At 67.3% G+C, this 115,343-nt stretch carries 94 protein-coding genes and 1 pseudogene (2 of these 95 cut by a window edge); 62 read left to right on the forward strand and 33 right to left on the reverse strand.

The genetic code is table 11. From position 1 onward, the window contains the following. Both LTT66_RS30790 and LTT66_RS30795 read right to left on the reverse strand, forming a co-directional pair. Positions 1–892 carry the 5' portion of a M48 family metalloprotease gene (locus LTT66_RS30790; RefSeq protein ID WP_233062046.1) on the reverse strand. 281 nt of this gene lie to the left of the window's left edge, so 892 of the gene's 1,173 nt are visible here — the first part of the coding sequence; the start codon lies at positions 890–892; its stop codon lies beyond the left edge, outside the window. Between the two features lie 257 nt (positions 893–1,149). Continuing rightward, the gene (locus LTT66_RS30795; protein ID WP_233062047.1) at positions 1,150–1,617 is read right to left on the reverse strand and encodes a hypothetical protein; all 468 of its coding nucleotides are present in this window, start codon (positions 1,615–1,617) and stop codon (positions 1,150–1,152) included. Between the two features lie 255 nt (positions 1,618–1,872). Between LTT66_RS30795 and LTT66_RS30800 the strand changes: the two genes are divergently transcribed. The 7 genes from LTT66_RS30800 to LTT66_RS30825 all read left to right on the forward strand — a co-directional run bounded on the left by LTT66_RS30800 (position 1,873) and on the right by LTT66_RS30825 (position 6,293). Next, positions 1,873–2,073 (forward strand): enoyl-CoA hydratase-related protein, encoded by a 201-nt coding sequence (locus LTT66_RS30800; protein WP_332909650.1) that lies wholly within the window; start codon positions 1,873–1,875, stop codon positions 2,071–2,073. Between the two features lie 532 nt (positions 2,074–2,605). Further along, the gene (locus tag LTT66_RS30805) at positions 2,606–2,809 is read left to right on the forward strand and encodes a hypothetical protein (protein WP_063052552.1); all 204 of its coding nucleotides are present in this window, start codon (positions 2,606–2,608) and stop codon (positions 2,807–2,809) included. Between the two features lie 200 nt (positions 2,810–3,009). Further along, positions 3,010–3,828 (forward strand): RNA polymerase sigma factor SigF, encoded by an 819-nt coding sequence (locus LTT66_RS30810; protein ID WP_233062048.1) that lies wholly within the window; start codon positions 3,010–3,012, stop codon positions 3,826–3,828. A 453-nt stretch (positions 3,829–4,281) separates the two neighbouring features. Continuing rightward, a complete protein-coding gene (locus LTT66_RS30815) occupies positions 4,282–4,695 on the forward strand; it encodes a hypothetical protein (protein WP_233062049.1) in 414 nt (137 codons plus the stop codon). Then, a complete protein-coding gene (locus LTT66_RS37155; RefSeq protein WP_269821979.1) occupies positions 4,692–4,823 on the forward strand; it encodes a hypothetical protein in 132 nt (43 codons plus the stop codon). Before LTT66_RS30815 ends, LTT66_RS37155 begins: the two co-directional genes overlap by 4 nt. Before the next feature lie 307 nt (positions 4,824–5,130). Further along, entirely contained in the window at positions 5,131–5,871 is a 741-nt protein-coding gene (locus LTT66_RS30820; RefSeq protein WP_233062050.1) for a TetR/AcrR family transcriptional regulator C-terminal domain-containing protein, read from the forward strand. An 11-nt stretch (positions 5,872–5,882) separates the two neighbouring features. After that, positions 5,883–6,293 (forward strand): DUF5994 family protein, encoded by a 411-nt coding sequence (locus LTT66_RS30825; RefSeq protein WP_233062051.1) that lies wholly within the window; start codon positions 5,883–5,885, stop codon positions 6,291–6,293. Between the two features lie 11 nt (positions 6,294–6,304). Here the strand turns inward: LTT66_RS30825 and LTT66_RS30830 are convergent, their stop codons facing one another. Further along, positions 6,305–7,036: a TetR/AcrR family transcriptional regulator C-terminal domain-containing protein gene (locus LTT66_RS30830; protein ID WP_408638876.1), complete on the reverse strand. Its 732-nt coding sequence runs from the start codon at positions 7,034–7,036 to the stop codon at positions 6,305–6,307. A 250-nt stretch (positions 7,037–7,286) separates the two neighbouring features. Beyond that, positions 7,287–7,484, reverse strand: a complete 198-nt coding sequence (locus tag LTT66_RS30835; RefSeq protein WP_332909698.1) for an MBL fold metallo-hydrolase — start codon at positions 7,482–7,484, stop codon at positions 7,287–7,289. Between LTT66_RS30835 and LTT66_RS30840 the strand changes: the two genes are divergently transcribed. The 5 genes from LTT66_RS30840 (at position 7,449) to LTT66_RS30860 (ending at position 12,318) form a co-directional block, all read left to right on the forward strand. Next, positions 7,449–7,850, forward strand: coding sequence for a hypothetical protein (locus LTT66_RS30840; protein ID WP_233062054.1), 402 nt, complete (start codon positions 7,449–7,451; stop codon positions 7,848–7,850). The genes LTT66_RS30835 and LTT66_RS30840 overlap by 36 nt on opposite strands. Further along, complete coding sequence (locus LTT66_RS30845; RefSeq protein ID WP_233062055.1) at positions 7,850–9,250, forward strand: hypothetical protein; 1,401 nt, start codon at positions 7,850–7,852, stop codon at positions 9,248–9,250. The genes LTT66_RS30840 and LTT66_RS30845 overlap by 1 nt, the downstream gene beginning before the upstream one ends. 48 nt (positions 9,251–9,298) lie before the next feature. Beyond that, entirely contained in the window at positions 9,299–10,537 is a 1,239-nt protein-coding gene (locus LTT66_RS30850) for an AAA family ATPase (protein ID WP_233062056.1), read from the forward strand. Next, positions 10,534–11,772, forward strand: a complete 1,239-nt coding sequence (locus LTT66_RS30855; protein WP_233062057.1) for a vWA domain-containing protein — start codon at positions 10,534–10,536, stop codon at positions 11,770–11,772. Before LTT66_RS30850 ends, LTT66_RS30855 begins: the two co-directional genes overlap by 4 nt. A gap of 168 nt (positions 11,773–11,940) precedes the next feature. Continuing rightward, positions 11,941–12,318, forward strand: coding sequence for a PLDc N-terminal domain-containing protein (locus LTT66_RS30860; RefSeq protein WP_233062058.1), 378 nt, complete (start codon positions 11,941–11,943; stop codon positions 12,316–12,318). A gap of 155 nt (positions 12,319–12,473) precedes the next feature. Here LTT66_RS30860 and LTT66_RS30865 read toward each other — a convergent pair whose 3' ends face one another. Next, positions 12,474–13,685, reverse strand: coding sequence for a cytochrome P450 family protein (locus LTT66_RS30865; protein ID WP_233062059.1), 1,212 nt, complete (start codon positions 13,683–13,685; stop codon positions 12,474–12,476). A gap of 281 nt (positions 13,686–13,966) precedes the next feature. Between LTT66_RS30865 and LTT66_RS30870 the strand changes: the two genes are divergently transcribed. From LTT66_RS30870 to LTT66_RS30880, 3 genes are all read left to right on the forward strand, one after another. Continuing rightward, a complete protein-coding gene (locus LTT66_RS30870) occupies positions 13,967–14,362 on the forward strand; it encodes a VOC family protein (protein ID WP_233062060.1) in 396 nt (131 codons plus the stop codon). Positions 14,363–14,365: 3 nt separating this feature from the next. After that, positions 14,366–14,734 carry a VOC family protein gene (locus LTT66_RS30875; protein WP_233062061.1) on the forward strand — a complete coding sequence of 123 codons (369 nt, stop codon included), beginning with the start codon at positions 14,366–14,368 and terminating at the stop codon, positions 14,732–14,734. 202 nt (positions 14,735–14,936) lie between these two features. Next, positions 14,937–16,064 carry an ABC transporter substrate-binding protein gene (locus LTT66_RS30880; RefSeq protein ID WP_233069453.1) on the forward strand — a complete coding sequence of 376 codons (1,128 nt, stop codon included), beginning with the start codon at positions 14,937–14,939 and terminating at the stop codon, positions 16,062–16,064. 139 nt (positions 16,065–16,203) lie between these two features. On the opposite strand, the gene LTT66_RS30885 is transcribed toward LTT66_RS30880, so the two are convergent. Continuing rightward, complete coding sequence (locus LTT66_RS30885; RefSeq protein ID WP_233062062.1) at positions 16,204–16,521, reverse strand: hypothetical protein; 318 nt, start codon at positions 16,519–16,521, stop codon at positions 16,204–16,206. Positions 16,522–17,093: 572 nt separating this feature from the next. Here LTT66_RS30885 and LTT66_RS30890 point away from each other — a divergent pair. The 3 genes from LTT66_RS30890 to LTT66_RS30900 are packed head-to-tail and all read left to right on the forward strand — an operon-like array spanning position 17,094 to position 19,659. Next, positions 17,094–18,278 carry an NAD(P)/FAD-dependent oxidoreductase gene (locus LTT66_RS30890; RefSeq protein WP_233062063.1) on the forward strand — a complete coding sequence of 395 codons (1,185 nt, stop codon included), beginning with the start codon at positions 17,094–17,096 and terminating at the stop codon, positions 18,276–18,278. Beyond that, on the forward strand, positions 18,275–19,171 hold the full coding sequence (gene sigJ, locus LTT66_RS30895) for an RNA polymerase sigma factor SigJ (RefSeq protein ID WP_233062064.1): 897 nt from the start codon (positions 18,275–18,277) through the stop codon (positions 19,169–19,171). Before LTT66_RS30890 ends, sigJ begins: the two co-directional genes overlap by 4 nt. 53 nt (positions 19,172–19,224) lie before the next feature. Beyond that, a complete protein-coding gene (locus tag LTT66_RS30900; protein WP_233062065.1) occupies positions 19,225–19,659 on the forward strand; it encodes an ester cyclase in 435 nt (144 codons plus the stop codon). A 101-nt stretch (positions 19,660–19,760) separates the two neighbouring features. Here the strand turns inward: LTT66_RS30900 and LTT66_RS30905 are convergent, their stop codons facing one another. The 8 genes and pseudogenes from LTT66_RS30905 to LTT66_RS30940 all read right to left on the reverse strand — a co-directional run bounded on the left by LTT66_RS30905 (position 19,761) and on the right by LTT66_RS30940 (position 27,019). After that, a complete protein-coding gene (locus tag LTT66_RS30905; protein WP_233062066.1) occupies positions 19,761–20,519 on the reverse strand; it encodes a MerR family transcriptional regulator in 759 nt (252 codons plus the stop codon). A 210-nt stretch (positions 20,520–20,729) separates the two neighbouring features. After that, the gene (locus tag LTT66_RS30910; RefSeq protein WP_233062067.1) at positions 20,730–21,632 is read right to left on the reverse strand and encodes an alpha/beta fold hydrolase; all 903 of its coding nucleotides are present in this window, start codon (positions 21,630–21,632) and stop codon (positions 20,730–20,732) included. Between the two features lie 189 nt (positions 21,633–21,821). Continuing rightward, positions 21,822–22,799 (reverse strand): ATP-binding protein, encoded by a 978-nt coding sequence (locus LTT66_RS30915; protein WP_233062068.1) that lies wholly within the window; start codon positions 22,797–22,799, stop codon positions 21,822–21,824. A gap of 381 nt (positions 22,800–23,180) precedes the next feature. Next, positions 23,181–23,333 (reverse strand): annotated as a pseudogene (locus LTT66_RS30920) (IS110 family transposase); the annotation flags it as partial. A gap of 101 nt (positions 23,334–23,434) precedes the next feature. Beyond that, entirely contained in the window at positions 23,435–24,196 is a 762-nt protein-coding gene (locus LTT66_RS30925) for a TIGR03943 family putative permease subunit (RefSeq protein ID WP_233062069.1), read from the reverse strand. Then, a complete protein-coding gene (locus tag LTT66_RS30930; RefSeq protein WP_233062070.1) occupies positions 24,193–25,194 on the reverse strand; it encodes a permease in 1,002 nt (333 codons plus the stop codon). Before LTT66_RS30930 ends, LTT66_RS30925 begins: the two co-directional genes overlap by 4 nt. Positions 25,195–25,285: 91 nt before the next feature. Next, positions 25,286–25,900, reverse strand: a complete 615-nt coding sequence (locus LTT66_RS30935; RefSeq protein WP_233062071.1) for a class I SAM-dependent methyltransferase — start codon at positions 25,898–25,900, stop codon at positions 25,286–25,288. A 33-nt stretch (positions 25,901–25,933) separates the two neighbouring features. Then, positions 25,934–27,019, reverse strand: a complete 1,086-nt coding sequence (locus LTT66_RS30940) for an aldo/keto reductase (protein WP_233062072.1) — start codon at positions 27,017–27,019, stop codon at positions 25,934–25,936. Positions 27,020–27,065: 46 nt separating this feature from the next. Here LTT66_RS30940 and LTT66_RS30945 point away from each other — a divergent pair, with 46 nt between their 5' ends. The 9 genes from LTT66_RS30945 to LTT66_RS30985 all read left to right on the forward strand — a co-directional run bounded on the left by LTT66_RS30945 (position 27,066) and on the right by LTT66_RS30985 (position 45,604). Further along, positions 27,066–30,983: a non-ribosomal peptide synthetase gene (locus tag LTT66_RS30945; protein ID WP_233062073.1), complete on the forward strand. Its 3,918-nt coding sequence runs from the start codon at positions 27,066–27,068 to the stop codon at positions 30,981–30,983. After that, complete coding sequence (locus tag LTT66_RS30950) at positions 30,970–31,467, forward strand: OsmC family protein (RefSeq protein ID WP_233062074.1); 498 nt, start codon at positions 30,970–30,972, stop codon at positions 31,465–31,467. The genes LTT66_RS30945 and LTT66_RS30950 overlap by 14 nt, the downstream gene beginning before the upstream one ends. Then, complete coding sequence (locus LTT66_RS30955; protein ID WP_233062075.1) at positions 31,464–38,759, forward strand: type I polyketide synthase; 7,296 nt, start codon at positions 31,464–31,466, stop codon at positions 38,757–38,759. Before LTT66_RS30950 ends, LTT66_RS30955 begins: the two co-directional genes overlap by 4 nt. Continuing rightward, complete coding sequence (locus tag LTT66_RS30960; protein WP_233062076.1) at positions 38,756–39,478, forward strand: class I SAM-dependent methyltransferase; 723 nt, start codon at positions 38,756–38,758, stop codon at positions 39,476–39,478. The genes LTT66_RS30955 and LTT66_RS30960 overlap by 4 nt, the downstream gene beginning before the upstream one ends. Before the next feature lie 73 nt (positions 39,479–39,551). Then, positions 39,552–40,757, forward strand: coding sequence for a 3-hydroxy-9,10-secoandrosta-1,3,5(10)-triene-9,17-dione monooxygenase oxygenase subunit (gene hsaA / locus LTT66_RS30965; protein WP_233062077.1), 1,206 nt, complete (start codon positions 39,552–39,554; stop codon positions 40,755–40,757). Further along, positions 40,754–42,097 (forward strand): class I SAM-dependent methyltransferase, encoded by a 1,344-nt coding sequence (locus LTT66_RS30970; protein WP_233062078.1) that lies wholly within the window; start codon positions 40,754–40,756, stop codon positions 42,095–42,097. Before hsaA ends, LTT66_RS30970 begins: the two co-directional genes overlap by 4 nt. After that, positions 42,094–43,485, forward strand: a complete 1,392-nt coding sequence (locus tag LTT66_RS30975) for an FAD-binding oxidoreductase (RefSeq protein WP_233062079.1) — start codon at positions 42,094–42,096, stop codon at positions 43,483–43,485. The genes LTT66_RS30970 and LTT66_RS30975 overlap by 4 nt, the downstream gene beginning before the upstream one ends. Next, the gene (locus tag LTT66_RS30980; RefSeq protein ID WP_233062080.1) at positions 43,482–44,603 is read left to right on the forward strand and encodes a class I SAM-dependent methyltransferase; all 1,122 of its coding nucleotides are present in this window, start codon (positions 43,482–43,484) and stop codon (positions 44,601–44,603) included. Before LTT66_RS30975 ends, LTT66_RS30980 begins: the two co-directional genes overlap by 4 nt. Further along, complete coding sequence (locus LTT66_RS30985; protein WP_233062081.1) at positions 44,600–45,604, forward strand: fused (3R)-hydroxyacyl-ACP dehydratase subunits HadA/HadB; 1,005 nt, start codon at positions 44,600–44,602, stop codon at positions 45,602–45,604. Before LTT66_RS30980 ends, LTT66_RS30985 begins: the two co-directional genes overlap by 4 nt. Positions 45,605–45,772: 168 nt before the next feature. On the opposite strand, the gene LTT66_RS30990 is transcribed toward LTT66_RS30985, so the two are convergent. Beyond that, positions 45,773–46,720, reverse strand: coding sequence for a sigma-70 family RNA polymerase sigma factor (locus LTT66_RS30990; protein WP_233062082.1), 948 nt, complete (start codon positions 46,718–46,720; stop codon positions 45,773–45,775). A gap of 183 nt (positions 46,721–46,903) precedes the next feature. Here LTT66_RS30990 and LTT66_RS30995 point away from each other — a divergent pair, with 183 nt between their 5' ends. Further along, complete coding sequence (locus LTT66_RS30995) at positions 46,904–47,668, forward strand: SDR family oxidoreductase (protein WP_233062083.1); 765 nt, start codon at positions 46,904–46,906, stop codon at positions 47,666–47,668. Between the two features lie 30 nt (positions 47,669–47,698). Then, positions 47,699–48,457 (forward strand): DUF899 domain-containing protein, encoded by a 759-nt coding sequence (locus tag LTT66_RS31000; protein WP_233062084.1) that lies wholly within the window; start codon positions 47,699–47,701, stop codon positions 48,455–48,457. A gap of 25 nt (positions 48,458–48,482) precedes the next feature. On the opposite strand, the gene LTT66_RS31005 is transcribed toward LTT66_RS31000, so the two are convergent. Further along, the gene (locus tag LTT66_RS31005) at positions 48,483–49,208 is read right to left on the reverse strand and encodes an SDR family oxidoreductase (RefSeq protein WP_233062085.1); all 726 of its coding nucleotides are present in this window, start codon (positions 49,206–49,208) and stop codon (positions 48,483–48,485) included. 105 nt (positions 49,209–49,313) lie between these two features. On the opposite strand from LTT66_RS31005, the gene LTT66_RS31015 reads away from it, so the two are divergent. Continuing rightward, complete coding sequence (locus LTT66_RS31015; RefSeq protein ID WP_269821980.1) at positions 49,314–50,162, forward strand: LysR family transcriptional regulator; 849 nt, start codon at positions 49,314–49,316, stop codon at positions 50,160–50,162. Between the two features lie 232 nt (positions 50,163–50,394). After that, positions 50,395–50,847 carry a cation-binding protein gene (locus tag LTT66_RS31020; RefSeq protein WP_233062086.1) on the forward strand — a complete coding sequence of 151 codons (453 nt, stop codon included), beginning with the start codon at positions 50,395–50,397 and terminating at the stop codon, positions 50,845–50,847. Positions 50,848–50,990: 143 nt separating this feature from the next. Here LTT66_RS31020 and LTT66_RS31025 read toward each other — a convergent pair whose 3' ends face one another. Next, positions 50,991–52,319 carry a cytochrome P450 gene (locus tag LTT66_RS31025; RefSeq protein ID WP_233062087.1) on the reverse strand — a complete coding sequence of 443 codons (1,329 nt, stop codon included), beginning with the start codon at positions 52,317–52,319 and terminating at the stop codon, positions 50,991–50,993. Positions 52,320–52,433: 114 nt separating this feature from the next. Next, entirely contained in the window at positions 52,434–53,303 is an 870-nt protein-coding gene (locus LTT66_RS31030; RefSeq protein ID WP_233062088.1) for an alpha/beta hydrolase, read from the reverse strand. Between the two features lie 628 nt (positions 53,304–53,931). Between LTT66_RS31030 and LTT66_RS31035 the strand changes: the two genes are divergently transcribed. The 3 genes from LTT66_RS31035 to LTT66_RS31045 all read left to right on the forward strand — a co-directional run bounded on the left by LTT66_RS31035 (position 53,932) and on the right by LTT66_RS31045 (position 58,570). Continuing rightward, positions 53,932–56,286: a serine/threonine-protein kinase gene (locus LTT66_RS31035; protein WP_233062089.1), complete on the forward strand. Its 2,355-nt coding sequence runs from the start codon at positions 53,932–53,934 to the stop codon at positions 56,284–56,286. Between the two features lie 141 nt (positions 56,287–56,427). After that, positions 56,428–57,618: an NAD(P)/FAD-dependent oxidoreductase gene (locus tag LTT66_RS31040; RefSeq protein WP_233062090.1), complete on the forward strand. Its 1,191-nt coding sequence runs from the start codon at positions 56,428–56,430 to the stop codon at positions 57,616–57,618. Between the two features lie 10 nt (positions 57,619–57,628). Further along, on the forward strand, positions 57,629–58,570 hold the full coding sequence (locus tag LTT66_RS31045) for a sigma-70 family RNA polymerase sigma factor (RefSeq protein WP_233062091.1): 942 nt from the start codon (positions 57,629–57,631) through the stop codon (positions 58,568–58,570). A 65-nt stretch (positions 58,571–58,635) separates the two neighbouring features. Here LTT66_RS31045 and LTT66_RS31050 read toward each other — a convergent pair whose 3' ends face one another. Continuing rightward, positions 58,636–59,028, reverse strand: a complete 393-nt coding sequence (locus LTT66_RS31050) for a hypothetical protein (RefSeq protein ID WP_233062092.1) — start codon at positions 59,026–59,028, stop codon at positions 58,636–58,638. 40 nt (positions 59,029–59,068) lie between these two features. Between LTT66_RS31050 and LTT66_RS31055 the strand changes: the two genes are divergently transcribed. Together LTT66_RS31055 and ligA are read left to right on the forward strand one after the other, a co-directional pair. Continuing rightward, positions 59,069–59,218 (forward strand): hypothetical protein, encoded by a 150-nt coding sequence (locus LTT66_RS31055; RefSeq protein WP_233062093.1) that lies wholly within the window; start codon positions 59,069–59,071, stop codon positions 59,216–59,218. A gap of 224 nt (positions 59,219–59,442) precedes the next feature. Beyond that, positions 59,443–61,434, forward strand: a complete 1,992-nt coding sequence (gene ligA, locus LTT66_RS31060) for an NAD-dependent DNA ligase LigA (protein WP_233062094.1) — start codon at positions 59,443–59,445, stop codon at positions 61,432–61,434. Between the two features lie 146 nt (positions 61,435–61,580). Here the strand turns inward: ligA and LTT66_RS31065 are convergent, their stop codons facing one another. After that, the gene (locus tag LTT66_RS31065) at positions 61,581–62,117 is read right to left on the reverse strand and encodes a TetR/AcrR family transcriptional regulator (RefSeq protein ID WP_269821981.1); all 537 of its coding nucleotides are present in this window, start codon (positions 62,115–62,117) and stop codon (positions 61,581–61,583) included. 65 nt (positions 62,118–62,182) lie between these two features. On the opposite strand from LTT66_RS31065, the gene LTT66_RS31070 reads away from it, so the two are divergent. Beyond that, positions 62,183–62,992 carry an Mce/MlaD family protein gene (locus LTT66_RS31070; protein ID WP_233062095.1) on the forward strand — a complete coding sequence of 270 codons (810 nt, stop codon included), beginning with the start codon at positions 62,183–62,185 and terminating at the stop codon, positions 62,990–62,992. An 89-nt stretch (positions 62,993–63,081) separates the two neighbouring features. On the opposite strand, the gene LTT66_RS31075 is transcribed toward LTT66_RS31070, so the two are convergent. Next, positions 63,082–63,726 carry a TetR family transcriptional regulator gene (locus tag LTT66_RS31075; protein ID WP_233062096.1) on the reverse strand — a complete coding sequence of 215 codons (645 nt, stop codon included), beginning with the start codon at positions 63,724–63,726 and terminating at the stop codon, positions 63,082–63,084. Between the two features lie 465 nt (positions 63,727–64,191). Here LTT66_RS31075 and LTT66_RS31080 point away from each other — a divergent pair, with 465 nt between their 5' ends. The 4 genes from LTT66_RS31080 to LTT66_RS31095 all read left to right on the forward strand — a co-directional run bounded on the left by LTT66_RS31080 (position 64,192) and on the right by LTT66_RS31095 (position 69,616). Beyond that, entirely contained in the window at positions 64,192–64,728 is a 537-nt protein-coding gene (locus LTT66_RS31080) for a hypothetical protein (RefSeq protein WP_233062097.1), read from the forward strand. Positions 64,729–65,079: 351 nt separating this feature from the next. Beyond that, the gene (locus LTT66_RS31085) at positions 65,080–66,417 is read left to right on the forward strand and encodes a lipase family protein (RefSeq protein WP_233062098.1); all 1,338 of its coding nucleotides are present in this window, start codon (positions 65,080–65,082) and stop codon (positions 66,415–66,417) included. A gap of 177 nt (positions 66,418–66,594) precedes the next feature. Continuing rightward, a complete protein-coding gene (locus tag LTT66_RS31090; RefSeq protein WP_233062099.1) occupies positions 66,595–68,190 on the forward strand; it encodes a GMC oxidoreductase in 1,596 nt (531 codons plus the stop codon). A gap of 229 nt (positions 68,191–68,419) precedes the next feature. After that, positions 68,420–69,616 carry a GDSL-type esterase/lipase family protein gene (locus LTT66_RS31095; protein WP_233062100.1) on the forward strand — a complete coding sequence of 399 codons (1,197 nt, stop codon included), beginning with the start codon at positions 68,420–68,422 and terminating at the stop codon, positions 69,614–69,616. Here LTT66_RS31095 and LTT66_RS31100 read toward each other — a convergent pair. Next, positions 69,602–70,168 (reverse strand): carboxymuconolactone decarboxylase family protein, encoded by a 567-nt coding sequence (locus LTT66_RS31100; protein WP_233062101.1) that lies wholly within the window; start codon positions 70,166–70,168, stop codon positions 69,602–69,604. The genes LTT66_RS31095 and LTT66_RS31100 overlap by 15 nt on opposite strands. Before the next feature lie 89 nt (positions 70,169–70,257). Between LTT66_RS31100 and LTT66_RS31105 the strand changes: the two genes are divergently transcribed. Continuing rightward, on the forward strand, positions 70,258–70,398 hold the full coding sequence (locus tag LTT66_RS31105) for a hypothetical protein (protein ID WP_233062102.1): 141 nt from the start codon (positions 70,258–70,260) through the stop codon (positions 70,396–70,398). Between the two features lie 104 nt (positions 70,399–70,502). Here the strand turns inward: LTT66_RS31105 and LTT66_RS31110 are convergent, their stop codons facing one another. After that, positions 70,503–70,679 (reverse strand): hypothetical protein, encoded by a 177-nt coding sequence (locus LTT66_RS31110; protein WP_233062103.1) that lies wholly within the window; start codon positions 70,677–70,679, stop codon positions 70,503–70,505. A 256-nt stretch (positions 70,680–70,935) separates the two neighbouring features. On the opposite strand from LTT66_RS31110, the gene LTT66_RS31115 reads away from it, so the two are divergent. The 7 genes from LTT66_RS31115 (at position 70,936) to LTT66_RS31145 (ending at position 92,958) form a co-directional block, all read left to right on the forward strand. After that, positions 70,936–72,180 carry a cytochrome P450 gene (locus tag LTT66_RS31115; protein WP_233062104.1) on the forward strand — a complete coding sequence of 415 codons (1,245 nt, stop codon included), beginning with the start codon at positions 70,936–70,938 and terminating at the stop codon, positions 72,178–72,180. A gap of 84 nt (positions 72,181–72,264) precedes the next feature. Continuing rightward, entirely contained in the window at positions 72,265–73,245 is a 981-nt protein-coding gene (locus LTT66_RS31120; protein ID WP_233062105.1) for an AraC family transcriptional regulator, read from the forward strand. A 326-nt stretch (positions 73,246–73,571) separates the two neighbouring features. Beyond that, positions 73,572–74,966, forward strand: a complete 1,395-nt coding sequence (locus LTT66_RS31125; RefSeq protein WP_233062106.1) for a hypothetical protein — start codon at positions 73,572–73,574, stop codon at positions 74,964–74,966. An 18-nt stretch (positions 74,967–74,984) separates the two neighbouring features. Then, entirely contained in the window at positions 74,985–76,568 is a 1,584-nt protein-coding gene (locus LTT66_RS31130; protein ID WP_233062107.1) for a hypothetical protein, read from the forward strand. 3 nt (positions 76,569–76,571) lie between these two features. Then, the gene (locus LTT66_RS31135) at positions 76,572–89,762 is read left to right on the forward strand and encodes a helix-turn-helix domain-containing protein (RefSeq protein WP_233062108.1); all 13,191 of its coding nucleotides are present in this window, start codon (positions 76,572–76,574) and stop codon (positions 89,760–89,762) included. 544 nt (positions 89,763–90,306) lie between these two features. Then, positions 90,307–91,659 (forward strand): cytochrome P450, encoded by a 1,353-nt coding sequence (locus LTT66_RS31140; protein WP_233062109.1) that lies wholly within the window; start codon positions 90,307–90,309, stop codon positions 91,657–91,659. Between the two features lie 54 nt (positions 91,660–91,713). Beyond that, positions 91,714–92,958: a cytochrome P450 gene (locus tag LTT66_RS31145; RefSeq protein ID WP_233062110.1), complete on the forward strand. Its 1,245-nt coding sequence runs from the start codon at positions 91,714–91,716 to the stop codon at positions 92,956–92,958. Positions 92,959–93,025: 67 nt separating this feature from the next. On the opposite strand, the gene LTT66_RS31150 is transcribed toward LTT66_RS31145, so the two are convergent. Next, positions 93,026–93,598, reverse strand: coding sequence for a hypothetical protein (locus tag LTT66_RS31150; RefSeq protein WP_233062111.1), 573 nt, complete (start codon positions 93,596–93,598; stop codon positions 93,026–93,028). Positions 93,599–93,749: 151 nt separating this feature from the next. Here LTT66_RS31150 and LTT66_RS31155 point away from each other — a divergent pair, with 151 nt between their 5' ends. Both LTT66_RS31155 and LTT66_RS31160 read left to right on the forward strand, forming a co-directional pair. Further along, entirely contained in the window at positions 93,750–94,580 is an 831-nt protein-coding gene (locus tag LTT66_RS31155) for an SDR family oxidoreductase (RefSeq protein ID WP_233062112.1), read from the forward strand. 100 nt (positions 94,581–94,680) lie between these two features. Next, positions 94,681–95,256 (forward strand): TetR/AcrR family transcriptional regulator, encoded by a 576-nt coding sequence (locus LTT66_RS31160; protein ID WP_233062113.1) that lies wholly within the window; start codon positions 94,681–94,683, stop codon positions 95,254–95,256. A 49-nt stretch (positions 95,257–95,305) separates the two neighbouring features. Here LTT66_RS31160 and LTT66_RS31165 read toward each other — a convergent pair whose 3' ends face one another. Beyond that, entirely contained in the window at positions 95,306–96,049 is a 744-nt protein-coding gene (locus LTT66_RS31165) for a glucose 1-dehydrogenase (RefSeq protein WP_233062114.1), read from the reverse strand. A 113-nt stretch (positions 96,050–96,162) separates the two neighbouring features. Here LTT66_RS31165 and LTT66_RS31170 point away from each other — a divergent pair, with 113 nt between their 5' ends. From LTT66_RS31170 to LTT66_RS31180, 3 genes are all read left to right on the forward strand, one after another. Next, positions 96,163–97,242 carry an NAD(P)H-dependent amine dehydrogenase family protein gene (locus LTT66_RS31170; protein WP_233062115.1) on the forward strand — a complete coding sequence of 360 codons (1,080 nt, stop codon included), beginning with the start codon at positions 96,163–96,165 and terminating at the stop codon, positions 97,240–97,242. A gap of 65 nt (positions 97,243–97,307) precedes the next feature. Beyond that, entirely contained in the window at positions 97,308–97,490 is a 183-nt protein-coding gene (locus tag LTT66_RS31175; RefSeq protein ID WP_233062116.1) for a hypothetical protein, read from the forward strand. A gap of 582 nt (positions 97,491–98,072) precedes the next feature. Then, the gene (locus LTT66_RS31180) at positions 98,073–98,657 is read left to right on the forward strand and encodes an H-type lectin domain-containing protein (protein ID WP_233062117.1); all 585 of its coding nucleotides are present in this window, start codon (positions 98,073–98,075) and stop codon (positions 98,655–98,657) included. A gap of 193 nt (positions 98,658–98,850) precedes the next feature. On the opposite strand, the gene LTT66_RS31185 is transcribed toward LTT66_RS31180, so the two are convergent. Beyond that, positions 98,851–99,456, reverse strand: a complete 606-nt coding sequence (locus LTT66_RS31185) for a TetR/AcrR family transcriptional regulator (RefSeq protein ID WP_233062118.1) — start codon at positions 99,454–99,456, stop codon at positions 98,851–98,853. A 114-nt stretch (positions 99,457–99,570) separates the two neighbouring features. On the opposite strand from LTT66_RS31185, the gene LTT66_RS31190 reads away from it, so the two are divergent. After that, the gene (locus tag LTT66_RS31190) at positions 99,571–100,386 is read left to right on the forward strand and encodes an SDR family NAD(P)-dependent oxidoreductase (protein WP_233062119.1); all 816 of its coding nucleotides are present in this window, start codon (positions 99,571–99,573) and stop codon (positions 100,384–100,386) included. Positions 100,387–100,473: 87 nt separating this feature from the next. Next, the gene (locus tag LTT66_RS31195; protein ID WP_233062120.1) at positions 100,474–103,272 is read left to right on the forward strand and encodes a CHAT domain-containing protein; all 2,799 of its coding nucleotides are present in this window, start codon (positions 100,474–100,476) and stop codon (positions 103,270–103,272) included. A gap of 9 nt (positions 103,273–103,281) precedes the next feature. On the opposite strand, the gene LTT66_RS31200 is transcribed toward LTT66_RS31195, so the two are convergent. The 4 genes from LTT66_RS31200 to LTT66_RS31220 all read right to left on the reverse strand — a co-directional run bounded on the left by LTT66_RS31200 (position 103,282) and on the right by LTT66_RS31220 (position 107,492). After that, positions 103,282–104,397 (reverse strand): tetratricopeptide repeat protein, encoded by a 1,116-nt coding sequence (locus LTT66_RS31200; protein WP_233062121.1) that lies wholly within the window; start codon positions 104,395–104,397, stop codon positions 103,282–103,284. A 621-nt stretch (positions 104,398–105,018) separates the two neighbouring features. After that, positions 105,019–105,591 (reverse strand): EF-hand domain-containing protein, encoded by a 573-nt coding sequence (locus LTT66_RS31210; protein WP_220135131.1) that lies wholly within the window; start codon positions 105,589–105,591, stop codon positions 105,019–105,021. 300 nt (positions 105,592–105,891) lie between these two features. Next, on the reverse strand, positions 105,892–106,782 hold the full coding sequence (locus LTT66_RS31215; RefSeq protein WP_233062123.1) for an alpha/beta fold hydrolase: 891 nt from the start codon (positions 106,780–106,782) through the stop codon (positions 105,892–105,894). Next, positions 106,779–107,492 (reverse strand): TetR/AcrR family transcriptional regulator, encoded by a 714-nt coding sequence (locus tag LTT66_RS31220; RefSeq protein WP_233062124.1) that lies wholly within the window; start codon positions 107,490–107,492, stop codon positions 106,779–106,781. Before LTT66_RS31220 ends, LTT66_RS31215 begins: the two co-directional genes overlap by 4 nt. Before the next feature lie 269 nt (positions 107,493–107,761). Here LTT66_RS31220 and LTT66_RS31225 point away from each other — a divergent pair, with 269 nt between their 5' ends. The 3 genes from LTT66_RS31225 (at position 107,762) to LTT66_RS31235 (ending at position 110,344) form a co-directional block, all read left to right on the forward strand. Further along, positions 107,762–108,559 carry a D-alanyl-D-alanine carboxypeptidase family protein gene (locus LTT66_RS31225; RefSeq protein ID WP_233062125.1) on the forward strand — a complete coding sequence of 266 codons (798 nt, stop codon included), beginning with the start codon at positions 107,762–107,764 and terminating at the stop codon, positions 108,557–108,559. Positions 108,560–108,771: 212 nt separating this feature from the next. Next, complete coding sequence (locus LTT66_RS31230) at positions 108,772–109,572, forward strand: ABC transporter ATP-binding protein (protein WP_233062126.1); 801 nt, start codon at positions 108,772–108,774, stop codon at positions 109,570–109,572. 10 nt (positions 109,573–109,582) lie between these two features. After that, positions 109,583–110,344, forward strand: a complete 762-nt coding sequence (locus tag LTT66_RS31235; protein WP_233062127.1) for an ABC transporter permease — start codon at positions 109,583–109,585, stop codon at positions 110,342–110,344. Positions 110,345–110,473: 129 nt separating this feature from the next. Here LTT66_RS31235 and LTT66_RS31240 read toward each other — a convergent pair whose 3' ends face one another. Continuing rightward, positions 110,474–110,824, reverse strand: a complete 351-nt coding sequence (locus LTT66_RS31240) for a DoxX family protein (RefSeq protein WP_233062128.1) — start codon at positions 110,822–110,824, stop codon at positions 110,474–110,476. Between the two features lie 90 nt (positions 110,825–110,914). On the opposite strand from LTT66_RS31240, the gene LTT66_RS31245 reads away from it, so the two are divergent. From LTT66_RS31245 to LTT66_RS31255, 3 genes are all read left to right on the forward strand, one after another. After that, on the forward strand, positions 110,915–111,310 hold the full coding sequence (locus tag LTT66_RS31245; protein WP_233062129.1) for a winged helix-turn-helix transcriptional regulator: 396 nt from the start codon (positions 110,915–110,917) through the stop codon (positions 111,308–111,310). A gap of 134 nt (positions 111,311–111,444) precedes the next feature. Next, positions 111,445–112,092 carry a TetR/AcrR family transcriptional regulator gene (locus tag LTT66_RS31250; protein WP_233062130.1) on the forward strand — a complete coding sequence of 216 codons (648 nt, stop codon included), beginning with the start codon at positions 111,445–111,447 and terminating at the stop codon, positions 112,090–112,092. An 11-nt stretch (positions 112,093–112,103) separates the two neighbouring features. Next, a complete protein-coding gene (locus LTT66_RS31255) occupies positions 112,104–112,751 on the forward strand; it encodes an enoyl-CoA hydratase/isomerase family protein (RefSeq protein WP_233062131.1) in 648 nt (215 codons plus the stop codon). A gap of 77 nt (positions 112,752–112,828) precedes the next feature. On the opposite strand, the gene LTT66_RS31260 is transcribed toward LTT66_RS31255, so the two are convergent. Both LTT66_RS31260 and LTT66_RS31265 read right to left on the reverse strand, forming a co-directional pair. Next, entirely contained in the window at positions 112,829–114,544 is a 1,716-nt protein-coding gene (locus LTT66_RS31260; RefSeq protein ID WP_233062132.1) for an esterase/lipase family protein, read from the reverse strand. A gap of 381 nt (positions 114,545–114,925) precedes the next feature. Beyond that, a protein-coding gene (locus LTT66_RS31265; protein ID WP_233062133.1) for an LLM class flavin-dependent oxidoreductase crosses the window boundary here: on the reverse strand, positions 114,926–115,343 show its final stretch. It continues 584 nt past the right edge of the window; 418 of the gene's 1,002 nt are visible here — the last part of the coding sequence; its start codon lies beyond the right edge, outside the window; it ends in the stop codon at positions 114,926–114,928.

The raw sequence follows: 115,343 nt of genomic DNA on the forward strand, positions 1-115,343 counted from the left end.
AGCTGGGCATGATCTTGCCATGATTGTCATCGATGAACCCGGATTCCGCCAGCCATCGGCATCTCCGGGCGCTCATCGGATGTGTCTGCCAGTTCTCGGCGAGCCGGGTGAGGATCCGGTCCATGACCTCGGCGATCAGAGCGATCGGGCGGCGAATTCCATCGGTCCAGCGCAGGGGAGGCAACCAGCGGGCGCGACGGATCTCCGCCAGCGCCTCGGTGCCGCCCTCGAGCGCCGCCCACACCTCGGGGTCGGCTCCCCATACACGCGCATCGTGATCGGCTACCTGCTCGCGGGTGCGTTGCAGGCCCGCGTAGATCAGATGGCCCGTGACGATCAGCGATCCGAGAAAAACCAACTCACGCAACGGGTTCGCGGCAACGCTCGGCCAGTTCAGGGAGTAGGTATCCGCCGGGACCAGGCCGGTCGACAACCAGAGATGCACTGCCGCGGCAGGTACGGCGACACCGACGACGAACGTCAGCCATAGTGCACGGGCACCGTATCCGATCAGGACGTCCCGGTTGTGGACGTGGGCCAGTTCATGCAGCACCACCGCCCGGAAGATATCGGGCTGTCGCTGCTGCCTGCTCTGTCCGGTCCTGCTCAACTCCATTTTGACCAGACCCGCGCCGAGGCAGATCGTCGGTCGGCCCCGACGGCGGAGGGTGACAGCATCCGTGCTGTCATCGAAGATCGCGACAACGAACTTCGGTGGGCGCGAGGTGAGTCCGGCGATCTCGATGAGGTCCTCGACCGTGGCCCGAAGCTGGGTGGGCACCGTCCCCAGCGTCGTACGCCGGGCCCACAGCGGCCCGATCCAGTAGACGACCAACGCCACGACCAGCACCGCAGCGGTCCACCAAAGCGCCGGCCGCACCGCCTGGGACACGGTTGCCGGAAGGCAATGAGAATACCGGCCGAATCCGGCGGGAAGTCGCAGCATCTCGACGTCCCATGGGTCGGCCGGATCGAATCCGGCCGCGTCCAGACAGCGTCGGTACGCGGCATCGCCCCGCAAGGCCAGCAGCATCCGGCTGGACAGTATGAGCGACCACGCAGGGATCACCGCCAGCAGTAGTACGCAACGGCGGCGAGTGCCCCAGGAGAGAAAGCCGCGATGCCGCCGCGCACTGTCGGCGTTCCTGGTCACTGTCCGATATCCGGTTCGATCGCCCGGAGCCGGGCGACGACCTCCTCGGCCAGTTCCTCGGCCCGGGCGTTGTCGAATCCCCGCGCGACCGCGCCATCGACGACCTGGCTCCGCACGCGCCGCAGCGTCTCCGAATCCACCGGAGCCACAACCGGATCGGCCGCTCGCCGCCTGCCGACCATGGCGCGCACACGAGTGCTGATCCTGGTCGTGGCGGCATCGACCGCCTTTCCGGTCGCATGGTCGGAAAGTTGCTCGACCACCATCCAGACCAGCGGCAGCACGAACGGCGCGACATCGGCAAGCCCGAAACGCACCGGCCCCCGCCATCGCGCACCGGCGCGGCGCAGCGATCGGCTCACCTGCTCATCGTCCAAGGAATCCAGATTTTCCAGTAGCCACCGCTCTTCCGGCACCTTGCTTCCTACGACATCCCACACGATTTGGCGCACCGTTGTGACCATGAGCACCCCCTATTCGCCAAGTTCACCGAAATTGCGATAGTACCGATCGGGTACATCGGGTGCGGCTCTCTCGCGATGACCACATCGGCTCACAGACGCTCAGTCCTGTATGGGCCGCCACGGAGGTTCCGCCTCCAGCGCAAGGTGATCTCGGCGAGGCGCCCTCAGCCCACCCAGGCCCCCGGAACCTCGCAATCGCGCCCGGTACCACATCCAGGGGCCCAGACCACCCGATATGCGGCGATGGTCCTGCGCATGTATGAGCGCCGCAAACCGCTCATCGCCACCGTGAACGGCCCCGCCGCCGGTATCGGCGCGACGATGATCCTCACCGCCGATCTCAGGATCGCCTCCGCCGCAGCAGAATTCGGCGAGGTGTCACCCGGCGCGGGGTGGTGGATAGCGCGGTTCCTCCGGCGCGTGCTCGGCATGCAGACCGCGACGAAAGCACCGTAGATACCAAGTGTAGACCTACACTGTTGACATAACGGTCCGGACGGCGTCTACTGAAGGGACCCACCGATCCGGCTCAAGGCTTCGAGGATCGCCATGATCATCACTGTCAGGCCGGCCGAGTCGAGGCATCTGCAAGTCGGCTCGAGCGTCACCACTCGACGTCCGGCGAACACCGCCGCGGACGCGACGCCGACACTACGACCTCGGACCGGTCGGTTCAGCCCGCGGCGGGCAGCAGCCCTTCGACTCACGAGGCACCTTCGCTCGACCCGGACACTCCGGCACCGCCGCCGGTGCGTCCGGCAAATGCCGCCGGGCAGCGGCCGAAAAATGGCCCACGTTCCGCGGTAGCCGGGCCGAGTTCCGGCTGCGCCGAGATTCGCCTACGCGGCAAGCGATGCAAGGAGAACACGATGCGACACTGCGCTGATCACAACACGATCAAGACAACGTCGATCCGCGACAAACGAACTCGATGCCGCGGTCAGGCAAGCGCTGTGCCCGACCCGCCGGAATCCAGTGGAGGTGCATGATGCGCCGTTTAGTGCCGTTGCTTCTGCTCATCTGGTTGATCATCGGTGTCATCGCCGCCGGTCAACGCGGATACTTCACCGAGCGTGACCAGAACTGCGCCAGCGCGGCAACCATCGCGGTCACCGTCATCGCGGGCCCGCTGAACTATGCAGGCGTCAATCCCAAAGTGAACGACTGCGATCTGCCCCAACCCAGCCCGTAACACGACACCGAGACGGATGCCCCGGCCCTACCGCTGCCGGCATCCCTGTACCCGTGCCAGGCCGAGGCGATTCCCGCCTGGCGTCGTATCGCGACCTGGTGACCTTCGTCAACCTCGGTTGCCGCTGCGCACCCCGTTCACCACCGTGGTTGTCCGGGTGTCCACCTTCCGTCGATTCAGCTGGATCCGAGGCAGTACCGATGACCGATAAGTCGACACGGACTCTCCCTGCGAGGACGCCACACACACGCCGCGGCACCGACGACTACGACCATCTCGAACCGCTGTTCGCGCAGCTCGCCGAGCTGGATGTGGACGACCCGCGCCGAGTTACCCTGCGGGAGGTGCTGATCGGGCGATGCCTGCCACTGGCCGAACACATCGCCCGCAAGTACGCCGGCCGCGGCGAGAACTTCGATGATCTCCTGCAGACCGCCCGGCTGGGTATGGTGACCGCCGTCGACCGGTTCGACCCCGATTACGGGGCGACGTTCCTGTCTTTCGCGGTACCGACCATCATGGGCGAGATCCGACGCCATTTCCGTGACTTCACCTGGGCGCTGCGAGTACCGCGGCGAATCAAGGAAATTCAGCAGAGCCTCGGGCCCACGAGCGACATGCTGTCGCAACGACTGGGCCGCATGCCCAAAGCCGGCGAGATCGCCGAGCAGCTCGGCGTCGGCGTCGGCGATGTCACCCAGGCAATGATCGCCCACAACGGTTACCAGACCTCTTCGATCAACGCGACCGCCGACTACGACAACGAGAACGCGCCGCTGTCGTTGCTGGACATTCTCGGCGCCGTGGAACCGGACTACTGCACCATCGAGGACTGCCTGACGGTGAAACCTCTCATCGCCGCGTTGCCCGAGCGTGAACGCGAAGTGCTGTTCATGCGCTTCTTCGAATTCCAACCCCAAACCCAGATCGCCGAGCACCTCGGCGTCTCCCAGATGCATGTCTCACGCATCCTGGCCAAGACGCTGAATTCGTTGCACAAGAAGGCATTACGCGACTGAGCAGCCTGCTCGAAAACATTGGAAGGCCTGGGAACCCGGCCGATGAGGCCCGGGGGAGTGTACGCATCCGGCCTGTTCGACCAGCAGGTCGGATCGTCCCGCGGGCGAATCGTTCGAAACGCTGTTCTGGGCCGGCCCGGCCGGCCCGCCATGGACGGCGAGTTGTCGTACGAGGCCGACAACGATGCGCCAGCGGACGTCGAGGACGGATTGTCGTCAGGCACGAGGCTCGCCCGGCATCAGTGGGGGTGAGGCTCCGCCGGAACCCGCTTGAACGGTTATCGAAGAGTATCCGTTGTGTGGCTGTGCCGCGCTGTCAGCGCAGCCCCGCCTTTACCGGCCGGAGGTCGAATGCGGGGCAGGTTCCGCATAAGCGTCCATCGGTCATTTTTCCAGTTCAGGGCTAGTGCATCGGCGTTAGGGTAGAGGGGGGAGAGTGCGAGGAGTCGAAAGATGAGCACCACCATTGTGATCGTGATCGTCGTCGCGGTTGTCGTCATTTTGCTTTTGGCCGGTGTGTGGGTGTTGATGCGCAAACGTCGCCAACACCGGCGGGTCGAAGCCGAAGGCATTCGTAGCCGCGCGGCGGAACAAGAACTCGAGGTCGGTCAGCGGGAGGCGCGGGCGAAGGAGACTGCCGCCAAGAGCCGGGCGGCAAAAGCCGAAGCCGAGGCCAAGGCGGCGCAGGCCGAGCAGCTTGCCCAGCAGGCGCACGTGCATCGCGGTGTAGCGGCGGAATCGCGAACCGAGCTGGACAAGGAGTGGGAGCGCGCGGATAAGGTCGATCCGGACTCGAAGGCAGGTGAGACGCCACGCGGGGCTGATCCAGAACGGCCGCCGCCGCCAAGAACCGGTGGCGTGGCGTGAACTTCACACCTCTGGGCGTGCTCGTCCGCGAGGATGCCCTCGTCGGCGAGAGCACACTACTCGAACGCCCCATCGGCATCTCGCGGACTGAACCGGCCACCGACCCACACGGACATCAGGTCGCCTGAACGTAGCCGATCCATAGGTGTCAATAATCTCCAGGCCGCAGCCACCGACGGAAAAGTGAGCGTCGGCCGCCGGAACGCCTGTTGGGCGGTTGACGGAAACGGCGTGAAGAGCTTCCTGGACAGTCCGTGGTCATAGGCGGCGACTTCGCTCGGCAGGACCGAAGTCGTTCACTCCTCGGGTATCTCCTACCCGGCCGCTGCGCGAAACCGGTCGCCCCAGCTCAAGGGCTAGATACATTGTATGTCTACGGCGTAGACTTACAACGGTAACAGGTCAGAGTTCCGACCGAGAGGAGGCGTCGAGCCGATGAGCCGTGTCAAGGCCGGACCAAGCGGGTCCGCGGACGCCTCAGCGGACCGCGCCACCCGCGACGGCCACACGGGCAGCCCGCTGACCCGGTCCGCGATGCTGGCGGCCGCCCTCGAGATCATCGATCGCGATAGTGTCGAGCACCTGTCGATGCGGCGCCTCGGCCAGGCGCTCGACCGCGACCCGATGGTGCTCTACCGGCACGCGGCCAACAAAGCCGCACTTCTCGATGGAGTCGCCGAAATCGTGCTCGAACAACTCACCGTCGACCCCACCGACCCGGACTGGCGCCGTCAACTGCGCATCATCGCCCGCGACTTCCGCCGACTGGCCGTAGCCCACCCGAACGTGGTTCCCCTGCTGGTCACCCACCCGCTGTCCACCCCGCTCGGGCTGCGGCCGCTCAGCATCCTGCGGCCGCTGGAACGCACCCTCGACCTGCTCACCCGGGCCGACTTCAGCAGTGCCGACGCCCTGCACATCTACCGCGCGCTGTTCGGATTCCTCTATGGTCACGTCCTCAACGAGCTCCAGGAAATCATCGAACGCCCCGAAGAGACCGACGACGTGCTGCGTCTCGGCTTGTATCGCCTACCCGTCGGCGAATTTCCCTTACTTCGCGGCCTCGCCTCGGATCTGGCCGCCTACGAAGGCGGAGCCGAACTCGAACGCGGCCTCGACATTTTGATCAGTGGTCTCACCGAGACCATGACACCAGCCGCCACGCGGCCGAGATAGGAGCGTCGACCATGACGCCACAATTGACCACAACCACCCCGGGGCGGCCGGTGCCGTCCATCTCTCGCCCGCGGCTCGAGTTCGACGCAGCGGGCACCGGCGGGGTGTGGCGGCCACGCGGCAACGACCTCGTGAGCGAGCTACCGGATTTGCTCACAGCACTCGGAGTCCGGATCGGCCCGATTCATCGAGTGATCTATCACCTCGATGAATGGACCACCCCACCCCGCAAACTCGCCAACGGTGGGCGTCAGGTCCGGCTCGACGGTTACCTGCACAAGCCCGCGCACACCGTCGATGTCCTCGGGGTCAGCGGTGCCAAACTCACTCTGCGAGTGCGCTTCCCGTTCACCGACAACGGCGAAATGATTGCCGCACAGCAATGTTGGGATTCCGAAGGCGGAACTGTCGACGCGGACTGAGCGCCACGCCATCACCCTGATCCAGGCAGCGCGGCGGTGAGGCCGGTGAGCAGGATGTCCAGGCCGCGTTCGAGTTCTGCTTCGCCGTCGTAGGCGGCCAGGAAGGGCGCGAGTTCGCGCAGCAGAGGAAACTCCGCTATCGGTAGCCGATGTAGGCCGAGCCGTAGTACGTCGTCGGTCTCCTCGGGACGCTCCACGATCTCCTGCAACTCGTTGAGAACATGCCCGTACAGGAAGCCGAACACCGCACGGTAGACGTGCAGCGCGTCGGCGCCCGAGAACCCGGCACGGGTGAGCAACTGGAGAATGTCCTCCAAGGGACGGATCACCGCATACGGCCGCAGCCCCAACGGCGTGGCCAACGGCCGGGTCACCAGCAACGGCACCACCTGCGGATGCGCCAGCGCCAGTCGCCGGAAATCCCGGGCGAGGGCCCGCAGTTGCGCCGCCCAGTCCGGGGCGGCGGGATCGACCGACAGCTGCGCCAGCACCAGTTCGGCGACACCGTCGAGCACAGCCGCCTTGTTCGGCACATGCCGGTAGATCACCATCGGATCCCGCCCGACCGCCTCGGCCAACCGCCGCATCGACAGCCCGTCGACACCGTCCCGATCGATGATCCCGAGCGCCGCGGACAGCACGGTCGTCCTGGTGATCGGACCGTTGCCCCGGCCGGTGGCGGCGCGGTCGGGCCGCCGGTTCCCAGAGCGAGAGCTCGGGCGATCGATCGGAACCTCGGCCATCTCGGATGCCTCCCTCGTCATCAGAATCTCCGATGGTGTGACGAGTGTAGACCTACATCGTTGACATCCCCAGTTCAGGGCATCCTGCGTGATCGCGGGACGGGATGTCAGCGGGTTCACCTCCGCTCCCGCTGGCTCGGACTGTGCGTCATGGGGCATTTCGACCATGCCGCCGACTGGCGCTCGAGGGTGCTGACGGGTCGGCAAGCGGAAGGAAGCTGGTGTTGTCCGCGGTCGTGGCCTGCGGGCGTCAGCGTGCCGACCGCTGACTCCGCCACGCGCGCAGCGGCTCGCCCATCAGTACGTCACCGTGGCCGACGCAGACGATATCGACGTCCAGTGCGGTCAACCGATGCGCGGCTGCGTCGACCGCCGTGCTGTCGAGGTTGAATACGCCCGGCATGGTGACACCGTGAACGTCGGCCAGTGTGTCACCGGTGAACAGCACGCGGTGATGTGGCAGATGCAACGCCAGACTGCCCGCGGTATGTCCAGGGACATCGAGGATTTCGGCGCCGCATGGATTTCCCCGCCACGCCACGAGCGCCGGGAGCCCTGGCCTCCAACGAAGAGCTGCCGTTGGCCACCCACCGCCCGAACGAGCTTCCGCTTTGTTGAGCGGTCCACCGATCATCAACTGCAACAGCATGTCTGGGAGAAATCCATCAGCAGCTCGAAACGAGGGGGCGGCCCGGCGAAGCTGCCGCCGGGCTCCCTCGGCTGGCCGGTGTCGGTGCGGGACGTTATGATCAACGCGATGACGACTCATTCTGTTCAAAGATTGGGGGTTCCATTCGTGCAAGGTGAGTGCTGATGCTCACTCACATCGCGAATGGGGACGACTCCCGTTTTTCCTTCTGGCTGCGTGTGCGTGAATTCGCCGTGCCGCCCTCCATGATCGAGACCGCTACCGCCCGCCGTCGCGTGGGGGACTGGGCAGGCGCGTGCGCCGCGGCAGGCTTCGATGTCGATTTCAGTTTGCGGTCGGTGGCGCGTAGCCACGGGCACGAACTCGCGGCTCGAATCCGGACCGATCTCCGCCATCTGGCTCCTGACCTGTTGCGCTGGCATCTGCCCAGGGTTGCTCCGGACGGGTTGTTGCGACCAGGTCTGACCATCGCCTTGGCGCGGTACGACGTGGCACCGGACCAGCGCGGCGGCGCGCATCCCATGCAGCTCGTCGTCCGGACCGCGCCGGCTTGGGCGGATGGCGGTCAGCGAGTCAGCCTCGCGCTGTGGGACGGATCCGCCACCGGGCCCGGAGCCGGCCTCCATCCGCATCCTCGTCCCAACCGGCGTTTCCGCCTGGATCTCCATCGCCACCTGTGGGATGCGCGCAGGGTCGATGAGCTGGGGACACGGTGCGGGGCCGAGCCGCCCGCGGACGATCGCCCGATGCTCGACTCCGAGTTGCTCGCCATGGTGCCGCAGGTCCACCGCTGCGCGGTTGACCGATGGGCGGCCGAGGCGGAGATCCTGCGCCACGCAGAGGGACGGCGTAGCAGTACTTTTGTCGTGCGGTTCGGGGCCCGGCAACGGCTGATTCTGGACGTGGACGTCGACGGTGACGGGCCGCCTGTCGTGCGGATCGCGTCGGGATACCCGATCGGCGACGTCTCCGCGCTGCCGGTCCTGCCCGACGCGGCGACCTGGGTGCTGCCTGATCTGGAACTGATCCGCACCGGCGCGATAGCGGCCGATCGGCTGCATCCGCTGGTCGCCTCGGCACTGGTACCCGACTGCTCGCCGACCGAGGCATCCTGCCTCCCGGACCGGGCAGGTCAACCGCGCGTCGTGCAATGCAGGGGAGAACAGCACCGGATCGGACTGGTCGACGGGGTCTTGTCCGCGCTGGACCACGACCGGGCCGAGATCCGGCGGGAGGAACTGCTGGTCGCCCTGACCGGCACTCCGCTGCCTTGCCTGCGGGCTATTGATGAGGCGCATCGTCGCCCGGACTGTCTTGTCGGCGTCCGGGAGCGTTTGGACCATGGCGACACCGCCGGCGCGCTGGCAATCGTAGAGGGACTGCTCGGTACCGACGCAATACTGCGCGACGGTGCTCTGCGCGACGAACTCGAAACGTCCGCACGACGGCGAATCACCTACGGACTGTTCAGAGCAGGCCTGTCCGAACCCGGAATCGGCCACATTCCCCCGGTTCGCCGTCCACGCGATCGCCGCGCGCACCCGCGCCACGCGGCCTCGCACTGACCCGGCGACTTTCGTCCCACATCCACTCGACCCCCGAGGTGATCACACATGCTTGCTGCTGTCCGCACGTCCCCCTCAGCCCACCCCTCCCAGCTCGACGTCGCCGACGAGTTGCTGACTCTGCTGCGCGAGGTAACCACCGAACCACGTCCCGACACCCAACTGGAAGCCCTGGCACTGGCCGTGGCCGCCGACCTGCCGGTTCTCCTGTGGGGTGAACCGGGGATCGGGAAGACCGCGGCCCTGACCCAGCTCGCCGCCGACCTGGACCTTCCGCTGACCACGGTGATCGCGAGTGTGCATGAGCCGTCGGACTTCTCGGGCCTGCCCATCATCGGAGACGATCCCGCGGAAAACGGCGTCCCGATGGCTCCGCCGGACTGGGCCGTACGACTCGTCCGGGCCGGCCGCGGACTGCTATTCCTGGACGAGCTGTCCACCGCGCCGCCCGCTGTGCAAGCCGCCCTGCTCCGTCTGGTGCTGGAGCGGCGGATCGGCAACATCCGACTGCCGCGCGGTGTCCGGATCGTGGCCGCGGCCAACCCGCGATCTTCGGCGGCCGATGGCTGGGAGTTGAGCCCGCCGCTGGCCAACCGGTTCGTGCACCTGCAATGGACCCACGAGCACGACGTCGTCGTTCGCGGCCTCGGCGGGACCTGGCCCCACGCGACCCTGCCGCGGCTGGCTCCGGAGAAATTGAGCGAGGCAGTAGCTTTCGCACGCCGCGCGGTGTGTGTGCTCCTCGCGGCCCGTCCCGCTCTGGTGCACCAACTCCCCAGCGCTGAGACGCGCCGGGGCGGTCCCTGGCCGTCGCCTCGAAGCTGGGAGATGACACTGCGGCTGATCGCCTTCGCCACCGCGGCCGGCTCATCCCGCGAGGTGCTTTCCCTGCTGGTCCGAGGCACGGTGGGCGATGGGCCGGGCTTCGAACTGCTGGCCGGCCTGGACCGGATGGACCTCCCTGACCCGGAGGCGCTGCTCGCCGACCCGGCGAGCGCTGCCTTGCCCGAGCGAGGGGATCTGCGCCAAGCCGTGCTCGACGGTGTTGTAGCGGCGGTGCGTAAACGCCCGGAGAAATCCCGCTGGGATGCGGCATGGGCGCTTTTGGTGAAGGCTTTGGAAACCGGAGCCCCGGATCTGATCGTCGTTCCAGCAACCACTCTCGCCACGCTGCGCCAGGACCACTGGGACGTGCCTGCGGTGATCGAGCAACTCGCCGGAGTGGTGTCGGTGTCCCAGGAAGCGGATCAGGCAGCCGACCGTGTCGCCGCGAAGGCAGGCCGATGACCGCGACCGCACCAAGGACGCTGGACCGCGACAAGCTCTTCGCCGCCCGATTGCATGCCGCCAGAGCCCGCCCCTACTTGGCGACCGCGCTGTTCGCCCTGTGCGTGGTCGAGTCGCGCCGGGTACCGACGATGGGCGTCGACCGGCACTGGCGGTGCTACGTTTCGCCGGTGTTCGTGGACCGGACTTCGGTGGAGGACCTGGCCGGAGTGTGGGTGCACGAGGTGTCACATCTGCTGCGCGACCATCACGGTCGCAGTGACCGATTCGCCCGGCAACACGACCTGACCGGCCCGGCGGAACGACTGCGGATGAACATCGCCGCAGACTGCGAAATCAACGACGACGCATTCGGTGACGGGCTGGCTCAGCCCGACGACGCTGTCACGCCCGCGTCCTTGGGGCTGCCCGAAGGGGAGCTCATGGAGGACTACCTGCGTAAATTCCGGCTCGGACCGAATACCCAGGGCATCGCCTGGCTCGACTGCGGCAGCGGCGCCGACGGATTGGAACGCGAGTGGGAGCTGGGACCGGACGGCGCCGACGGCCTCAGCGAACAGGAACGAGACGCCGTCCGGTTCCGGGTGGCGCAGGGCATCATCGGCCGTCCGGGCAACGCGTCCAAAGGGTGGCAGCGCTGGGCGGAAGAGGCGTTCCACCCGCCTCAGCCATGGCGCGATCTGCTGGGAGCGGCCATGCGCTCGGCGTTCTCCGGCGCCGGTGCGGGCGAGGACTACACCTATGGCCGGCCGGCCCGGCGCTCCGCAGGGGTGCCCGGCGTGGTGCTGCCGAGTCTGCGGCGAACGCCACCTCGGGTCTCGGTGCTCATCGACACCTCGGGGTCGGTCAGTGACACCGAACTGGGCAGCGCGCTCCTCGAAGTGGCCGCCATCTCCCGCGCCGTGGGCGGCCGCCGCGACCTGGTCACCGTGCTGCCGTGCGACGCGGCGGCGCGGATCGTGCACCCGCTGTGTCGAGCCGAGCGGATACCGCTGGTGGGCGGCGGGGGCACGGACTTGCGGACGGGCATCGCCAAGGCGCTGCGAGCCCAACCCCGGCCCGATGTCCTCGTGATTCTGACCGACGGCCAGACACCCTGGCCGACCAGACGGCCACCGTGCCGGACAGTGGTGGGGCTGTTCCGTCGGCAGCACGCCGCTTCGTGGCGCGAACACGATCCCGATTACGTTCCGGACGCACCGCCCGCATGGGCCCGAGTAGTCGATATCGGGTAGGTGCCCGCCGCTCGGGGACTATGAACGCCGACGACAATCCATCGGCCTCGGTCGCCAGCTGTTCGTTGGGCATGATGTGAGAACGACCGTGCGGCTTGCGGATCGGGCGTCCGAGCTCGAGAATGACGGGTTGATATACCGGGTGGGGAACGCGAGGAGACAATCCAAATGCCATACGCCGTAGTGGGTTTGATCACCCTCGTGCTGTGGGTCTACTGCCTGATCGACGTGATCATGGCACCCGAAGCGGAGATCCGGCAGCTGCCCAAGGGCCTGTGGTTGGTGATCGTGCTCTTTGTCCCCACGATCGGAGCGATTCTGTGGCTGGTGCTGGGCCGACCGCCGAGTGTGCCCGGACGGCCGGGGACCAGCCGATACCCGGAGTACGATCGCCCGGGTCGTTACGTGCCGCAGAATCCGGCTGCCGATGAGGAGTTTCTGCGAGGATTGCGGGAGCGAGCAGAACAACAGCGGCGCGAAGCGCGGCGGCAGGAGCAGCAACGTCAGGCCGAGGCGGAACAGCGCCGGGCGGACGAAGAGCCGTAGAACATATGGCCGCTGCGGCCGCGACCCCGTCACCAGCACCCGGCGACTCGTCTCCGGATCACGCGGACGGCAAGGGAACGGGTCGTACCGGGCCCTGGCGATTGTGGCCCGCGTCAGGGCGCGAGAAAAGGTCGGGGGATGGGTGTGCGCCGGGGTCAGTTCGCGGGAGGCTCGAGCAGCACGGGAAGAGTGAGGGGTCCGCTGGTGATGAACTGCGGGCTGTGCGGGATCAGGGCGGGGTCACAGGCGAGGCGCACGCGAGGGAACGCGTCGAACAGCGCGGACAACGCGATTCGGGTTTCCAGCCGAGCCAGCGGTGCGCCGAGGCAGAAATGCGGTCCGTGACCGAAAGCCAGTTGGTCGTGGTGATCGTGACCGATGTCGAAGACATCGGCGTCGGGATACCGTCGTAAATCCCGTCCGACCCCGGCGAACCATCCGACGATGGCGCCGGCGGGGATGTCGACCCCGGCGATGCTGACATCCCGCAGCGCGTAGCGGTTGAACATCACGCAGGCTGACGAACGGAAACGCAGTGCCTCCTCCACCACATCCGTCCACCGGTCCTCGGCGCGGGCCTTGGCGAGTTGCTCGGGATGGGTGCACAACGCGATGACCGCAGTGCCCAGCAGGTGCACTGTCGTCTCGTGTCCGGCGATGATGACCAGCCACAACGTTTGCACCAGTTCCTCGTCGCTGAAACGGTTCTCGGCGTTGGCCCGCAGCAGGGCCGAGGTCAGGTCATCACCGGGTGCGCGCCGCTTGCGGTCGAGCAGTTCGGCGAGGTAGGCCAGCATTTCCTCCACCGCGGTTTTCGTTTCGTCGCCTGTGCTGGTGTGGGACACGACCGCCGTGGTCCAGCGCCGGATCTGTGCTCGTTCGGCCGCGGGCACCCCGAACAGTTCGCAGATCACGCGCACCGGTAGAGGTGTCGTGAAGTGGGACACCAGATCGACTTCGGTATCGCGATCGCGGAGGTCGTCGAGGAGTTCGCCGGTGATCTGCCGAATTCGTGGTTCGAGCGCGGCTACCCGGCCGGGGGTGAACGCCTGGCCGATCGTTCTGCGCAACCGGCGGTGATCCTCCCCGTCCCTGTTGAGCATGTGATCGATATCGGTCAACGCACGTAGGGGCCAGTCCGCCGGGATGGTTCCATCGTGCAACGCTGGGCAGTTGCGGGCGTTCTTGCTGAACAGTGTGCCGTCGCCGGCGAGGACTTCGCGCACGGCCTGGTGACCGACCGCGAGCCAGGCCGCGACCGCGCCGGGCAACTCGATCGGGACCACCTGCCCCCGGTGGCGGATGCGCTCATAGGTGTCGAAGATGGATTCTCCAGCGGTGGGCAGTTGGATCACGGCTTCGGTCATGTCGTCTCCCAAAATCGCGAACGGGTGGCGCGCACGCAGCCCGGTCGGCTGCGGTGCGAAGTGAGTGTGGACCACGGATCTGCGCTGCTTCGACCGAACCGGAATCCTCTGCCCCAGAACGGAATTTCGCGGAACGAAACCGATGGACGGTGATCGTTCGGGACTCGTTGCGCCCGGACCAGGAGGAAGCAAGGTTTCGGGGAGCCGTTCCAGCCGGACGGACCTCTGTCGGGGATGCGCCGCACCGATGAGTTCGTCGGCCTCGTGTCGTCTTACCGAGTATGACTACACCCACAATCGGCAGTCTGTTGTTGTCCAGCACCGATCCGGCCCGTCTGCGTGATTGGTATGCGGCGGTCTTCGTGCCGAAGGTCGACCGTACGCCCGGCGAGCCCGGCTACGATGTGCTGGACTTCGGCGGTTTCTACGTGATGATCGACAGCCGCGACGACGTCGGGGCGGCGAACCCCGAACCGGGCCGAATGATCCTGAACGTCGATGTGGACGACGCCCGGGCGGTGGCCGGTCGCATCGATGACCTCGGCGGGCGATGGCTGGCCGAGCTCGACGATCGAGACGGCAGCCTGTTCGCCACCGCGATCGACCCTGATGGCAACTACGTTCAACTCATTCAGCTGAGCCCGCAGCATCGGGCTGCGATGACCGAGAGGGGCTAGTGGATGCTCACCGACAGCAACGCGTTCAGTGGATTCTCGGTAGACGACATCGAGGCGGCCAAGACGTTCTACGCCGAGACGCTGGGGATACAGGTCTCCGAGGAGAATGGGATGCTCCAGCTGCACCTCGGCGGTGGAGGCACGGTCCTGGTGTACCCGAAACCGGACCACACACCCGCGACCTTCACCGTGTTGAACTTCCCGGTCCCCGACATCGAGGCGGCCGTCGATGAACTCAACCGCCGCAACGTGCGCTTCGAACGCTACGAATTCGCCGAGCAGGACGAGAAGGGCATCCACCGCGGCGGCGGCCCGCTGATCGCGTGGTTCACCGACCCCGCGGGCAACGTCCTGTCCGTCCTGCAGCAGTAACGCTCCAGACGCGGCACCTCGGAGTTGAGCCGAGGTCGGCGCGGTGAGCTGCGAACCGCACTCCGACCTCAGGCGTCCAGGTCATCCGCCACCATCGCCGCCAGGCAACCCGAGCACAGCACGCCCCGCGTAGTGTCGGTGTGCTGACAGCGAACAGATAATCGGTTGCCTGTCGGCGACGGTGGTGGATGCAATGTCCGGCATGGTCACCCAGGTGCGCACGCCATGGCGAGATGAGAGGAACGCGGAGCGGACTGACGGATCATCCGTCCGGATCGGTGCTCTGGTTCCGCTGACCCGGCCCGGCTGGGTCGAGGCAGGCCGGCACTTGCTCGCAGGACTCGAGCTGGCCGTGCGCGAAGTCAATGAGGCCGGCGGGATCGCCGGAAGACCACTCGAGCTGGTGGTCCGGGATACCGCGGCTGATCCACAGCGGGCCGCGGCGGCCGTGGACGAATTGGCTCACCTGGGCGTGGCTGCCTTGGCGGGGGAGTATCACAGCGTCGTCGCTCGCGCCGCTGCCGCCAGGGCCGACGCCCTCGGCCTGCCGTACCTCTGCTCGTCAGCGGTTCTCGACGCGCTCACCGAACAGCCAACGGAATGGGTCGCGCGCCTCGCCCCGGCGCAGTCCCACGGATGGCAGATCTACGCGGACTTCCTCCTCCGCGCGGGCCACAGTCGAATCGCCGTGGCAGTCGAGTCGAGTGTCTACTGGGCATCCGGGGCCCGCATCCTGCGGGATCACCTCGCGGCACGCGGCGGCACCGTCATCGAACTCGATATGCATGCGCTCGCCCCCACCGCTGTGTGCGACGAACTCGTCGACAATCGCGCGACGGCCCTGATTCTTCTGGTCGGCCACCCGGAGCCGGCAGTGTCGATCGTCAGGTCCGTCCGCCGCGACCAGCGCCTCGCCGAGATCATGATCGGTGCTCCGGCCGGACAACCGGAGTTCGCCGAATGGGCGACGTTGCTGGGCGACGACAGCGCCGCGATCCCGTTCTTGCGCTACCTGCCCGAGCGTCTCAGCTCACTCGGTGCACGAGTCGAGACTGCCCTCCGAGCGCGGCTGGCCGAAGCGCCGTCCTTCGTCGCCTTCGAGGGCTACGACACCGTTGCCGTCCTCGCCGATGTGCTGCGTTCTCACGGCGCGGATCGGGCGCGCATTGCTGAAGCCTGGTCGTGCGTTGCGGTCGAAGGCACCCGCGGGCAGATTCAGTTCTCCCGCACGCCAGGCATCAGCGTATGGCAATGGGCTCGGACGCCCATCCAAGTCGTCGATCGAGATCCGGCGGAACCCGATCGTTTTCGCATCCTTTACGCCAACTGAGAGATCAGGAAGGTCTCCCAGTGCCCAGATCCGCGCAAAATCGGGGCTGTCTACTTTATGGCAAATTCACTGCAATTGTGCGCACCGGATGATGGGCAGTGGGGCGACACGGACGAAGCAGTGATCTGCCGAGACTGAATCAGGCAGCCGGCTGGGGCTGGTTCAGGTCCCTGACGCCGGTGATCGCATCGATGATGTTGACAATGGCGGAGGTGCCGCCGTCGAGGGCCGAGCTGCCCGAGTCGAGCATGGCGGAGCCGGAGGACGAGCCGGCCGAGCCCGTGGACGAGCCGCCGCCGGCCGAACCCGAGGCCAGGGCTGCGGAGCCGGTGGCTGCGGAGCCGGTGGCGGGATCGGCGGAGGCCACTGCGACCGGGCCGAAGAACATGGCGGCGGCGGAGACGGTGCCGGCGGCGACAAGGATCTTGCGAGAGAACATGTAGGGGTTTCCTTCCACAGTTGGATAACGACACCATCACGGCGCGCACCAGCAACGTTAAGAAAAAGAAATCGGCAAAGCCACTTCTCTTATTGTGGGAATGATCACGGTTAATAGTGGGCTAACGACGTATTGTGCCGAGGTAACACAATTTGATCTTTACTCCGGTCACGGATTCGATGATCAAATTCGGTTGTTTCTACGGCGGTGCCGCGTATCGGCATGCGGCAGTGCCGATCTCGCGGCAAATCTTCGATCCCGACATGGCGCAACTCGAGCCGACGACGCGCTCGGCGGCCGTTGGCGGGAGGCGATCCGGCGCCAGGACGACCGCACGCCCGGCGACGTGGTGCTAGAGGTGTCGCGCCTTCGCTGCGGCCTGCGAGCGATGGCCGCAGGACCGGGCTGTTCGTCTGACAGGTCGGTGCCCCTCGCGGAAGAAGGTCTTTGAAATGGAGAGCAGCGCCAGTCCGCCGCCTTCCTGCTATACGGGAAACCAGCCGACCCCTTCGGCCGGGCAAAAGGTGGCAGAGTGACGTACGTCACAGCGAATCGTGTCATGTTTCCGCGACCCCCGGTGTCTCGAGGGCATGACTGAGCACGACACACGCCACAAGGTCGTCGTCATCGGCGGTGGATATGCCGGAACACTGGCAGCCAACCATCTGCGAATACGCACCGATATCGATATCACGCTGGTCAACCCCCGCCCGACGTTCATCGATCGAATCCGGCTGCACCAGTTCGTGTCCGGAACCGGCGATGCGACAGTCGACTACGGCACGCTGCTCGGCGAGGGCATCGAGTTGATTGTCGACAGCGCCGCCCGCATCGACACCGGCGGCCGTATGGTGCAGCTGGCGTCGGGTGGCGCGCTGGACTACGACCACGTCATCTACGCGGTCGGCAGCACAGCGGCGATACCGTCCGTGCCCGGCGCGGCCGAGTTCGCTTTCCCTATCGCCGAATTCGAGTTCGCGCAGCGGCTGCGCGCCGAGCTGTACAAGTCGCCTCTCGATGCTCCGGTCACCGTTGTCGGCGGCGGACCGACCGGCATCGAGACGGCCGCCGAACTGGCCGAACAAGGACGCACGGTCACGCTGGTGTGCGGCGGAACCCTGATGCCGTCTCTGAGCGCGCCGGGCCGCCGGTACGTCGCCAAATGGCTGTCCCGGCAGGGCGTGACCGTGCTCGAGGCCGGCATGGTGAGCGAGGTCCGGCCGGACGCGGTCGTCTTCGCCGGTGGTGCGGTGCGTCCGAGCGCCCTCACCATCTGGACGACAGGCTTCGGCGTGCCGGAGTTGGCGGCTGCGAGTGGGCTGCAGACCGACGCGCTCGGCCGACTGCTCACCGACGAGACGCTGACCAGTATCGACGACGACCGCATCGTCGCGACCGGCGACGCAGCCGCACCGTCGGGCCATCCGCTTCGGATGAGCGCCCAGGCTGCGGGGGCGCTCGGGGCGCAGGCCGCCAACACAGTGCTGAGTAACATCGCGGGGACCGAACCCGCGGTAATCGACCTGGCCCTCATCGGGACGTGCATCAGCCTCGGCCGGCACGCCGGCATCCGACAGCTCGCCCGCAAAGACGACACCGCGGTGAGCCTCTACGTCGGCGGCCGCATCGGTGCGAGGATCAAGGAGGTGACCTGCAAGATCGGGGTAGGAAAGATCCGTCGCGAGGCCCGTGAGCCGGGTTCTCCGAGCTGGCCCAAGGGAGGCCCGCGGCCCGCGCAGCCGGCCGGCGCCGCGCCGGTGGTCACGTCCTCATGACAACCGACGAGCATGCCGAGCGATTCACGGTGCTGCGGCCGCTGCTGTTCACGATCGCCTACGAAATCCTCGGCTCGGCAATCGAATCCGACGACGTGCTGCAGGACAGCTATCTGCGGTGGGCGGAAGTGGACCTGGCGACGGTGCGGGACACCAAGTCGTATCTGGCCCGGCTGGTGACCCGTCAGGCGCTCAACGCCCTGCGGGCCGGTGCGCGCCGTCGCGAGGACTACATCGGCCCGTGGCTGCCCGAGCCGCTACTGCTCGACGAGCACGACGCGGCGGCTGACCTGGTGCTCGCCGAGTCGGTGTCGATGGCGATGCTCGTGCTGCTGGAAACACTCACCCCCGACGAGCGGGCGGTGTTCGTGCTGCGCGAGGTGTTCGGCTTCGACTACGGCGACATCGCCGCGGCGGTGGGCAAATCCGTGATGACGGTGCGCCAGGTGGCACACCGCGCCCGCTCGCACGTGCGGGCGCGCCGCAAACGCTTCGAACCCGTCGACGCGGCGAAGATCGCGCAGATCACCGAGCAGTTCATGACCGCGGCGTCCACCGGTGACACGCAGGCGCTGCTGTCGCTACTCGCTCCGGACGCCATCTGGACCGCCGACAGTGGCGGCAAGGCCCTCGCCGCGCGCCGGCCGGTGGTGGGCGCCGAGAAGGTGGCCGCATTCCTGATGGACCTGTTCCACCGGGCGAGGAAGACACCGAACCTGCGGATCGAGCGGGTCAACTGCAACAGCGCACCCGCGATGGCTGTCTACGGCGACGACCATCTGGAAGGCGTCTTCCTGATCGAGATCCGCGAGGGCAAGATCACCAACTTCTACGCCATCCGCAACCCGGACAAACTCCTCACGGCGGCGGTACCGCGCCAGATCAGCCGGTAGGAAGCCGGCAAGCCGCAGGAAGTGAATATCATGTCGAACCGAGGAGCAACGATATGTCGACAGCTCGAGCAACAAGCAACATAGCGACGTTCAGCCGCCTTCATGACGCCGTCAACAGCGGCGATGCGGAGATCATCTCGAAGACGATCGACGAGGTCGTCGCGCCGGACATGCTGTTCCACGCGCCAGTGCCGATGGATGCGACGGGGGCGCAGGCGCTACAGCAAGTATGGGCCGTGCTCCTGCGCGCCTTCCCAGACATTCACGTCGCGGTCGAGGATGTGATTGCCGAGGGGGACAAGGTCGTCTTCAGGAACACGGTCACCGGGACCCATCAGGGCGAGTACAGGGGCCTGCCGCCAACCGGCAAATCCGTCACTTACAACGAGATTTTCATCGTCCGCTTCGCCGACGGCCGAATCGCTGAGATTTGGGGTGTCGTCGACGTCTTCGCACAAATGCGGCAACTCGGCGTCATTCCGGCCTAGTCTCGTCCGGGGTCGGCACTCGTGCAGGCCAGTCGCTGGTTCTGCCGCATCTCAGCACCGGCGCGCCGGGATCGGCCCATTTCTCCTCGGAGCTGCGTTCGTCAGCTGTCGGACATGACCGCAGTGCCGGCTTCAGCTGCGGTGCGCCGCCGCCCGGCGCGGTGGGCGAGTGCGTCGAGGATGCGTTGCCACGCCGGTGATGCCTCGGAGATCCGGGAAGAGACCAGCTTCAGGTAGCCCGGCCGGCTGCTGTCTCGTTCGTGTTCGATCTCCCAGGCGTCCAGGTCGTCGATGAGCTGGTCCAGGCGTGGATCGTGCGGATCCCAGTCGACTGATTGATCACAGGCGAGATACAGGCGCGTCGTCTCGGGGTCGTCGAGGCCGGCGTTCTTTTCCCGGATCCGCTGCGGCATTGTCCCTGGATCCAGTGCTTGCATCAGGATCCAGGAGTCGCGCTCGAGTCGTACCCTCAATTCACTGACCCCGAGACTGCGCATCCGGTCCAGGATGGCGACCACTTCGGCAGGCAGGACAAGCCGTTCGCCGCTGGCCAATTCGGCGATCCGACGGCGATTCTCGGCGAGCTGGTCGATCTTGCGCCGCAATCCGGCGTCGATGTCGGTGACGGCCGAGGCGAATTCGGCTGGCTGCGCGTGCAGCAGCGCGTCGATTCGGGCCAGCGGAACACCGGCATCGGCGAGTGTCCTGATCCGGATGAGATCCACCGCCGCTTGCGCGCTGTAGCGGCGGTAGCCGGAGGCATCACGCTCGGGCTCGGGCAACAGGCCGACGTGATGGTAGTGGCGAACGGTGCGCACGGTCACGCCGGCGGTCGCCGCGAGCTGACTGATCGTGAGCACCGTCCTCCTCGTCTTCAGAAGTGATTCTGCCGAGTCTAGGGGTGCTCGTGAGGATCGTGTCACCAGCCGAAGGTGGGGGCTGCGCGCAGTCGGGGTGGTTCGACGCTGCCACCGTTTGTGTTCGGCAGTATCGGTTGCCGGGCAGATCGGCAGCGAGCGAGGCGGTGATCGGTGATCTCAGCGGTCAGCGGGTTCCCACCGGCACCCCGTCTACGGGCGAGCCGCCCGGTCGACGACGTCGCGGATCGCCTGGACCACGGCATCCGGGCGGTCGAAGCAGAGCCGGTGGTGCGCGGTGTCGGAGAGGATGCGTTGTTCCCCGTGCGAGACGGCGCTGAGCAGGGCCGCGTCCATTCGCCTCCTGCCGTCATGCATCTTCTGCAGCGTCTCCGCCTGCTGGGCGGGGTCGGGGCCCAGCACGCTGAGAGCGACCACCGGGACATCAGGAAGGTTCGGCCCGGCCCGCAATTCGGTGGCCACTTCGGTCAACCTGCTGCGCTCGGCGATGCCGATCTTGATCCATTCGTCACTCGCCTTGGCATCGATCAACGGCCCCCGGACGTGCTCCGGGTAGTCCGCGAGCAACTCGGTGCGCATCTCACGCATGGCCGAGCGCAGCTGGTCGAGCTGCTCCAGATCAGGCGCCATCTGCTCGGCCGCGGCCAGATGCATCTCGGGCGGCATGAAGTCGTCCCAGTCGCGGTGCAGTCCGTCCAACCAGACCAGCCCGGCTACGTCTCGCGGGTACAGCTGCGTGAACCGATGCGCGTAGAAGCCGCCGAGAGAGTGGGCCGCGAGAACATACGGTGCGGCGATGTTCTGGGCGCGCAGCAGCTCGTGTAGTTCTGTGGCAACCGCGGCGGCGGTGCGCGGCAACGGGAGAGGATCGCTATAGCCCGTGCCACCGCGGTCGTACACTACGGCGGTGGTGAACTGCGAAACCTGTTGCTGGACACCGAAATAGTCCAAACCGACCGCGCTGGCTCCCGGCAGGAACACGACGGCCGGCCCGCCGCTGCCCGACCGATGCACGAAGATACGGCGGCCGTCGATCGCCTGGAACCCTCCGACCGGCGGCGCGAGCCGAGCCGAGGGCGTGCTGTTGTTTGTCATGCGACAAATGCTCCAACCCTGACGCAGGGTCAAGGTCAAATCTTGCGGCGCACGCTCGTGGCTCTTCTCGATACCTCCCTTGGCTCCCGAGCCGGTAGGGGCCGGGTGCCGACACCCGGCCCCTCGTTGCTCGTATCTCCCTGGCGAGGCAATCGACGTCGCGATCAGATGGGCCCCGCCGGCCCGGTCTTAGCGGATCGCCCCTGCGCTGAGCTGTTCGAGATGCACGTCGGGTCGCAGCGTGAAGCCTGGATCGACTTGCGCCACGAGGTCCTTGCCCGCCCATGCCTCGGCGTTGCGCACATGGAATTCGACGGCTTGGCGCTGGTAAGTTTCCCAGTCGCGGTCGACCGCGTCGAGCGCCGACCGGAGTGTGGTCAGGGCGTCGTGGTTGTCGGGCTCGAGGTCGGTGATCGGCCGGATATCACCGCGCTCGGCGGCACGCACATGCGTCGAGCGGCCTATCCAGCACAGCAGATCATCTCCCACCTGCTCGCGCAGGAACGCGAGATCTTCCTCGTCGCAGACCTTGTTGCCGATCACGGCGACACGGATGCCGAAATCTTTGGCATAGCCCAGATACTGGCGATAGACGCCGACGCTGCGCAAAGTCGGTTCGCACACCAGGGCGGTCAGATCGAAGCGGGTGAACAATCCCGATGCGAACGAGTCGGCGCCGGCCGTCATATCGACCACCACATACTCGCCTGCGCCGTCGACCATATGGTTGAGCAGCATCTCGGCGGCGCCGACCTTGGAGTGATAGCACGCCACCCCCAGATCCTCGTCGGCGAACGGTCCGGTCACCATCAGCCGCGCTCCGCCGGCCTGCCGGACGCAGGCGGCGTAGATCGGGTTGTCCTCCACGACACCGAGCAGCCGTGACCCGGTTCCCGGCGGCGTGGTCTTGATCATCGCCTCGGCCGAGGGAATTCGCGGATTCGTGCCACGCAGGTAGTCCTTGATCAACGGCAGGTGCTCGGCGAGGGTCGGCAGCGTCACCGATTCCTCCTCGCTGACGCCGAGAGCCGCGGCCAAGTGCTGGTTGATGTCGGCATCGATCGCCAGGGTCGGCGCACCCTGCTCGACCAGATGACGGATGAACAACGAGGACAGAGTTGTCTTGCCGCTGCCACCTTTTCCGACGAAGGCGATCTTCACCGCCACACTTCCTCTCTATGGGTAACGAAATTCATATTCGAAACGGGCGACGACAATGTACAGCGGTGCCCGGCAAGCCTGGAATCCGGGCCGGTGCTACGAGCCTCTCGCTGCCGCGAATTCCTGCGACTGGCAGCGCTTTTCGAGCCATCCCGCAGTGCCGAACCGGCAAGGCTCAGCTGGAGCGGCCCATCTCGGTGAACCGGTTCCGGGGGCTGAAGTCCCGAATCGCCGTCGCCACTTCGGGAGTGGCTGCCAATCGTCGCGGTCTGTCCGGGGGTGTCCCTATCTCTGACGTCAAGTCGATCCGGCGCGGTCTGGGTTCTATGCGGGAGGTGGGCGGTCAGCGGGCTCTGGCTGCCCGGCAATGCCGCGTATCGGGTGTTCGACGTGAGCCACGTCGTGGCCACAGGCGCGGGCCACGGTCACCGGCAGCGCGCCGATCGTGTTCGGTTGGTCGACCACGATCAGCAGTGGCCCGTGCGCGGCCGGCCGGGCGAGCACCTCCCGCCGCTGAGCCTCGCTGTTGGGTAACGCTCGCGCCGAGTCGTCTCTGCCGCAACAGAATCCGGCCCCGTCGTTTCGGGCACCGGCGTACAGGACCAGTCTCCCGCCTATCTCGCCGCAGTGACGGCGGAACACTAGCGGCTGCGTTCGTATGTGTGTTCCGGAGCCGGGATCCGCTGATAGCCGGTGACGCGGAGGGTTGGTGTGTGGTCGGGGTCATGCTGGGCGCTGTCCGGTTCGACGATGCCGCGGACTTCGAGCCACGTGTCGTCCTCGATCAGTTCCGGCATCTCCGCAAGGTGCACGAGGACATAGCGGGCATCGGCGACGCAGCAGGTGATGACCACTCGCGCGAGATCTGTGTCGGTGGTGTCGGGATGCTGTGACCCCAAACCCACTGGCCGCATCGCGAATCCGCTGACGGTCACCTCCCGGCCGTCCAGGGAGCGGTTCGAGTCGAACAGCGCCCGATCCACCAGATCGACAACCCGCAAAGTCGGTGCGGGATCCGTCGGCAGTGGTGGAAACGGCCATCGCTCCGGTTGCGCGGAGGGCGAATCGCGGGGCACGACCTGTACTCGGGGGCTCGTCACGGCGGCGTCGGCGCCCAGTGCGGGCGGGGCGATCAGCAGCAGCGCCGCGGCCGGAAGCAGCAGTAACCACTGGGCCCGGCCGGTGCCGTGCGCATGGTCGTGCTCGTCGGCCGGGGTGGCCGCGCCGCGCCGGATGTCGCGCACGATCGCGATCAGTCCCAGCAGGACGAAACCTGCGCCGCTGATCAGCAGAAACGGAAAGAGGCCGGGTTTCACGTAGCGCAGGTAGGAGCCATCGAGCGCGATCCACGAAACCGCGCCGCCGATCAGCAGCAACAGCAGATTCTGGGTCTCCCGTCTCACCGGGCACCTCCGAGAAAGACGTATCCGGCGAGGGCGCCGCACATCACGGCCACTACGAACGTCAACGGCGCGAACCGCATTGCGAACGCCCGACCGAATGTACCGGCCTGCATGGCGAACAGTTTCACATCGACCGCGGGTCCGACCACCAGGAACACCAGCCGCGGCAGCAGCGGCAGCGCCGACATGCTCGCCGCGACGAACGCGTCGGCCTCCGAGCACAGCGCGAGCACGATCGCCAAGACCGCCAGAACGACGATGGCTATCACCATCTGGCCGGCCAGATGTTCGTACCAGGAGGGCGGAACCAGCACATGAAGTGCGGCGGCAGCCATCGCGCCGAGTACGAGAAACGCGCTGGCCTGCAATAGATCGTGGCGCGCGGCCTCGGTGAAGACCTCCCAGCGGGTGCGGCCCACCACGCAGTGGCCATGCCCGGCCTTGGGCAACAGCCACGCCGGACGCCCGAACTTCGACCAGACGAAGCCCATCGCGACGGCGGTGGCCAGCGAACCGGTGAATCGCGCCGCGACCATCCCTGGCTCGCCTGGAAACGCCACTGCGGTGGAGATCAGCACGACCGGGTTGATCGCGGGCGCGGACAGCATGAAAGCCAGCGCCACCGAGCCCGGCGCCCCCTGATCGGTCAACCGCCGCGCCACCGGCACGACACCGCACTCACATCCCGGCAACGCCATACCCGCCAGCCCGGCTACGCCGATCGCCGCAGTCTCGTTGCGCGGCAGTACCTTTCGCAGCACGGCGGGGGAGACCAACGCCGCGATGCCGCCACTGACCAGTACCCCCAGTACCAGGAAGGGAACCGCCTGCACAAAGACACCCGAGAATATCGTCACCGCGGTCTGCAATCGTGCCGACGCACCGACCGCGCGCACCAGCGGCGCCTGCATGGCCAGCCCGAGGGCGATCAGCGCGACCAGTACATACGTCGAGGGCACCTTCGTCCGGATCGAGGTCAGAGTGTTCTGCGCGAGCACGCTCACATCCTGTCAGCAGAAGCCACCGAACCCGTCGGCCGACCCTGATCGATGGTGTGGCCCCGTATCGATCGGGCCGGCCGCGTGGCGATCAGGCCGGCCGCGTGGCGGTGGCGATCTGGAAGGCGCTGTCTACGCGCCTGATTTTCGGCTCCTGCAGGCCGGCGCCTTCGAGCATGGCGACGAGTTCGGCGTCGGAGTGGAAGCGGGCGAGCTTGGCGACCGGCGGCGGCATGAGCGACCGCGGGGGATCGGGTGCGACGGTGTGCAGGACCAGGCGGCCGTTCGGTTCGAGGACGCGGTGGAGTTCGGACAGCATGGCGGGCGCGTCGACGAAGAACAGTATGTTCATCGCGGTCGCGCTGCTGAAGCGCCCGTCCGGCAGGGGCAATGTTTCCGCTGCGGCCTCGATGACCTCGAGCCTGCCCTCTCGTACAGCGGTCTCGTTCCTCGATCTGGTGAGCGCCACCATGTCGGCGCTGTGATCCACGGCGGTCACACGGCAGCCGGTTTCGAGCGCACGAGCGGCGAAGGTGCCGCCGCCGCAGCCCACCTCGAGGAGGTGGTCGCTGTCGGTGAGGTGAAGTTCTGCCAGCGTGTCGCGGAAGATTTCGTGGTGGGATTTCATGTCCCGCCACATCAACCGTGCCAGTGGTCCGCGAGGTCTGCGCAGCAGTCGGTCGGTGAACAGATCGAAAAGAGCCAAGGCGAATTCCTGTCGTGATCGTCCCAAGGTGGTTCAGGTGTGAGCGCTCGGCTGAATCCGCATGTCTCCGTGCACGCTTCGGCGAGCCAATGGGCGTGCGAGTACGGTGTGCGGATATCCCGGCGTGATGGCGGATGCACTGCTGAGGCGCTCGAGATGGTGGTCGTCGAGCGTGAGGTCCAGGGCGTCGAGGTTGTCCTCGAGTTGCGCGCGAGTTCGGGCACCGAGCACGGGTGCGGTGACGCCGGGTCGGCGCAACAGCCAGGCTAGGGCCACCTGCGCCGGTGACCGGCCGAGTTGCCGGGCCACCTGGCGTACGGCCTCGGCGATGGTCAGCGACCGCTCGCTGAGACCGTCGTTGGCGACGATGAGGTCTTTGCGGGTGGTTCCCACCACGGGACGCCGTGCCTCCGAGGGGAGATCCGCATCGGTGTACTTACCGGCGAGCACGCCTCCCGCCAGTGGCGACCAGGCAACCACGCCGAGACCCAGTTCGCGGGCCATCGGCAGCATGTCGTGTTCGGCCGTGCGCTCGGTCAGGTTGTACTCCAGTTGCACCGCGATGAGCGGGGTCCACCCCCGCAAGTCGGCAATCGTCTGCATGCGTGCGATCTGCCAGACGGGGGTATTCGAAATGCCGAGGTACAGCACCTTGCCCGCGCGCACCAGATCGTCCATGGAGCGCAGGATCTCCTCGGGCGGCGTGAGGTCGTCCCACATGTGCAGGTAGAGCAGGTCGAGATAGTCGGTGCGCAGTCGGCGTAGGCTCGCCTCGACCGAGGCGACCATGTTCTTGCGATGGTTGCCGCCGGAATTCGGATCGGTGAGCCTTCGCAGCAGCGTGTACTTCGTCGACAGGACGAGCGCCTCGCGGTCGGCCCCGGCGAACTCGCCGAGCCATTCCTCGGCGGTGCCGTTGGTGTAGTTTCCTGCCGTGTCGAGGAAGTTGCCGCCGCGTGTGAGGTAGGCGTCGAAGATGCGCCGGGCCTCGTTCTTGTCGGCCCCCCATCCCCAGTCGGTTCCGAAGGTCATGGTGCCCAAGGCCATCGGCGAAACACGCAGTCCCGACCGTCCCAGCAATCGGTAGCAGTCCAGAGCATTGTTGAAAAACGTTGTCATTATCGCTTAGTGTAGGCCCGCTGAGTTTTCCGAGCAAGGGCTGGAGATGGCAACAATCGATACAGAAGTGCGGCGTTGCGCCGCAACGGTTCTCGGAATCGATGCGGGCGGGATCGACGCACAGCGCCCCTTGCAGGAACACGGGCTGGATTCCTTTCTCGCCGCCCGTCTGCACCTGCGTCTGGCCGAACGCACAGGGGTGCGCGTTCCCCTGGAAGCCTTCGTCGGAGCCACGCTCGACTCGCTGGTCGCCGAGATCGAAAAGCGCGGAGAATCGGTCGATTCGACGCATCGTGAGACCGTCTCGCCGTCGCCGCCCGTCGCGGCGTCCGAGATCGTCATCGAAGAGGACCTGACCCCCATCCAGGCGTCCTACTGGGTGGGCCGCGAGGCCGGCATGCCGCTCGGTGGGGTGGCCACGTTCTACTACTTCGAATTCGACCGCGATCCGGAACGATTCGTGGCAGCCGACGCGCGGGCCGAAGTGGGCGCGCTGGAGACGGCGTGGAACGCGGTGGTGGCACGCCACGACATGCTGCGGGCCATCGTGACCGACGACGGCCGTCAGCGGGTACTGCCGCAGGGGCGGCGCTACCGCATCGAGGTCACCGACCTGCGGGATGCCGCAGGCGATGCCGCCGCGACCTTGGCGCGGCTGCGCCACGAGAAGTCGCATCAGGTGCGCGATACCGCCACAGGACCGTTGTTCGACATCCACGCCGCGCTTCTGCCGTCCGGCGCGCTGCGGCTTTTCGTCGGATTCGACATCATCGTGCTGGATATGGCGAGCTGGATTCAGCTCATGCGGGAGTGGGGGGAGTTGGTCGCGAATCCGGACGCGGCACTGCCACCGCCGCCGACCTCGTTCCTGAGTATCGTGCGCGCCCGCCGGGCGACCGAGGCCGGCCGCCGGGAACGGGATCGCGCCTACTGGCAGGAGCGGCTGGCCACCCTGCCGCCCGGCCCTGGGCTGCCCTATGCGGTGGCTCCCGAAACGATTCGCACCGCCCGATTCCGGCGTCACGAGGCGCGGCTCGCGCCGGAGCACTGGACGGCCCTCGGCTCTCGTGCCGCACAGCATGGCCTCAGTCCTACCGCGGTGCTGCTCGCGGCTTTTGGACTCACCTTGTCGCGGTGGGGGGCCACCGACGCGTTCTGTCTCAATGCCACCCTGTTCGACCGATCCGACGAAGGCGGGGACAACGAGGGCGTGGTCGGGGATTTCAGTACCACCGCGCTGGTCGAGATGCCGACCCCGAACCCGGGCGATTGGCTCGGGTTCGCCGACTACGCTCGCCGCGTCAACACGCGGTTCTGGGCCGACCTGGAACACCGCTCCTACAGCGGTGTCGAGGTGCAGCGCGAGCAGACCGCCGACCTCGCGCCGCGTTACCCGGTGGTGTTCACCAGCGGCGTCGGGCTCGGCCAGGCAGACGGCCCGGCCGCGGGCTGGTTGGGCGACGAGGTGTTCGGCGTCTCACAGACACCGCAGGTGACACTCGACCACATCGTCTGGGACGAGGCCGGCGGATTGCGGCTGGCGTGGGATGCTGTCGAGGACATCTTCCCGACCGGCTTCGTGGATCGGATGCTCGCCGCCCACACTCGCCTGCTTCGACGGCTGGCCGAGGACGAGAACACCTGGGACACCGCGGAACTGGGTTGGAATCCGTATTTCGAGACGGCGCAGCCACTTCCATCCGGACTCGGCGCCGGTTTGCTTACCGACCTGCAGCGCCAGCAGGTGGGCGAGCGGCCGGAGTCGGCAGCCGTGCTCTCCACCGCGGGACTCCTCACGCACAGCGAGGTGTCTGCGCGGGCGCGCGACATCGCCGGGCGGTTGATCGCGGCCGGTGTCCGCCCGCGCGATCGGGTTGCGGTGCTCGCTCCCAAGTCGGCGGAACAGATCGTCGCCGTCTACGGAGTTCTCTGGGCCGGAGCGACATTCGTTCCGATCGAGCCGGAATGGCCCGCCTCGCGCATTGCCTCGGTGTGTCGCCGCGCGGGGATCGGACATGCCCTCGCCGTAGCCGATGTGGAGCTGCCCGAGAACGTCACCGCACACCCGCTCGACGCCCCTGGCGGTGCCGTCACCGTCGGCGAGCCGATCGCCACCGCGGACGACGACCTTGCCTACGTCATCTTCACCTCCGGATCGACCGGTGAACCCAAGGGGGTGGCCGTCGAGCACCGCGCCGCCCGCACCACGATCGACGACATCAACGATCGCTTCGGCATCGGTCCGGGCGATCGGGTACTCGCGCTGTCGGCGCTGAGTTTCGATCTGTCTGTTTACGACATCTTCGGTGTGCTCGGCGCGGGCGGGGCGCTGGTACTCCCGGACGTCCACCGGCTGCGCGATCCGGGCCACTGGTGCGAACTCGTCGCCGCTCACCGGGTGACGGTGTGGAACACGGCACCCGCGCTCGCGGAGATGCTCGTCGAATACGCCGAGGCCGACCCGGCGGCGGCCGCACGGCTGCGGTCGCTGCGCGTACTGCTGCTGTCCGGTGACTGGATCCCGTTGTCGCTGCCCGGCCGCCTGCGCGCGGTGATCGGCGAGCAGGTGCGGGTGATCAGTTTGGGCGGCGCGACCGAGGCCGCCATCTGGTCGATCTGCCATCCCGTTCAGGAGGTGCGGCCCGAGTGGACCAGCATCCCGTACGGCAGGGCGCTGCGCGAGCAGTTCTTCCTCGTGCTCGACGAGGACGGCCTGCCCTGTCCGGTCGGCGTACCGGGTGAACTGCACATCGGTGGGGCCGGTCTGGCACGCGGGTATGTCGGGGACGACGAGCAGACCGCCCGTCGTTTCATCCGGCACGACCGGCTGGGGGAGCGGCTGTACCGAACCGGTGACCTGGGCAAGTGGCGGCCCGACGGAGCCATCGAGTTCCTCGGCCGCGTCGACCGGCAGGTCAAGGTCCGCGGCCACCGCATCGAGCTGGGGGAGATCGAGGCCGTACTCGACCGGCATCCGGCCGTGCGCCGGTGTGTGGCGGCGGCGGTACCGGGGGCGGACGACCGGCCGCAGCTCGTGGTCTACGTGGTGGCCGGTGACATACCGGCGGACACCGCGGAACTCACCACCCACGCGGCGCGTCACCTGCCGCAGTACATGGTGCCGTCCCGGTGGGTGCTTCTGGACGCCGTGCCGTTGACATCCAACGGCAAGGTCGACCATTCCCGATTGCCGAACCCGTTCCGTCGCGAGGAAGCCGAGACGGGAACCACCGCACCGGCCGAATACAGCCCGGTGACCAATGGATTTCCGACCGAAAACGGACGACCGGATCCCGGCCGAATCGCCCCGGTGGCCGCTCTAGCGCCCGCCCGGCGGACGGCCGCCTCAGCAGGCGATCTCGCCGAGAGATCGGTTGCGGCGGAGGAACAGGCGAGCACACCGGCCGACGACTGGCTGCTGCACGCGGCACGACAAGCCGAGGCGCTGGGACTGACGCTGACACTGCGTGCACAACCCCTCGACGGCGTCACCGGGAACAACGCCGACGAGTGGGTCCGTCGTCTGCATACGGCGGCCACGGCCCGCGGCCTCGTCGCCGAGGCGCACTACGGCGACGCGGCCGAACTCGTCCTCACCGCCGCGTTGCCGACCATCACGGCCACCCGCGCGCGGATCGAATCCGCGGTCGTCGAGGTCTTCACCGACCTGCTCGGCCCAGGTATCGCGGCGACCACCCCGTTCAACGATCTCGGCGCGACCTCCTTGACCCTGGTCCGTGCCCATCGCAAGCTGCGGCATCTCACTTCGGTGCTCACTGTGCCGGACATCTTCCGGCTCGGCACCGTCCGGCGGTTGACGGACTGGATCGTCGACCACACCGACCAGGAGACCTCGACCCGCGAATCCGGAGCCGTGTCGATCGATCTCACCGACGCCATAGCGCGCGGCCACCGTCGACGCGCCCACCGATCGAAAGCGAGGCTCGCGGATGTCGTTCGCTGACACCGTGTTCCGGCTGCGCACCGCCGCGAGCCGCGCGGCCGACCGCAGACAGCGGTTCACCGTCCGTACCGAACACCGTCCGGATACACCCACCGAGATGCGGGTGCGCATCGGTAAGCACACCCTCGTGGTCGACGAACCCGTGGCCGCGGGCGGCGGCGACGCCGGTCCAGACCCGATCGGGATGGCGCTGGCCGCGCTGGGCACCTGTCAGGCGGTCACGTACCGCTTCCACGCGGCACGGCTGGGTATCGCTATCCACTCGCTGTCGGTGGACGTCGACGCCGACGTGGACCTCGGGCCCGTTTTCGGGCTCGCCGAGCCGGTGCAACCGGGTCGTATCCGAGTCCGGGCCCGGGTGGGCGGTCCGGACGAAGCAGCCCGGTATCGCGAGCTGCACCAGCTCGTGGAGGCGTCCTGTCCGGTGCTGGCCATGATGCGCGGCCACCTGGCGGTGCACTCGGAATTGGAGATCGAATCGTGAACGACGACAATGCCGTCGCCATCGTCGGGATGGCCTGTAGATTCCCGGGCGCACCGGACCTTGCCGCCTACTGGGACCTGATCGCCTCGGGCCGGGAAGGTCTGACCCGGTTCGACGACGCGGAGCTCGCCGCGAGCGGGGTGCCCGCCGAACTGCGCGAGCACCGCAACTATGTGCCGGTCGGGGCGGTCATCGACGGACAGGACCGATTCGACCCGGAGCATTTCGGCATCGTCGCACGCGATGCCGCCCTGATGGATCCGCAGCTGCGGCTGTTGCTGGAATGCGCGTGGGACGCCCTCGGCGACGCCGGGCACCGCGGTGGCACCGGACTGGACGCGGTCGGCGTGTTCACCGGAGCCTCGCACAGCGACTATCTGGAGCACAACCTCATCGCCTACCGCCAAGGCGCGCAACGGGATCCGCTCGGTCGGCTGCAGGCGGAAACGGGCACGCTCACCGACTACTTCCCCCAGCAGATCGCCTATCGGCTCGACCTCACCGGCCCGGCGGTAGCGGTGCAGGCCGCCTGCGCCACCTCATTGGTCGCGGTGCACCTGGCCGCGCAGGCCCTCCTGTCGGAGGAGTGCGACGCGGCACTCGCAGGCGGTGCGTCATTGATCGTCCCCCAGGGCCGCGGTTACCTGCACGTGCCCGACGCGATCTTCTCCGCGGACGGACATACCCGGTCGTTCGGCGCGGACGCCACCGGTATGGTGCACAGCCAGGGCGTGGGCATGGTGGTCCTGCGGCGGCTCGCGGACGCGCTGGCCGACGGCGACCCGATCTACGCGGTGCTGCGCGGCAGCGCGCTGAACCACGACGGCGGCGGTAAGGCCGGTTTCACCGCCCCATCGGCTGCCGGGCACGCGCGTGTGATCAGTGAGGCGCTCGCCGTGGCGGATATCGGGATCGACGCCGTCGACCTGATCGAGGCACACGGCACGGCGACCGCCCTCGGTGACCAGATCGAATTGTCTGCGCTGACCGCGGTCTTCGCCGACCGCACGGCGCCCGAGCCGATCGCCTTGGGCTCGGTGAAGAGCAATATCGGCCATACCAACAGCGGGGCCGGAATCGCGTCGCTGATCAAGACCGCACTCGCCCTGTGGCATCGCCGCATCCCGGCAACCCTGCACGCGCGTCCCGCCCATCCCGATCTGGAACGCAGGCGCGGCCTGTTCGAGGCCGTCGAGCACACCCGGGACTGGCCGGAGCGCGACGGGACCAGGATCGCCGGCGTGAGCTCGATCGGCATCGGCGGCACCAACTGCCACGTGCTGCTCGAACAGGCGCCCCCGCACGGTGAGTCGAACGACCCGGATCCCGACCCGCGCGCACAGCTGCTGTTGATCTCGGCCGCAGCGGAGTCCGGATGCCGAGACCAACTCGCGCAGGCCGCGACCGTCGTGACGGCCGACGCGAGGGCCGACTACGCCTACACCGTCTCGAGCGGCCGGCATTCGGACTCCGGATGGCGTGCCACCGCACTATTGACCGATCAGGACCCGCGCCCGCGCCCGATCGCCCTCGCGCAGGTACCGCCGAGGCGATCGGACATCGTCTTCGCCTTCCCGGGAGCGGGTGCGCAGTATTCGGGGATGGGTGCCGGGCTCTACCGCGATGAGCCGGTGTTCACCGCCTGCATCGACCAATGCGCCGAAGCTCTGATCCCTTTGCTGGACTACGACATCCGCGGAATCGTCACCGGCCGCGCCCCGCAACAGGACGTCGACGACGTGCGCTACGGGCAGCCTGCCCTGTTCGCGGTGTCGCTCGCCACCGCGGCGACTCTGCGCGGCTACGGCATCGAACCCGACGGTGTTATCGGCCACAGCCTCGGCGAGTACGCGGCCGCGGTGGTCGCGGGAGTACTCGGCCTGCCCGACGCCGCGCGCTTGGTGGCAGTCCGATCGGCGGCGCTGGCCGATGCCGCGCCTGGCGCGATGCTGGCGGTCTCACTCGCCGAGGAGGACGCGCGCGCGGCGCTGGCACGCTACCCGGAGATAGCGTTGGCAGCGGTCAACGGCCCGGATGCCTGTGTGGTCTCCGGACCCGCCACGGCTGTCGAGGCGTTCGCGGCCGCCCTCGGTCGAGCCGGAATCCGCTCGAGCAGGCTGCACGTCGCAGCGGCCCTGCACTCGCCTGCCGTGGCGGCCGCGGTCCCGCCGTTGCGCGCCGCGGCGGCGAGCGTCCCGTTCGCACCGGCGGCTCTGCCGCTCTACAGCACTCTCACCGGCCGCAGGACCCGATCCCTGGACGCCGAGCACTGGGCGCGGCACCTGCGTGAACCGGTACTCTTCGCCTCTGCCCTGCGGACCGCGACGGCGGCGGCCCCCACCACCCTCGTCCAGGTAGGACCGGGCAGCACCCTCGCCACGCTCGCGCGCCGCAACGCACCCGAGGGCCTCACTGCCGCGCTGAGCACCCTGCCCGAGGCCGAGGAACGGACGGAGGGCGCCACCGCCGACCGTGCCGCGCTGCTCACCGCTGTAGGCCACCTCTGGTGCGGCGGTGCGGATATCGATGTGGCGGCCCTGCACCGCCGTCGCCGACGTGTCCGTCTACCCGTCCACCCCTTCCAGCGCCGCCGGATCTGGATCGATCCGCCTGCCGTCGGTGTAGTGCCACCTGCCGAACCGGACCGCGTGGTATCTGATCGCGCTGCGGAGACGAACGGGTTCGCGACCGTCGTCGAACCAGAGGCGCGTACCGAGCTCGTACCAGAGGGGCGACCGGAGCTCGTATCGGTGGTGAGCGCACCGACCGAGTCCCCGGCGGCGGTCTTCGAGCCGGTCGCGTCGTTCGCCGCACCCGCGCTGTCCAACGGTGCTCTCGTTGCTGCGGCGCCGAACGATATGACGGAACGTCGCGAACCCCCGCGATTCGCCGTTCCGGAAGAGGAGACGATCGCCGCCCTCTGGGCGGAGACGCTGGGCGAGCAGGTCGACGACGCCGAAGCCGACTTCTTCGCGCTCGGCGGAACCTCCATGCTGGCGACGCGCATGTTGGACGTCGTCAACGAGCGGGAGCGCACCGATATCCGCATGCGCGAGCTACTCTCGCACTCCACCGTGGCAGCCTTCGCCACACTGCTGCGCGATCGCCGCCCGCCGACGCCCGCGGCGAGCGTCGATTCGCCCGCGTCTCCCGTCGCCGACATCCAATCCGTTCGTCGGGACGAGATACCGGTCGTCGAGGCGGATCCCGTCGTGTTCCCGCTGACCCGGGTACAGCACGCGTACTGGGTGGGCCGATCGGGCGCGTTCGGCCTGAGCGATGTGTCCTGTCACATCTATCTCGAATACGACTGCGACAAACTGGATCTGGAACGCTACGAGCAGGCGTGGAACCTGGCGATCCGGCGGCACGAGATGCTGCGCGCCGTCATCACCGAGGACGGACGCAACCAGATCCTCACCGAGGTGCCGGAGTTCCGTATTCGTCGCCACGACCTCACCGCCTCCGCCGGACAGGCGCGCGAGGACACCCTCATCGAGTTGCGACGACGGTTGTCTCATCGGGTGCACCGCCCCGACCGCTGGCCGCTGTTCGATGTGCGTGCCGCGGTACTGGACGACACCACCACCCGGCTGTTCATCGGAATCGACGCCCTCATCTGTGACGCCGGGAGTTTCCTGGTCCTCGACCGCGACCTGCGTCTGCTCTACACCGACCGATCGGCCGTATTGCCGCCGCTGCCGACTCGGTTCGCCGACTACGTGGCATACACCGAGTCCCGCTCGGACTCCGCGGCCCGGCGGCGGGCGATCGACTATTGGCACAGCCGGATGGAGGACCTGGCCGGTCCGCCCGACCTGCCGACACACACCCGCACCCAGGCCCAGCCCTGGTTCGGACGCCGCGATGCCCGGCTCGCACCCGAGGAATGGCAGCAGCTGCGGCGGCTGGCCGCCGATCACGGCGTCACACCCTCGGCGGTCCTGCTCACCGCGTATGCGGACGTGCTCGCCGCCTGGTCCGGCGACGACCGGTTCACCCTGTCGCTGACCCTGGTCGACCGGCCGGTGGCCCTGCCAGGCATAGACTCCGCGATCGGCGATTTCACCACGCTGCTCGCCCATGAGGTCGACCGCACCGGCGGAGGCAACTTCGCCGAACGGGCCGCACAAACCCAACGGCGCCTCTTCGACGACATCGACCACCGCGAGTACTCCGCGCTGGATCTGCTCGCCGAACTGTCCACCCGCACCGGGCAGCGCAGGCTGCTGCCGGTGGTGTTCACCAGTGCGCTCGATGTCGCCCAGCTGGTCGGCGGCGCTCCGGATCTGGAATGGGCGGGCCCGATCGTGCACGGAGTGAGCCAGACCCCGCAGGTGTGGCTCGACCACCAGGCATTCGTCCACGCCGGCGGTCTGCAACTGCAGTGGGATGTCCTCGAAACCGTGCTCGATTCCGCGGCCGCGGATACGGCGTTCGCCTCCTATGTGGAGTGGCTGCGCCGCCTCGCCTCCACCCCGGAGGCGTGGACCGCCCCGGACGCCGCGATGAGCCGGGCGGAGGGGGACGAGGATGTGACCGACGCCGTGGCCGCCATCTGGACCCAGGTGCTCAACCTCGACGCCGGTGTCGTGCGACTCGATTCCACATTCGTGGGTCTGGGCGGCGATTCGGTGCTGGCGGTGCGCATGGCCACTATGGTGCGCCAGCGACTCGGTGTCGCCGTGCCCGTGGCCGAGCTGGTCGGGGACCTCTCGTTCGCCGACCTCATCGCGCTGATCGAGGAACGCCGCACCGGTATCGCGGTAACCGCCGTCGAACTGGTGCGGCAGGCCGACCCCACCGCGCCGTTCCCGCTCACCCCGCTGCAGCAGGCGTATTGGGTGGGACAGCAGCACGGGTACGCGCTGAGTTACGACTCAGCGCACAACTATGTCGACTTCCGGCTCACGGGGATCGACCCGACGGTCCTCGACACGGTGGTGCGGCGGCAAGTGGAACGCCAACCCATGCTGCGGGCGATCTTCCTGCCGGACGGCACCCAGCAGGTGCTGCTCGCCGACGATCCGCGATTGGCCGCCCTCCCCATCACCCACCTCGACCTGCGGAGGGCCGACGCCGGTGAGATCGATCGGCGGCTGGCCGCCATCCGCGCCGAACTACAGCGCACCGGCCCGCGAATGGATCCGTGGCCGTTCACCATCACCGCCGTGCGACTGCCGGGCGACGAACTGAGCCTGCACATCGTGTGCAGCCTGCTCGTGGCCGACGGATGGTCCGTCCAGCTGATGTTCACCGAGCTGTTCACCTACCTCGACGACCCGAATACGGTGCTTCCGGCGCTCACCGCCCACTTCGGCGACTATGTGGAGACCATCTCCCGGCAGCGTGGCGAACCCGAATGGCAGGCACAGCGCGACTGGTGGTGGGAACGGATCGACGATCTGCCGCCCGCCCCGGCGCTGCCCCTGGCGGTGCCGTTCGACCAAGTGCGCCCCGATACTCTGGAACGTCGCGAATTCCGGGTGCCCGGTGATCGCATGGCGGTCCTGCGCGATCGCTGTGCCGAGTACAACATCACGCCGACCGCCGCGTTCGCCACCTGCTGGGCATTGGCGTTGGCCCGGCTGGCCGGACATCGCCGCTTCCTGCTGAATGTGCTGTACCTCAACCGGTTACACCTTCCCCGCGATCTCGATCACGCCATCGGCCCCTACGCGGGCACGGTGCTGCTCGATATCGCCCTGCCTGTCCGGCCGACGTTCCTGACCGCCGCGCGGCATGTGCAGGAGGCCACCGCCACCATGCTCGACCACGGACAGGTCACCGGCGTGGAGGTGGTGCGCGAACTGGCCCGGCGCCGGCGTGACACCGCCCCCCAGGCCCCGGTCGTCTTCCACAGCACCCTCGGGCTGCATCCGCCGGGCGGCACCCCCGACACGGTGGGAGTTCGCGACTTCTACCAGCGCGTACGCACGCCGCAGGTGGCCCTGGACATGCAGGTGTTCCAGTGGGACTGGGACGACTCGGTGGCCGTGAATCTGGACGCCGTCGCGGAACTGTTCCCGCCGGGCGTACTCGACACCCTGTTCGCGGAGGTGTGCGATACCGTCACCGCGCTCGTGGACCGGCCCGAGACCTGGACGGCGACGGTCGAGTTGCCCGATACCGAAAAGCCCGCGCCCACAGCCGGTGCGCCGAGCCCCGCCGCGGTGAGCGGCCCACCCGCCACCGCCACCGAGCGCGCCATCGCCGAACTGTGGGAGCGGATGGTGGATGCCCCGCTCGATATCGACCGGGGTACCGACTTCTTCACCGCCGGGGGAGATTCCGTACTCGCCATCAGGATGCTCAACCGGCTGCGCGGCGAACTCGGCCTGGTGGTGACGCCACGGGAGTTCCTCGCCGACCCAACCCTGGCCGCGATTGCCACCGCCGCGCGGTCCGAGGCTCCGGAACAGTCGATTCCACTCGACTGCCTGGTCCCGCTGCGCGACGGCACCGGCCGACCACTGTTCCTGATCCACCCGACCGGTGGCGACATACTCTGTTACGTCGATCTGGCGCGGACACTCGATACCCGCGCACCGATCATCGGCATTCAGGACCCGGAACTGGTCGGCGTGCCCGGTCCGGAGACGATCACCGATCTGGCACGGGTGTACGAAGGCGTGGTGCGCGCCCACCAGCCCACCGGTCCGTACCGGATCGGTGGCTGGTCGATGGGCGGGATCATCGCGCACGAGGTGGCCCGGCGGCTGCGCGCGGCCGGTGAGACCGTGCAGGCACTGGTCCTGCTCGACTCGAATATCGCCGACCGCATTCACCATGTCGACGGGCGCGGATTCTGGACGCGCTACCTCGGATCGCTGGCGGCGTTCCTCGAGTTGGATATCGACACCGGCATGTTCGGACCCGACTTCGATCGGGCGCCGGATGACCTGCAGCGCGCCGAGGTCCGGCGCCGACTCGCGGACGCGGGCCTCGTCGAACGCGGCGCTCCCGCCGATCAGCGGCTCAAGGAGGACGTCTTCCGGCGTCATCTGCGCGCGCTCGGCGCGCACCAGACCGGTGATCTCGACGGTGCGGGACTCGAGGTGCTGTTGGTGCGGGCCGAGCTGCCCGCGCCGCACAATTCCGGGGTCGGTATGGGAGTCGACGACTGCGGCGATCTCTCGGACCTCGGATGGGCCGCGCACACCGACGTCGTGATCGATTCCCGGCCCGTCGCCGCGCATCACTATGCCCTGTTGCGACCGCCTGCGGTCGTCACGGTTGCTCATCTGGTATCGGAACTGCTTGCGAGCCTGAAAGATTCGGAGAATCCGTGACCGACGACTACGCCGCCGCGGCGGAGTTCTACGACCTCATGGCCACACCGTATGTGGCCGGAGTGGAACCGGTGCTGACGAAGCTGCTCGCCGGGGTGGACACCATCGCCGGACCGGTCGCCGATATCGGGGCGGGCACCGGACTGTCCACCATGCTGGTCGCCGACGCCCTACCCGACGCGCGGATCGTGGCGGTGGAACCGGCCGCCGCCATGCGCGCGGTACTGCTGTCGAGACTGGCGGCCCGCAAGGACCTGCGCGAGCGAATCACCGTGCTGCCCACCGGCTTCCTCGATACCCGACTGCCCGCGCGGTGTGCCGCGGTGGTCGCTCTCGGGGTGATCGGGCACTTCGACGCCGCCACCCGCCCGCGGGTGTGGGCGTCCATCGCCGAGGCACTGGCCCCGGGCGGCGACGCCGTGGTGGAAGTGCAGCGTCCCGGTCGCGTCGAACCCTCAGCGGAACGGCGCTACACCACCGCCCGCGCCGGTGACCTGCGTTACGAGGGCTGGAGCCGGGCCGACCCGGTGGACGCGGACTCCCTGATATGGCGGATGACCTATCGCACCTACCAGGACGACCGGCTGGTGCAGGAGGTACGCACCGAACACCACGTCTGGCCTGCCGACGCCGACCGGCTCACCGCCGAGGCCCGTGCGGCCGGGCTGCGGCCTGCCGACGCCGACCCGGCGACCGGGTTGTTGCGCTTCACCCGCTGACGATTCGCCGCAGCCGCTGGTGCGGCCGACGCCCGCTTCCCGGACCACCCGACCCGCTATGGAGGACAACGCAATGACCGACGACGCCACTACCGCGGTACTCGCCGCGGTCGGTGAACTGCTCCCGACGCTGAGCAAACGTGCCCCGGACACCGAACACGCTCGGCGGATCCCGGTGGAGTCCCTCACCGAACTCACCGCCACAGGGTTCTTCGGCCTGCTGCGCCCGCGGCGCTACGGCGGATACGAGGCGCACCCCGCCGTCTTCTACAAGGCCGTGGCCGAACTGGCCTCGGCGTGCGGCTCCACCGGATGGGTCGCCTCCGTTCTCGGCGTATCCCCCTGGAATATCGGGCTGTTCGACAGTCGCGCCCAGGACGAAGTGTGGGGTGCCGACACCGACACCCTCATCTGCTCCTCGTACGCCATGACCGGCACCGCCGTTCCCGTCGAGGGCGGCTATCGGCTCAGCGGCACCTGGGGGTTCGCCTCCGGATGCGACCACGCCCGCTGGGCGTTACTGGGCGCGAAGGTCGTCGTCGACGGCGAACCGGTCGATTCGTGCACCTTCCTCGTGCCCGCCGACGACTACACCGTCACCGACGTGTGGCAGGCGATCGGCCTGCGCGGCACCGGAAGCAACGATATCCATGTCGAGGAGGTATTCGTGCCCGCGCACCGGGTGCTCGGCGCCGACGCGGTGACCGCCTGCCGCACACCCGGACAGCAGGTCAACGACGGCGCGCTGTACCGGATTCCGTTCGGCTGCCTGCACACCAGCGCCATTACCGCGGCCATCGTCGGCATGGCGCGCGGCGGCTACCGCGCACACCTCGAACAGCAGCGTGACCGGGTGCGCGCGGCCCTGCCCGGCGACGCCCGCAAAGACACCGGCTACAGCGGCGACGCGTTCCGCCACGATCCGGCCACACTGGAGCGGATCGCCCTGGCCGCCACCGAGATCGACGCCGCGTGGCGGCAGCTCACGCACAATATCGATGAACTGTACGCGCTGGCGGAGGCCGAGAAACCCATCGGACCGGGCGATCGGTTGAGGCTGCGTCGCGACCAGGTCCGCGGCACCGAACGCGCCGTGGCCGCCATGGACCGGCTGTTCGAGAACTCCGGCGGTCGCGCACTGCGGGCGGACAATACCGTTCAGCGTTTCTGGCGTGATGTGCACGGCGGACGAGCACACGCGGCCAACGACCCGGAACGCGTGTACCGCATGTTCGCCGCGGCCGAACTCGCCGCGATATCGGAGGCGCGGAACCCGTGACCGATCAGCTGGTGTCCATGCTCGATCGGCACCCGTGGGTGGACTCGGCACGGCGGGACGAGCGCCGCGACGTGATCGTAGTGCGGCCGGCCGCCGCGGCCGTCACGGTGCGGCCCGTTCCCGGGGAGCTGCTCACCGAGTACCTCGAGCACTGGCGACACGTATATGAGTACGTGTACTCATCGGACGAACTGCGCCACGGCGATGATCTCGACCTGTCCGGTTGGCGCGCCTCCGACACCGGTGCGGCGTTCCCCCGCGAGCACATGCTGGAGTGGATCGACCATGCTGTCGGCCTGGTGCGGCGCGGACGCCCCGGAACCGTGCTGGAAATCGGCTGCGGCAGTGGACTCCTCGTTCACCGCCTGCACTCGTCGACACGCGGCTACCTCGGGGTCGATCCGGCCGAACCCGTAGTGGAAAGACTGCGCGCACGCCGACTTCCGACGGTGGCGGTACTGCGGGCCGCCGCGCACGAACTCGCCGGCGACCGGGTGACGGCGGCGTTGCGCGCACTCGACCCGGCCGGGCGACCGGACTGCGTGGTGCTCAACAGCGTGACGCAGTGCTTTCCGGACGAGCGCTATCTCACCGCCGTACTCGATGACGCACTCGACATGGTCGCACCGGGCGGCACCGTCGTCGTCGGAGATATCCGCAACCTCGCCAACGCACAGGATTTCGCCCACTGGTTGGAACAGGCACGCACTCCGGGGCTCAACGCCGACGATCTGGCCCGACGGGCGGCCGCCCGGATGGACACCGACGAAGAACTCCTGTGCGATCCCCGAGTCTTCGCCCACATCGCGCGGCGGCATCCCCGGTCGGTGCGGGTCGCCTGCTACGCCAAGCCGATGCGAGCCGACACCGAGCTGACCCGCTACCGCTATGACGTCGTGCTGACCGTCGACGCGCCCGCACCCGGCCCGAGCCGCGTCGTTCCGTGGCGTGATCTGCCCGCTCGCGGCACCACCGAACGGCTTGCCGCGCTCGCCGACACCGTACGCCGGGACGCGACCGTGGTCGCCGGTATCCCGAACGCGCTGTTCGATCGCGACGCCACGGATGCCGTCACGCCGGCTGTGCTCGCGGCCGCACTGCCGCCGGAGTGCGCGGTCCTGCTCGACTCGGCAGACAGCCGGTACCTCGCGGTCGGCCGCCCCGAACATCAGACGGACCTGGAGGCCGTACGCGCCGACCCGCCGCACGCCGCCTGCAACGACCCGTTCACCCGCTACCTGCGCCGCCGGATGCCGGAGGTCCTGACCGACTATCTCGAACTGCTGTCCGCCACGGCACACCCTCCCATCGTCGTCTCCGAGGAGTTCGCCGCCGTATGACCACCACACGACCGACCACCGACTACCTCACCGACCTGCGCACGGCCTGCCGGGGCGCCGTCCTGGCACCGGGCGATCCGGGCTACGACCGGGCACGGCGGCGCTGGAATACGGCCGTCGACCAGCGTCCGGTGGCCGTCGTGCAGTGCGCCCGGGTCCCCGATGTGCGGGCCGCCGTCACGACGGCGCAGCGGCACCGGCTGGCCGTATCGGTGCGCGGCGGCGGACACGAAGTCGCGCGGCATGCGGCGGCCGACGGCTCCCTGCTGCTCGATCTGTCGGGACTGCGGACGATCACCGTAGACCCGATCGCCCGCCGCGCCACCGTCGGAGCGGGAGTCACCTGGGCCGAATTCGACCGTGCCTGTCACCGGCACGGTCTGGCCGTGACCGGAGCGGACGTGTCGACCGTCGGCGTGATCGGGTCCACCCTGTGCGGCGGCAGCGGCTGGTTGCAGCGTATGGCCGGATTCACCTGCGACAGTGTGCGTTCCGCGCAGGTCGTCCTGGCCGACGGCCGGCTGGTGCACGCCACCCCCGACCATCACCCCGACCTGCTGTGGGCGTTGCGTGGCGGCGGCGGCAATTTCGGGATCGTTGTGGCCCTGGAGTTCGAGCTGCATCCGATCGGCTCGCTGCACGCGGGCACACTGTTGTTCCGGCTCGAGGAGGGGCGCAGAGTCTTCCGCGAGTTCCGTGAACTCTGTGCCGATTCCCCGGACGAGTTGGCGCTGCGCGCCACCCTGCTGCACTGGCCCCCCACCGCACCCGAGGGGCCGCCGATGGCGGCGGTCACCGTCGCCTATTTCGGGCCCCGTGATCGTGCTCGAACGGAATTGGCGAGGCTGAAGCGTCTGGGCGAACCCGAGCTCGACCTCATCCGGCCCCTGGAATACCCTGAATTGCAACGCAATACCGAGCAGGCTTTCCACGAAGGCCACGGCACTGCCACCGGCACCGAATGGCTGCGCGCGTTCGATGACGACGCGATCGACGCACTCATCGACCTCGCGGGGCGGATGCCCACCCCGTATTCGCTCGTCTCGGTCCATCAGCTCGGCGGCGCGCTGCGGCGCGTGCCGGTGGGCGCGACCGCCTTCGGCTACCACGACGCCGCCTACCATGCCGTTATGTTCTCCGGCGGACCCGCCGGAACCGACCTGGATCCGTCACGCCGATGGATCGCCGAGGTCGTGGCCGCGCTCCAGGGCTGTTCCGCGGGCGGGCCCTATATCGGCATCCTCGACGACACCGCGTCCGCGGAACGGGTACGCCGCGCCTACCATCCCGATTCCTACCCGCGGCTGCAACGGCTCAAGGCCGCCTATGATCCCGACAACCTGTTCCGCTGCAATCACAACATCCCGCCGCTGGACGGGGCGCGATGACCACCGACGAGACGCTCGATATAACCGCACGCGCCTCGAACGCCGTCGCGGATTTCGATGCGCGGCAGTGTCTGTCGGCGCGCGATGACCTCGATCTGTTCGGGTTGCGGGCCATGGCCGCGGCGCTGGGACGGGCTTTGTCCGGTGGTGCGGCGCGTACCGAGGACGACCTCGTGTCCACGCTCGAGGTCGCGCCGCGGCATCGCTGGCTGCTGCGTCGCTGGCTCGGCCTGCTCACCGCGCGCGGATTGCTGAAATATGACTCATATCAAGGATTTTCATCTCTGCAGGCGGCTACCACACCGGTTCGCGCCGATCTCGACCAGGTCTGCGCCGACCTCGGGTTCTCCGCACAGCTCGCGCGTTTCTTCACGGCCGCCAACCGGCAAGCCCTCGAGCTGTTACAGGACAAGGTGCTCGCTCAGGAACTGCTGTTCCCGGATGGGGACCTGCTCACCGCCGAGGCCGCATACCGGGACAATCCGGTCAACCGGTACCTGAACGCCGCCGCCGGTGCGATCGTCACCCGCGCGGTGGACGCACTGGCCCTCGACCGTCATCCCGTGCGCATCCTGGAACTGGGCGCGGGCGTGGGCGGCACCACCGCCGACCTGCTGCCGATGCTCGACGGTCTGCCCGTCGAATATCACTTCACCGATGTGTCGTCGTTCTTCCTCGACGCCGCCCGAACCCGCTTCTCGCATTACCCCTGGCTGCGGTTCGACCTGGTCGACCTGAATGCCGAACTGCCGCCGCCACAGTCGGTCGACATCATCCTGGCCGCGAATGTGCTGCACAATGCCCACCACTGCGGCGTCGCGCTGCGGCGGCTGCGCGAACTGCTGCGCCCGGGTGGCCAGCTCGTCGTCATCGAGTCCTGCCGCGAACACTTCCAGTTGCTGACCTCCATGCACTTTCTGATGTCCCCCCGCCCCGGCGGCGTCCGACCCGGCCACGACGATGTGCGTGCGGGGACCGACCGCATCTTCTTGACGGAGTCCCAATGGCGGGCCGAACTCGTCGCGGCGGATCTGCCTGCCTGGCTGGTGCTGCCCGGTCCGGAGCAGCCGTTGGCCGCGCACGGGCAACGGGTCTTCGCCGCGCGGACATCCCGGTGACCCGAGGTACCCGCGCCATGCACCCGCACCCCACCGTCGGCCGTCGATACACCGCCGCCGACCACTACGAGGTCGGCCGGGAGAAGATTCGCGACTTCGCCCGCGCTGTCCAGGACTTCCATCCCGCCCACTGGGACGACGGCGCGGCCCGCGAGCTCGGCCACTCCGGTCTGCTCACTCCGGTCACCTTCGCCTCCGCGGTCGGCTCGCTCACGCAACGGGCGCTGATGCGCGCCGCCCTCAACGGATACGATCCAGCGCATCTGCTCCACGTAGAACAGGACATCCACTGCCATCGCCCGGTGACCGCCGGCAACCGGCTGACACACGAGATCACCGTGGACTCCCGCCGCCCCACGCCGGGCGGCGACCTGATCGCCGTCACCATGACCATCCGCGATCACACGGATGCCGTGGTGCAGACCGTGCACACCACGCTCGCCGGTCGCCACCACGACACCTCGCCGACCGTGGAAGCGCTCGCCATGCTCGACCTGCTCGAACGCGTCCCGACGCCATCACGGGCTGCGCTTGCACAGACGATCACCGACCCACCCCCGACACGGCTCGACCAGTACACCGCCGCTGCGAAGCTCGCAGTCGGACAGCGCTTCCCGCCTCGCACGATCAGGCTCTCCCGTGGCGAACTCGTTCACTACGCTGGTGTCTCCGGCGACATCAACCCCATCCACTGGCACGACGCCGCCGCCCGGCATGCCGGCCTGGACGCGGTCGCTGCCCATGGGATGCTGACGATGGGACTCGGCGCGGCCTGCTTGACCCAATGGCTCGGTGTCCCGGACAGCGTCGTCAACTACTACGTACAGTTCGCCAGACCGGTTCTCATCGCCGCCCATCGCCCCGCCGAAATCACTTTCGACGGCGCGGTCCGATCCGTCGATCCGGCCACCCGGCAGGCCGTGATATCGCTGACCGCCCACAGCGCCGACAACTCCATCTTCGGCCTCGCCTCGGCGACCGTACATGCGGACCCGCGCTGATCGGGGAGTTGACGACCATGCGATTCCCGGCATGGGGAGTGTGACCGCCGTTGTCAGTCGCCCGGCACCTGCATGCCCGTCCTGTCGTCCATGCGCTCAACGCTCTGTTCTGGGGTATGGCTCGGCGGCCGATCACGCGCCTTCTTTGATCGTCCGGGCACGAAGGTCCTACCGGGTCAATGGCATGCCGAACGCGGCGAACAGAGTTGGTTGAAGAAAAACGGTGATGGCCGCAACCGCGCCGTGGCCGGTGGTGATGACGTGTATCGAGTGGGCTTCCAGGATGCCGTTGGCGCCACGACGGTATTCGGCGACGGCGGGCTGTCCGTTCGCGGCCGTCGGGACCAGCAGGAGATCGCCGGGCTTCGCGAAAGCACGCTTGGCAAGAAACCGGGTCACCGCATCGCGCCCGGTGAACCATACTGGCACCGGGGGCATTTCGAGCCTGACGTCGGCGGTCAATAGCTCGGTGAGAGCTGCGAGGTCGGCTTTCTCGAATGCCGCGCAATAGCGGTCGAGCAAGGCACGGCGTTGGACGTCCTCCGGTTCGGTCACACGGTCGTCGGCGGGAGCGACCTCGGCGAGCCGGGCGCGTGCCCGCTGGAGTGCGCTGTTGACCGCGGATGGCGTGGTTTCGAGGAGTTCCGCGACTTCGGCGGCGCTGAACTGGACGACGTCGCGCAGGATCAACACAGCTCGCTGGCGTGCGGGCAACTCCTGCATGGCCGTCATCACGGCCAGCCGGACGCTTTCCTTGGCGACGACTGTGGTTTCCGGTGTCAACGCGTCGGGCAGCGGCTCCAGCCATTGGTGAGCGCCGGTGTCGCTGTCGAGACCCGTATCGGGGTCGACCGAGCCGGCGCCGAGTCCAGCCGGTAACACCCGGCGGGCGCGATTCTCCAGCGCGCGCAGGCACGCGGTGGTCGCGATGCGGTACAGCCAGGTCCGCAGCGCCGCGCGCTCCTCGAACGCCGGATAGCCGCGCCAGCCGCGCAGGTAGGTCTCCTGGACGAGATCCTCGGCGTCGTGCACCGAACCGAGCATGCGGTAGCAGTGGGCGATCAATTCGGCGCGAAACGGCGCCGCATGCTCGATGAAATCTTCCTGGACCGGCACAGCCGTACTCCTAAGTCTCGACGTGACGGGGACGCGAGCCCCATACCAGTACAGATACGTCCGGCAACCGAAATTCATCGGTCAGCTCGCCGCGAATGACAGCGGCGCCGCACCGATGAATCGCCGCGGCGCGACGTATCTGAATCAGTACGAGCCACATCCCCGACGAAAGCGAATACGACCATGAACCAGACAACCCACTCCGGCGCCCTCGGCGGCACGACGTCGATCGTGACCGGAGCCAGCCGTGGATTCGGCCGCGGCATCGCCCGGGCGCTGTCGGCCGCGGGCGCCCATGTCGTCGGCGTCGCCCGGGTCGGCGCGCATCTGGATGCGGTGCGCGAGGAACTCGGCGGCACCTTCACCGCGGTCAGCGCCGACGCCGCCGATGCCGCGACGGCGGGCCGACTCCTCGACGAGCATCGACCGCACACGGTGGTCCTCTGCGCGGGAGCCGCTCCGCGCATGAGCGCTTTACAGGACCAAACCTGGGAAACCTTCAGCCAAAACTGGAATGTCGACGTCGCGCAGGCGTTCTATTGGATCCGCGAAGCGCTGCGGCGCCCGCTGGCGCCGGGTAGCTCGGTGATCACGATCTCCAGCGGGGCGGCGATCAACGGATCGCCGCTCAGCGGCGGTTACGCAGGGGCGAAGGGCACTGTCAAGCTCATCACGAGCTATGCCGCCGTCGAGTCGGAACGGGCCGAGCTGGGAATCAGGTTCGTGTCCGTTCTCCCTCAGTTGACGCCCGCCACCGACCTGGGGGCAGCGGCAGTCGCTGCCTACGCCGAGCGGCAAGGTGTCGATGTCGACACGTTCGTGCGGGCCTTGGGACCTCCTCTCACCCCGGAGCAGGTGGGCGACGCGGTTCTCGAGATCGCGACCGCTGAACACCCCGTCCACTACGCGAACACGCTCACCGCCGCAGGCATATCACCACTGGCCTGAATCACCTGAACCGAAGAAAGGACATGCGCAATGAGCACACCGCCGATCGTCTCGCCACAGGAGTGGGAGGCAGCGTGGCAGCAGCTGCTGGTGAAGGAGAAGGAGGTGACCCGAGCCCGCGACGCGCTGGCCGCCTGGCGACGACGAATGCCATGGCTGGCCGTGGACAAGGAGTACGTGTTCGAGGGACCCGAGGGCAAAGCAACGCTGCTCGACCTGTTTCACGGCCGACGTCAGCTGATCCTCTATCGCGCCTTCTTCGAGCCCGGCGTGGGCGGCTGGCCCCACCATGCCTGCCGTGGCTGCTCCATGATGGCCGATCATGTCGCCGACCTCGCCCACCTGAACGCTCGCGACACCACACTCGTATTCGCCTCCCGTGCGCCGCAGCCCGACATCGACCGCGTGAAGGCGCGGATGGGCTGGAAGATGCCGTGGTACACCATCACCGACGACTTCGATGCCGACTTCGGCGTGGACGAATGGCACGGCACGAACGCATTCATCCACGACGGCGACCGCGTGTTCCGCACCTACTTCATCAACAATCGCGGCGACGAGGCGCTGGGGACCACGTGGAGCTTCCTCGACATGACCGCGCTGGGACGCCAGGAGCAGTGGGAGGACTCGCCGGAGGATTACCCCCAGACCCCACCCTACGAGTGGTGGGACTGGCACGACACATACGGCGAGCACAAGCCCTCACGGTGGTTCGGTGACCCCGACCCGGACAACCCCAACGACCAGCGGCCACCGCGCGCCGACTCGAAGGACTGCGGCTGCCCCTGATCGGCGAACCCGCGCGCCGAGCATGTCACCACGGCACTACCCCTGCGTCATCGAAGAACCCGCCGGTCGGTCCTCCGTCGGGCAGCGTCGCGAGCTTGATTGCGATTGCCGCGCCTTGCTCCGGTGTGCGGACGCCACGAAAACCGTTGAGGTCGGTTGCGGTGAAGCCGGGGCAGGCTGCGTTGATGAGGATGTCGGTGTCGCGCAGCTCCTTGACGTATTGGACAGTGACGGCGTTCAGGAACGTCTTCGACGCCGTGTACGCAGCGGAAATCGGGCCCGTCTCGGTACCGGGAGTGGTCTGCAGAGTAAGGGAGCCGACCGTGCTGGACATGTTCACGATGCGTGGTGATGCCGAGCGCCGCAGCAGCGGTAGCACCGCGTTGGTCACGCGGATGACGCCGATCACGTTGGTTTCCACGGCGGCCCGCACTGTAGCGGGGTCGACGGCGGTGGGCGTCTGTGGCATGCCGCCGGTTATCCCAGCGTTGTTGACGAGCACGTCGAGGCGTCCGATGCGGTCCTCGATCAGCTCGGCGGCGGCGGCCACGCTCGCGTCGTCGGTCACGTCGAGCGGCACGCCGAAGGCGTCGGCACCGGCCGCTCGCAGCTTCTGCACAGCGGCTTCACGGCGCTGTTCATCCCGGGCGCCGACACCGACACTCCAACCGAGGGCGCCCAAGCCGGCCGCGATCTGGTACCCGATGCCCTTGTTCGCGCCGGTCACCAGCGCGATCGTCTGTTCACTCATAGGGTCGATCCTGTTCGGAGTCCGGCGAGGCGTCCAAGACCGACTGGGTGGACAGCGATACCGCTCGGGTATCGATCCCGGTGGGCGCCGGATACGCTGAGGATCGTGGAGACGCGGGAGCTGCGATACTTCGTCACCGTCGCTGAGGAGCTGCACTTCGGGCGGGCGGCGCAGCGGCTCGGGATCGCGCAGCCCCCACTGTCCCGGGCGATCGGGCAACTCGAACGGCGGCTCGGGGTGGTCCTGCTGCAACGCACCAGTCGCGCCGTCACCCTGACCGAGGCCGGGTTGGTGCTCCTGGGGGAGGCCAGGGCGGCGCTGGACGCGGTCGAGGCCGCTGAGCGACGCACCCGCCGCGCTGCCCTCGCCGCCACCGGCCGCGCTGGAGTGGTCCTGGCCACGAAGGCCGGAGCGTCCATCGAACTGCTGTCCAAACTCCTCGACGCCTACGCCGCCGAGCCCGGCTCGGTCACCGTCGAGGTGCTCCTGTGCGGGATCGGCGAGCAGGAACGACTACTACGCGACGGACGCGCCGACGTGGCGTTGTTGCACCGGCCGTTCGACGCGATGGCCGGATTCGACATCGAGGAGCTGCACACCGAGGAACAGGTCGTGCTCCTGCCGGCCGGGCATCCCCTCGCCGACCGGACGCACGTGCGGATGGCCGAGGTCGCCGAGCTGCCCGGCCTACCGCTGCCGCGCTGGCCCCGACGAGACGGTACATACCCGGACGGCCCCGGTCCGCAGGTTCGCGACCATACCCAACTGCTCCAGCTGATCGCGCTCGGACGGGCTTCGGCGATCCTGCCGGAGTCGGTCCGAGCCCATCTGCGCCGCGACCACGCCGCCGTGCCGGTACTGGACGCGCCGGCCGTCACAACGGTAATCGCGTGGCCACCGCACAGCCGATCCAAAGCTGTCGCCGACCTCGTCCGGACTGCTACACGCCTCTAGCCGATTCCGCATGATCGGCCACCCGTGCCCGGACCGGTAGAAATCCCGCTGGGTGCTCGGCTCCTGGACGGTGAAGCGGACGTGGGCAGCAGGGTGGCTGAGCGGTGCGTCAGCAACGGGGCGGCTCGGCGATGCGTTATCGTCGGCTACCTGAAGGACATGCCAGCTGCCCCGAGAGACAGTCTGCCCTGGCGTTCAGCGCTGACCTGAAGTGCGGTATCAGGGAGGAATTGTGGACATTACCGAGCTGATCCTCGATGACCACCATGAGCACTTCTACCCCGCGCTGCTGCAGGTGGGTATCGCGGCCCGGCGCGCGGGCGGGGTGGAAGACGAGACGCTCGACGCGATCCACGACCACAACGAGATCAGGGACGCGATCGCCGAAGTGGCGCGTCATCAGGTCGGCACCGATAACTGGTACGTCGCCGTCGCGGCAGCGAACTCGGCCAACAGCGATCATATGGCCGAGGAAGAACGCGAGGGCCTCACTGACTTCCGCCGCCTGGCCGGGCTGCCGCGCCGCCATCAGCTGGCCGTCGCCTTCGCCGCTTACGAGGCGCGGAACTACGCCGGCGTCCAATCCGTCGACAAGGATCCCGTCAGCTATGTCCGCGCGGCAGAGAAGAAGCTGCGGACCGCTGCGAGCGGATCGCTGAGTGTCGGCACCCTGAAACGGAACTGACTCGGCAGACCGGCGGGGGCAGTCGGCAACCGCTCCGCTCCCGCAACATCTCCTCATGCCGCATGCAGATGAGATCCGCTGTCCGATGGGGCGCTTGGGATGTCCAGCGACGGCGAATCAACTTGCCGCGGTGCGGATCTCGTTCAGCGTGGAAGCAGGGTGATCCGGGCGTTGTGGGCGGGGCTGAGGCCGGTGTGATAGCGCCGTGGGGGTTCGACGGGGCCGGTGGCTGCACCGATGCGGCGATGCTCGAGGATGGTGCGGAAGAGGATGCGCGCTTCCGCCAGGGCGAATTGGGCACCCAGACAGCGATGCGCGCCGGCGCCGAAGGTCAGCCAGGTGCGGCCGTTCGGTGGCTCGCCGAGGAAGCGTTCGGGGCGGAAGACCATCGGGTCCGGGTGATGCCGCGGTGATTCGTGAATGAGAAGGATCGGGACTATGACGATGGCGCCCTTGGGGACGCGGACACCGTTGACCACGGTGTCGCGCAGTGCTCGCCGCCCGGTGAACGGTGACACCGGGCGGACCCGCATCGTTTCGGCGACCACGGCGTCGAGGTATGTGTCGAGCCTGGCACCGTCGCCCGCGTCGACCGCCGCGTCGAGCTCGGCCCTGGCTGCCGGGTGGACGGCCAGCATGGCGGCGATCCAGCCGAGCGTGATCGCGGTGGTCTCGTAGGCTCCCAGCAGGATGCCACGCATGTTGCGGGCTAATGCGGCGTCGTCGTGCTGATCCAATTCGGTGCCGACATACCGGGACAGCACATCTTTCCGGCCGTCGCCGTCGCCGGGCGTGGTCCGGCGCGCGGCGATTTCCTCGATGATGATGGCGTCCACCTCGGACTGGCGGCGGCTGAGCGGCGGGTAGGGCAGTGTGTAGCCACCGACCAGCGGGGTGAGCAAGGTGACGGCGAGAAAACCGCGGCTCTCGATTTCCCCGAACCACCGGCTCACCGCCTGTTTCAGCCGGTCCTTGCGGGGCGCGGCCACCTCGCCGAAGACGACGCCGAGCAGCACGCCGATGGCCAGGTCGTAGCCGACCTTCAGGAACTCGAACGGTTCAGCGACAGGCCAGTTCGGCAGTTCGCGCTGAACCACCTCCACCATGAGATCTTCGTAGGACCGGAGGGCCTTGCTCTGGAACGGCGGCGCGAACAGCTTGCGCTCGCGGCGGTGTTCGTCACCGTCGAGGAAGATCAACGTCTGTTTGCCGAACATCATGTCGTGGCTGGAGAAGCGGCTCAAAACCTGCCCGACCGAGAAGTCGTCATGGTTGGCGAACAGTTCTCGCACATCGTCCATGTTGTAGGTGACCAGCATGGTCGGAAACCCTGGCGGCGAGACCACGAACCGTTCGCCCATTTCCAGCAAGGGGGAACGGTGCGTGCCGGGGCGCATCAGCCCACCGATCTGCGCGATGTGGCGGTTGCGTAGCCGAGGGAGTTCTCGCAGAGATATCGGGGCATGCGACATGTAGCCATCCTCGACCCGTTGCTCGGCGACTCGCAAACACGAAATCCCCGCAGTGGCAATAGGAAGCGAGCGCCTGCCGCCACAGCAGTGGTCCGGCTGGAGGCCGGGCAGACGTCACCCGGTCGTATGCGCGAGGATGGCGGCGGCCAACTCCTCGTGCACTTCCAGCGGCAGCGTGTGGCCCATGCCCGCCACGATCATCAGCCGGGCGCCCGGGATCTGCTCGGCGATGATCGCGCCGTGGCCGGGCTTGGCCGGCTCGTGGCTGCCCTCGATGACCAGCGTGGGCGCTTTCACCTGGTGCAGTACGTCCACCGGCTCGAAGTCCGGCTCGGCCGCTGCCGCGAGCCGGTGGTTGGCCACCGCGGACAGGTCGCGGGCCCGGTCGTAGATCCGTTTCTGTAGCCGACGCGCCGCGTCCTCGTCGAACGGCAGGCCGGTGCCGTGCAGCAGGCGCTGCTCGGCGATCATGCCGTCGATCCGGGCGCGCCGGTCCTCTGGCGGTGGGGTGGCGATCAGTTCGCGGTAGAAAGACGTGAACTCAGGTGCCGGCTCGGGCAGGCTCCCCTCGGGTTGCGGCTGCCCCATCAGAGCCCGCATGATCACCTGACCTTCGCCGCCGCCGAGCGGTGAGGAGCCGATGACGGTCAGTGAGAGCACCCGCTCCGGCCGCTCCACGGCGACGAACTGGGCGAGCAGCCCGCCCGCCGAGTGGCCTACCAGGTGCGCGCTGTCCAGACCGTGGGCGTCCATCACGCGGTACACGTCGTTCTTGATGTCGTCCCACGTGTACGGCTCCGCCGCGAAGTCGACCGTGTCCGACATGCCGGTGTCGCGGTGGTCGTATCGGATCACCCGGCGGCCTCCGGCGACAAGGCGGCCGACGAACTCGTCCGGCCACAGGATGCCCTGGGACATCGACCCCATGATCAACAGGATCGGCGCATCCGTCGCGGCGCCGAACTCTTCACTCCATATGTTCACGTCACGCATATTTCAGAGCATTCCTTCCGGCCGATTGCGGCCTCATCGAAATATTCACGGCACCACCGGGCATTGCCGGAATCCCGGGATGCGAGTTCGTGTCACCAACCCGGATCACCGGGTGCGAGGGACTGTTCCGGCCGGGCGCTACCGCGCTCCACGTCTGCCGTGCCGGGGCCATCCGTTCTTGGCCGTGGCGGCAGCCTGCGGAGGCACGGGTCGAGCCACGGATCGTTGCTGGTTGTTTCGAATCGGGTAGGTGCCGCGCTGCTTTCGCATATCGGTCGTGCCTTTCGTGAAACCGGTGGAGTCCGGGCCGTCGGCGGGGGCAGAAGCCGATCCCTCACCGTGTCAGTCGTAGTACTCTGTGTGAAGTGATTGAACCGTAGTGCTACATCTGGAGTGGTGTCAAGTGGGTCGGGCGAATCCCGGACGCAGCCAGGTGTTGCTCAGCATCGATCCACCCCAACGGTTCCGACCGGACGCCTGAGGACTTCGGTCGTGGCAGCACTTGCGGCAGGTGCGGATTCGGTCGCAGCGGTGCCGTCGAGTCTCGATTCGCAGAGTTGCCGATGAGTCCGGGATGCGGTGTGATCGACCCACCATCGCGGATCGGAGGGATCGAACGTTGGCCGCATTGGAGCCGGGGTCGGCGTTCGCCGGATACACCATCGAACGCCTTCTCGGTGTCGGCGGCATGGGCGAGGTCTACGTCGCCCGGCATCCACGGCTACCCCGTTCCGACGCGGTGAAAGTGCTTGCCGCGCAGTTCACCCGCGACGACTCGTACCGACGCCGTTTCGAGCGCGAGGCCGACCTCGCCGCATCCCTGTCGCATCCCGGCATCGTCAGCGTCCACGACCGTGGAGAATCCGAGGGGCGGTTGTGGATCGCGTTGGAGCTGATCGACGGCATCGATCTATCGGCGTCGCTCGCCTGCTCGCCGGGCGGGTTGCCCGGCACCGACGTGGCTCGCGCGATCATGGAGGTCGCCGATGCGCTCGACTACGCGGGTGCTCGCGGGTTGGTCCATCGAGACGTCAAACCCGCCAACATCCTGCTCGCCAGCACCGGCCACTACCTGCTCACCGACTTCGGGATCGCACGAATGGGACCGGAGACCTCCGACCTCACCGGAACCGGCCTGACCATCGGCACCATCGCGTACGCCTCCCCTGAACAGATGCAGGGACTGCCCGTCGAGCCGCGATCCGACCAGTACTCACTGGCCGCCACCGCCTTTCATCTTCTCACCGGTGCGCAGCCGTTCACCGGCGCCAACCCGGTCGCGGTGATCATGGCTCATGCCCAACAGCCCGTCCCCAGCGTGCGAGCGCATCGGCCCGATCTCGCGCCGCACGTCGATTCGGTGATCGAACGGGCGATGGCGAAGAGTCCGGTGCATCGCTTTCCCACCAGCAAGGATTTCGCGACCGCGCTCGGTCACGCCCTGGCCGTGTCCGGGACGCACCGGCAATCGTCAGCCGGAACGGCGACGCCCACCGCGGCGGTGGCCGACCGCTACGCGGAAACCGTCGTCCGCTCGGCCCCGGTCAGCCGTGGACCGCAGCATCCCGCCCCGCCGATGCCGCGCCGCAGCATGCCTCGCCTTATCGGAGCGATGGTGGTCACGGTGGCGCTGGTTGTCGTCGGCTTGCTCGGCGTCCGGGCATTCATGCACGACGCGGGAGCGGAGGAAGCCGCGCGGTTGCCCCGTCGACCCGTGACGCCGATTCTGCCGTCGCTCGACAAGCGGCCCGATACCGCGATCTGGACGTTGCAGGATATTCCTGGCCCTCCCGGCTCCCAGTCGGACGGCGCGTCAGCGCTCGGCGGAGATTCCGACGTCGTCATCTTCAGCCGCAGAGTCCGCCTAGCCGACGCGAACCGCATCAAGTACCTCGACATCGTCGACGCGAACACCGGTCGGCTCCGGGCCGGCACCGAGCCCATCCTGGTGGACACGAGCCAACGCAGCCTCAGCCGCTGTGTCGTCAGCGCAAGTCATTCGGCAGCGGCCTGTCACCTCGACGGCTCGTCGGCACCCTCCGATGCTGTGGTGGTCATCGACCTCGAGGCGAGCCGGATAATCGACACCTTTCCCGCTGTGGGGCAAATCGACAGCCTGACCGCCGCGGGTGGGCGTTTCGTCTTCGTGGACCGGACGGTTCAGGATCAACTGCCGTCACTGCGGACGATCGGTGCGGACGGCCGGGAACTTCCGGCGATCCGCTGGGCCGATGCCTACCCGCGGTCGGGGTCGACGCAACCGCGCCATTCGATCGAAGTCTTCGGCTCGGTCCGGCTGGCCGTGGTCAAGTCCGCACCAGACCCCTCGGAACCCTTGTCGAAGTGGGAGTTTCGCGTGATCCGGCTCGAAGACGGCAACGAGGTGTTCCGGCGCGACTCCGTCGAAGAGATCGGTGACAAGGACTGGAACGTCTTCATCGACGGATTCGTCGTCGCCGACGGCCGGTCACCGGCCGGGATCTACGATCGGAACGGCACCAAGACAGCGGATCTACCGAAGGGCTGGCGGCCGAGCGAGCGCCCGACCAGGCTGGTCGGGCCGGGGCCGGCGGAGACTTCGGTGCCCACCGCCATTCGGACACAGGGTAATCGGACGACCTACGCGGGGATCAGCCCGCGCAACGGGACCGTCTTGTGGCAGAACGAGTCATTCGGCGCCGGTGACAGTTCCGAGCGACTCCTGTTGCGCGGCACCGGAAGCCTGATTCTCACCTCGGAATCGGGCCGTGTGGTCGACGCCTATACCGGTGAGTATGTGATCTCCGGCCTCGTAGCGAAAGGCACCGAACTCGGCACCGACGGTAGCCGGATCGCCGTCGGCACCGACTCGGTCCGTTCGGGTCACTCACTCGAAGTGTGGAGCAGCGACGGTGAAGTCTGGGAGATCACGAGCGAGAGCAAACCGGTCGCGATCGGTGGCAAGGTCTATGTCGGAAACCTGAGGCTCTTCTGACCGCAGGGGGTGCCCGGCGGAGCCTCTGCGCCGACCGGCGACTCCAGTGCTCTATGGGGTGATCCATGTCACTTGTTGATCCTGTCAGGAATTCGGGGGCTGTCTCGTTCAGGGAGCACGCGAACCAGACAGGAGCGAAACATGCAGCACCGCATCGTCGTCCTCGGGGCCGGATACGCCGGAGCCTTCTCGGCCGGATACTTGGCCCGCCAACTGCACTCCGACGACTTCGAGATCACCGTCGTCAACGCCGAACCCGATTTCGTCGAGCGGCTGCGTTTGCATCAGCTCGCCGCCGGGCAGGATCTCCGTCACCGGCCGCTGGCAGAGGTGTTCGCGGGCACCGGCATCCGGCTCCGAGTGGCGCGGGTAACCCAACTCGACGCCGAGTACCGGACCGTCACAGTCATCGACGGCGAGGGCATCGACCGGCTCGAATACGACACCCTCCTCTACACGCTCGGCAGCACCGCCGCCGACCACGGCGTTCCTGGCGTCCACGAGCACGCCTTCCACGTGGCCGCGCGGCCGTCCGCGCTGCGCCTGCGCGCACGCCTGGATGAGCTGGGCGAGGACGGGAACGTCCTGGTAGTCGGCGGCAACCTGACCGCGATCGAGGCCGCCACCGAGATCGCCGAATCCCGTCCAGGACTTCGGGTCAGCCTCGCCACCAGCGGTGAACTGGGCGGCTGGCTGGGCACGAAGGCCCGCCGTCACCTGCTGCGCGCCTTCGACCGGTTGGGTATCACGGTCCACGAGCACACCACCATCGAGCGCGTCGAGGAGGCGTCCGCGGTCGCCGCCGACGGCACCGTTTTCGCCTCCGACGCGACCGTGTGGGCCGCCGGCTTCGCCGTCCATCCGATCGCCGCCGCCAGCGGCCTCGAGGTGGTAGCCAACGGCCAAATCACGGTCGACCGTCAGATGCGGTCGGTTTCGCACCCGGATGTCTACGTCGCCGGTGACAGCGCCTTCGTCATCGGGGATAACGGTCGGCCGTTGCCGATGTCGTGCGCTTCCGCGGGATACACCGGCACGCAGGCGACGACCGCGATCATCGGGGACCTGACCGGGCGCAAGAGCAAGGCGACCGCGCTGACCTATTTCGGCAACCACATCAGCCTCGGACGCAAGGACGGGATCTTCCAGCTGGTCGACGGTGACGCGCGATCGAAGCCCGGGGCCCTGTGCGGCCGGTCGGCGGCCCGAGTCAAGTCGGCGATCGTGGCAACCAGCGGCTGGGCCATCAGCCGTCCGACCTTCGGGAAGCCGAATCACAAGTACCGCTTGGCTACCATCCGAGAGCACTCGCCCGACTTGGTCGCCGGATAGATTCGTACTCATGGACACTGCCACCGTGGCGCGTTTCGAGGCCAGCCGGAATCGGCTGGCCTCCCTCGCCTACCGTCTGCTCGGCTCGGCCGCCGATGCCGAGGACACGGTGCAGGACGCGTTCCTGCGATGGCAGGCCGCCGACCCGGAGTACGTCGAGGTGCCCGAGGCATGGCTGACCAAGATCGTCACCAACCTGGCGCTCGACCGGCTCCGTTCGGCGAAGGTGCGGCGCGAACGCGCGGTCGGCGCCTGGATGCCCGAACCGCTGCTCGACGGCGACCCGCTGCTGGGCCCGGCCGACACCGTCGAGCAGCGCGAATCGGTGACCCTGGCGGTGCTGACGCTCATGGAGCGCCTCTCGCCGGTCGAGCGGGCCGTGTACGTCCTGCGCGAGGCGTTCTCCTACAGCCACGCCGAGATAGCCGAGATCCTCGACATCACCGAATCCGCGAGCCAACAGCACGCCCACCGGGCCCGGCGCCGTATCACCGCCGAGCGCAACTCCCGGGATATCGACCGTGCCTCCGCGCGGCGGATCGTCGAGGCGTTCGTCGATGCCGCCTCTTCGGGCCGGACCGAACGGCTGGTTGCGCTGCTGACCGACGACGCGACCGGCATCTCCGACGGCGCCGGGCTGGGGACGGCCGAGAAGCTGATCCGGTACTCGACCCCGGAGCGGATCGCCAGGGCGGTGCGGGCCGGCTTCAAACCGTCCGCGGCCAAGCGGAGACTCGCCGGTGGCTCGCCCTCGGTCCATGCGGGCGTGGTCAACGGCTGCCCGGCGATGCTTCTCACGCTCGACGGCCGGGTCGTGGGCGTCGCGATCTTGGAGATCCGTGACGACAAGATCGCAGGCGTGCGTGGCATCGCCGCCCCGGAGCGACTCGGTCGCCTCACCGAGGAATGGCAGCGGCAGGAGCATGATGTCCCGCTGATCGAATCGTGGTAAGCGGCCGTCCGGCGCTCGATCTCACGTGCGACTGTCGTTCGCTGCTATTCAGCGAGTCAGTGCCGTCAGGGCGCATCCAACACACTCGCCGGAACCCCATAGGGCAGAAACCGCACCCGACGGCGATCATCGGTGTTGTCGCGATGCGCGCGTAAGGCTTCGAGTTCGCTCGGGAAGACCTGGTCGACCCTGGCCTCGCCGACGTCATCGAGGGTGTAGATCGCCCACACCCCGCTGCCGGTCGCACCGGTGGTCTCGCCCTCGGGTTCGGGGGGACGCGGTCGATCCGGTTGGACGAACTGACCGAGCAGCGACGCCAGTGAACTGACGCTCGCGTGATCTACGCGATCCAGGTATACACCGGCTTTCCCGAGCAGGTCGCGGAGTTCGGTTCCCGCCCCGCGCAGTGCGCGTTCGAAATCTTCCGGATCGATGCCGAAAGGCCCGTTGGTTGCCATCGCATGTGCTCCTGGGGACGAGTTGGGCGCTACGTCCTCAGTGTCCTCGCGAAACGCCGACATCGCCACGCCGATCTCGCCCGTCCTGAACGCCGCCACGCTGTCCGCGCGCTCGCACTGGTGGGTAGCCGCTCTCGCGGCGCTCGAGGCGGGGGGTGTGACCGGCGTGATCTGGAAGCCGAAACGCTAGCTGTCAGGACTGGGATTTCCGTGACGATCGAATGATGCGGCGCCCGCGCGCACCACCCGCGTCCAACTCGCCGGTACCGGTGCCCCCGGGTGCAACCGAACAACCGGATGCGCGGTGCTGACCGCCGGAATCTACCGGCGGCCGACTGAGGGTTCATAGTGCCGTCACTGGGTGTGCCGCCGGCGCGCACTGGGTGTCGGTGTGTATCGGTAGCGTCGGGTGCTGTGGAAACCGGGGAACGTATCCAAGAGCTCGCAGGGCGCATTGTGGCGCTGCGTGACGCCTACTATCAGGGCGCGCCGCTGGTCGCGGACGCCGAGTACGACGCGATCGAGGACGAGCTACGTGGCCTGATCGAGGCGCGCCCCGACCTCACGCCCGACCCGAATCCGCTGGAGCAGGTCGGCGCGCCCGCCGTGCTGCACGCCCCGATCCGGCACTCGCGTCCGATGCTGTCACTCGAGAAGGCGACCACGCCCGAGCAGGTCGCGGCGTTCTTCGACCGCTTCCCCGGCCAGCCGGTGGTGGTGATGCCGAAGCTCGACGGCTTGTCGCTGGCCCTGGTCTTCGAGAACGGGCGGCTGGTGCGTGCCGTGACCCGGGGTGATGGCACCACCGGTGACGACGTGACGGTGCTGGTCCGCGCGCTGGTCGATGGCGTCCCCGAGCGGATCGACGTCCCGGGGCGGGTGGAGGTGCGTGGCGAGGCGGTGATGCTGCGTTCGACCTTCCTCGCCTACAACACAGCGCATCCGGACAAGCCGCTGATCAATCCGCGCAATGCCGCGGCGGGCACGCTGCGGGCGAAGGACCCGGCCACAGTCGCCGAGCGCCGCCTGCGGTTCTTCGGTTTCGACTTGGACACCTCCGCCGGCGGCGCTGCGGTCGACCTGGGGGAGGGCCTGCGAGCGCTGGGGGTCGCGGGGGCGCAGATGCGGCTGTGCGCCGACGCCGAGCAGGCGCAGGCGGCGATCGCCGCGATCGAGCAAGGCCGCAACGAGCTGGACTACGACCTCGACGGCGCGGTGCTGCGGCTGGCCGACCGCGATGCCTACGCGGCGGCGGGGACTCGGTCGAACTCCCCACGTGGCGCGCTGGCGTTCAAGTTCGCGGCCGAGGAGAAGACCACGTTGCTGGCCGACGTGGTCTGGGACGTCGGCAAGACGGGCAAGATCGTCCCGGTCGCGTGGCTGGAGCCGGTGTTCGTGGGCGGCACGACGGTCACGAAGGCGACGCTGGCCAACCAAGAGGTGATCCGTGCCCGCGACATCAAGGTCGGTGACACCGTGCTGGTGCGCCGCGCGGGCGACGTGATCCCGTTCGTGGCCGGCGTGCTCGACGCCGCCAAGCGCACGGGCGAGGAGCGCGAGATCGTGCCGCCCACCGCGTGCCCGTCGTGCGAAGAGCCGGTGACCGAGCAGGGCAACAGCCGGGAGCTGTTCTGCACCAACGTCTCCTGCCCCGCACAGACGGTGCGCAGACTGATCCACTGGGCGTCGCGGGCGGCGGCCGACATCGACGCCATCGGGCAGGTGTGGATCGAGCGCCTGGCCGAGGCGGGCATCCTGGAGCGCCCGTCGGACTTCTACACCCTGACGAAGGAGCGCCTGCTCGAGTTCGACCGCATCGGCGAGGTCTCGGCCGCGCGCATGATCGACTCGATCGATGCCAGCCGCCGGGTCGGCCTGCGCCGCGCGCTGATCGGCCTGGCGATCCCGATGGCCTCCGACGGCACCGCCGCTCGCCTGGCCCGAGCGGGATTCGGCTCCCTGGAGGAGGTCGCCGACGCGGGCGAGGAACGGCTCGTGGCGGTGGAGGATATCGGACCGAAGGTCGCCGCCTCCCTGGTCGCGCACCTCGCCCGCCTGCGTCCGGAATTGGAGCGGCTGCGAGCCGCGGGCGTCTGTCTGGACGTGCGCGAGGAAGACCTTCCTCCGGTCGTCGCGGCCGGCGCGCCCCTGGCAGGCAAGACGGTGGTGATCACCGGCGCCCTCAGCGACCCGCGCTCCGGCGAGAAGGTCGCCCGCCCCACATTCCAACGCCTGTGTGAGAAGGCGGGCGCGACGGCAGCGACGTCGGTCTCGGCGAACACCGACCTGCTCATCACCGGTGCGGGAGTCGGTGCGAGCAAGCTGACCAAGGCGGAGAAGCTCGGCGTCGAGGTCATCGATCAGGGCGAGATCTGGAACCTGCTGATCACCGCCAAGATCATCTAGACCTCGGCACGCCCGGCCGGGTCGCACCGGCCGGAGCATGCCGAAATAGCTGTCGCCACGTGTACTCGACCGCGGAACCCACGCGCGGGTCGCGCAGGCCTGGCTCCCGGCGCAAGGCACCGATCATGCGGAGCGCAAAGCGGGAACTACCGCCCGGGCAGCTTGATTGCCGACATGTACATCTCGAGGGTTGGTCTGTAGAGGTCGACGTCATCGAGTTGGGTTCCCAGCGCGACGGAGTCGGTGGTGGCGATGAGCACGCGCGCGAACGTGAGTGGGGGGATCAGCAGGGTGGCGCCGATTCGGTCGAGGCCCTCGACGATGAACCGTCCCAGCGCTTCGACGACCTCTGCTCGTTTGGCCGCTACCCGCTCCCGCGCCTCGGGGTTGCGCAGCAGATACAGAGTGAATTCGTAGCCCAACGCGGCGGGCTCCGCCCCGCGGTCTTCACTGAGTTGGCGCCACCGCTGGGCTACTTGGTCGAGTTCATGCGCTCCCACCTCGGTTGCCGCCGATAGCAGTTCGCTGAACGTATCGAAGTAGCGCTGCCAGTACCGGTCGCTCACCGCCAGGAAAAGTTCTTCCTTCGTGGAGAAGTGCTTGTAGATGGCACCTTTCGTGTAGCCGGCCGCCCGTGCGATGTCGTCGAGACTTGCCAGCGTGAAGCCTTTCTCGGCGAACACCTGCTCCGCGGCGTCGACGAGAAGCGAGCGGGTGTGCTCGAGGCGCCGACCGCACTTCCACCCCCGTGCCGCTGTCGGACGTGCTCGAAAGCCTCAGCGGCACACTCGCCCAAATCGATCCCGCCCGGCTCGCGGCCATTTCCCAGGAACTGGGTGTCAGCCAGGCGGGCCCCGACAAACTGGCGACAATCATCGACGGCGGTACGTTCCTCATCTCGACGCTGGACACGGCACTGCCGCACACGGTTGGCCTGCTCCGCAACAGCAGAGTCGTCTTCGCCGCCTTGCGCGACGGCCAGAACGCACTGCAATCCACCTCGGCAAACCTGGCGGCCACACTCGGCGGCATATCTTCGATGACCGGCGGCTTCGAACAATTCGTCACACAGACTTCGCCGATGCTCACCACCCTCGACACGATCATCGTCGAGAACGCACCGACCATGGTCCAGTTGCTGGGCAACCTCGTCACCGCCTCCCAGGTCTCCTACTCCAGAATCCCCGCCTTCAACGAGTTCTTCTTCCCCCAGCAGCGTGCCGGGTCGGCACTCGATGCCGTGACCTCGGCGTTTCACGACGGCGGTGTCTGGGCCTTGGCGAGCGTCTACCCCCGGTACGCCTGCGACTACAACGTGCCACGACGCCCCGGTTCCGTGCCCGACTACGCCGAGCCCTACCTCCACGTGGACTGCACCGAGCCCGACACCACACTCATGCCTCGCGGCGCCCGCAACGCTCCACGACCACCCGACGACCCGGTGCCACGCCCCCAGCACAACGATCCCTTCCAGACCGCCGACCCCACACCGGTCGGACCACTGTCCATCCCCACTCCCTACGGCGGTCCCCACGCCCCGGTACCGATCCCACGATGACAGATTGCGAGCGTGCTGCTCGCCATCACCGTTTACTCCTGATGGCTTTCACGCCCGCACCTCGCTCGGGGCTTGCAGCGAAAGCGTTTTCATTCGTGGCGCGTCCGCTGCCCGTGCTGCAGTTCATCGGCCACCGGCTGGAAAGGTGCCGCGAGGGTAGGGTTCACGCTCCAGGTGGGCGTATCGTGCTGGGGCATCATGCTTCCGGCTATGCCGGCCGCTGCGCGATTGTCGCTGGTCAGCCGGTGCACAGCTCGTTCGAGGATGGGTAAGATCTCGGTGATCTCGAGGCTTCGGTCGACGAACTGTCCGATCAGTGCGTAGGTCATATTGGACAGGACCAGTGCGACATCCTCGACGTAGGACGAGTCGGCACCCTTGAACAGCGCAGCGGCGATCGGCAGCAATGCGTGAATGCCCTGGGTGTCCAAGCGATGTCCGCCCGCGCCGGTGCGGGCGCGGTGGTATGCCTCGAGCATCCTGGGGTTGCGCTCCCACGGTTCGAATACGTACCGCAGGACTCGCATCAGCCCATCGTGCAATGTCTCATCCGCGGGCGGTCGCTCCATCGCCGAGTAACTGTGTCTCGCCATCCAGCGCTCGACAGCGGTGACGATCAAGTCGTCGCGATCGGTGAAGTGCTTGTAGACGGTGGTCAGCGAGACATGCGCCCGGCGCGCGACCTCCCTGAGCTGGACGGCGTCGTAGCCGTCGGATTCCAGCAGCTCGAGCACAACGCCGATGATGACTTGCCGGGTGGAAGCGGCTCTCGGTCCCGGACCCACCCGCCTACGGTAACGCCGAGGGGAAGCTCGGACCATACCGGTGCCATGCTGTTCGCCCGGCTCGCCGGGATTCCCCGCCACGAAAGCTGTGGGCGACCACGGCGGTCGCCTCGGTCGGCAGTGCAGCGGCTCTGGCCGGAAAAAAAGAGTAACTGTGTTACCGTTCGGTGGTTTCCTGTGATGGACGTCATGTTCATCTTTGTGCGATTCGGATCACGCCGATGTCGCGATGGGTGGAGTTCGTGTGGAGGTTTCGATGCATCGACAACGTCCGATCGGGAGGGCGAGCACGTGCCGATCGGAGCGCGGCCGCGGTGGTCCTGCGATCGTGCGCCGTGGCCGTTCGGGAATGAGGATCGACACCCGCGAGTCGGCAGCCGCCTGGGGTGACCTCACCGGGCAGAGGGGGAGTCGATGAGGTATCGCCTCTACGTGGTTGCCAGCAGTATTCCCGATGCCGTCGAGCACGCCGGTGGCTGGCTGTTCGATCGAGCTGTCGCGGGCTGGGATGTGACGGTGCTCGTTGCGGAGATGTCGGATACCCGGCCGCTGCGCATCTTGGGCGCGGAGGTGGCGGAATTCGGGTCGGCGCTCGCCGCATGGGGCGATGGGCGTCGACCGGACGCATTGGCTGTTGCCGCGAACGTTTGCGAACGCGATCACCGGGCGCGCAGTGGCCTGCTCGAGGCGCTGAACGACGGCGGTGTCGAAGTGGTCGTGTGGGGTGAGGGTTGGCCGTCTCCGTCCGGGTATCGGATCGATCCGGTGCTGCACCGGTTGAGTGTCGCCGCGCAGGCGTTCAAGGCGCAGGCGCTGATTGCCGCGGCGACCCCGGGAGTCTCGGTCGGCGCGATCGAGATCTTCCGTGGCGGGCTCTGGCCGTATCCCCTGGCCGTTGCCGATCTCAGCCCGCTCGGCAGGCCGCGCCCATCTTGCGTACCGCCCCGGTAGCGTCGGCCGCCGCGCGGGTTCCACACGCCTCATCCGTTCGGCCTGCGGCGGATCACCTGTGCCCGTGTCGCGACGCGGTGCGCATCGCCGCGGCTGAACCCGTCGAAGTCGCTGCCGCGCCGACCGCGCAGAAGGCTGCGAGGAGGATTGCTCTGGCCTTGCCCGGTAAGCGCCGACCTTTTTGGACGGGCTTGTCCAGTCACCAGAAGTTGCCATCGCGCGATTCCAACTTCTCGGTAACCGTGTTACCGTTCCGTAGGTCGCAAGCTGTGACGTACTTCATGTCTTGCGGCTATAGCGACGCAGGACACTTCGGCGACGGTGCCGGGTGGAGTTCATGGAGAGTTATCGATGCAGCGACAGCAGGGTCGGTCTTTGTCGGGGTGGCGGCGGTGGGCCGTTGCGGTGGCGGTGGTTTCGGTCGTGGCGTGTGCTACCGCGGTAGCGGTGGTGGGGGTGGATTCCGGGGAGGCGGCTGCGGCACCGGTGAGTGATTTCTATCTTCCGCCGGCGCGGATTCCGGTGGAGCCGGGTGCGATCGTGAAGACGGCGCCGATGGCGTTGTTCGCGACGGTGCCGACGGATAGGGGGTGGCCGGGTAAGGCGCAGCATGTCATGTACACCAGTCGGTTGCAGGACGGGTCGCCGGTGGCGGTGTCGGGTACGTTCATCGACGCGACCGGGCCGTGGCGGGGGCCGGGTCCGCGTCCGACGGTGGTGATCGCTCCGGGCACGTCGGGTCAGGGTGATCGGTGTGCGATGTCGGTGGCGTTCTCCACCGGGATGACGGTGTTCACCGATCCCTCGCCGAGTTTGTCGGCGAATCAGGAATTGCCGGCCTCGGCGGTGTGGAGTGGGTTGGGTGCGCGGGTGCTGGTGACCGATTACATCGGGTTGGGCACGCCGGGTATGCATACTTACGCCAACCGGATCGAGGCCGCGCACGCGGTGCTGGACGGGGTGCGCGCGGCGCATAATCTGTCCGGTGCGGGTGCCGGGACTCCGGTGGTGTTGTGGGGTTATTCCCAAGGTGGCGGTGCGACCGCCGCGGCGGCGGAGATGGCGCCGGAGTATGCGCCGGAGTTGAATCTCAAAGGCGCGTGGGCGGGTGGGCCGGTCGCGGATCTGGCCGCGATCCTCGAACGTATCGATGGGGCGTTGATCGGTGGTGCGATCGGGTTCGCGATCAACGGATTGCTCGCGCGTTATCCCGAGCTGCACAAGGCCGTCGACCGGGTGACCAGTCCCGCCGGGCGGGCCATGCTGGAAACCCTCAGCGACGAATGCATCGGTGACGTCATCACCCGCCATCCCTTCGTGAAGACCGGTTCGCTGACCAATGACGGCCGCTCGCTCACCGAGCATCTCGCCGCGATCCCCGAAGCCGCTCCCGCTCTGGCCGAATTGCGGGTGGGGAGCCTGCTTCCGGCGACGCCGGTGCTGATCACCAGTGGTTTGAACGACGACACCGTTCCCTATGGTCAGGCTCGCCGGTTGGCCGAGGACTGGTGCGCGAAAGGCGCCACGGTCACCTTCCGCACCAACGACCTGCCACCGATCTTTCCCGGCGCTACCATCCCCAACCATTTCGGGCCCGAGATGATCGACGGGTTCGGCCCCGACAACGCGATCACCTACCTGCTCGACCGCCTCGCCGACAAACCCGTCACCGGCTGCACATTCGACTGAAACCCCTGCGCCCGATCGAATCGGCGCTGACCAAGGTCTCCGGCCACCGAGCCATCCCTTCACGGCTCGCGGCGGAGATGTCGTGCCACGCGCACACCACCTGATCCGGCGGTCGAAGCCCGACTGGTACGGCGTTCAGGACTTTTCGACATGCCGAATATCCCCGAAGGATTTGTGATGACTGCAGTTTCGCGCCGGTCGCTGTTGACCGGTGTCGCCGCGACCGGTGCCGTGGCCTTGGCCGCCCGCACGTTCGGCGCGCCCGCCCCCGCCGCCGCGCAGGTGAACAACGTTCCACTGATCCGTGAAGAGCACCGGGTAGTCGTGGTCGGTTCGGGTTTCGGTGGTGGTGTCAGCGCTCTGCGTTTGGCGCAGGCCGGCGTGCCGGTGACCGTGCTCGAACGGGGACTGCGCTGGACGACAGGACCGAACGCCGAAACCTTCCCCCGCGCTTCCTCGCCCGATAAGCGCCTGCTGTGGTGTCGGTCCAGCCCCAATCTGTTCGGCCGTCCGATGGTGTTCGACCGTTACACCGGCCTGGTCGAAGCGGTTCCAGGGGTGAACATGACCGCCCTGTGCGCGGCGGGTGTCGGCGGCGGTTCCCTCGTCTACCAGGGAATGTCGCTGCAACCCACCCAGGAGGTGTTCGACACCCACTTCCCGCAGGCACTCGACTGGGCATTGATGAACCGGGTGCACTACCCGCGCGTGGCCCGGATGCTCGGTTTGGCCGAAGCGCCGGACGAATTGATCGCGAGCGAGAACTATCGAGCGGCAAGGGTGTTCGCCGACCGCGTCCGACGGGCCGGAATGCCATTGTCGAAGATCCCCATGCCCATCGACTGGGATTTCGCGCTCGCCGAGCTGCGCGGGGAGATGAAGGCTTCCTACACCAACGGCGATGGCGCCATGGGTGTCAACAACGGTGGTAAACATTCCGTCGACGTCACCTACATCGCCGCCGCCGAAGCCACCGGCCTGGTACGGGTGGAAACCCTGCACGAGGTCACCGACGTCGAACGGGCATCCGACGGCCGGTGGATCGTGCATGTACAACGGCTGGACACCACCGGTGCGGTGGTCGAGAACAAGGTCCTCACCACCGGCGCGCTGATCCTGGCCGCGGGTAGCCTCAACACCACCCGGTTGCTCGTGCGGGCCGGAGCGAAGGGACTGATCCGCGATCTGCCGGACGGATTGGGACAGGGCTGGGGCACCAACGCCGACCGCATCTATGTCTGGACCGATCCATCGGCCGAATTCGGTGCGCCACAAGGCGGCCCGGTGGTCTACGGCAGCAAGAACTGGGCCGATCCGCACGCCGCTCACACCGTGATCCAGGCGTCTATCCCGCCACTGTCGCTGGACGCCCGCAGCACCATGATGGTCGGATACGGTGTCAGCGACGGACGCGGCATGTTCCATTACGACGCGGCGCGCGACGACGCGATCCTGCACTGGCCCGCCGATGGTGACAGCTACATTCAGGACAACCACATCGGCCCGGCCGTGCACAGGATCGCCGGTCCCGATGGCATGCTGCTGGATACCAACGCCTTGTTCCCCTCCACCTGGCATCCCCTCGGCGGAGCGAGTATGGGCGCGGTCTGCGACCTCGACGGCCGCGTCCACGAACAACCCGGACTCTACGTCCTCGACGGAGCACTCATGCCGGGCAATACCGCCGCATGCAACCCATCGATGACCATCGCCGCGGTCGCCGAACGCGCACTCGACAACATTGTCACCCACGACATCAGCTCCCTGATCTGACTCGCGCAATTCCGTCGACCGAGAGGTGATGATTGTGAAGCCTTCTGCAATGGCTCCCGAGAGTTCTGTCTATGGAGTTTCCCGCAAGCGAATTCGGCGGCGTGCTCGTGGTCGCGGGGCAGCGTTGGCCGCCGCCCTCGTGCTCGCGGCCGGCTCTGCCGCGGTCGTGGGCCCGGGGGATACCGCGGTGGCTCGGGCGCAGCCTTCCGGGTGCGGCGGGGAACATTTCGTGGCGTCGTGGACGGCGAGCCCCACCGATTCGGTGACTCCCGTCGATGCGGCCGGAGGGCCGATTCCGCTCTCGGTCGACGACCAGACTTTTCGGATGGTCATCACTCCGCATCTGGGTGGATCACGACTGCGCGTGCATCTGACCAACCGGTTCGGGCTGACGCCGGTCACCTTCGCACGGGTGAGCATCGCCAACCAGTCATCGGGCGCGGCGGTGGGCGATCCGGCGCCGGTGCTGTTCGGCGGGCAAGCAACCGTCACCCTGCCCGCAGGAGCCGATGCGGTCAGCGATCCGGTGCCGTTCACTGTGGCAGCATTCGCCCCGTTGGCGGTCAGTATTCACGTTCCCGATCCGGCGGGACCGCCGACCAAACACTGGAATGCCAACGCCACCTCGTTCTACTCTCCTGCCGGTAGCGGTGATCTCACCGGGCAGCCGGGCGCCGACGGATTCTCCGCCACGACCGGTTCCTGGTTGTATGTCACCGCTCTGGACGTGCTCGCATCCGCCGACACCCGTGCGGTGGTGGCGTTCGGGGACTCCATCACCGATGGTTTCGTGGGCGCCAACGCTTTGAGCGTGCCGGTCGATCGCGGGGTCGCCGACACCAACGGACGTTATCCCGACGTTCTGCAGCGGCGTCTGGACACCGCGGGCATTCCGATCTCGGTGGTCAACGCCGGAATCGGCAGCAATCGCCTGCTCGCCAGTGGCGAGCCGCTGCTTCTCGGTCCGAGCGGGCTGTCGCGCTTCGAACGCGACGCACTCGGACAAGCCGGTGTCGGTGGAGTTCTGGTGCAGGAGGGTATCAACGACCTCGGACTTCCGCCGCCCGCCGATGCCGCGTCGATGATTGCGGGATACGAGAAACTCATCACCACAGCGCACCGGCACGGCAAGAAAATCTGGCTGGGTACACTGCTTCCCGCCTCCGACGCCCTCGTCGACGGCGAACGCCTGGCGCCCCGCAGCGAGACCGCCCGGCAGCAGATCAACGCCTGGATACGCAATCAGAACCTCGCGGACGGCGTCGTCGACTTCGATGCCGCCCTGCGCGATCCTGCCAACCCGTCCGTGCTCCGAGAGGTCTATTCGAGCCCGGATCGCCTGCACCCCAGCCTCGCGGGCTATCGGGCGATGGCCGAGACGATCGACCTCGCCCTGCTCGGCGCCTCCCGATCACCCGCCTGCTGACGATCCCCGCGGCGCCGGCGGGGCCGCGACGCGCGCGTCTCGAGGGGCGAATTCGAGTGCGGCGGGCAGCGATTCGGCACCCGGGTCGGGCTGCAGATCGGCGCTGTTGAAGACCATGGCCAGGCACAGATAGGAGCCGGTGACGAACATGAGCTCCATGAGCTGCCGGGTATCGAGGTGCGCGCCCAGTTCGGTCCAGGTGTCGCCGTCGATGCGGTGCCGGTCCATCAACTGGTCGGCGGCGGTCAGTAGCAGCCGCTCCAGTTGCGTCCAGAGTTCGGCGCTCGGGTCTTGCCGGACCGCGGCGATCTGCGCGGGGGACAGGCCAGCTCGCAGACCGATACGCACGTGCTGTTCCCATTCGTAGCGCGAGCCGCTGCGCCAAGCCACGCGCAGGATGACCAGTTCACGGCACCGTGGGTCCAGGGTCGCGCGCTCCAGGAGCAGGCTGTTGTAGGTGAGCCACGCGGCGGCGAGCTCGGGATGGTGTCCGGGCGCCAGCAGACCCGGGTGCGCGGCTACATCGACATCGGAATCCGCGAGGGCGCGCATCCGGCTGTCGGCGGCACGGATCTGCCGACCCCCTGCACCCGGCGCAGCACCGAGTCAGTCTGGCGGGCGCGGCTTTCAAGGAACGGGCAATGCTCGCGATCGATCCCGACGCCGGCTCAGCCCCGACCACAGAGACATTTCGAACCGTCAAGCGGCCACGTCACGAAGAGCTGCACCGCATCCTGGGTCTCACCTCCCTCACGACATCCGCGCTGACCAGCGGCAAGTGAAAGGGCCGTTTCGGTAGCGTATTCGCCGGAACGGTCGCCACTCTGGCACAACGGCGCTACCTGTCCATCTCGCAGGGCGTACTGCCGCACCGCCCTCAGGTGATTCAGTCGGCCGCCGTCAGCAGCGGCGCGAGTTGGCGCAGCGAGCCGAGGTACTCCTCGCCCAACGTCCGCAGCGCGACGTGGTCGGCGCCCTCATATCCACCCTCTGCCCGCCGACCTCGCGTGCCCGCTGTGGGTCGTCGGCGAGCGCGAGTTCGCTGCTCCGCGACCAGCGGCACGCCGACGGTCTCAGCCCGAGCACGCGCCTTACAAAAAATGTCCGCAAACTTACAAGAAAACGGTAGAGACCTTTGCGTATCGGAACCTATTGTGCGAGAGACGATTTCGGCAGTCGCCACACAACGGGACGTCGACCTGTCCGGGCTTGGGTAAGCCTACGCGCCATCGGTGGACTCACGTTCGTGAGCAACCGCTGGCCCGCCGGTTCACGGCCCGGCGGTCGGCGGCAACCTCGACAACCCCATAGGACCAGTGATGATTTCCGACACCGAAACCCTTCCGATGGCGTCGCCCAGCGACCTCGGCGGTCCGCGAGTGCGTCTCTACTCCGAAGAATTCGCGGCCGATCCGCACAGGTTCTACGAGCAGATGCGCCGCCGTTTCGGCTCGCTGGCCCCAGTAGACCTGGCGCCGGGTGTCCCGGCCACCCTGGTGATCGGATATCAGGCTGCGGTGCGAATCCTCCACGACCCGGAGCGCTTCCCCGCCGATCCGCGCGTCTGGGAACGCGACATTCCCGCCGACTGTCCGATCCGGCCCATGATGGAGTGGCGGCCCAACCCCATTCGCAGCGCGGGCGAAGACCATACGCGGTACCGGTCCGCGGCAGCGGGCGCGCTCGGCAAGGTCGATCCGCACCGGCTGCGCACAACCATCGAGCAGATCGCGATCCCGCAGATCAACTCGTTTTGCGAGGACGGGCACTGCGATGTGGTAAGCCAGTACGCGCTGCCCGTCATCTTCGGCACACTCAATGCGCTGCTCGGCAGCCCTTCCCTGATAAGCCAACGCGCGGCGATCGGGCTGGCGGCGATCTTCGACACCGTCGATGCCGAGCGCGGCAATCAGATGCTGGCCGAGGCGTTGGTGGAACTGACTCGGTTCAAACGCATCTATCCGGGCGCGGATGTCACCAGCTGGCTGATCGAGCATCCGGTAGGGCTGAACGACGACGAGGTACTGCACCAGCTGGTGCTGCTGTACGCCGCCGGAATCGAACCGCCGCTGAATCTGATCGTGAACACCATGCTGCTGCTCTTGACCGACGAGCGGTTCGCGGGCCAGGTGCTCGACGGGAGCACGCCGACGCGGGATGCGCTGGACGAGGTGTTGTACAACGATCCGCCGATGTCGAACTACTGCATCAGTTATCCGCGGCAGCCGGTTTTCGTCGACAGTTCGTGGTTGCCGGCTCATCAGCCGGTCCTGATCAGCATGGCCGCTTGCAACAACGACCTGGCCATCCGGACGGGCGATGTCACCGACAACCGGTCGCATCTGGCGTTCGGTACGGGCCCGCACGCCTGCCCCGCCCGCTCGGTCGCTGAGGTGATCGTGCAGGACGCGATCGACCAGTTGCTGGATGCCCTCCCCGAGATGAAGTTGGCAGTACCGGCGTCCCGGTTGCAGTGGCGACCGGGGCCGTTCCACCGGGCGTTGTCCTCGCTCCCGGTCGTTTTCCCCAAGAGCCCGCCGATCGGTCCGGGCGGCAATCCGTAGATCAGGCGATCGCACCCCGATGACCTTCTTGTAGGTTTGTGGTCGGTTTCGTAGCTTGCGGCGGTGTGCGAAAGGGGTTTCCGCATGACCGATCCGGAATACCGGCAGGTCCCTTTCGACATGCGCCGAGACGAGTCGCAGGCCGACCGGACCGCACGCTGGCACGACTGGCTCCATACCTGGCAGGGGACGGTCGGGCTCGCCTTCCACGACGACGACTTCAGCTCATCGGCGCTCGGCCAGAGCGTCGGTGAATTCCAGATCGTCGGATTCGAGTCCGGCGCCCTCGACTACCAGCGCTCGCGACGAGATGTGCGCGGTGACGGCGACTACGGCTACCGGCTCATCATTCCGCTGGAAGGGAGTTTCAAACTCGCACAGGATGATTGCAAGGAAATATTCCGCCCTGGCAAAATCTGCCTTTTTCACTGGGGCAGCCCTGTGTACATGACACACGACGAGACAATTCGTGCGTTGATCATGACCGTCCCCGAAAAATCGATCCGCCTCGTCCGCCCCGGTGACGCCCCGCTCGCGCTGGATGAGACGCGCCCCGTGGTGCGCGCGCTGGATAGAGTGGTCCGTCAACTCGCCGACAGTCGAGAACAGTGGACCACAGCAGATTTCACTTACACATTTTCCAGTGCGCTGACGCTGCTCGAGGGGGGACTCACCCCGAACCGGGCCGTCGCGCTGAGAGGAACCGAGAAGGATATCGAACGCGCGAAGGACGCTCAGCGCGCACGTATCCTCATAGAACAGAAGGCGAGCGACCCCACGGTGACGCCGGAAGTCATCGCCGAAATGTGCGGAATGTCCCTGAAGACGCTGCACACCGTGCTGAAGGCGACCGAAGGCCGCACACCGGGCGCGATGCTGCGCAAGGTCCGCCTCGACCTCGCACGTCAGCGACTGTCCACTCCACTGCCCATCGACATGGACAGGATCGCCTCCGAGGTCGGCTTCACCACGACACGTAGGTTCCGGGAGGCATTCCAACGGCAGTTCGGGCAAACCCCGGCCCAGCTGCGCGAAGATCTGTTCGGTATAGGCACCAAGGGATAGCCCGTACTCTTGGTGAGGGGTGCCGTCGCGGCCGAGTCTTCGCGCCCGACCGAGGTTGAGACCCGAGCCTGGGGAATGGCGGCCGAACAGTCGGGATCGACTGTGGGGAGGATCACCGACCCGGCGGGCTTACCATGGCTGGTAAATACCGGCATTGCGCCGGGACGCGAAGTGCGAAATCTTCAGCCTGGGACATTCCGAATCCTGACGACGGACCGATTCAGGCGATTTGGGGGAACTGCTCGTGAACTGCTCGCGGTCGAGGTCGCGCGTACGCGCCTCCGGGGCTTCGGCCCGTCTGTCGTTCCCGGAGCACGGAGAGTGCCGTGACGCAGGCGGGGGATGAGGATCTCGCCGGGTTGGCTGATCGGATCGCGGACGGGCTGCGTGAAGTGGCGCCGCCCGGGTCGCAGCGGCTGGAGGCGTGGTTCGCGATGACCGTGGTCGCAGAATCGGCGGTGCTGGTGGCCGACGACGGTATCCGGTCGGTCCGGTGCCCGGTACCGGACGCGGTGTGGGATGCGGTGCGCAGGCATCGGCAGGTGTCGGCACGGGCCGACGGCGGGCCGTGGTGGCGGTTGCTGGTGCGCATCGATGCAGAAGATGTCGAGGCCACCGCCGATCACGGTGCGGTGCCGTTCCCCGGCGAGCAATTGTTCGCACCCGAGGCCTATCTCGCCGATTTGGAACGCTATCCGCGGGATCGGCTGCCGGTGTGGCTGGCGGCCTACCTCGGGCGTGGCGAACGTCGGACGCGGCCGCCGCGCGCCGCCGCCGACGCGATGCGTGCGGACCGGCGTGCGGGTTTGCGGGCGGTGGCCGTGGACAACGAACTGCCGGAGCTGGCCGTGTTGTGGGCCCGGTGGGCGGTGCTGGCGGCGGCCTTCGTGGCGGTCGGGTCGGGGCAGGGGCCGCGGATCGGCCCGTCGGTGGGCCTCTTCGAAGGCGCGGGACGCAGCGGTTCGACCCTGACGCTCCTGCCCGGGGACCGGGCCGTGCTGTCGGGTGGTGTGTGGGACGCGTCGATACTGGACGCCGCGTACAACACGGGCGCGGCGATGCCGGAATTGTTTGCGGGAGCGCCGGATTGGGTGGCCGACCCGGTGCTGAATCCGCGGGCGGCGACTGGTTTGCTGTCGTTTTGTTACTGGTGGGAGGCCGGTCAGTGGTACCGGGGTGAGTCCGCGCCGATACCGGAGTGCGCGCCGGCGCTGCCCGCAGTGTGGACGGTCGGCACCGTGGCGGCCGTTGTCGGCAATCTGCTGGACGACCGATTGGGTGGTAGGTCGGACGTGGTCGAGTTGCTGGTGTCGGCCGCACAGGCCGGTGCGGTGACTCGCGAGGCGCTCGTGCAGGTCTTCGGTGACGGCATCGACGTCGACATCGATGGTGCGATGTTCCAGTTCGTGCTGGCGGATCTGGACGCGAACCACGCGGAGGGGATCGGCGATGCGGACGCGCTCGACCTCGTCCGGGATCACATCCGACGACAGGGGTATGACACCACGGGATACCCGCTGTCGACGTTGCGGGCCGATCGCATCAGCGTGGGCTGGGTGGTGCGTTCGCCGGTGCCGGACGGTGGAATTGCCTTGGACCGTGCGGTTTTCTATGTCGCCGACGATGGCGTTGTGGAGCGCTCGACCACGTCTGTGCCATTGTCGGTGTTCGTCACCGGTTTCGAGCGACGGTTCCGGCTGCGCGGCGACGACCGAGCCTGACCGGAGGGGGATCGCGGCGTGAACGGTGAAGTTCGGTTGGATCCCGACCGCCTGCGGGATCGAGGAGCGCGGCTGGCCGAACTCGGGGATCGCGTGGGGCAAACTCATGCGGGGTTGCGCGATTCCCTGGCGCATGCCGAAGGCAGCTGGGGCGACGACGATCTGGGTGTCGCGTTCGCCAGGGAGTTCAAGCCGCATGCCGACCAGTTGCTGGCCAATCTGCGGGCGATGCAGGAGAGCCTGCACAGCGTGGCCGCCGGAATGGTGGATGCGGCAGGCCAATTCGAAGTGCAGGACAGGTTCGGCGCCACCCGGGTCGGCACTACTGCCGACGGCCTGACGCCGATCGGCGAGCCGGCGGCGCCCTGGCCGGACGGCAGCGTCGGCACGTCCCCGCTCGCGGACGCACAGCCCGTGACGTCCGATCCCGTGACGACCTTTCCCGCAGCGGCAGACCCGGCGTATCCCCCGAATCCGGCGTACTCGGCGAACCGCGCTGACTCCACCGAACGATCCGTTCCCGGGGGGTCGCAGACACCGGACGCGTCCCCGGGGCGCTCACCCTCCACGCCGGAGGGCGGTCCGCAGCGGGATTCTTCGGATCGGGCAGCGGGCCGAGATGGGGCCCGGGGAGTAGACGGACCGGGCAGCGGTCACCCCGGCAAGCCTGCCGGAGAATCCGGTCGCCGGCCTGCGGCGGTGTTCCCCCCGGCTGCCACCCGGGATGCACCCCGTGCCCCAGCCGGGCAGCAGGCAGCGGTCGGCCCACCGGGCGGTGTCGGACGGCGAGACACCCCGTGGTCCGGGCAGCCGCCCCGAACGGCCGGACCACCCGCCGGTGCCCAGCCGAGACCGTCGAGTCCTCGGTTCGATTCTCCGCCGCGGAAGCAGAAGCCCGCCGACAAATTGCCGCCCGGGCGCGATCGGCGCCGTTCCGGCGCGCGCCCGGTCGCCCATCCCATGGTCGGCTGGCTGGCGCGGACGCTGGCCGAGCACCACGGCGTGCGGGTGACCGGATTCGATACCCCCGGCTTGCAGGTGGCGGTCATACGAGCATTCGTTGCCGCTGTGGACCGGGTGCTCACCGACTACCCGATGATCTCCCTCGACGTCGTCGCGGTGAGGGAGCTCGATCCCGAATCGGCGCCGGTGTGGTGGAGTGTCGAACCACGCGATACACGGGGCACGGGCGCCGGGCGGTCGATCACCCTCGACCAGCGGACCGCGCAGGAGTCGAGCCCAGCGACCGGAACGGCGGAGTCCGACGCCGAGTCGGCCGAGCCGGGCACCTACCTGGCCACGCTCGGCGAGTTCGGCCGGGCACTCGACTTTGCCGGTGGCGGTCTCGCACGCAGACGGGCACAGCGCGTCCTGATCGCGGAGTACCTGCGCCTGGAGGGGGGACCGAACAGCACACTCGCCGAGGTGGTGAGCGGTTACCGGCGCTGGCGGGCCGAGTTGACCGGGGACGTAGGCGGTTTCGACGTGAGCCGGGCTCTCGGTGCCGCGTTCGCCGATGTCGTGCTGCGCGGCGACGAGGCGAGCTTCCAGGCGCGAGCCCTGCACGCGGCGCTGGTCGACGCGACGTCGCAGCGGGGGTAGGCGGTGGACGGTTCGTTGTCGCTGAACCCGGTCGTGGAACTGCGTACCTTGTTCGAGGGTTTGCCCCCTGTGGTGCGGCGCCCGATCGAACTGGTGGTGTTCGGGGGCGACCTGCCGCGCGCCGACGTGTCCGGTATGCGGTGGATGGCCGGGGAGCTGCGGTCCAAGGCCGCCGCCATGAACGGTCACGCGGAGGATGCGGAAAAGCTACTGGCGCAAGAGGATTCGCTCGGTGCGCTGGGTGACCGCGTGCGCGAGATCTTGCGTCTGCACCACGAGGGCGCCGCCAGGCTGCGGGAGGAAGCGCTGGCCTTGGCCGATCAAGCACACGCGGCCGCCAACGACGCGGAGAAGACACTGTGCGTGATGTTCGCGTTCGGCGTCGAGCTGGCCTGGCGCATCATCGCGACGCTGTCGGCAGCCGCCGCGGCGGGTCCGGCTGGAGAGCTTGCCGCGGCTCCCGTGGTGGAGTCGATGCTGATCGAGGGCCGAGGCAAGGTCGCGCTGATGCGCGCGGGTCTGGAGCAGGCCTACAAGGTGGGCGCGGCGAAGACGGCGGCCCGGCTGTCGGCGCTGGGACCGCACCAGTTCGCGTTCACTGTAGCCAAGGCCGCCGCGCTGCCCGCGGGCGTGGATCTCGGGGTACAGCTCATGCAAGTCGGTTCCGGTGACCGGAATACGACCGTCAAGGGCCCGAACGGGGAGAACCCGAGGGGTATCGATCTGAAGTCGGTCGAAGCCGCGGCAGTGTCGGGCGCCGGAGGCGCGATGGGCGGCATAGCCGCGGGCACGATCGCGCCCAGGGTCTTTCCTCGTCTGGAGACCAGCCGTTCGGCGCTCGGGCTGGTGCAGGGCGTCGCGGGCGCGGTGTCCGGTCTGGGTGCGGCGGCATTGATCACGGGCTGGCCGGAACACTTCGAAGACGTGCTGGCGTCGCTGCTCAGCGGCGGATTCGGCGGAGTCGTGGACGTCCATGGTGGCCCCCACTCGACTCTCGGTTCCCCCCTCGCAAAAGTGGTCGACGGCAGTGGGGCCTACGTCCCTCCGGATCCTTCCACGGTGAATCTCAGCAAGGACGCCGTGCTGCGTCTGGCGGGGGCTCCTCTAGGTACGAAATCGCTGACGCCCGCTTCGCCTGCTCCGGTGGACAGCAACGCCGACACCACCCTGCGGCCCGCGAACTCGGCCTTGCCCGGCCACGCTATGGCTACCGGAGCATTGCAGCCTGGAGAGAAGCTCGTTTCGGCGGGTCCGCCGGGAGCTACCGGCGATGGACAGCACGAGCCGGACGAGTCGGGAGACCTGCGGCGCCTCGCCGATTCGGGATCGGGATCGGGTGAGCAGTCCCCGGCCCTGGATGGACACACGAACGGTCGAGCGGGGGCGGACGGGCAACCGACGGACCCCACCCCAGCTGCGCGGCAAGGCCATGGGGCATCAGCAGATCGCGCCGGTGATGGAGCGCCTCCTGCAGACCTCCCCACCGGTGGTGATGAGCCCTCCGGTGGTGCCGCACGGACCGGTGGAAATGCGCAGGACGGTAGTGGCGCTGCGCAGACGAGTGATCCTGCGCGCGGCAGTGCGCAGGATGGTGGCGCTGGCGATGCGCAAGCCGGGGACGGTGGGCAGGCCGGTAATGGCGGCGGCACGCAAGCTCGCAATGGGCAGGCCGGTGGCGGTGCCGGCGGGGGTGGCAATGCGCAGGCCGGTGGTGTTCCCGGTGCTGGTGGTGGTGCGCAGGGCGGGAGTGGCGTGGCTTCCGGCGCGGTCCTGTCGGGCGCGGGCGGCGCCCAGTCCGGTTCGGAACCGCAGCGATCGGCGGAACAGGGTGAGGACGACGCGCACGCGGTCGGTGGCAGCCGCGGCGCCCGAGCTCCGGTCGGCGACGGTGCGGCTGGGCACGAGCCGGCGGTTGCGCGGCCGAAGCCGGGACCGGCGAAGGTCGATCCGCCGGCGGAGGTCGGCAATGCGTCCGGCCGCCATGGTGCGGGTGGAGAGGGCCCGGCCCGGGTTACGGCGCCGAAGCAGGCGGACCTACCACCGGCGCAGGAGCCGTCTGTGGGGCGCTCCGAGGATGCGGTGCCCGCTGACGCTCGCCCGTCCGTGCAGGACGGACCCGACCGCCCGGCGGAGCAGCTGGCACAGGAACTCCTGGGGTTGCCTTCGGCGGATCCGGCGACGAAGCAAGACCTTACCGCCGAGCGGCAGGCACAGTTCAAGGCTGCGGCGAAGAAGGCGCTGGCGTTGTATCGGCTGCGGCAGGAGGAGCTGGCCGGTGAGTCGTGGGAGCAGCGCAGGCACGCGATGGAGCATGGCGATCGAGTGGAATCGCTGCTGCGGTACATCGATGCGATGCGCGAGGGGACCGGGAAGACGCCGCGGTGGAATCAGATCAAGGCGTTCCTGCTCGGCGAGCACGGGTTCATGCGTCAGATGGGCACGGGGCAGGGCAAGTCCATGGTTGGTGCGCTGGATACGTTGTGGCAGTTGTCGCGCGGGGAGCCGGTGGAGCTGGCGAGCGGTGAATCGGTGCGGGTGCATCATGTGATCACTACGACCGAAGTGCTGGCCAACGAGGGGGTCCGGGAATTCGCGCCGGTGCTGCGCAGTCTCGGGTACGAGATCGAGCGCTGGGATCCGCACAATCCGCCGGGTGAGGCGCAACGCCCGACCGTGTACTACATGACCTACGACGAGCGTGCGACCGCGGAGCTGTTCGACCGGCCGCCGCCGGGGAAGACCGCGACCATCGATGAGGCGGACGCGGTGCTGGTGCACAACCAGACGGTGCACTATCAGTCCGAGGGGCAGCGGGAGATCGCCTCGGAGGTGGAGGCCGCCGGGGTGTACCGGGTGCGTGACTTCTTGAAAGCCGTCTTGCGCAGCAGAATCACGGCGGCGAAGGACCTGTCGGTGCATCTGGAAGAGGCACTCCACGATGGGCCGTTGACGGCGGAGGAGGCCGGAGCGGTACGGGCGATGCCGGCGGAGGAGGTCGAGGCGGCACGGACGCTGACGGCGCGGTTGCTGCGCGAGCAACCCGAGGAGTGCCTCGACACGGTGAGCCGGTTGTGGGAAAGCTACGCCGGGCGGAAATTCACCGCCGAGGAAACCGAGATGGCCCGAGCTTTCCTGGACGTCAAGGCGGGCCGGTTGAAACTGAATCGGGATTTCCAGGTGTTCGGAGAGGGTATCGAGAAGAAGGTCCAGATTCTCGACGAGTACGGGAAGCCGCGAAGCGATCCGAAGATCGGCACCGAGAGCCGGTGGTTCGGAGGACGCCACAAAATGGTGGAGGCAATGTTCGGTGCCCCGGTGTATTCCGATGGGACGGGATCGAAACAGGTCACCGTGGAAGACGTTCTGGGCGGGTACGAACATCTGCATCTGATGTCGGGCACGCTGGAGCGGACCGCGGCGGAGATCAAGGAGAATTTCCCGGTCGAGGGTGGTTTGGCGAAGGTGGAGGACTTCGGCCGGTCGAAACTGGCGGGGGAGGAGGATCGGATATTCCTCACCGAGCCGGAGAAATTGCGGGATGCGGTGACCCGGGTGCAGCAGTTGCAAGCTGAGGGTCGGCCGGTGCTGGTGATCTGCCCGTTCAACGATCTGGCTCGGAAGTTCTCGCTGATGCTGACCAAGGCGGACGTGGAGCACAACGCGATCGATGCCCGGTGGTTCGCCGAGCACCGCGACAACAATGCCGCCGAGGAGCACCTGCTGTCGGTCAAGGACACCGCGGGTGTTCGGGGCGCGGTGACCGTCGGCACGGGGATGCTGGGCCGGGGTTTCGACGTGTCGATCAGCGACGAGATCGACCGGCTGGGCGGGGTGCACGCGCACATGCTGGGGCGCTCGCCGACCAATCCGGACGAGGACCATCAGTGGTCGGCGCGCGCAGGCCGCAACGGCCGCAACGGCAGCTTCTGTTTCAACGTCGCCGCCTCCGATCGCCTCTACAGCGAGGCGCAGCAGCACGGTGCGCGGGTCGCGGTCACCCACTACCGCGCCGCGGTGGCCAAGCACGCCGAGGCCACCGCCGAATACACCGAAACCGCCCGTCAGGCAGGTGATACGGATGCGGCACAACCTGGGAAGTCCGTGCAGGCGGCGCGGACGAAGGTCGCGGCCGCCGCGGCCGATGTCGCCGCGGCCGAACGGGAGATGCGCAGCCTGACCTCCCCCCTGCAGAACGACGCGGCCGACCGCACGTATCTGCAGCGTGCGATGCGCCGCGCCAACCAGGCCCACGCGCCCCCGGCCACAGGAGATCTCGCTGCCACCTCAGTCGCCGCGCCCCAGAGCACCATCGCCGCGAGCCTCTTGCACACCGAGCCGGGCGCTGCCCATACTCCGGCGGGCGTTGGCGAGACGTCGGACACCGGCCACGCCGGGGCGCGGATGGACCGTGCCGCGATGGAGGCCGTGCACGCCGGGCCTGACGCCGTTCAACCGCACCTGCGGGGGGACCGGTTCGCGCGGCTGGCCGGGTGGCTGGGGATTCCCGCATCGGTCCAGGCCGCCGCGGCGATGTTCGACACCGGCGATGACGACGACCCGTTGAGCCGACTGCTGCAACGAGCAGGCATCTCCTCCGCTGCTGTGGAAGCGCTGAACCAGCATCTCGACTACGCCCCGCCCGTGGCGGTGATGCAGGCGGACGCCCTCACCGATGAGCAAGCGCTGAATCATTTGACGCCGCAGCGCAACCGGCTCGCTGCCGAACTCGGCTGGGAACCTGCCCAGGTCGCCGGCGCGGAGGGCGTGCGGCAGGTCGGCGCCGCCGTCGACACGGCCCGCAAAGAGCTGGCGGACTTACTGGACGTGACCGCCACCGACGTGAACGCCGCCACCGCCCGCGCCGGGCTCGCCGACGCGGTCGCCCGTCTGCTGGCCCCCACCGAAACTGCCGACGACCCGGCCACCGAACTCCTCGCTTTCGCCGCTTCCACTTACCTGGCCGTCACCGCCCTGCTCGACCTCACCGTCGCCATCCACCAGCGCAGCCCGAAGAGCTGCGTCAACAACGGCGTGACGGTGATGCGGGTGCTGTACCCCGATAACGCGCACGCCTACCACATGCCCGACGACCTGCCACTGCGGGGCCACGACGCCGAAGACACGGAGCGGGCCTTCGGCGGTGCCTTCCGGGCATTCCGGTCGCTCGACGCGGCGGCCGAATCGCTGAAGGACCGGCCCAGGGGGAGCCAGGCGCTGGTCTACAAGTGGATGAACAAGGGACAGGTCGAGAGCCATTTGGTGCTGCTGGTGAACGACAGCGACCGGCGTGACGCCCCGAATCTGGTCGTCGTGGACATTGCGGCCGCTCCGGGCCAGGTGCCGATCACTCCGGCGGATCTGGCGGGCCGGCCCGCGCTGCTGAACAAGGCAGTCCCGTTCCAGCAGTGGCGGCGTGCGCAGCAAGAGCTCATCGAACGACTGAAGGAGTCCGATCGCGGCGTTTTCGCCATCGAGTTCGACCACAAGGGCCAACCACTCGCGCGCGTCTCCGCACCACAGCGTTCTGCTGTCACCTCCCAGAATCCCGGACTTCCCCCACCATCTCTTTGGTCGAGCCGGGCCCCACCGCTGCGGCGGAACGAGTTCGACCTCGCCGGTCATCGCCCGCCCGGCGACGGCGCCTTACCGGACATCTCCGTGCCGGCCGATACGAGTGAACCGGACACGGAGCCTTCGAATGTCGGCTCCATGGAAGGCCGCATCGGTAGCAGGCCACCGGCGGGACGCGACCGCGAGCCGACCTGGTACGAGCGCATTGCGGCGGGTTTCACTGCGGCCGATGCCGAGAGGACAGGTCGGGCCACGCAAGGCGGCACGCCCGAACTGGGCTGGCTGACGTCCGTGTTGGGTGTGCCGACTACGTATTTCGATTCGCCGGTCGGTATGACCGTGCTCGGCGAACGCCCCGAAGACGCGCTCGCGGCCGACATCCTGTCGTTGTGGCATCGCCTCGGCGCACTGGCCGCCGAATTCGAGAACCGGGGCTTCGGGCAGTGGTACGAGCGCACCATGCTGCGGCTGACCAGCTGGGTGGTATCGACGCCGGTACAGCGGTACCGGAACTTCTACGCGGCCGAACATGGCGGTGTCGATGACAGGCGTGTCCCTCTCGGCGCGTCGGGCGAGGTCGGTCTGGCAGGAAACCTGCACGCTGTGTTGAAGACCTCCCAGGGCACACCGGGCGGTGGGGTGATGTTCGACGAAATGTGGGATGAACTCGGCGATATCGTCCACGGGATCGAGGGTTACTGGGTGCGGGATCGCCTGCATCTCACCGACAATCTCGACACCTTCAACGCGGGCATCCGGAGCGGACTGTCACAGGAGGAGGCGGCGCGCGCCACGTTCACCGGAAAGATGGCCGACCGCAAAGGGTTCACCGAGGTCATCGTCGGCGACCTGGACGGCGAACCCGGCGACTATCAGAAAGTCGAGGTGACCTTCGTTCGGCCGAGCCGCTTCTGGGAGGTGCGCTGCCGCACGCTGGCGCACCAGACCGGAGTCCAGTTTCCGGAGCTGTTGAATCGGGTGGGCTGGTCCTCCGAAATCGCCCGCCTGCGCGAGCACGCTGCCCGGCAGCATGCGTCGATGCGACGTATGCGCTCGCACCGTCCGGGCGACGCCGAGGTCCCCGCGGACTGGTCGAGCTGGCAGCAGGCGATCGAAGCGAAGGTCGCGCGGGTCGAGCAGCTGGCCGAGTGGGTCGAGCGGTGGTGGGCCGAGCAGGACACGCAGGATCACGCCGCCGTCGCCGCCGATGTGGTGCGGCGCCACCCCGGTGCCCGGTGGGTGACGCCGAATACCGTCCTGCTGCCGAGTCGTACCGTCGTGGTGATCGCGGAGGAGGGCCGTCACGACGACGCCCTGACCGATATGCTGCTGCGCAATCTCGAGCTGCGCGACGAACTCGGTATCGCGGGCTACGACGTGCGACGGCTGAAACCCATTGTCGACTACGGAGTGTCGGGAAATCCTGCCGTGCGAGCGGAGGACCTCGGAACGGGCCGTGTCGGCGGGACGCGCGGGCCCGGTGGTTACATAGGCAGCCGGCCACGGGAAGAGAGCTCCTCCGGCGACCGCGCGTCCGCCGGTCCCGACTTCCAGGACTTGGTGCTCGCAGGCAGGGGGTCCGGACCAGCGGAACGTTCGCTGGTCGAGGATGCGCCGGGGGTGCGGGTCGAGTCGGTGACATTCGGCAATGGCACCCGAGTGTTCGCGGAGACGTACACCGACCCTGTCGCCGCTCTCGAGCAGGTGCTGCAGCGGAAAGTCGCGGAGATCATGGACGCGCCGGTCGGGCGCACCTGCCTGATCCTGGAGGACGACACCGTCTATCGGGAGATCGTCCCCGGGCGCCCGGGCGACAGCGTGGCACTGGACCGGGGGATTCTCGGCTCCCGCTCGGCCACGCGACTCGGTCTCTTCGACGCGGTGACCAGGACGAACCGCGCCGCGCGAGAGTGGAGTGCGGGGCCGGACAACGAGGTGAGAGGTGGTCGCGCCGCATCCGCGATCGACGCGACGCCGACCGGTGCATTCGCCGCGAGGTTCGTGCGGCAAATCGACGGCCGCGAGGTGTGGCAGCACCACGGCATGCCGAGGACGGAACTCTCGACCATTCGGGAGCGTGTGGCGTACCTGCAATCGTGGATTTCGAATCTTCCGGTACCCAAGGAGTACAAGCCCGCGCTGCATCGCGTACATGGCCGGTACATGGACGCGTTGGCGGAGGTGGAGTGGCGCGCCGCGCGCACGCCGGACGAGATATCGCGTCGCGCCGGGCTCCACGTCGAAGCGCAGGCCAAGGCGCGGCTGGTCGAGACGTTCAACCTCGACTACCCGCACATCACGATCGCGGGGTTCGAACATCCGGATGTTCCCGCCCACGTCGTCGAGGAGATCCTCGGCGCACTGGACGAGATGCTGACCAGATTCCCGGGCCGTACCAACATCCGGGGACTGTGGATCGATTACCTGGGTGACGAGAACGCGAGCGCCGCGTCTTTCGCCCAGCGCGACTCCGAATCGACTTTCCGAACCCTGGGGATACAGTTCAGCCTGCGCAATGCGAGCAGGCCGGCGTGGACTGTCGAACGTGGAATCGCGATGCGGGAGCGCGGTTTCAATCCGATCGGTGACAGGCCGTTCCACCACGATGCTGTCCACGAATTCGTCCACGCGATCGATGCCGTGGAACTCCTGTCGGTGCCCCTGCGGCAGGTGCTTCACGAGACCTGGTCCCGGCTCCACGAACTGGGCCTCCGAGAACCCGAGCAGACCTGGCTCGCGCGACTGCCCGTGTACGCCTTCGCCGACGAAACCAAGGCGCAGCTGCGGGAACACGAGGCGCTCGCGGTCGGATTCGCCGAGACGGACATCCACGGCGCGGCGGTCGGCACGCCGCAGTGGGCGATCCACGAGTACGTCACCGCCGGTCGGCCACCGCAGATCACCCCCGACGTCCTCGGCGATCTCCAGGCGCAGGGGAACCATCCCATCTCGGCCTCGGCCCCGCACCCGGAGGGCACGGGCGACGCCGACCTGACCCGGCCGTCTCGTGATCCCGATCCCGACGCGGTGCCATCCGGATCGGAGGCCGTCGTCCCGGACCTCGGCCCCGGCCAGGGGCCGCCCGGCTTCCTGCAAGAACAGCGGGGCTTGCGGCGACAGAACGAGGCGGCGGTTGTCCTGGCCCGGGCCGGCTTCCGGGTAGAGCAGCACCCTGTCGAATCCGGCGCGCGTCTGCCCGACTTCCGTATCGAGGGACGCCTCTTCGACTGCTACTCGCCAGCTACCGGCAAGGTCAGCAATATCTGCTTCGAAATCCGCCGCAAGGTGTATGTGAAACGCCAGGCCGAGCGGATCGTGGTGAACCTGGCCGACTCGACGGCGGACCCGGGCGGGTTGAGTCTGGCGTTGCGTCGGCACCCGATCCCGACCCTGCGCGAGATACTGGCCATCGACCGGCACGGCACCGTGCTGCGGCTGTGGCCGGGACCCGTGACTGTCGTAGGGAGCCGGCCGGGCACCGGCCACCACGGATTCATCGGCAGCAGACCGCCGGAGCGCACGCCCGCGCCGCTCGACTCGTGGCCGGATGCGGCGTTGACGAGCGATGCGCGTCTGCTCAACGAGGAGGTGCGGGCCGGGCGGGGACCGCTTCGTAGCGAGCATTTCCCGGTGCCGGGGTTGCGGATGAGGAGCAACGATCCGGGCCGGAACGCGGCCTTGCGGATGTTCTCGCTCTGGCAGGCATATGTGGCCAATCGCGGATTGGGAAAGCTTGTCAGCCGGTGGGATTCGGCGGCGACTCCGGCCATGCGTCGCAGGGTGCTGGCGGAACTGTACTTCTGGGTATCGCAACAGCGCTACATGCGGCAGGTTTGGGCCGTCGGGCGCGACCCGAGCGTGGCGGGAGAACACGGAGAAAGCCATCCCGACTATTTCCGCACCAGACTGGGCGACGACGCGCCCAATATGGACATGGTGGGTCACCTGGCCGGTCTGCGTGCCGGGGTTCGCCGCGATCCGCAGACCGGGAAGTGGCACGGCGGCGTCGGGACACCGGCGTTCTGGACCACGCTCGCGATCGGCCGGCTCGTCAGAAGCCGGATGGACGTCGACGCACCGGGCACCGAGGTGTTGCAGAACGTCGTGGAGCTGCCCGGTGGCGCCCGTGTCGACGGGAACGTCCTGTACGCGCTCGAGCGTGGCCGGTTCGTGATCGAGACCGCGCGGGCAGGCGATCAGCGGACGATCTTCGATGCCGCCATGGCCGAACTGGCCGCAGCTCTCGACCAGCGGTCGCCACAACCGTCTGTCGACGTGCTGCGGCGTCTCGCCGACGCGGTCTACCTGCTGTTCCAGGCGCCGCTGATGACGCGGGGCAGCGACGCGACGATCCGGACATTCGCGGCGACGGTGTTCACCTTCGCCTTCGGCCGGCCGCTTCGCCTGCCGCACGACATCGATCTGCAGGCCATGTCGAGACGGCAGCCGGATTTCGTCGAGTGGTGCACCGGAGCGCTCGAGCGCGGTCTGCGCAAGCCCGACGAATCCGACGCGGCGGGTCGCCCGGACGCGCTGCCGGAGACGGTCGCGTGGGACCGTCCGCCCGGATTCATCGGCAGCCGTCCCCAGGAGCAGTCCGATCCGTCGTTGGACGCCTCGCGGGGCGCGTGGCTCAAGGCGTTGCGGCTCGAACAGGGGATGAAGCAGAAGGACGTTGCGCAAGCGGCTGGTCTGACGAATGCGGCCCTGTCCAATATCGAGAACGGGCGACGGACCTCCCTCGGCACTTTTCAGCAGGTCTGCCGCGTACTGGGAGTAGAGGGCGAGGCGCTGACCGAAGCCACTCGGCGGTTCTACCCGGGTGTCGAACTCGAAACCGATGTTGCTGCGCACAATTCGCCGGGTAGCTGGGTCGCCGCGCAGCGCAACAGCCGGGGGATGACCAAAGCGGACCTCGCACGCACGGTCGGAGTGACGCCGACGCGGATCTGGGAGATCGAGAACGGGGATCGCCCGCCACCGAACCTCTTCTTCCGGATTGCTCGAGCATTGGGCGTGGGGCAGCAGGCGCTGGGGCAGGCTGCGCGAAGCCTTTATCCGGATATCGTGCTCGATCTCGAACCGACTGCGCACGATCCAGCCTCACCCGGCAACTGGATCATGACACAGCGGCACAGCCAGGACATGACCCAGGCCGAGGTGGCGCGAACCGCGGGCACATCGGCAGGGTACATCGCCGGAATCGAGGGCGGTGAATACACTCCGAACTCGATTATCTTCCGGCGGATCTGCCGGGCCCTCGAAGTCGCGCCGGAACTGCTGGGGGTGGCCACCCGCCATTTCTATCCGGATCTCGAACTCGAACTCGATCCGGGCGCGCATGATCCCGCGTCGCCCGGTAGCTGGATCGTGGCTCTGCGTCACGACCGGGATTGGACCAGGACCGAACTCGCGAAAGCGATCGGGCCCGGCTGGGGTCATCTAGCCCATATCGAGACCGGAAATTACGTGCCGAGGTTCGCGGTCTTCCGGCGAATCTGTGCGGTATCGGGTATCGATGACGAACTGCTGCGGGCGGCCACCCGGCACTTCTATCCGCACATCGATCTCGACCTCGAGCCGGTGGCACAAGACCTCGGCAGGTGGATCACCGCACTGCGTCACGACCGGGACATGAGCCGCGCCGAACTCGCCCGAGTGACCGGGCTGTCCACGAAGTACCTGGCTCAGGTCGAGACCGAGAATCGACGACCGCGGTTCGGCACGTTCCGGCGAATCTGCCGGGCGCTGGGAGTCTCGGGTAGCCTGCTGATCCAGGCGGTGCGGGACTTCTACCCGGATATCACCGCGGATATCGATCCCGCTTCACACGAATCGCTGGGGCGTTGGATCGCGGCGCTACGTACCGACGAAGGAATGTCGGCGACCGAGCTCGCTCGGCTGGCGCGGATACCTCGCAGCACTCTTTCCAGTATCGAGAACAATCGCTATCTTCCGCGGCTGAGCAAACTGCGGCAACTGTGTCGAGCGCAGGGCGTCGGTGGCGAGTTCTCGCTGGAGATCGTCGAGCGATTCTATGCGGGTCGATACGAGCGGTCCGGCTATCGAGACGAAGAAGAACTGTTCAAACGGTATCTCGTGACCCGGGTGGGTTCGCCCGAGGAAAGAGAGGTCCAGGACGAGATTCTCCAGAGGTTCGCGTGGGTTCCGAAGGCGGTGGCGCGTCGGGAGCCGCCGGATATTCGTGACGATGCGGTACAGGCCGCCTGGATCGGGATGCTGAGTGCGATCGCCAACCACGTGCCGTCTGCGTCGTTCGCTGCTCATGCGTGGGCCAGTTGCCGCGCGGCGGTGTTCCGGTACCGTCTAGCGCTCCGCTTCCCCGATCTCGACAATCGCACACGGAAGCTCGTGAGCACGGTGGAAGCGCAGATCCACCGGATGGTCTCCGCCGGTGCGGCGCTCGAGGACACCGAGATCGCTCGGGGAGCGGGATTGAAGGTGGCCGATGTCGCGCTGGCTCGGGAAATCCTGGCTCGACCGACGCTACGGCTGGACGCGCCGATCAGCGGCAACGACGGGTCGATGCACCGGGACGTAGCCGATCCGGTTCCCGCGGGGTTCTCCGACACCGACTTCGCGATGACTGTCCGCGCCGCACTCGCCGACATGGCCGACCCCGCAACCGCGGAGCGGCTGGTCATGCTTCATCTGGTCGAGGCCATGTCTTTGGCGCGCACCGCCGAGCGGCTGGGGTTGCCGACCGCGGCCGCGGCGGACGTTCTCGCCGAAGCGATCGCCCGATTGCGCACGGCGTTCGACCATCGTGAACCCGCCGATGTCGCCGCGAGTGAGCAGAACCGGCCGACGCCGTGGAGCAAGGCGCGGGCGGAGCCGGATCAGCCGCCGAATCCATCGGGTTCGCACGGTGATTCCGTTCCAGGCGAGGGCATGACCGGGCCGGACGGATTCATCGGAAGCAGGCCACCCGAACCGGGTGAGTCTTCACGTACGCAGGCACCGGAGGAGACGCCGCGGGCGACGCCATGGTCGCGCCTGTCCGACAGTGAGACACACGATCCGCCCGACGGCTCGGCTCCATCCGCAGCGTGGCCGACCCCGAACGGCACGCAGCCGTTCCGGCTGTGGTTGAAGGCAGCTCGCCTGGCTCACGGACTGACTCAGGCCGGATTGGCCGCTCGCATCGGCGTGCCGAATTCGGCGACCTATATCGGTTCGCTGGAGCGTGGCGTGACGATCACGCGGGATATGGCGGTGCGTCTGCTGGAAGGTCTGGCTGCTCCCGGCGAGGTGGCCGAGGCAGTTCTCCGAGAGTATTTCCCGGACGAAGACAGCGAGTTTCCCGATCCCGGGTCCGACCGATTTCGCCATCCCAAGGACTGGATCATCGCCGCTCGCACGAGCAAGGGACTGTCACGCACGGAGCTGGCGGTGCGCGCAGGTGTGGGCCTGACCGGTTTGAGTCAGAAAGAGCGCGCGAACAACCCCCAGGGCGAATTCGCCATCAGCCCGGATTACGCGCTGCGTCTCCTCGCCGGACTGGACACTCCGGGCGATATCGCCACGGCGTTCATGAGTCGCTTCTATCCCGGCTGGGGAGCCGGAGCGCGAGCCGACGAGCGACGAAGCGCCGGGCCCTGAGGGATTCATCGGCAGCCGGCCCGGAGATGAGGCGCCGACGGATCCGGTGCGTGCGCGGGAGCCGGGGCGCGCCGGAGCGGATGCCCCACCGAGCTCATCGGGCCGGTCGACGCGCGTGCCGCGCCGCCCACCTACACCAGCCCGATGCCGAGATGCGCATGCGGGCCGATCGGGTATCGCGGGAGCACTGGGTTGCCGGGGCGAGCCCGGACGATCTTGGGTCGACGTCAGCATTGGAAAAGCGGGGCAGTCGGGTGGCTGGTCGCCGGGGCAGGCGTGTGGCTGGTAGCCCCGCTGCGCCACTTCGCGCTCATCCATGGTGACCTGCGCATCGACAATGTGATGTTCTCCCCGGAGGGGCGGTGACCATCATCGCCTGGCAGACGATCACCCGGGACATGGTCGACACCGCACGCGCCCGATAGCCGCGTGCACCTGGATTCTGGCCTGAGTGTCCGCGGCGCTTGTCGCGGATTGCTGACTGTAGTACCGTCCGGACATGTGTCCATATTATGTCTGGACAGATATCCCTGAAAGGATTCCCATGGCACTGGTCAAGCCGCAACAAGTGTCCGGAGGTGGGGGCGAGCACGGTCACCTCGAGGAGTTCCGCACCGATCCGATCGCCTTGATGCGCCGCGTGCGCGCCGAATGCGGCGATGTCGGCTCCTTCGAACTGGCCGGTCGCGACGTAATCATGCTGTCGGGCGCCGAAGCCAACGAGTTCTTCTTCCGCGCCGGCGATGAGGACCTCGACCAGGGGGCCGCCTACCCGTTCATGAAGCCGATCTTCGGTGAGGGCGTGGTCTTCGACGCCCCGCCGGAACGTCGCAAGGAAATGCTGCACAACCAGGCGCTGCGCGCCGAGCACATGCGCGGGCACGCGAGCACCATCGCGCGCGAAGTGGATCAGATGCTCGCGCACTGGGGCGAGGAGGGGGAGATCGACCTGCTCGACTTCTTCGCCGAGCTGACCATCTACACGTCCTCGGCCTGCCTGATCGGCGTAAAGTTCCGCAACCAGCTCGATTCCCGCTTCGCGCACCTGTACCACGAGCTCGAGCAGGGCACCGACGCCCTGGCGTACGTCGATCCCTACGCACCGATCGACAGCTTCCGCCGCCGGGACGAGGCGCGCGCGCAGCTGGTGGAACTGGTGCAGGGCATCATGAATCAGCGCGAAGCCGACCCAGCCACGGGCAAGGACGACCGCGACATGCTCGACATCCTGATCTCGGTCGAGGACGAGCACGGCACCCCGCGATTCTCGGCCAGTGAGATCACCGGCATCTTCATCTCGATGATGTTCGCCGGGCACCACACCACCTCCGGCACCGCCGCGTGGACGATCATCGAGCTACTGCGCCATCCGGAGGTGATGGCCACCGTCGTGGCCGAGCTGGACGAGCTGTATGCCGACGGCTCCGAGGTCAGTCACGGTGCGCTGCGCCAAATCCCGAATCTGGAGGCGACGCTGAAGGAGGTGCTGCGGCTTCATCCGCCGCTGATCATCCTGATGCGAATCGCGCGTGACGAATTCGAGGTGTGTGGACACCGCATCGCCGCCGGTGAGATGGTGGCCGCGACCCCTGCGGTGTCGAACCGGATTCCCGAGGATTTCCCGGATCCCGACACCTTCGATCCCGGTCGCTATCTCGATCCGCGGCAGGAGGATCTGGTCAACCGTTGGACCTGGATTCCCTTCGGTGCCGGCCGCCACCGCTGCGTCGGCGCGGCATTCGCGCTCATGCAGTTGAAGGCGATCTTCTCGATCCTGCTGCGGGACTGGGAGTTCGAGTTGGCGCAGCCATCGGACACCTACCGCAACGACCATTCCAAGATGGTGGTGCAGCTGGCCCAGCCGTGCCGCGTCCGTTACCGCCGTCGGCGGCGGTGATCCCCCCTCACACACCCTCTGTTCACATCGACGTCGGCCCTCCAGGAGGACGCTGTGTCAGCGCCATCGCTACCCAACGGATTCGATTTCACCGATCCGGCACTGTGGGAAACCCGCAACCCCGTCGAAGAATTCGCGCAACTGCGCCGTACCGCGCCCGTGTGGTGGAACGAGCAGTCCGATGAGAGTTCCGGTGGTTTCCGCGACGGCGGCTACTGGGTGGTGAGCAGACATGAGGACATCAAGGAGATCTCACGCAAACCCGGGCTGTTCTCCTCGCAGCGTAAGGGTGCGGTCATCCGCCTACCCGGACAGATCACCCTCGATCAGATCGAACTCACCGGCGCGTTGCTGGTGAATATGGACCCACCCAAACACACCAAGATCCGGCGCATCATCTCCAAGGGCTTCAGCCCGCGCGCCGTGGAAGGGCTCCGCGCGGCACTGGCCGACCGTGCCGAACGCATCGTGCGCAGCGCCAAACAGCAAGGTGGCGGCGACTTCGTCGAACAGGTCGCCTGCGAGCTACCGCTACAGGCCATCGCCGAACTGCTCGGGGTGCCGCAGGAGGACCGGCGCAAACTGTTCGAGTGGTCCAACCAGATGCTCAACTACGACGATCCCGAATACGGCGACGCCGTCACCACCGACGCCTCGACCAACGCGTCGATGGAGATCCTCGGCTACTCCTGGAGCATGGCCGAGCAGCGTCGCGCCCAGCCGGGCGACGACATCGTGACCCAACTGGTCAATGCCGACTTGGACGGCGAAGCCCTCGGCTCCGACGAATTCGGCTTCTTCGTGATTCTGCTCGCCGTCGCGGGCAACGAGACCACCCGCAATGCCATCACCCACGGCATGAAAGCGTTCATCGACAACCCGGACCAGTGGGAACTGTACAAACAGCAGCGCCCCCGGACCGCCCCCGACGAAATTATCCGCTGGGCCACGCCCGTCACCGCCTTCCAGCGCACCGCCACCGCCGATACCGAACTCGGGGGAAAGCTCATCCGCGAGGGGCAACGCGTCGGACTGTTCTACAGCTCCGCCAATTTCGATGAGGAAGCCTTCACCGACCCGTTCTCCTTCGATGTGCTCCGCGACCCCAATCCGCATCTGGCCTTCGGCGGCACCGGGGCGCACTTCTGTGTCGGCGCGAATCTGGCCCGCCTGGAAATTGATCCGATGTTCAACGCCATCGCCGACGTCATGCCGAACCTGACCCAGCTCGCCGAGCCCGAGCGCTTGCGTTCGGGCTGGATCAACGGCGTCAAACACTGGCAGGTCAGCTACGGGTAACCGGTCGACCACGCGGCAACTCGACATCTAGTCCGGCCGCGTCGCCGCCGCCCGTACCCGTCTGTGGTCACCTGCGCAGGATGCGCAAGACGAGAGATCCGGCGTCCTCCGCGCCACTAGCGTGAGAGGCGTAGCCGACTTCGGCGTCGATCAGCGCTCCCGCGTACAGATCTTCGAGGATCCGTACCGCGGCGGGGTCGGCGTCGGGTCCCAGTGCCGCACGCACACGGCGGTTTATCTCGTCGGTGATGCGATCACGGAGTCGAGCGATGCCGGGGGAATCGCCCGGCTCGGCCGCTGCGCCGGCGGCGGATGACTTCGTCGGCGTTGTGAACGTGCCGTGGGCTTCGGCGTCCCGCTCCCAGCCGGTCGCGGTCCTGTCAGGTGTTGCGATGGATTCGATGCTTTCGACGGCATCGAGGCCCTCGGATGAAGACGCCGTCCGCCAGACGATTTCGGCCACGAGTTGCTCCTTGGAGTCTTGGTAGGTGTAGACGGTGGCTGTCGCGATGCCGGCGTCGGCGGCGAGCGCGCACCAAGTGGAACTTCGGAAAGCCCGGTCGAGACAGTGCCTGCGGCGCCGAATCGGGAGTCGTTCAAAGGTTTCGGCGCCGTTGCCGGGAACTTCGAACTCGGCCACCAGATATGGACATCATATCGGACACATGTATGGATGATATTCTGGACAAGAGTACAAAGCCAGTTTCAGCAGTGAGATCAAGGCCATAGTGGGTCCTTCGGAGATATCCGCGCGGCCGCCGGCTCCGGCTTGCAGGAGGTATCGAAGTTCGATGAGCACACAATCGGTAGCGGGACGCACCGTCGTGATCACCGGCGGCGCACGCGGGATCGGGCGAGCGATCGCCGCGGAGTTGCGCCGACGTGGCGCGGTGGTTGTCATCGGAGATATCGACGCCGAGGCCGCTGCGCACACCGCCACCGCGTTGGGTCTCGCGGGCGGTTTCGCGCTCGACGTCACCGATCCCGCCTCGTTCGAGGCGTTCCTGGCTCGGGCGCTGGAGCTGATCGGCTCGGTCGACGTGCTGATCAGTAACGCCGGGGTCATGCCGATCGGGGCATTCGCCGAGGAGCCCGACGACATCACTCGCCGGATACTGGACATCAACGTCTACGGGGTAATGCTCGGTACGAAACTGGTTCTGCCGCACATGCTCTCGCGCGGCAGCGGGCACTGCGTGAATATCTCGTCGCTGGCCGGTGAGAATCCGACTCCGGGTATGGTCACCTACTGCGCCAGCAAGCAAGCGGTTTTGAGTTTCACCGAATCTTTGCGGCGCGAATACCGCGGCCGCGGTGTGCATTTCTCGGCGGTGCTGCCCACATTCACGCGCACCGAGATGATTGCCGGAACCCGGGCCCCGTTCGGGTTGCTGGCGCAGCCGGAGAATGTCGCTCGTGCTGTGGCGGACCTGGTGGCGCGCCCGCGCCGCAGGATCACGGTCACCCGATTGGCCGGCTGGCTGGCAGCCGCGAACAAAGTGACCCCCCGGCCGATCGGCGAGTTCATGACCCGCCGGCTCGGGATCGATCACATCTTCCTGGAGGATGTGGACCGGGACGCGCGCGCGATCTATGACGAACGACTCCGCCGAACTCGGTGACGCCCACGTTCGCCACCGAGCTGGCCAACTGTCACGGAAGAAGGCCGCAGCGGTGCGCGTCGAATTGTTCTGGACAACTGTCGGTGTAGCATTCGGACACATGTCCGCACCCATGGCGACCCAAATCGAAGCCACGCGCCGCCGTCTGAGCGGCAAACAGGCCGAGACGGTCGACCGACTCACCAAGACGGCGGTGCAGGTGCTGACTCGCCAGGGCTACGCCGGTACGACGATGCGGTTGATCGCCACCGAAGCCGGGGTCGGCACGGCCACCGCATACACCTACTTCTCCTCGAAAGAGCATCTGATCGCGGAGGTGTACTGGCGACAACTGGTCGCGACGCCGCCCACCGACCCGCCCGACGCCGATTCGGCTACCCGTGCGATCGCGGTGCTGCGACAGGCGGCCATGCTGATAGCCGATGAACCCGCGTTGGCCGCCGCGATGAGCCAAGCGCTGCTCGGCGACGACCCCGATGTCGCACACCTGCGCCTACGCATCGGCGGCGAGATCCGCTCGCGCCTGGCCGAGGCCCTGGGTGGCGAGAACGCCGAGGACCTGGAAAGCCTCGAAATGCTGTACTGCGGAGCGATGCTGCAGGCCGGGATGGGGCACCTGACCTACGCGGAAGTCGCCGACCGACTGGAGAGGTCCGCCCGGCGCCTGCTTGCCTGACACCGCGGCCGGGCGGCCCACCTCCGACCACGGGTCGGGATGCCGGGATTCAAGAGGATTTGTGCGGTACCGCAGTCACCAGGCCGCCGTCCATCACGAATTCCGATCCGGTCGCATACGAGGACTCGTCGCTGGCCAGGAACAGTACGAAGGTGGAGACCTCCCTCGACTCGGCTGGGCGCCCGAGGGGGATGGTCACCAGGTCCTCGGGCAGGCCCGCGGTCATCGGGGTGCGGATCAGGCCGGGGTGGATGGAGTTGACGCGAATATTATGCGGTGCCAGTTCGAGTGCCGCCGATTTCGCCAGGCCGCGCACAGCCCACTTCGATGCCACGTAGCCGTGCGCCCAGGGTGCACCGCGCAGGCCCTCGATCGATGAGACATTGATGATCGAACCGCCACCGCCGGCATTGATCATCGCCGCCGCCGAGGCTCGCATGCCCAGGAACGTTCCGGTGAGGTTGACGTCGATGATCCGGCGCCACTTGTCGAGATCGAACTTGTGGATCGGTCCACCGTTGACGATGCCCGCATTGTTCACCAGGACATTCAGTGTCCCGAATTCCTCGACCGCCCGGGCCACCGCGACGTCCCAGTGGTCGGGCTCGGCGACGTCGAGATGTACGAAAACCGCTGCGTCGCCGAGGGATGCGGCCAGCGCCGCGCCATCGTCGTCGAGGATGTCACCGATGACCACCTTGGCGCCCTCGGAAACCAGCAGCCGGGCGTGCTCGGCGCCCATTCCACGCGCGCCACCGCTGATCAGCGCGACTTTGCCGTCTACACGTCCCATGCCGGTCACGCTAGCATCCGACTGTAATCAAATCCAGACATATGTCTGGAATGATGAACAGACTGGCGAGTGACCACATGTCCCACTCTGCCCGCGCACCTGGAGGAGTACCAATGTCTTTTCGTGTCGCCCAAGTGGGCACCGGAAACGTCGGCCGCCTGGCCCTGGCAGGTCTGATCGACAGCCCGACATACGAGTTGACCGGAGTGTGCGTGTCGGCGGAGAACAAGGTGGGCCGGGATGCGGGCGAACTCGCCGGGCTCGACACCGTCACCGGGATCGCCGCCGTGGGAGATCTCGATGCGCTGCTGGCGACCGGACCCGACTGTGTTGTGTACTGCGCGATGGGGGATACCCGGCTGCAGGGCGCGATGGAGGACTGCAGGCGGCTGCTCGCCGCTGGTGTGGATGTGGTGGGCTCGGCGCCGGGGATGTTGCAGTATCCGTGGCAGGCCCTGCCCGCCAAGTACATCGACGCGGTGGAAGCTGCCGCGGAGCAAGGTAATTCGAGCCTGTTCATCACCGGTGTCGACCCGGGATTCGCCAACGACCTGCTGCCGCTGGCGCTGGCGGGAACCTGTCAGACCGTCGAGCGTGTGCGTTGTATGGAGATCGCCGACTACGCCACCTACGACGGGGCGACGGTGATGTTCGACGTCATGGGCTTCGGGAAGTCGCTCGACGAGGTGCCGATGCTGCTGCGGCCGGGAATCCTCGGTCTCGCGTGGGGGCCCGCGATCCGGCAGTTGGGCGCCGGACTCGGCGTCACCGTCGATGCCGTCACCGAGAGCTACGAACGGGTCCCGGCGCCTGAGGCTTTCGATATCGCGGCGGGGCACATCCCCGCAGGAGGTCTGGCCGCTCTCCGTTTCGAGGTGCGCGGGATCGTGGCGGGCGAGCCCCTGATCGTGATCGAGCACATCACCCGACTTCGGGAGGATCTCTGCCCGGAGTGGCCGCAGCCGGCGCAGAGCGGCGGATCTTACCGCGTCGAGATCGTCGGCGAGCCTTCATATCACGTCGATATCCGTCCCGCGAGCCGCAAGGGCGACCACAACCACGCGGCGATCGTCGCCGCCGCCGGGCGCATCGTGAACTCGATACCCGCAGTGGTCGCCGCACCGCCGGGGATTCGGACGACCCTCGATCTGCCGCTGATCACCCGCCCCGGGGTTGTCGCGGCCTCGGCCTGAGAACCGCCGGACGCTCCCGCCTACCCTTGCAATGGACCTCGACCGCGACACCACTGTCCGCGGCCGTGATTTCCGAGTCCGGCGGAATCTACAAGGTCAACGCCTACCTCACCGTGGTCTCGACCAGTGCGCAGACCCCAGAGGGCGCTCAGACGACCGTCACCTACTCGCTGACCATCGACCGCAACTCGGACTGGAAGATCACCGAGGTCGGGGGCGGTCTCCAGAGCGCGATCCCCGCGAGATAGCACGCCTCGTAGCTGAGCCTCGTTTCGACAGGGCCAGCGCCCGATCGGTCGTCCAAGCGCAGCACTTCGACGGCCGCGCGCTCGACCGATGCCACACGGGACGCTGCCGCCGGGCAGGGGGAATTGGTGTGCTTGGTTCGGCGGCAGCGTCCGTATCCGAGTCGGGTACCGGCCACCGTTGGCGACCGAAACAGTTGTACCCACCAGGTTTTCGGGACCACCGTGCCGTCTGTTACAGCCGACACGCTGAAAGACAAGTGTGAGTTCCGGTTTCAGGCAGTCGGCGGCGCGAGGATCTACCATGTGTGCCGCGGCGATCGAGACTCGCGATGTAGTGAAACCTACTGCGAGACAGCACCTCTCGCGCTAACCTGGTAGCTGGGATCCTCCACCGCAGTTGGTGGCCACTCGAGTGCTGGTTCGGCTTTTCTTTGATCCACGCATGACTCAGGTTCTACAAGCGTTTCGAAACTACGCAGTCCCTCGCCGGGGATATGCGGGTATAACGTCACGTTCAGGGGAGTAGGAACCATGCAAATCACGCCTGTGGTAAATAACGCACAATCTTCTTTCAGCCAAACGATGACCAGCAACGGGGGGACGCTCTACATACAGTTCGCGGGCTCGGGCTGGCGCGGCGCCGCGGGGAAAATCAGCGTCGATTTGCTGATGGACGGGGCCGTCATCGCCACCGCGTCGGTCTACACGAACGAAGCCAGTTCGCACAAAGCGCTGGTCCCGGTCGCCATCGTCATTCCGGCGGCCGCCGGGCAGCACACCTTCACCGTCGCACCCACGCCGGGCAGCGGCACAAACATCGACCAAAACGACTATTTCACTGTCACAGTGAACGAGACCGCCCCCAACCACTTCGAAAAGGGCAAAGCCTATGTGGGCTACCTGGTCTCGCCGGGATGGGGCCTCACGAGCGGTACCGGATGGCGGGAGTGGCGAGAGCCCATCACATTCGCCAAATCGTTCAACTCGCCACCGGAAGTCACGGTGGGGCTTTCTATGGTCGACATCGGGAACGGCGCTAATTCTCGGGTGATGGTCGAAGCGGAAAACGTCACGGGCCAGAGTTTCGATCTGGTGGTCAAGGCGTGGAGCAACACCGTCTTGTACAGCGTCAATGTCGATTGGCTGGCGTTCGGCGACGCGCAGTAACCTGCCCTTGCCCGCGGGCAGGTAGCCGACCGGAGTGAGTTCGAATCGCGACAGTCCACGGAGGTGCCTCCGTGGACTGTTCGCGTGATGATCCTGCGGGCACCGCGATTCATCAGGTGTCGGCCGCGCCGATCCAGCCCACCGACTCCGTCCTGCGCCATTGGTAGTGGCACATCGAATAATTCGAGGTGCCTTACCCGGTGATATCCGGGCGCATGGCTTTGAGAAAGACTTCGACGAGGGCGTCGGCGTACTCGGGGGTGAGCGGGCCGGAGCGGAGCAGCCAGCGCTGGTAGAGGGGGGCGTACAGCAGTTCGAGTGCCAGGTCGAGGTCGGCGTCGGCGGCGAGTTGCCCGGCTCGTTGCGCGCTGCGCAGCCGGTCCTTCTTGGCCTCGTCCACGGGGCCGGCCAGTTTGGCGCGGTAGTGGGCGGCCAGGGTGGGGTCATTGATGATCTCGGTGTTGAGCGCGCGGATCGGGCTCTCGAACGCGGGGTCGGCGAACTCGGCCACCGTTGCTCGCATCACCACCTTGAGGTCGGCCTCCAAGTCGCCGGTGTCGGGCAGTGCCATGCTCTGCTCCGGACCGTCCTCACTGAGCGCCAGAAAGGCGTCCAAGACCACCGCGCCCTTGGAGGGCCACCAGCGGTAGATGGTCTGTTTGCCCACTCCGGCCCTGGCCGCGATGGCCTCGATGGACAGCTTGGCGTATCCCATCTCGGAGATCAGCTCGCGGGTCGCGGTGAGGATGGCCTGCCGGGAGCGCTGGCTGCGGCGCGCGGGATCGGGCTGTTTGACCATGCCCGGATACTAACACGTGCGCAAGACGAGACGGACCGTCTTGACAAGAGTACGAGTCGAGACGTACCGTCTTGTCTCGTCGCTTACGGATCGAGCAAGAGGAGGTGGGAGCCCATGGATCGCGTGTGGTTCATCACGGGTGCGTCACGAGGACTGGGTCGGGCATTCGCGGAGGCGGCGCTGCAGGCGGGCGACCGGGTGGTCGGGGCCGCGCGCAACATCGAGCCTCTCGCCGAACTCGCGGAGCAATATCCCGACGACCTGGTACGGCTGCCGCTCGACGTCACCGACCGCGTGGCCGTGTTCGCGGCAGCTGAGCAGGCGTTCGCGGCCTTCGGCAGGCTCGACATCGTGGTCAACAACGCCGGCGCCATGCTCCTGGGCATGGTGGAGGAGGCGACCGAGGCGCAGATCCGAGCCCACTTCGACGTCAACCTGTTCGGCGCGGTCTGGGTGACCCAGGCCGTGCTGCCCTACCTGCGCGCACAGGGCGGCGGGCGCATCCTGCAGGTCACGACGATGGGCACCGGTGGCGGCTTCCCCATGGTCGGCCTGTACGCGGCCGGCAAGTCGGCGCTCGACTCGGTGAGCGAGGCCGTGGCGATGGAGGCCGAGCAGTTCGGCGTCAAGCTCACCATCGTCCAGATGGGCGGCTACGACACCGGCCTGTTCACCACGGGTACCACGATGACGACGCCCGACCCGCACTACCAGCAGTTGCGCGACAAGCTGATCGAGATGTGGGGCGACGACGCCGGTCCTGCCCCGGACACCGCTGCTCCCGTGATCATGGAGCTGGTGGACCTGCCCGACCCGCCGCGGCGTCTCATCGTCGGCACCGGGTCGTTCGACATGGTCCAGCAGGACCTTCAGGACCGTATGGCGAAGTATCGCGCCTGGGAGCACCTCAGCCGCAAGGTGCCCGGCTGATGTTCACACCGGACGAACGCCCATGGGCGCCACCCTGATTCGCATCGCCGGCAGTCTCGGGGGAGAGTAGTAGCGGGAGGAGTGTCGGTGAACCAATACTCGGGGGACATGGTCGGCTACTGGCGCCACGTCGTGGCCGGATCGCCGGCCAGTGATCAGCGACGGGTCGCGGCGCAGGCGGAGCTGGGCGCGGCGCTGCTCGACCGGTACCGCGTGGTCCAAGCCCAGGAGGACCTGATCGAGGCCATTGTCGTGCTGGAGACCGCCATACGCGCTCTGGCGGACAGCCCTCTGGCCATGGGCTTGGACACTCCGGAAGGCGTCGGTGCGGTGCTCTCCTTCGCCGACGCGTTGCTGGCCCGAGCCGAAGTGAGCGGCGACCCGCGAGACCTCGAAATCGCTGAGCAGTACCTGCAGTTCGCGGAGGACGTCTCCACCGACCGAGCGCTCAGCGCGCTGCTGCTGCTCAAGACCTGCCAGGTGTATCAGGGCAAACACGAGTTCGACGGGTCGGTGGAAACGCTCTACGAAGCCATGGCTTATGCCAACCGCGCCGAGCACGGGATCAGCGAGGAGAACCGGGCTGTTTTGCACGGTGTCCATGCCCAGGCCCTGCTCAGCGCCTACCGACTCACCGCTGTCGAGGACTACGTCGATGAGGCCATAGGTCTGCTGTCCTCGGTGACCGCGTCCGGGGCAAACCATGACCAGATCGTCGTGCTGATGGCCCAGTGCCTGCTGGCGAGGGCGAAAGAGACCACGCACACGGCCGATGTCGAACGGGCCCTCGCGCTGCTGCGGCAGCATACGCCGCAGACCAATGGGCCGCGGTTCATGGCCGGGCAAGCATTGCTCATCCTGTTCCAGCGCACCGGGCGGGGCGACCTGCTGGACCAGGCCTGGCGAGCCTTCTCCGCGGCGTTGGAGTCCACACCGAAGCAGCATCCGGACCATCGGACCGCGCTCGGCTATCTGTCCACAGTGGCCTTGACGGCTCATCAGCTGACCGGTGAGGTCGAACCGCTGGAGACGGCGGTCGGGTTTCGTCGCAGGGCCCTCGCCCTGTCCCCCCAAACCGCCACCGTTCTTGGCCGGGACCTGGACCAGCTGGGCTATAGCCTCCGCAAGCTCTACGACATCACGCAGGAGCACGCCTATCTGGAGGAGGCGATCGCTCTGTTCCGGTTGGCGAACGACACCATGCATCCTCGCGATCCCCAGCGGGTCGCCACCGGGCTGTCCCTCGCTCAGGCATTGCGTGCGACCCACCTGCGCACGGGCGACCCGGTCTGCCTGACCGATGCCGCCCAGTTCGCCCTCGCCGCCGGACGGATCGAGTCCGGCTCTGTGCCGATGCGAATCCGGGCTTTCGGCAAGGCAGGCCACGCGCTGGCCACACTGGGCCGCTGGGCGGCCGCCGCGGACGGTTTCGGTGAAGCCATCGCGCTGCTACCACGCCTGGCCTCCCGGGGACGCACCCGCCTCGACCAGTACGCCGACCTCGGCTCCACGGCCGGACTGGCAGCGGATGCCGCGTCCTGCGCGGTGAATGCCGGGCAGCCGGAGCGGGCGCTGGAGCTGTTGGAGCGGGGCCGGGGGTTGTTGCTGAACCAGCGGCTGACACCGGGTGGTGAGCTGACCGCGCTCCAGCGCGCCGATGAAGATCTGGCGGCGGAATTCCAGCGGATGCGCCGGGACTTCGAAACGCCGCCGCCCGAGCTGCCGAGGCCCACCACCTTCGGCCGGGACCGGGAAACCGAATGGATGATCTTGCTCGACACTATCCGTGCGGTGCCCGGCATGAGTGACTTCCTGCGCCCGCCCAGCGCACGGCGGTTGCTCGACCAGTTGGCCGAGACCGTGGTGATCCCGATTCCGAGCGAGGTGCGCTGCGACGCGCTCATCTTGCGCGACCATCGCGCCGAGGTGCTGCCACTGCCCGATCTGTCACTCACCGACGCGATAGCGAATCTGCGGTTACTGCAGGATGCCACCACCACAGCTCATGACCCCTCGGTCGGAGCGCGGGTTCGGATGCAGGCGCAGTCGGTGCTCACCGAGGTGCTGGACTGGCTGTGGCGCTCGGTCGTGGGGCCGGTGCTGGACCGGCTCTGCGCGCACGGTGGGGCCGGTCAATTGCCGCGCGTGTGGTGGTGCCCGGTCGGGCCGCTAGGCTTTTTCCCGTTGCACGCCGCCCAATCCAGCACCGGAGAATCAGCGCTCGACCGGGTGGTCTCCTCCTACATTCCGACCGTAACAGCGCTCGCCCGGCTGCGTAACCGGCCACGGGTGGCTCGCCCCGGTGCCCAGTCCTGCATCGTGGCGATGCGTCACACTCCCGGCGGGCCAAGTGCCCTGCCCGCCGCCGGGCGCGAAGCAGCGCTGGCAGGGGAGGCGCTGCCCGACGCGTGGACCGGGATGGACGAGACGGCTTCCCGGCACCAGGTCTTGGAACGGCTCGCTGGATCGGTCTACGCGCACTTCGCGTGTCACGCGGTGGCCGATCTGCAGGACCCTGCGCAAGGCAGGCTGCTCATCCACGACCATCAGGACAACCCGCTCACCGTGGCCGACGTGTCCGAACTCGATCTCGACGCCGAACTCGGATTCCTGTCGGCCTGCGCGACCTCGCAAGCCCCACTGAACTTGATCGACGAATCACTGCACATCACCGGCGCTTTCCAACTCGCCGGATTCCGGCATGTCATCGGCACCCTGTGGGAGATCGATGACGCGATCTCCCTCGAGCTGACCGCTGCCTTCTACCGCGCAGGCAATCCGGGCGACGCGGCGGCGTACGCGCTGCACTCGGCCGTACGCGAACTTCGCGACCGCTATCCCCGCACACCGACACTGTGGGCCGCCCACATCCACAGCGGCGGGTGACCACAGCCCTCAGCGGGCACGCCGCAGCACAGCACGAGCCTCTTCGGTCTTGGGATGACCAGGTCCGGCCACGCGCTCCCACCCCGCCAGCGCGGCTCGCGCCTCGCTGCCCGCCCGGCGGTCACCAGCCTCGATCAGCAACTCGGCGAACAAGCTGCGCATATCCAACGTCGCGGGATGATCGGGCCCCCTGCCCCGTTCACTATCCGGCACCGTGGTCGCCAGCAACCGAATCGCCTCGGCGCGCCTGTCTACTCCGGCCAGCGCTCTTGCCAGGGAGTGCCGAGCATGCAGGCTCGTTTCGTCCATGTCATCGAGCACGCGCCCCACATCGGCGACCAGCGCTCGAGCCGCGTCGATCGCCTCCGCGGCCCGGCCCGAATCGAGCAGAATGACCAGAAGGTTGCTGCGGGCTTGAAGCGTCACGGGATCGGTGGCGCCCAGTGTCTTACCCATCCGCTTGATCACAGTCCGCATAGCGCGCTCAGCCTGATCAGTCCTGCCCTGCAAGTGGTCGAGTCCCGCCAGTTTCATCTGGCAAATCAAGGTGTTCGCGGCGGCCTTTCCCAACGTTCGCGTCATGCCATCGGCGACTCGCCGCAAGAGCGGCTCGGCCTCGGTGATCCGACCCAGCTCTATCAACAACCAGCCCAGATTGTTGCCGCTGTTCAACGTGTCCACGTGCGATTCCCCCAGCACACGGCAGCGCGCCCCATAAGTCGCTCGCTGAACACGCTCCGCTTCCGCGAAGGAGCCACCTTGCCACAGCGCGAAGGCCAGACTGTGCTTGCTGCGCAAGGTGTCGGGATGCTCTGGCCCCAGCGCCGAGCTGCGCAGCCCCACGAGCTCCCGATAGACCGTCACAGCATCGTCGATTTGGTTGTCCCGCATCAACTCCTGCGCATAGCGGGATCCCATCTCCAGGGTGCGTTCGTCGGTCGCGCCGTATTGATTCCCGTAGGCGAAATACTGCAACGCGGCAGCCATCGTCGTACCCAGGTCTTCGCTGGCGACAGTCCGGCCGTCCCTTTCGATACTGACTTCCAGGGTCAGCCTCGTCGGTTGCCGTGGCGCCTCGCCGTCGGGCTCGCGTCTGCGCTTGAACCATCTACCCACAATGATCACACCCCCTGCGGTGCCGACGACTCACGGCCGAATCATCGAATACAAGACTATCCCGCCTGAAAGACGTGATGGCGCACGCTCACTGGCCGTAGGAGTAACGGAGATCAGCGAAGAGCAGTTGGTTGAGCCGCCGCCGAAGGTGTCCAGCCTTACTCGGGTCGGGGGCCTCGCCGGGAGTGAGCAAGATGAACCGCAGCGAAGTCTCCCCGCCCCGAACAGCCGTCAACTCGAAGTGCACCTGGTCATCGGGTCTGCTCGGCCACAGCGACGACCAGATGAGTCGGTTAGGGCGCTCCGCGTCGAGGACTCTGGGTTCGACTTCATCTGAAAGCAGTTCGAGCCACGGTCGAGCGCCCGGCCTGCGCGGCTCGGCGAGAGACTCCCAGACGACCCTGGGAGGCGCAGGCAGCGTACCTGCCCTCGAACCGATTTCGATCACGTCAGCAGCGTAGATGGATCCGCCCGGCACTCACCCTCTGCGGCCGACGCGGACCTTGAACTGACCGCTGAAACTCTTCGCCGCCGTTGTGCCTGCCGGAGAACGGATCCGAGAGCCGGACACTTCCTCGGCGTGCGAGTCCGATCATCGACGGAGGCCAACGGCGATCGACGAGATCGGCGTCAGCCGGGTAGTTTGCCGAGCAGCCAGCTGCCGACACCTTCTGGATTCTCGTCGAAGTAATAGTCGTAGATGGCTTGCAGCAGATCGTCAGTGGTGACGAAGCCGTCGCCGTCGGTGTCGAGCCTTCGGTGGATTTCGCGGGCATCGTCGGCAGGCAGGTGCATGAGTGCCCCCGTCCAGCGGACGTAATCCTCGACGGTCAGTTTGCCGTCGCCGTCGACATCGGCGATCGCCATGATCGCCGAGAGGAACGGCCGGTAGCCCTGTTCGAATGATTCCTCGGTCACCAGCAGACCCTCCGCGAAAGCCTGCTTGTACTCGGAGAGATCGACCGATCCGTCGATGTCTACATCACCCACCGATGCCAGGCGCCCCCACAGCTGCAGACTCAGTTGCAGCAACTGGTGCGCGGCAGGCGAATCCGGTTCGTGGCCGAACTCCGCGGCCACCGCGCGCGCCGAGCTGTCGAAGTCGCTGCGCTCGATCCGGCCGTCCCCGTCGAAATCGAACGTCGCGAACCGCCGCTCCAGCTTCCGCGTCAAGAACTCGCTGATCTCCATGGCCTGCCCCATCTACTCGAATCCGATCCTGACCTCGTCGGCACTGTGACCGGTTGGCCACCAGCGGAATTCTCCACCGGTCCCGACCGCGCCACACGACGAATCCCCGATTCCCCACATACGCCGTCACACCCACGCTTGCCGCTGTCGACAGTGACTCGGCGGCCCGGGTGAAAAGGGTGCTCGCGGGAGCCGAACCCCACACCGTGCTGAACCTCAGCACACTCACCGACCCGAACGCGCTGGCGCCGTTCGTCGCCTACACCCGGTCCAGAATCTCGTAGCCGGAGACGGCGGCCGCGCCGTCGATGATCAGGTTCGGTTCCGGGCGGCGAGCTTACGGATGAAGCGCGCGATCTCGGTGGGCTTCTCCTCGGCCATGAAGTGCCCCGCCTTGATCGGCTCGTAGGTCAGGTCCGGCGCCCAGGCTCGCCAGAGCGCTGCCGCGTCGAAGCCCAACTGGGCACCCCAGTCCTGGGAGATCACGCCGACGGGCATGGAAAGCGTCTTTCCGGCCTGGCGGTCCGCACGGTCCATGCTCAGGTCGATGCTCGAGGTGGCACGGTAGTCGGCGACGATCGAGTCGACGGCTCCGACCGAGCTATCGATGTAGTGCTGCCGCACCTCCGGGGCGAATGTTGCGCCGTCCGTGTCCCAGGCGTCGAGGAATGAAGCGAAGAACTCCGCTGCCACGGCCTTGATCATCTTCTCCGGCAGCCCGATGGGCTGCGCCATCAGATACAGGTGCCAGGCGACTTTCGCGTTCACTCCCTGCAGGACATCCCAAGTGTCAAGAGTTGGGAGGACATCGAGCACCCCGAGGTACTGAACCGCGCCCGGGTGGTCGAGTCCGGCGCGGACACCGACGAGGGCGCCGCGGTCGTGACCGATCAGCCCGAAGCGCTCATGCCCGAGCGCGCCGACCACCCGCACGATGTCATTGGCCATGGTGCGCTTGGAATATGTGCCGGGACCGTCCTCTGGCGGCTTCCCGCTTTCGCCGTAACCTCGAAGGTCCGGAACGATGACCGTGTACTCCGCGGCGAGTTGTGGCGCAACGTCGCGCCACATGTAGTGGGTTTGAGGGAAACCGTGGAGCAGGACGACGGCCGGCCCGGTCCCTCCAACCGCGACGTGGAGTTCGACGCCCTCCTCGCCGGGCAGGGTCTGGTAACGAAATCCGTCGATGGTCGGCGTAGTCATCGGTTTCCTGCACTGCTCGTGGTGGATTGCGCGGACGGTCGTCCGGAGAAGATTCCGGCGGGTAGCTCGGCCGACCGAGCGGATGTGGCCCGCAGGGCGGGTATGAGGATCGAATCCACGAGCGCTGCGAGATAAACATCGTCGGTATTCAGTCCATTGAGCCGCCGGAGCAGCAGCACTGCCCCGGCCACTTCTTCGAAGGGGAAGGGATCTACGACCTCAGGCAACTCTCCGCGACGGACGGCGGCGTCCACCACCGAGGTGGGCAACCGGGCTCCGGTCGGGCCGACGGTCCGTTCGATCTCCTCGCATAGCTCCGGGTCTTCAATGCCTGCCTGAAGAAGTAGCAGTGCGGTCTTGCCGTCAGTCGAACGCATTGTCGTGACGAGCCGTTGACACAAGCCCATCAAGTCACCACGCAGACTGCCTGTGTCGATGTCGTCCGCCCCTTCTCGACGGGCGGGGCCTGCCTTCAGCGCAGCGACGACCATGTCCCTCTTGGACTTCCACCGTCGGTAGAGGGTGGCTTTCGACGAGGCGGCCCGACGCGCTACCTCCTCGAAGGTGACACCCTCATAGCCGCGCTCTGCCAGCAGCGCGGCCACCACCGCGAGAATCTCGCCCTCGCGTTCGTCGTCGCGAGGACGTCCTCCGCGACGTGTCTGCTCAGCTTCGGAGGCAGGAGCACTGCCAGTATTTAGATACGCCACGTTCCGTATCGTATCAGGCGCGGGTCCGTCCACTCCGAACGGCGTTCAACACCTCCGACCGACGCGACGCCCCTGGCTGTCGCCGGTGCGGCGCGGCGATTCCGTCGATGAAATCCCACTGGTTGATGGGGTCGCGCAGCAGAATGTGGCCCATGCGGACATTTGCTAGATTGTTGCGGGCGAGTATTGCTGTGGCGTTGATCGTGGTAGCCTGGCATGGAATCGTGGTTGCCCCCGCCGCGAGCGGCGCCCAAATTCAGTTGCCTTGGATGACGACCGAGCCGGACGCAGTGCGGGCGTCGGGAGCGGCGCTGGCAGAGGGAATCACCGGCACGGTGCTGTGGTCGCGGCAGCCGAACACTCCGGTCCCGATCGCCAGCATCGCGAAGGTGATGACGGCACTGGTCGTGATCAACTCCGGCGACCTCGACCGGGCCATTGCCGTGCCGAGGGAAATCATCGCCTACTGCACCGAGTACGACGGGAGCACCGCGGGCCTGGCACCCGGCGAGGTGCTCACCGCGCGACAGCTCCTATACGCGATGGTGCTGCCGTCCGGCTGCGACGCGGCCTATGCCCTCGCCGACGCCTACGGTCCCGGCCATGACGGCTTCATCGCCAGAATGAACGACACTGCGCATCAGATGGGCCTGGCGGGAACGCATTTCACCGACCCCAGCGGGCTGCCCGCCCCCACCGACCACTCCACCTATTCCACACCGGCGGACCTGGTGACCCTCGGCCTGCGCGCGATGAGCGCGCCGGAGTTCCGCGACATCGCCAGGTCGAAGAGCTATCACGTGCCCGCCGGTCCGGGCAACCGCGCTCACCTCTGGCAGACCACGAACCTGCTGCTGCACGACTATCCCGGCGCGATCGGCATCAAAACCGGATGGACCGACGCTGCGGGAACCTGCCTGCTGTTCGAGACGGTCAGGGCGGGAATACCGCTGATCGGTGTAGTCCTGCACAGCGCGCCCAACAGCGACGTCGCCGCCAAGGACGACGCCGAGCGCATGTTGAACTGGGCCTACGACCCGATCCTGAGCGTGCTGCCGATCGGTTAGCGCCGAATCGGCAGCTGGTGCGGGTCGAGACCAGGCCGGCAGCACTGAGCCGTTCCAGCACATCACCATGACTTGCATATACGTATATGTCTACTTATAGTTAGCCCATGGCGCATGTACGTACACATATACTTATACAACTCGTGAGCGAAGGGGCTTACAAGGCCACTCCTCAGTGCCGCGTCGCCGGAGAAGGAAAGTAGACCCGTCCGATGACGACACAGCAAGTTCCGGCGATCCGTGTGCAAGGTCTGGAGAAGTCCTACAACAAGCTGGAGGTGCTGCGCGGCGTCGACTTCGACGTCGAGCGGGGCAGCATCTTCGCCCTTCTCGGCTCGAACGGAGCCGGCAAGACCACCGTCGTGAAAATTTTGTCCACGCTGCTGAAAGCCGACGCGGGCACAGCCCGGGTCAACGGCTTCGACGTCGCCACCCAACCGGGCAACGTGCGGGAGTCCATCAGCCTCACCGGGCAGTTCGCCGCCGTCGACGAAATCCTCAGCGGCCGGGAGAATCTCGTGCTCATCGCCAAGCTGCGGCACCTGAAGGACGCGGACACGATCGCCGACGACCTACTCGAGCGTTTCTCGCTGACCGACGCGGCCACCCGGAAGGTCTCGACGTACTCCGGTGGCATGCGCCGCCGCCTCGACATCGCCATGAGCCTCATCGGCAATCCGCCGGTCATCTTCCTCGATGAGCCGACGACCGGGCTCGATCCCCAGGCGCGGATCGAGGTGTGGCAGGCGGTCGAGGAACTCGCCGAGCACGGCACCACGGTGCTGCTCACGACGCAATACCTGGACGAGGCCGAACAACTGGCGGACCGGATCGCGATCCTGCACAAGGGCCGGATCATCGTCAACGGCACTCTCGCCGAGCTCAAACAGCTACTCCCGCCCGCCGAGGTCGAATACGTCGAGAAACAGCCGAGCCTCGAAGACGTCTTCTTCGCCCTCGTCGGAGAAGACGGCGCCCCCGGCAACAACCGCAGCGCGGTACGGACGAAGTAAGGAACAAACGATGACCACGCATTTCTTCGCCGACACCGCCCTGCTGCTGGGACGGTCCCTGCGCCACATCGCGCGCAGCGCCGACACCATCATCACGACCACGATCATGCCGATCGCGTTCATGCTGCTGTTCGTCTACGTCTTCGGCGGCGCGATCGACTCGGGGTCGGATTCCTATGTGCAGTACCTGCTGCCCGGAATCCTGCTCATCACCATCGCTTCGGGCATCGCCTACACCGCGTTCCGGCTCTTCCTGGACATGAAGAGCGGCATCTTCGAGCGATTCCAATCCATGCCCATCGCCCGATCGTCGGTTCTTTGGGCGCACGTGCTCACCTCGCTGGTCGCCAACCTGATCTCGCTGGTGGTCGTCGTGCTCGTCGCCCTGCTCATGGGTTTCCGATCAGGGGCCGGAATATTGGCCTGGCTCGCCGTCGCCGGCATCCTGATCCTGTTCACCCTCGCGCTGACGTGGATCGCGGTCATCCCCGGCCTGTCCGCGAAGACCCCCGACGGCGCGAGCGCCTTCTCCTACCCCCTGATCTTCCTGCCGTTCATCAGCTCGGCCTTCGTGCCCACCGACACCATGCCCGGCCCGCTCCGCGCCTTCGCCGAAAACCAGCCGGTGACCTCCATCATCGATGCCATCCGAAATCTGTTCACCGAGCAGCCGGTCGGCAGCGACATCTGGATCGCGCTCGGCTGGTGTGTCGGCATCCTCGCTGTCGCCTATCTCTTCGCCATGACCACCTACCGCCGCAAAATCTCCTGAGCGGCACCGGCGACGGCCGGATCAAGGCAGCCGACAGCCCTGGCGATCGCCGGGGCTGTCGGCTGCCTTGATCTCGGCCATTACCGGTGACGCCGAACAGTTCCGTCGACTCTCGGAGCGGACGCGCGGTCAAGCGGCGCCGACGCGCAAGCCGATGAGAACAGCGGCCACGATCGCAAGGACTGCGGCGGGGGGAGCGCCCTTGGTGTCCCCGACGCGCACGTGCGCGGCAACCGCGCCGATGAAGTAGAGCGTCAAGCATATGGCAGCGGCGACACCCAGCGGTCCCCACCGAACTCCGATGATGAGGCCACCCGCTCCGGCGATCTGAGCGACGCCCAGAAACGGCAGCATGGCGAACGACAATTCGAGAGTCGACATCTGCTCGACCATCCGTCGTGGCCGTGTGAATTTTGCGCCGGCCGAGACCACGAGCACGACCGACATGACCACGGCGACGACGACGTAGGTGATGAACATTGCGAGCCTCCACTAGATGACGGGCAGCGCGGTGCACTGCATGCCGTCGACGCTAGGGAGCCGTTAGGTACCAAAAGGTACCCTTCGGCCATGAGTCTCCGTCCCGGAACCGTCTTCCTCGCCGACTGCCCCGCCAGGTCGGCCATCGAGATCATCGCCAGCAAATGGGCTGTGGTGACACTGTTTGCGTTGAGCGAAGGTCCGCGGCGGCACGGCGAGCTCGTCGAACTGATCGGTGGGGTCTCGCGCAAGGTGCTGACCCAGACGTTGCGCCGACTTCAAGAACACGGCCTCGTAGAGCGGCGGGTGTACGCAGAAGCGCCGCCGCGCGTCGAGTACAGCTTGACCGAACTCGGGAACACGCTTCGGGAGCCGATCGCAGCCCTGACCACGTGGGCTCGATCGAACGGCGCCTCGATCGCCACTTTCCGCGAATCGACTGAAGCGTCGCGCACGGCGATCGGAAAGACCATTCTCACCACCTGACCCACAAAGACGACATACCGATAGTCCAAACGATCCCAGCTCCCGGACCCGCCGAAACGCGTTCTACCTGTGAGAACTGCCTAAGAGCACCGGCCCGGCTGGTTACAGAGCAGACGCTCTGTTATTCTCCGGATATGCCCCGCCCTCGAACACACGACCTCGATCACCTGATGGATGCCGCCGAGCAAATGGCCGTGGACTCCGGACCGGCCGCGGTGACCGTTCGTGCGCTTTCGGAGGCCACCTCGGTGTCCAACGGGGCGATCTATCACGCGTTCGGCTCCCGCGCCGGGCTGATGGGCCGGGTCTGGCTGCGCGCCGCGCAGCGGTTTCTCGCCCTGCAACGCGAGGCTGTCGACCGTGTATCGGCCGCAGGGTCCGCACCCGAAGACGCAGTCGTCGCCGCGGCCGACACTCCCGCCGAATTCCTGCTACAGCAACCGGCATCGGGCCGCTTCCTGCTGACCGTCTCCCGGCAGGAACTGCTCGGTTCCAGCGAGATCCCGGACGACATCGCCGAGGAACTGCGCCGACTCGATCAGTTCCTGGTCGAGCTGTTCATCGTTTTGGCGCGCGGCGTGTTCGACCGGGGCGATCGCGAGGCCGTCGCAGTCATCCGCGATTGCGTGGTGGAACTGCCCACCGCACTGCTGCTACGAGGCCGACGAAACCCCGATCCCGCGGTGCGTCAACGCCTCGCGGCTGCCGTCCGTGCGGTACTGGCCCTACCCCTACCGCCACCGCAGCTCAGCAGTGGCACCACCCCGACCCCAACGAAGTGAAAGGCAACACCATGACCGCGAACCTGCACTACCAGGACAAGATCGCCGTGCTGACTCTCGGAGACGACGAGAACCGGTTCTCACCGGACTGGCTCGACACTGTCGATGCCCACCTCGACGCCATCGAGCGAGACGCTCAGGGCCTGATCACCATCGGCAGCGGCAAGTTCTACTCCAACGGCCTGGACCTGGACTGGCTGATGGCCAACGGCGACCGCGCCGAGTGGTATGTCTCCCGCGTCCAGGAACTGTTCGCCCGAATCCTCACCTTCCCGCTGCCCACCATCGCCGCGGTCAACGGCCACACCTTCGGCGCCGGCGCCATGCTGGCCACCGCCCACGATTACCGCGTCATGCGCGAGGACCGCGGCTACTACTGTTTCCCCGAGGTCGACATCAACATCCCCTTCACCCCCGGCATGGCCGCCCTCATCCAAGCCAAGCTCAGCTCCCAGGCCGCGGTGACCGCCATGACCACCGGCCACCGTTTCAGCGGCCCGGACGCCCTGGCCGCCGGACTCGTCGACGCCACCGCTTCCGAAGACGAGCTTCTCACCACTGCCGTCGACAGGCTCACCCCCATCGTCGGCAAAAACCCCGAAACGCTCGCCGCCATCAAAACCACCATGTACAGCACCGTCACCGCGGCACTGCGCTGACGCACGCCGACCCGATCACAATCGAAGGACAACGGTCCGGCCCGGACTGTGCCGGATACGAATCTCCCGTCGCTGGTTCAAGCCGGTACTGCGATGTCAGTCCGGTCTGCCTTGCTCGACTCGACAAACTTGCGGTCCGTGATCGTTATATCGAGCGCTGCCGCATCGCCGAAGATCGGCAGTTTGCGCGCAGCATACGGTAGTGCAACCTGACATTTCCATCGTCCGCCATCGATAGAGGTGGGCCGGATCGGGAATTTTGCAATGGGGTCGAAGTCGTCGATCGCCCCGTTGATTTCAGTGTTCCATGCCATCCATGCCTGCAATCCTTCTCCGGAATCTTCTGGGCCGACGTCCACGATCAATGAGTCGGCCCAGTCGAAGACTTGCTCCATGTGGTCCGCGAACTCGAAACCGCGTTCACGCTCGATCAACTTCCCTACGCGCAGAGTGATGCTGTATCTCGCTCTGCCACCGTGCTGTTCCGCGACTTTCTTGTCGCGGGGTGAGTGCAGGTCGGCGGGATCGAACAGAAAGGTGGTCAGGAGCGGGACCGGACGGTCGGGCGTGTCGAGGTTGTCGGCTCGATTCCGCTTCAATTCTTCATTGAGTTGAATGGGGCAGTACTGATCTATTCGCTGCTCGCTGATGATGACGGGAAGACCGCGGACGGACAGCCGTACGTCGGCCTGCCAGATGGGCCATTGTTCCGCTGCGGGTAGTTCGTCCATATGGACCGGATATGTCGGCAACCCCGTGAAGTCGACTCGGACCTGCCACCTTGCGAAGAGGAACCGACGCAAATTTTGGTAGCCCTCCTCGGAGTTCACCTCGCCGTACCGGCCGGAGTGCGACTTGTAGACAAAGGCCCGGTGCGCTCCTCGAACGTAGGCGTTCTCGATGCATACAAGCCCGTCGCTCTTTGGTCCGACAACCATCTTCGACGGGCCATAGTCTTTCGGGTCTGTACCGACGAGGCAGAAGACATTGTCCACGTCGAGGACGCTTTCTGGAAGTGACCGTGGATCCCATTCCTCGTCTTGCGGCGTAGCACCGAAGCTGGCCCCCGGAGTCAGATATCCGTACATCTTCTCGGGAGCGAAGATGTCCGAACCTGCTGGACCGACTACCTCCTCGAACCAGTTCAACGCGTTGCTCTGAAAGACTATGCCGCCGTGTGGTGTCCCGTACGTGAAGAACTTGTCGACTATCTCATTTGCTTTCCGTCGCGGCTTCTCGTGGTCAGCGCCGTTCCTCGCATCGGGCGTTCGGCAGACTTTCTGCATCATGCAGCGAGCGACCAATCCGCCCATGGAGTGCGCAACCAGAATCACCTTCTCGGACTCCGCCGACCCTCCTGGCGATTCGGTCTTACGTAAGACGAGTTCGATCAGATCATAAAGCCCTTCAGCGGCCTCTTCGAGATCGAAGCCATCGGCGCGGAAACGCCGCTGAAGTCGCTGCCAGGTATTTTGGCGCCGCGGGGCCGCGAAGGTCGTCGCAGCCTGGTCGTAGAATCGGTACACCCAGATCGATGCCGCGTCGAGGCCGTTGTCCTCCGCATTCTCGAGGTAGGTGCGTTGATCACCTTGGACGAGTAATTTGTATCCTTCGTCGATCATCAGCCGAAGCATCGGACCCTCGAACTGATAGAACATCGGGTCGCCATCGCCTCCGACCCGAATATGAGTAGCGCCTTCGTTGAACCCGTAGAAGGGATCGTCGACTTGGCTGTCGATTCCACTCGTGGCACCGGCATACCCGCGGACATAGATAATGGGAAGATGCTTCATTTTCTCTCACCTACCTGAATGCGCGACGCACGATGCGCGGCGGCATATAGAAGAAGCACTCACTCGATAGAACTGCACACGTACGACTCGAATGCTGCGCCCCTCACCGCGCTTCAGCATGAGTAGTCGGCTACTCGAAACGCGTCGGCATCCTGCTTGTCGGCGCGATGTGTACATCCGATCGGGTAGGGCCCCGCGTATCGCCGCATTGGGCCTCGATGCCGTCGAGGAGGAAGGCGGGGCCGGTCCGGTCCGGTGGATAGAAAGCCGCCTTTCGGTGTCCGCGGCGCACGGCACGAAAAGCGTCGCTGTCAGGCACGCCGAGGATGCGGCCCGGCGACCGCTGATCGACCGGGGTAGCGTCCGGGCCCGGCCGGCGAACTAGCGGGCCGTCGCGGCCGCCATGGCGGCGCCGGTGAGTTCGACAGACCGCACTCGGTCGTCGATTCGGGTGGCTTGGTGGGCGAGGATGAGTTCGTCGGCGTGGGTGGAGGTGGCGAAATCGTCGAGGTATTCGCGGACTTCGGTGGACGTGCCCACGGCGGTGTACTGGGTCATCGAGGCGAGTTGGCGGCCGTTCGAGGAGGCGAGGAATGCGTCGATCTCCGCGTCGGTGAAGTCGGGGCCCGCCGCACCTCGCGAGATCATCATCCGGGTCCGGGCACGGTAGGCGGTCACCTTCTGCTCGGCCGCCTCGTCGTGGTCCTCGGCGGCGAATACGTTGACTCCGGCCATGACGTATGGTTCAGCCAATTGCTCCGACGGCCGGAAAGTGTCGCGGTAGACGGCGACCGCTTGA

Origin of the sequence: Nocardia gipuzkoensis (genome assembly GCF_021183645.1) — a bacterium.
Lineage (GTDB): Bacteria > Actinomycetota > Actinomycetes > Mycobacteriales > Mycobacteriaceae > Nocardia > Nocardia abscessus.

Coding starts and splice junctions, on each gene's coding strand:
- LTT66_RS30795 (WP_233062047.1), bottom strand. CDS start 1,617: ATGGTCACAACGGTGCGCCAAATCGTGTGGGATGTCGTAGGAAGCAAG.
- LTT66_RS30800 (WP_332909650.1), top strand. CDS start 1,873: ATGTATGAGCGCCGCAAACCGCTCATCGCCACCGTGAACGGCCCCGCC.
- LTT66_RS30805 (WP_063052552.1), top strand. CDS start 2,606: ATGCGCCGTTTAGTGCCGTTGCTTCTGCTCATCTGGTTGATCATCGGT.
- LTT66_RS30810 (WP_233062048.1), top strand. CDS start 3,010: ATGACCGATAAGTCGACACGGACTCTCCCTGCGAGGACGCCACACACA.
- LTT66_RS30815 (WP_233062049.1), top strand. CDS start 4,282: ATGAGCACCACCATTGTGATCGTGATCGTCGTCGCGGTTGTCGTCATT.
- LTT66_RS30820 (WP_233062050.1), top strand. CDS start 5,131: ATGAGCCGTGTCAAGGCCGGACCAAGCGGGTCCGCGGACGCCTCAGCG.
- LTT66_RS30825 (WP_233062051.1), top strand. CDS start 5,883: ATGACGCCACAATTGACCACAACCACCCCGGGGCGGCCGGTGCCGTCC.
- LTT66_RS30830 (WP_408638876.1), bottom strand. CDS start 7,036: ATGGCCGAGGTTCCGATCGATCGCCCGAGCTCTCGCTCTGGGAACCGG.
- LTT66_RS30845 (WP_233062055.1), top strand. CDS start 7,850: ATGCTCACTCACATCGCGAATGGGGACGACTCCCGTTTTTCCTTCTGG.
- LTT66_RS30850 (WP_233062056.1), top strand. CDS start 9,299: ATGCTTGCTGCTGTCCGCACGTCCCCCTCAGCCCACCCCTCCCAGCTC.
- LTT66_RS30855 (WP_233062057.1), top strand. CDS start 10,534: ATGACCGCGACCGCACCAAGGACGCTGGACCGCGACAAGCTCTTCGCC.
- LTT66_RS30860 (WP_233062058.1), top strand. CDS start 11,941: ATGCCATACGCCGTAGTGGGTTTGATCACCCTCGTGCTGTGGGTCTAC.
- LTT66_RS30865 (WP_233062059.1), bottom strand. CDS start 13,685: ATGACCGAAGCCGTGATCCAACTGCCCACCGCTGGAGAATCCATCTTC.
- LTT66_RS30870 (WP_233062060.1), top strand. CDS start 13,967: ATGACTACACCCACAATCGGCAGTCTGTTGTTGTCCAGCACCGATCCG.
- LTT66_RS30875 (WP_233062061.1), top strand. CDS start 14,366: ATGCTCACCGACAGCAACGCGTTCAGTGGATTCTCGGTAGACGACATC.
- LTT66_RS30880 (WP_233069453.1), top strand. CDS start 14,937: ATGGTCACCCAGGTGCGCACGCCATGGCGAGATGAGAGGAACGCGGAG.
- LTT66_RS30890 (WP_233062063.1), top strand. CDS start 17,094: ATGACTGAGCACGACACACGCCACAAGGTCGTCGTCATCGGCGGTGGA.
- sigJ (WP_233062064.1), top strand. CDS start 18,275: ATGACAACCGACGAGCATGCCGAGCGATTCACGGTGCTGCGGCCGCTG.
- LTT66_RS30900 (WP_233062065.1), top strand. CDS start 19,225: ATGTCGACAGCTCGAGCAACAAGCAACATAGCGACGTTCAGCCGCCTT.
- LTT66_RS30910 (WP_233062067.1), bottom strand. CDS start 21,632: ATGACAAACAACAGCACGCCCTCGGCTCGGCTCGCGCCGCCGGTCGGA.
- LTT66_RS30940 (WP_233062072.1), bottom strand. CDS start 27,019: ATGACAACGTTTTTCAACAATGCTCTGGACTGCTACCGATTGCTGGGA.
- LTT66_RS30945 (WP_233062073.1), top strand. CDS start 27,066: ATGGCAACAATCGATACAGAAGTGCGGCGTTGCGCCGCAACGGTTCTC.
- LTT66_RS30950 (WP_233062074.1), top strand. CDS start 30,970: ATGTCGTTCGCTGACACCGTGTTCCGGCTGCGCACCGCCGCGAGCCGC.
- hsaA (WP_233062077.1), top strand. CDS start 39,552: ATGACCGACGACGCCACTACCGCGGTACTCGCCGCGGTCGGTGAACTG.
- LTT66_RS30975 (WP_233062079.1), top strand. CDS start 42,094: ATGACCACCACACGACCGACCACCGACTACCTCACCGACCTGCGCACG.
- LTT66_RS30980 (WP_233062080.1), top strand. CDS start 43,482: ATGACCACCGACGAGACGCTCGATATAACCGCACGCGCCTCGAACGCC.
- LTT66_RS30995 (WP_233062083.1), top strand. CDS start 46,904: ATGAACCAGACAACCCACTCCGGCGCCCTCGGCGGCACGACGTCGATC.
- LTT66_RS31000 (WP_233062084.1), top strand. CDS start 47,699: ATGAGCACACCGCCGATCGTCTCGCCACAGGAGTGGGAGGCAGCGTGG.
- LTT66_RS31005 (WP_233062085.1), bottom strand. CDS start 49,208: ATGAGTGAACAGACGATCGCGCTGGTGACCGGCGCGAACAAGGGCATC.
- LTT66_RS31025 (WP_233062087.1), bottom strand. CDS start 52,319: ATGTCGCATGCCCCGATATCTCTGCGAGAACTCCCTCGGCTACGCAAC.
- LTT66_RS31040 (WP_233062090.1), top strand. CDS start 56,428: ATGCAGCACCGCATCGTCGTCCTCGGGGCCGGATACGCCGGAGCCTTC.
- LTT66_RS31045 (WP_233062091.1), top strand. CDS start 57,629: ATGGACACTGCCACCGTGGCGCGTTTCGAGGCCAGCCGGAATCGGCTG.
- LTT66_RS31050 (WP_233062092.1), bottom strand. CDS start 59,028: ATGGCAACCAACGGGCCTTTCGGCATCGATCCGGAAGATTTCGAACGC.
- LTT66_RS31080 (WP_233062097.1), top strand. CDS start 64,192: ATGAGGTATCGCCTCTACGTGGTTGCCAGCAGTATTCCCGATGCCGTC.
- LTT66_RS31085 (WP_233062098.1), top strand. CDS start 65,080: ATGCAGCGACAGCAGGGTCGGTCTTTGTCGGGGTGGCGGCGGTGGGCC.
- LTT66_RS31090 (WP_233062099.1), top strand. CDS start 66,595: ATGACTGCAGTTTCGCGCCGGTCGCTGTTGACCGGTGTCGCCGCGACC.
- LTT66_RS31100 (WP_233062101.1), bottom strand. CDS start 70,168: ATGCGCGCCCTCGCGGATTCCGATGTCGATGTAGCCGCGCACCCGGGT.
- LTT66_RS31105 (WP_233062102.1), top strand. CDS start 70,258: ATGCTCGCGATCGATCCCGACGCCGGCTCAGCCCCGACCACAGAGACA.
- LTT66_RS31115 (WP_233062104.1), top strand. CDS start 70,936: ATGATTTCCGACACCGAAACCCTTCCGATGGCGTCGCCCAGCGACCTC.
- LTT66_RS31120 (WP_233062105.1), top strand. CDS start 72,265: ATGACCGATCCGGAATACCGGCAGGTCCCTTTCGACATGCGCCGAGAC.
- LTT66_RS31140 (WP_233062109.1), top strand. CDS start 90,307: ATGGCACTGGTCAAGCCGCAACAAGTGTCCGGAGGTGGGGGCGAGCAC.
- LTT66_RS31155 (WP_233062112.1), top strand. CDS start 93,750: ATGAGCACACAATCGGTAGCGGGACGCACCGTCGTGATCACCGGCGGC.
- LTT66_RS31160 (WP_233062113.1), top strand. CDS start 94,681: ATGTCCGCACCCATGGCGACCCAAATCGAAGCCACGCGCCGCCGTCTG.
- LTT66_RS31165 (WP_233062114.1), bottom strand. CDS start 96,049: ATGGGACGTGTAGACGGCAAAGTCGCGCTGATCAGCGGTGGCGCGCGT.
- LTT66_RS31170 (WP_233062115.1), top strand. CDS start 96,163: ATGTCTTTTCGTGTCGCCCAAGTGGGCACCGGAAACGTCGGCCGCCTG.
- LTT66_RS31180 (WP_233062117.1), top strand. CDS start 98,073: ATGACCAGCAACGGGGGGACGCTCTACATACAGTTCGCGGGCTCGGGC.
- LTT66_RS31185 (WP_233062118.1), bottom strand. CDS start 99,456: ATGGTCAAACAGCCCGATCCCGCGCGCCGCAGCCAGCGCTCCCGGCAG.
- LTT66_RS31190 (WP_233062119.1), top strand. CDS start 99,571: ATGGATCGCGTGTGGTTCATCACGGGTGCGTCACGAGGACTGGGTCGG.
- LTT66_RS31210 (WP_220135131.1), bottom strand. CDS start 105,591: ATGGGGCAGGCCATGGAGATCAGCGAGTTCTTGACGCGGAAGCTGGAG.
- LTT66_RS31215 (WP_233062123.1), bottom strand. CDS start 106,782: ATGACTACGCCGACCATCGACGGATTTCGTTACCAGACCCTGCCCGGC.
- LTT66_RS31225 (WP_233062125.1), top strand. CDS start 107,762: ATGACGACCGAGCCGGACGCAGTGCGGGCGTCGGGAGCGGCGCTGGCA.
- LTT66_RS31230 (WP_233062126.1), top strand. CDS start 108,772: ATGACGACACAGCAAGTTCCGGCGATCCGTGTGCAAGGTCTGGAGAAG.
- LTT66_RS31235 (WP_233062127.1), top strand. CDS start 109,583: ATGACCACGCATTTCTTCGCCGACACCGCCCTGCTGCTGGGACGGTCC.
- LTT66_RS31240 (WP_233062128.1), bottom strand. CDS start 110,824: ATGTTCATCACCTACGTCGTCGTCGCCGTGGTCATGTCGGTCGTGCTC.
- LTT66_RS31245 (WP_233062129.1), top strand. CDS start 110,915: ATGAGTCTCCGTCCCGGAACCGTCTTCCTCGCCGACTGCCCCGCCAGG.
- LTT66_RS31250 (WP_233062130.1), top strand. CDS start 111,445: ATGCCCCGCCCTCGAACACACGACCTCGATCACCTGATGGATGCCGCC.
- LTT66_RS31255 (WP_233062131.1), top strand. CDS start 112,104: ATGACCGCGAACCTGCACTACCAGGACAAGATCGCCGTGCTGACTCTC.
- LTT66_RS31260 (WP_233062132.1), bottom strand. CDS start 114,544: ATGAAGCATCTTCCCATTATCTATGTCCGCGGGTATGCCGGTGCCACG.